The sequence below is a fragment of the Microseira sp. BLCC-F43 genome (genome assembly GCF_041929235.1).
Classification (GTDB): Bacteria; Cyanobacteriota; Cyanobacteriia; order Cyanobacteriales; family Aerosakkonemataceae; genus Microseira.
The window spans coordinates 1-115,343 of the sequence record NZ_JBHFNP010000235.1; the positions used below are offsets into that span (position 1 = coordinate 1).

Sequence of the window (115,343 nt, forward strand, 5' to 3'; positions counted from 1 at the left end):
TAATACAAAAGTGGAGTTAGCAAAGAAACCTTCAGCTATATCTCACACCGAGTATGGCAATACCTCTGGAAATGGGGTAGGCGTAGACACCCCAATAAAAGCAAAAAGTGGGTCAAAGAACGTTACTTCCACACCATTAAATGGCAAAGGGCTAAGTAGAAACCAAATAATCAATCTACTCCCACAACTCAAAAAAGAGTATGAGTGGTTGAAAGAACCACCTTCTCAGGTTTTACAGCAAGCCGCCTTAGACTTATAAGCGTGCTTTCTTGAACTTTTTTGAGAAATGACGCAGGTGTCTAATCGGGAGATTAGACAAATCGTTGTAGCTTACCCTGACCGACTGGTTCGATTTGGGTTTGACTTTGTGGAATGGTTTTGCGCCCTATTCGACTGTCAGATTGTGGTGCTGAAGAACCCACAACTTTCGGCTGCCTGAGAGGCGAGAGTTTATGAGTATTATGCACTGTTTCAGCGCCAAGCTGTACTTTTTGCGAAAATACGAAAAAAAATGCCTGAAGAACTGCAAGAAGAATAGCATTAATGATGTATATTAGAAAGATGCCTATATTTCAGACAAATGGCGCTCAACCGGAAAAAGGGCTTCTGGCTTGTATCTAAAACTCAAAAGTGTTCGGTGGAAACTAGAAAGCCTCAATCCCACGTCGCGACGAAGGAGTTATTTAATCAGGTTATACAATACCATAAATGGCTATTTATGGTGATAAGTTGAGTAAAGTTTGACAATACTGCTGGGGATACCGCTCACAGATGGGCTCCGTAAACAGGAAAGTCTGATTAACTCCGATTTTTTGCGTCACTAGGCCACCAAATGCTGCTTCGCAACCAACTGGGTAGAAAACGTCAACGACTACGTTGGATACATCTCGCTGGCTGGATAGTGTTGGCTTCCAGTGGAGAAGCTTTGTTTTTTAGTCGATTGAGTGCTGCCGCTGCTAGTTGGGAAAAGGATACCGCATTGCTGGCAGCTTCCGACAAAACGCCAGATCAAACGGTAATTTCCTCTGGGGTTCGTTTATCTGGGTCAGCGATCGCCTCGCTGTTTGCTAGCTTGGGGAATGCACAAAAGAAAACCCCACTGCTCGCTCAAAGGCAAGCAAGCGATACAAATCATTTGAACGGTGTCTTGCCAGATGCCGAACTCAATCCTAACGCGCTCACCGCTCAATCTATTACCCAGCAACAACCAACCCCTTTACAAAATCCTCAGGAAAGTGTCGAAGGGTATCCGTTGCCAACAGCGAATGATTTGGAGGGTTTTCCCCATAGAGGAGCCGCAGATTTGCTGCTCGACACTGGGGAGAATAGAGAAGGCGAGGATAGCGATAAGTTGCAAAGCAACACGCTGCGCGAACGCGCGCCACAAGCACAGCAACTAGAAGCTGAGTCCCAACCTAAACAGGCAGAAGCTGAGTCGGATACGCAACAGACAAATGGCGATCCGGATCTGGGGATTTTGCGCCTGCGACAACAAGAATTACCCCCACCCGTAACGCCACCCAAACCAGCGCCACCTGCACCACAACGTCAAAGCACTCCAATATTGCACCTGCTGCCTCGGATCAGCTATTTCCAAACAAGTAATGTATTGTCCAGCGACGATCCGGTGGGTGATAGTCTGATTTATCCGAGTTTGATGCTTTGGGCGGTTCCCCAAATCGGACGTAATACTTTTTTAACTCCCTCGATTGAAGGTAGTTTGATTCGTTACATTAAAGAACCGCAGTATGATTACAATCTGCTGAGATTTAGAACGGGTATCAGCCAACGCCTTAGCCGTGGGATGTTCGGTGAAATTGGTTGGACTAATCAACAGTTTTATCGAGCTGTGGTTGACGATCGCTTTTTGAACGAGCATATAGCTTACCTGTCCCTGTCGCGACAAGACCAGTTGACGCGACGGCTAAGGCTGAATTCCTACTACGATTTTCGCGTCAGTTTTGCCGATCCGGATAGCCGCAGTCGGATTATCAACTCTTTGTACCTATCTTTGAGTTATTCTTTCCAAACCAACCTGCAAGTTGCTATGGACTACCAGTTTGAGCGCTCCGACTTTACCGTGCGCGATCGCTATGACCAGTATCATCGCATTATGGGTCGCTTAACTTATGGCGTCTTGCGCGATAGTCAAATTAGCGTCTCAGGTGGGGTGACTGTAGGCGGTTCTTCCGAGTCGTCGATTGATTTTGATAGTTTATTCTTCAGCGTCACTTACAGTGTGGATGTTCCGATTTATTAATTAATTGCAGATTTAAGATTGTAGATTGCAGATTTAAAACAAAAATTCTGCTTTCAGATCAAATCCGGTTGCATCGGAATAATTAGCTTTCTTGCCAATCGCTAATTGCTAATTGCTAATTGCTAATTTTCCCTACAGGTCGTAATTCCGATGCAACGGTCAACGATATCAATCTGAAATCTGCAATCTAAAATCTACAATTGGTAAGAACACCAATCGCTCCAACTCCCTGCATAAAGCTTGCCGGTCTTAATTCCAGCGATTTCTAATGACAATAAATTGACGCAAGCTGTTACACCAGAACCGCAATAAACCATTATTTCTTTGGCATCTTTTAAGCTTTCCCAGCGTTGTTGTTGTTCTGGGAGGGGGCGCAGGCGTGCTTGAGAGTCGGTAACATCTTTCCAAGGATAGTTGACGGCAGAAGGAATGTGTCCGGCAATCGGGTCGATGGGTTCTCGTTCGCCGCGATAGCGTTCTGGTTCGCGCGAGTCTACTAAAATTACCTCTGGGAGGTCTTTTCTGGCTTTTACGGCGTCGATGTCTACTAGGAGGTGCGGACGCACGTTTGGTACAAATATCCCCGGTTGTAGGGGCGTAGGCACGGCATCTGTGACGGGATATCCCGCTGCTTGCCATCCGGCAAAACCACCATCGAGCAACGCTACTTTATCGTGTCCCATATAGCGTAGCAGCCACCACAAACGCGCGGCAAAGGCAAAGCGAGAATCATCGTAGGCGATAACTAAGGTTTCCTGGGAATTAACGCCAATCGAGGCTAATTTTTCGGCTAATTCTGTGATGTTGGGTAAAGGATGGCGTCCCCCGTGACGCCCAACTGGACTGGATAGATCGCGGTTGAGATGCAGATAATAAGCGCCAGGAATGTGACTTTGGAGATATTGCCTTTGTCCCAGTTCCGGATCGTCCAGGGAAAAGCGACAATCTACAACAACTATTTGCGGATCGTCGAGGTGTTGGGAAAGCCATTGGGGGGAAATGACAAAAGTGTTCTCAGACATTGGTTTTTCCTGACTAAAATATATCTTTGATGTAATTATCTACTCCTTGAGTACCGCTACCGTACTTTTTAATAAATTCATTTGCTATCCGATCGCAGCAAGCATCAATCTCTTCGGATATAGAGTGCTGATGTAATACTTTTGCCGCTGAAGTCCGTAGGATTTCTAACAATAGGGAACTGTAATCGGGATCGTCACTGACAAAATCCCAGAGTTCCCGCCCGATCAAAGTCCTCATTTCCCAATCGGGTAACAGTTGTTTCAGCAGTCCAATTGTTACAGTACTTTGAGTTCTTTTTCCATAGGTAATCCCCAGATAAGCTTTGTCTCCCTCATCAATTTTTTCCTGTATTTTCTTAGCCCAATAGACTATCTGATCTTTATCCATGCTGTTTGGGCCACTTTTGACCTGAATCCAGCTTCGCTCACCACTAAGATTAGTCTTCATCAAATCCCACCCGGAATTTTTAGGAGCATTTTCGATAGTTTCTGAACTAGCTAGGAGGATATTTTGGATAAAAAAGCCCATTGACGTGACGATCGATCTTGTTGTTGCCATATAAACGTTGAGGCGAACAACCTTTTCTGGGGTTTCCAGGTTAAGGGATCTAATTAAAAATGGGTTGGGATTAAGATTTTCCAGAGACAAGAGCGTGAGCATAGCTAACTGCCTTTTCGTGAAATCTCGACTGATACTGGCTAATAAATTCTCAGCTACTGTCAGTTGTGGAGATAGATTCCCTGATGATACAAAAGATAGGATACGCTTAATTTCATCAGCGGTTAGTTTGAGCATTTTTTTCCCAGATATACTTTTAATGTTGCTGAGAGCTTCCTCTGTTACATTGATAAATTCCTCTAAATCTGAAAATTGAGAAGCTCTCATATCGAGCTTTACTTGCAGTTACACCAATTTCATTTCGTAGGACAAAGGCTAACATTTCATGAAGTTTATCATCTGACACGCTGTAGTCTCCTAGTCTGGTTATTATGTAAAAAGAGGGAGTTGGTAAAACTCGACTCGTCCCTGAACATTTTCTCCCTGAAGCCGCTGGTGTAGGTATTCACCAATTGCTTTTGCTAGAAGTACTGGAACTGCATTGCCAATCTGGCGATATTTAGACGCAGTTGAACCATAGAATATCCAATCGTCTGGAAAAGTCTGAATCCGTGCAGACTCTCTCACACTCAGGGGGCGCAATTCTTCTGGGTGGCACATATCTGTAGCCTTCTGGTGCGGACTTGTTGTGACGGTAGGCGAGGGCTTATCCCAAGACAAACGCCGATAGAAACCAACTTTACCACCGCCTGATTTGTATGCACCTCCCATCGCTTCCTTTTTTAATTCATCAGGCAAATGTCTCCAGTTTTGTCCGGCTTTCAAAAGGCGCAGGTATTTAATACGACTTTGTGAGTAAGGAATGTATTCGGGTTGAGTGTCAACTAACTCCTCAAGCGCATGTTTGAGCGTAGGCCACTTTGGTAGCCCACGGATGGCTTTTTCACTATAAATAGGTAAAGGAAGAGTCACCGAATGACCATCTCTTGAGCCGATAAATATGACTCTTTCCCTAACTTGAGGAACACCGTAATCAGCTGCGTTTAAAAGACCATAGTTAACTTCATAACCAATCCGTTTCATCTCTGCTAATACTATTTGAAGGGCGCTTCCTGGCATTTCATCCGGTTCTAGAGGTGGAAAACCCAGTCCTCTTTGATGATGGGGGCGGTGACGAATGGGTGCAGAAAGTAGCCCTCTGACATTTTCCATGACAAAAAAGCGGGGCTGGACTTCTTCAACAATGCGAATAAAATCCATAAACAAGCTACCGCGAGGATCGCCTATAGAACCCCGTTTTCCTGCCGTGCTGTAAGGTTGGCAGGGTAGCCCACCAGTCACAATATCTACCTCACCAGCACGCAAAGATCTGCCAATTCCTAATACGCGCCCTGCTTGTTCCAAGAGAGTTTGGCTGCTGACTTGTTGAATGTCTCTTGGTACGGCACATTCAAACAGGTGTGGGCGGTTAAGCGCTATAGTCTTAACCGCATCAGGGTCTATTTCTACCACATTGACTGTATGAAAGCCTGCCTGTTCCATTCCCAGGTCTAGGCCAAAAGCTCCTGCAAACAAGCTGATGGATATCAGTTTATCGTTGAACACAGGGTAAGCTGCTTGTTTTAACTGCAAGGCATTGGTTTCAGACATAGGGAATTTTTAAGCGCTAGCAAACTCAGTATATTGCCTAAGTTGTGGCGGATGAAATGCTAGCACAATTTCTTCCCTGGTTATGCCTTCCCGCAGCAAGTCGGTTGCCACTCCATCTTCTGTCCAATCTTCCTCAATCCAAATTTTGCCATTATTTAACCGCACGTGAATCGTTACGCCTTTAATGCGCTCATCCTTGTTCCAACCCATTGTTAGTAGCAAATAACGATCGTTGGATTCATCAAACACCACAGCACTCTCAAGGGTGGAGCTTGGAGATTTTAGATTAAGATTGTGGTATTCAGTTATAATTTTTTTGATGATTTGGCGGTATTGTTCTATTCTATCCATTGTTCGATCGCCTCATTTTCTGGTTCGATAATGAGTAAATTTACTTGATTGCGTTTAAGGATGGTTTGAGCTAATTTTATTTGAAAGTTGTTTTTGTATACTGCCTTTGTAATTGCTAAATATAGCGTTTTGCAGGCGCATGAGGTACACCTTCGAATGCAATAGCGGCACCCTTAAGGGTGCCGCTATTGCATTCGAAGCCAAAAGGCTGTACCTCATGCACTTGCAATCTGCTGTAAATTTTAAAATCAGAATTAGTTTCCTCTAAAATATCGCGGTAAATTACATACTGACCAACCGCAACCTCCAAATCGTTGATAAACGATCGCCCCAAAAAGCTTTTAACTTCTACAATAATCCTGCGTCCTTGCTTTTGGGCTGCAATTGTTTGTTCGGCTGCGATATCTGCGTAAACTTTATCTTCGCCATACTGTAGTACGTAATCTTCTGCGAGAATCGTCCAGCCATCTTTGATCGGGGCAAACTTTACAGCCTGATGGTAGACATCTCTAGCAGGCATAGGAAATTGGCAAGATTTTACTCTTTTATTTTACAGGAATATGCTGGGAGATAAAAATGACTGGCATAGTTGCGATCGCGGAAGCTAACGCTTGCGGATGCGCCCAAGAGTGGCGTTAGCCGTATCGCATCCGACCAAGCAATCTTTAAACTAGAATCATGGAAAACACAGAGACTTTCACCCCCCAACTCACAGAGGATGGTTCGTTTACCTTTTTTTCAGCGCAGTTTGGCGAAATGTTTCACAGTCGCTATGGTGCAAAACAGGAAGCTGAATTGAAATTTGTCGAACCAACCGAACTCAGGCATAAGGCTTTAAAACCGAGTTTGAAATTGCTGGATGTTTGTTACGGTTTGGGGTATAATACCGCAGCGGCTTTAGAAACGATTTGGCAAGTTAATCCCGATTGCTGTGTGGAGTGGATCGGATTGGAATTAGATCCCAGCGTGCCTAATAGCGCGATCGCTCACCGCCTCCTCGATGCCTGGAATCGATCGATTAGGGAAATTCTCACCAATTTGGCGACTGCTTACCAAGTTAAAACGAACAGACTTCAAGCTAGATTGCTGATCGGCGACGCTAGGATAACCATCGGGCAAGTTTATCAATCGGGATTTCAAGCAGATGGGATTTTTCTCGATCCGTTTTCACCTCCTACTTGTCCCCAATTATGGACGGTGGAATTTTTGGGATTGGTCGCCAAATGCCTGAAGCAGGATGGTAAGCTAGCAACTTATTCCTGTTCGGCAGCGGTACGGACGGCATTGATGGCAGCTGGGTTGCAAATTGGCGCAACGCCACCAGTGGGGAGGCGAACTCCGGGTACAGTCGCCAGCTACACTAACGACTTAGCGCCACTTTCGCTACAAGAGCAAGAGCATTTGCACACCAAAGCTGCCATTCCGTACCGCGATCCGAGTTTGTGCGATGCATCAGAGGTGATTTTGCAACGGCGTCAAATCGAGCAAAAAACTTGCTCTCTGGAACCTACTTCGCAATGGAAACAGCGGTGGTCAATGACTCAAAGTTAGAATCAGAGCGGACGCAACAAGTAAAAAATGTGGCTCAATTTCAAAAAATTGTCAAAAAGTCTAATTAAAATCTTGCGGCGTGCAGTCATTTTCTAGTAAAAACAAAGTAGATATACTTGGTTTTTCTATGCGCGGATTTGAGATGAGAGGGAGTGCTATGACGATTTGGGTGAACGAACAGATCGATCCGATGGGTCTTGTTTACTCTTGCATCGCCTCCTGCAACGAGAATCAGGCGAAAGATTGCCACGAGTCTTTCAAGCAAAATTTGACTGAAGGACAAAAAGCAGCGGGTTGGGTGGCACGCTTGCGGACGGTTAATTCTTGGGATGAAGTTCCGGTGAATGCTTTAAAACTAGATTAATTTATGGTTATGGCTTATCCACAACCTGTAAGTGTCCGGCATGGACTTCCGATCCATTTAGTTGCCGACAATGGACAAGAAGTTCAAATTTCGGTTCATAGACCTAGTTTATTTATGGTTCAAAACTTAGAACGGGTGATTCCAGATTGGAACTTGCCGGTTTTGTGGGTGGCGATTGTCTTGCAGCAAGCAAGATACGAAATGACGGAAAGTACACCCCATGTGGAACGGGAAAAAGAGCGCTTGCGGGAAAAATTTATGCGATTTGGGTTTGATGTGGCGTTTAATCTGCGCGATCGCGGTTTTTTAAGCGACTTGATCGATCCTCGCACGGGATATCCCCTGCTTTCCCGTCCAGGAGAAATTCGCCACGACGATACGGCGGTAGTCAAAGCGCTGCTGGGATTTCCGGTAACGACGAATCAATGTTCGGTTTTAACCCATCCCTGTTGGGGTACTGCGGTTTATCCCAGCACGCTATTTGCTTCAGCTTCGCCCAGAATTATGAAGTCTGTGTTAAAAAATGTCGCGGTTCTGCATGGTTGGAAGCTTGCCAAACCCGCCGTGGAACTATCTATTGCGGCGCAGGGGAATCGCTGATGATTTCAGATTTAAGATTTAAGATTGCAGATTTGGCTAACGGGGAGTTTGACTTGCTTAGGACTGACGCAGGACGATCCTATCACCACAGTTTCTACGTAGATCTATTTTCAGAGAAACCCGGAATATGCGCGTAAGTACCGTTGCGGTAAAATCTGAAATCTGCAATCTACAATCTGCAATAATTTAGATGTGTTTAGGGCGACGCAGGGTTTTGGCATTGATGGGGCACAGAAGTTTGTTGATTTCGCGCAGTTGTTCGGCGGTTCCCATACACATGAGCAAATCTCTAGCCATAATAATAGTTTCGCCGGTAGGGCCGCCAATTAGACTGCCGTCGGCGCGGCGAATGGCTAAAACTAACGCACCAGAATGCGATCGCAATTTCGCCTCGCGCAATGTTTGACCGACAAAAGGACAAGTTTCTGGATCGATTAAAAATTCTTCCATATAAAAAGCGCGATCTGCACCTGTAAGAATTCCATCGACAAAGTCCATTACCTGGGGTCTGAGGGCGGCAGCTGCCATGCGCTTTCCCCCTGTAATATAAGGAGAAACGACTGCATCGGCACCGCCGCGCTGTAATTTTTGGATTGCTTCTTCGCTATTGGCGCGCGCGATCGCTCTAATATTAGGATTCAGTGTTTTTGCGGAAAGCACGATATAAAGATTTTCTGCATCCCTGGGAAGCGCCGCGACTAAACAAATTGCTCGTTCAACTCCCACCGCCAGCAACACCTCATCTAAAGTGGCGTCGCCTTGAACGGCAACATAACCGTGTGCTTGTGCTTCCTGTACTTGTTCTAACCCAGAGTCTATCGTCACAAATGGGATGCCTTCGGCGTCAAATTCCAAGGCGATTTGACGACCAGTGCGCCCAAATCCGCAAATAATGTAGTGTTGGTTGAGAGATTCGATCAAGCGTTTTAGTTGCCTCAGTCGTCTTCCTTCTTGAAAGTAACCTTGAATCAGGGCTTCTGTAAATCGGTTGACGATGTAACCGATGACGATAACGCCCATTAAAATTAAGACGATGGTAAAGATGCGTCCGCGATGACCGAGGGGTTGGGTTTCTCCGTATCCCACGGTAGCGAGGGTAATCACCGTCATGTAAATCGCGTCAGACCACCCCCAGCCTTCTACATACTTGTACCACAGCGTGCCTGTGAGGAAGACGCCAAACAGCGCGATTGCACCCGCAACTAGCTCTTGTTGGAGGCGAAGATATTTTTGTTCTAGCGTAGAATACACGAATATTGCTTGCCCATCTAAACAATCCACCAATAGGTAGAATAGCGGCTGCTAATGGCTAATTGCTAATGGCTAATTGCTAATGGCTAATTGCTTGACGCAAACACCAAAGTTTCTATACTCACATCTTGCACCAGGGCTAACACCAAAGTTTCTGGCAAATAGCTAAACTTGAAAGCCTAGATTTTTCATCAAGAAACAAGGGTTTCAAGGCAGGTTGAGAATGGTGCAAGATCTGAGTATAAAAAATCGTCGCTTTGTAACCAGAGAGCGCAGCAAGAAACTTTGGTGATAGGAACTGGCTAATTGCTAATGGCTAATTGGTAATTGCTAATGGCTAATTGCTGATTGGGATCGGAGCGTAGTATAGCATTTTTGCTGATTGAGCCATTAGCCATTAGCCATTAGCCAATTTTTTGATATAACTAGCAACTCTAGTTAGTTTAATCGGAAATTTTATTTTGACAGTGCATGAGATAGATTTGCGTTACCCGATCGCGCGGATTTTCTTGCAGACATTTTTCAAACAGTTGTTTCGCCTCGTTTAACCAACCTGAATTGTACAGTAATAATGCTTTTTCAAACAGGGGTTTAGTCGATAATTTCGCCTGTTTGATTTCGATTGTATCGGCATCGAAAACTTCAAATACGGCAACTTTTTGGGATTTTCCCTTGACTTGGACGCGATCGATCAAGCGCAGCGCAAAATTCATTGGTTCTTGCAGTTGCGACAGCGTGTAGTGAGAAATTAGCAAAGGAACACTATAAACTTTTGTCAACTGTTCAAGACGCGAGGAAAGATTTACAGCATCGCTGATCGCGGTGCTGTCCATGCGGAAATTTCCCCCCACTATTCCTAACATTAATTTGCCCGTGTTAATGCCAATGCCAATTTGAATCGGCGGACGTTCTGGACCCTGGCGCGTAGTATTATATTCTGCTAAAGCTTTGAGCATAGCAATTGCTGCTTTTATGGCATCGTCTGCACTTCCTGGGAACAGAGCCATAATCGCATCACCGATATATTTATCAATAAACCCGTGATTTTGGAGAATCGCGGGTTCCATGCGGGATAAATAGCCATTAATAAATTTAAAATTATCCTCTGGAGTCATTGTTTCCGAGAGTTTGGTAAAGTCGCGAATATCGGAAAAGAGAACAGTCATTTCTTTGGCGACCGAATCGCCTTGTTGAATATCAACAATGGTTTGTTTATCTAATAACTGGAGAAATTGACGGGGGACAAAGCGGGAAAAGGCTTCGTTGAGTTTAAATAGTTCTTGGGTAAATTTTTCCCTTTCGGCTTCAGACTTTTTGCGTTCGCTGATATCTTGGAAGGCAGCGATCGCATAGATAATTTTCCCGCTGTCATCTCTGATGGGTGTAGAAGTAACTTCCAAGGGAACAATCCGATCTTCTTGATGAATTTCCAGGTCGTCAGCACGAACAGTTTCCCCAGATAGAGAACGGACAATTGGCAATTCTTCTGTAGGATATAACTGGTCCGTTCCCCCTCGATAAACTTGATAAACATCCGCCAATCGCTTGGTTTTGGTATCCGGTATTTTTTGAATGCCGAGCAATTCTTTTGCCTTTTGATTGGCGTAAGTAATTTGTCCAGTTGTATCTTGGACAGATACGCCGACAGGCATGGCTTCCAAAAACTGCGCGAGGCGGCGTTCGCTCTCTCTGAGTTTGGCGTTTTGTTCGATAATCTTCTGCTCCAAAAAATAAACTTTTAGTCCTTCTTTGACAGTTATATTGAGTTCTTCAGCTTGCCAAGGTTTGGCGATGTAGCGATAGAGTTTGGCTGAGTTGATGGCATTGGTGACGCCTTCTATGGTGGCTTGACCCGTCAGCATGATTTTGATCGTTTTGGGCGATCGCTGGTGAATTTGTTTTAACACTTCATCTCCTTTGAGATCGGGCATGATATAATCAGCAATGACGATAGCAATATCGCAGCCCTCGTCGATTAAATCTTCGACTAACTCTAAAGCTTCAATCCCGCCAACTGCTGTTTCAATCTCAAAATGATCTTCCAGAGCTTCCGATAATTCTCTTCTCAAGCTATCGAGAACCGTAATCTCGTCATCAACACAGATAATGACGGGTTTTTTCATAATTTTTCCAACCCCGATCTAATCGCTCCAATTAAGTCTTTTTTGTCCCAAGGTTTAGCAATATAATTATGGAGATTGGCGTATTTATTGGCTCTTTCAATCGCGGCTTCATCAGCTTGACCAGTGAGTAAAATTTTGACAACTTTCGGAAACCTTTTATGAACTTCGATCAAAAATTCATCGCCCTTCATTCCTGGCATGAGCCAATCCGATACGATGACGATTGTCTTAATTCCTTCTTCTTCAAGTTCTGCCAAAACTTCTAGAGCTTCCTCAGCACTTTCAGCCGCTTCATAGGTGTACTTTTCCTCGAATTCGTCTTGAAGTTGGCGGATAACGCTGTTTAAAATTAGGGCTTCGTCATCAACGCACAGAATAGCAAATTTACTCATTATTCGTCTCAATTTTGAATGGGTGTATTTTGGATTTGTGGGTTGGGCATCTTGCCTGAAACAAATATTTTACCACATTTTTATTGATTCCCTTGATTCTTTCCCGTCTCAATAACCACCCCTACATAAATATCGCTCATTGACATTTGCACTCCCACCGAAGCAAAGGAAATTGTAGCAGATTCTCCCTCATATTCCTGAAACAACCATTGTCCTGATTCATTTTTCAGGTACTGCTCAACTAAAAACTCATATTGGTCTACTAAAATATACTCGCGAAACTCAGGAATCGAGCGATAGAAGCGAAATTTATTATTTTCTAGATCAAAATCTTCTGTAGAGTTAGAAAGCACTTCTACAATCAGGATGGGATTGAGTACCTCATCGTTGCGTTCTTGATTAAAGACAGGTTCCCCAGAAATTACCATAACATCAGGATAAGTTGCGCGCCGATATCGGGGAATCCACAACCGTAAATCGCTCATAAATGGTTCGGCATTCTTCCCGCGTAAAGCATATTTCAAGAAGGCATAGATACTGCCCGTTATCCGGTTATGATTAATCGTGCCACCTGTCATGGGTACAATTTCTCCATCGCGATATTCACTTCTGAATTCAGCAGTTTGTTCTAACTTTCGGTACTCATCTGGAGTGTAGGTGCGTTGTGGCGTTTGAGTTAGCATTTCTATCTCCTAGTTAGTTTATTTATAGTAACGCTCTTCTAAAAGCGAGGCTCTGCCTCGCCAATCTCGTTCCCAGGCTCAGCCTGGGAACGAGGTAGGTGGGCTGCTGCCTCCAGTCCTATAACATAGGTAGAGAAACGGTAAATGTAGTTTGACCGGGGACTGATGCAAAAGTAATAGTTCCCTGATGTTTGGCGACAATTTTTCGCACGATATCGAGTCCCAAACCGCTGCCCTCGCCTGCGGGTTTAGTGGTAAAGAAGGGTTGAAATATTTTATCTTTAATCTCATCAGAGATGCCTTTACCGCTGTCGGTAATACTGATTTTAATGTCACCTTCTTGTTGAATGGCTGCGATGGTGAGGGTTCCTTTATTATCCATCGCTTGCAGGGCGTTGTGGATTAAATTTGTCCATACTTGGTTGAGTTCATCGAAATAACACTCAATGGGTGGGAGTTCTTGGTAATGACGGATTAATTCGACCCCATGTTTGATTTGATTGTGATAGAGGGTTAAAACGGCTTCCAAACCATCGAGAATATTAGCTTGGACGGTTTCGCCAGTTTGGTCGTAACGGGCGTAGGTTTTGAGGGCAAACACAACTTTGGCAGCGCGATCGCTTGCTGTAGTAATATCTCTAGTACTCTCTTGTAAGCGCGCAAAGGAACGCACAATTTTGAGGAAACTATCGCTGTCAGGTTGTTGCAAGAGAGGGATGAGGGGTTCCAGGTTGTCGCGAATTCCTAAATCGAGGAGGAAGTTAGCCAAAGTGTCAGCATTGTTAATATTTTGCGCTTCCAGTTCGCTAGTGAGGGCTTTTCGCAATTGTCGTCGTTCGCGCCCGGATATGGTGGTAGTATTGGTGAGCGATCGCTCTAACAATGCCAAAAATTGCTCTTCTCGTTCTGGGGTAAGTTCGCGGAATAAAGAAGGAAACTTGCCCAAGTTTTCTTGCAGAAAGTCACTGATATAACCCACGGAAGAACGAATCGCACCCAAAGGCGTGTTAATTTCATGAGCAACTCCAGCTACCAGTTGACCCAAAGCTGCCATTTTTTCCGATTGAATTAGTTCTTCTTGGGTGGTTTGAAGTTGTTGCAGCGTGCTAGCTAACTCCTGATTTTTTTGTTTGATTGCTTCTTCAGCTTGTTTGCGCTCGGTAATGTCGTTCATAATTACAGTAAACAGCAATCCATCTCGCAATTGCAGTCGGGAAATTGAGGCTTCTGCGGGAAAGAGTTCGCCGTTTTTGCGCTGTCCTTGAATTTTACCTCGCTCAGTTTTACCCATGCTGCGGAAGGGAACTTCTTCACTACCAAATTGACCAATATGGTGTCGATGGCGATCGCGGACATTATTTGGCAGTAAAATATCCAGATGTTGACCGATAACTTCCTGTGCGGTGTAGCCAAACATCTGTTCGGCAGCTTGGTTAAACAGGCAAATCTGCTGGTTTTCATTCACTGAAATGATAGCATCGCCAGCAATCTGAAGAATTCCGGAGAATTTAACCTGACTTTCTTGAAGTTCTTGGGTACGTTGCTCTACTATCGTTTCTAAATTGGCGTATAGTTGGGCATTTTTAATCGAGATAGCTGCTTGTGAAGCTAACACTTTTAACACTTCTAAGCGGGCTGGAGTAAATGCACCCGCTATCAGATTATTTTCCAGATAAAGGAGAGCGATCGCCACTCCCTGATTTTGAATCGGCATACACAAAACCGACTTGGGTTGATGCCGAATAATATAGGAGTCACCAGCAAATGTATTCTCAGCCGTGGCATCATTAATTACCAAAGTTTTTTGAGTACGCCAGACATAGTTAATCAGAGTGATGGGGATTTGCTCGGAGTCAGCTACAGGAGTAGAATGCAAGTTACAGCCTTTACCGCTAACGGATTGGGCAGCGACGAAGAATGAATCTTTCTCTAGCAAAATTAGAGAGCTTTTCTCTGCTCCGGCATTCTCGATAATCACTTGCATTAAGGTGGAGAGCAACCGCTCGAGGTGAATTTCTCCTGACAGGGATTGAGATGCTTTAATTACCGTTGCTAAGTCCAAAATTTCTGAAACACCTGAACTGCTGGATGTTATAGTTCCAGTCATCATTTGGGCAATTGTCTCGCCTGTCTTTAAGGCTGTTTTCTGGTTTAAAATCGGGGCGAGCAATTGAGGATAGCGCTTTTCTAAATCCTCAACTTTAGCTTTAGCACCCCAGCGTGCGTATGCGTAGTAAGCATCAGTTAAATACACTTGGGCAATTTTTTCTTTTCCCCATTCAAGATAGAATTTTGCTGCCAGTTCGTTAGCCAGTGCTTCTTCGTTCGCGTACTCGTTTTCTTTGGCTCCTTTTATGGCGAGATCGTACATGGCGATCGCTTCTACTTTTTCTCCTAAAACTCGATGCCGTTCTGCTTCTACTAGATATAATTTATGTAGGTAATTCATCGGGGCACTCTCTCCCCAATTCTGCATTTTTTGCTGATTATTAGCTATATCTTCGAGAATTTTTTGTGGTTCGGAAATAGCTACATCAGCATATACCGCCAACTTAGATAGAGAATCGTAGGTATAAAAAATCGGCACTAATATAGAAGCAACTCCTGCATCTAAATACTGTTCTGCTCCCACCGAATGCTCAACCGCTTGTTTGTATTCGCCAAAAAGATAGCAAAGGATTAACTTATTTAAATAAAAATAATAGCAAGCTATTCTGTAATTATTGGCGATGTGAAGCGGTAACATTTTAGCTTCATCACAAGCTGAACCGATTAAACGGCAAGGATTCTCCGTCATTCCCAGCAAGTTTAATACAAGTTGATGATAAATTTGATGCAATTGAAGAATGCTATCCTGATTTATCTTGTTGATAGCATCCCTGTAGGTTTGCATCTCTAGTTCAACCCTTGATAGCTCGGTTGATCCACTAAAGTATAAATGGTAACAATACCTGTGAGCAGAATAGCCAGCGTGTTCTAAATCTCCTGTTTCTAAACCGCTAAAGTAAGAATCTAGAAAGGGTTTTAATGTTTCCTTGACGTGCTTTTTCCAATGTTTTATAAAGCAGGATTCTACAAACAGCGTCATAGCTTTGAAAGGCTTAGCATCGAGCTTTTCCAGCAGATTTAATGCCAGTTCTCCAAATTCAGCTCCCGATTCTAACTCGCCCATGACTCCGCATAGAATCAGTCCGTAATTTGCATAAGCATGAGTATGAGTCGATGCATTACCATATTCAAGCGCTAACTGAATCTGTTTAAAAGTAATCAGAGGTAACAGAACTGGAGTGACCATGTAGGCAGAAGGACAGAGTTTTAACAGTATTTGAGTCGCTGCCAGTTTTTGCGGGTCAGTCATATCAGGCAAGTCAATTAAATCCTGAATGCGTTTCCCCTGTAAAGCCAATTGCGTCTGTTCAAAAGTCAGGGGAATTTCTGTCGGTTCAGGATCTTTAGGTAGATCTATACCCAAGAGTGCGAGAATGTCTAAACCAAAATTTAAAGATTGTTTGAGTTGGTTTTGCGCTTTTAAAGCTTGAATTTTAACTTGATAAACTTTGATTTTATCTAAAAGCGCATTCGCATTTTGCAGAACAGTTTCTGCCAATTGCTCCATTTGCTCAAACTCACCGTTTAGATACATCGCCTCTGTGGCTTCTTCATAGAGTCCCAAAGTCAGGTTGTAATGGTTCTGCCAGCACTCAATATCTAGGAGTTCTAAACCTACAGTTAAATACTTTTTAGCAGCTCCGTAAGCCGTTGAAGATTTAGCTTTACGTCCAGCAATTAAGTTCAACTCAGCGAGTTCGTCCCGTTCTATTTGAGCGGTAATTAACTCTACTCCAATATTCAGTTGATTGACAATATCAAAAATTTTCTCTTCTCTTTCTGCTTCAAGAGTATTCCTCAACAGCAGTCGCCCTATTTCGAGATGGGTTGATTGTTTCTTGTTTTCGGGAATCAAAAAATATGCCGCTTGCTGCACTCGGTCATGTAAAAACTTGTATGGAACCGATAAATCAGACGTTTGTGCAATTTCCAGCGATTCCGATTCCTGAAAAAACTTGTAAACTTCGCTAATTGGAATAACTAACCCTTCTTGCAATGCTTTCCATAGGTCAGCCGCTGTTTCGCTTTGAGATTTTTCATGAACAATTGCCAGGGTTGCCAAGTCAAATTGGTTGCCGATGCAGGCTGCTAGTTTCAAAACTTCCTGAGTATTCACAGGTAATTTTTGCAACTGAACTGCCATAAACTCGACGACATCATCGGTCAATGCCAGCGCCTTCACTTGGGCAATGTCGCACTGCCAATAGCTGGCATTAAAATCAAACGCAATCAACCCATCTTCATAAAGAGATTTGAGGAATTGAGTCGCAAAAAAAGGATTGCCTTTGGTCTTAGCGAAAACCAGTTCTGTCAAAGGAATTGCCCTTTCTGCTGGACAACTTAGGGTATCGGCAATCAGGCGATTTAGAGAAGGTTGGTCTAGGGGTGCTAAAGTAATTTGATTGACTGTCGCCGATTCTTTGCGAATCTCATCCAAGGTCAGCATTAGTGGATGGGCGGGAAACACTTCGTTATCGCGATAAGCTCCCATTAACAATAGATAGCGCGTATTCGTCTCGCTCATCAACAATTGCATTAGCTTCAATGAAGCAGAGTCTGACCACTGTAAATCATCTAATAAAATGACTAAAGGATGCTCTTTTGTAGCGAATACTCGGATGAAATTTTGCCATAATAGATTGAAGCGATTTTGAGCGGCAATTCCCTCTATTTCTGGCACTTTTGGCTGCTTGCCAATCAGTTGTTCTAATTCTGGGATGACATCGATAATAACCTGACCATTTTCACCTAAAGCCTCTAGGATTTTAACTTTCCATTTTTGCAACTCGGTAGAATTTTCTGTGAGTAATTGCTGCATCAAGTTTTGGAATGCTTGCACCCACGCGGAAAAGGGAATATCGCGCTTGAATTGGTCAAATTTACCCTTGATGAAGTAACCCCTTTGGCGGACAATGGGTTTGTGAACTTCATTAACTACGGCGGTTTTGCCAATCCCAGAAAAGCCAGCAACTAGCATGATTTCTTTCCCCCCTTTAGTAAGGGGGGGCAGGGGGGGATTGCTGACGCGCTCAAATGCCTCTAATAAGGTTTTTACTTCAGCTTCTCTGCCGTAAAGTTTTTCAGGGATGACGAAGCGATCGCCTACATCCCTCTCCCCCAAACTAAACTCACTAATACTGCTTTTTTCTTGCCATTGCTGCCAACATTTTTCTAAGTCATATTGCAATCCAAATGCACTTTGATACCGCAACTCAGCCGGTTTCGCCATCAATTTAATCGCGATGTCTGAAACCGCTTGGGGAATCGTTGGGACAATTTCAATCGGCGGAGTTGGTCGGCGCGCAATGTGGCAGTGAATTAACTCCATTGGGTCAGTTGATTGAAATGGCAATCGACCTGTTAGTAGTTGGTAAAATGTCACCCCCAACGAGTAAAAGTCTGTCCGATAGTCGATGCCGCGATTCATCCTGCCAGTTTGTTCTGGGGAAATGTAAGCTAGGCTTCCTTCCAGGACGTTAGGGTTAGCAATCTCCTGATTTTCTCTCGGCAATAAAGAGGCGATGCTAAAGTCAATTAGTTTTACTTCTTTGGTTTCAGGATTAATAATAATATTCTGAGGCTTGATATCTTTATGAATCACTCGGTTGTGATAAAGTCCTGCTAAAATTTGGGCGATCGCAATCCCATAGGGCAAAAATTCATCGAGGCTCATTGACCTGTCGCCCAGGTATTCAGACAGGGATATTCCCCCCGTATCTTCCATGACTAAAGCAAAACTATTGCCATATTTTTCCAACACAATCGGTTTAACAATTCCTGCTAAATCGAGATTTTTGGTGATAGTATACTGATTGCGAAACTGCACCAATTCGCTGAAAGTAGGATACTCGCTTTTGAGCAGTTTTATCACAACGGATTTTTGCTCTGACTCCGAAATTCCCCGATAAACTATCGTTCTAGATCCATCGTATATTTGTTCGGTGATGCGATAGTTAGGAAAGACGGGGAAATTTCTGCTCATGGTTGGACTCGTATTTGGAATTGGTGTAACAATTATATGCGATACGGCAAGAGCCACACTTCGTGACCCCGCCCTTTAAACTCAGTATTGTGACTAATTTTTGCTCTGCGATCTTGCACTTGTGCTTCCACCCCGCCAGGGAATTTATTCCCTGGCTAATAGCGGAAGTCCACTTAAGTGGACTAAAAGCTTTTTTAGTCGGATTTATCCGACTTTTGCTATTAGACGGGGAATTTATTCCCCGGCGGGTTGTGACTGGTGCAATATCTGTGTGCAACATAAGCGATGGCAAAGCTTTTGCGTAGCAAGTATCGCGCCTTAGTAAATTCCCCTGACTAGAAGGGTTAGATGCACCAATCGTGTCAGTATACTCAACTACGCATAAACTCAAGGCAATGATTCCTAGTTAATTATATTCTCTCGATTTACATACTATCCTGAAAAAATGTTAATTTCCAGTAATTTCAGTAAAATCGCGTAAAAGCTAGATTCAGCATAAAAACGGATGAAGCGAGTAAATTAGAGCCTAAAAGTCTGAAAAGTGCCCGATACGGCGCGGTCTAGCATTGCGCCATAGGCGATCGCGGAATTACGTAAGTAATTAATGTACCGCAGTTAACCGTACTTTTACGCAGGCAATCGCTTTGGGTGATGCGTTCGCTTGTGGCAACTGGATGATTTCGTAACATTATTATCCCAGGACTTACCCACGACCTTGCCATCACCAAAGTTTCGACCTAGATCTCTAGTTTACAAATCAACGATTTTTCAGAGAAACCCGGTGTCTTTGCGTAAGTCCTGTATCGATAAAAATTCAATAATTACAGTAATATTACTGTGAGAAAATTAATAATTTGTGAAAAAGCAACGGAACTACGGGTCAATAAATAATACAATTAATAGATCTGCTCAATGGGAAAACAGCCGTCTTCGATCTAAACCCAGCTAAAGCCAGATGTTTGAGCAGTTGAATTAGACAATATTGCAGTTAGCGAATTCAAAGGAACAGGTAGTGAGCGTAGAAACTTTAGTTGAGAACCCCCAAATCCCGGCAGAATCAGCACCCGTGCTGTCGGAAGCGTTCGATTCAGCCAATTTTGACCAATCGGTGATGTCCACCTACGCGCGTTTTTCCCTGGCGTTGGAACGGGGGGAGGGTTGTCGCGTTTGGGACACTCAAGGACGGGAATATCTAGATTTTGTCGCCGGAATTGCCACTTGCACTTTAGGACACGCTCATCCAGCAATGGTTGAAACCGTAACCAAACAAATTCAAACCTTGCATCACGTTTCTAACTTGTATTACGTCCCCGTGCAAGGACAGTTGGCGAAGTGGTTAATCGACCATTCCTGTGCCGAGCGGGTGTTTTTCTGCAACTCCGGTGCCGAAGCGAACGAAGGGGCAATTAAATTGGCGCGGAAATACGCCCACACGGTTCTAGAAATCGAGTTTCCGGTAATTTTGACCGCCCACGCCAGTTTCCACGGGCGCACGCTAGCGACGATTACAGCCACGGGTCAGCCGAAGTATCAAAAGAATTTTGACCCCTTGATGCCGGGATTCCACTACGTGGAATATAACGATATTGAGGCGATTCGGAATGCGATCGCCGAAATCGATGAAGGCGATCGGCGCGTCTGTGCAATTATGCTAGAAGCGTTGCAAGGCGAAGGCGGCGTCCGTCCGGGAGAAAAAGAATACTTCCAAGCTGTACGTCAAATTTGCGACGAAACTGGGATTCTACTAATTCTCGACGAAGTGCAAGTCGGAATGGGACGCAGCGGCAAATATTGGGGATACGAAAATCTGGGAATTGAACCGGATATCTTCACCAGTGCCAAAGGATTGGGTGGCGGGATTCCCATCGGCGCCACATTGTGCAAAGCTAAGTGCGATGTTTTCCAACCCGGAGATCACGCCAGCACCTTTGGCGGCAACCCTTTTGCTTGTGCGGTGGCATTGACGGTGTGTCAAACTCTGGAAAAAGAGAACCTGCTGCAAAATGTGCAACAACGTGGCGAACAATTGCGGGAAGGATTGAGAGCGATCGCATCCAAATACCCGGATAAAATCGCTGAAGTACGCGGCTGGGGTTTAATTAACGGCATGGAATTAAAAGCCGATATTGCAATAACTTCAGCCGATATCGTCAAAGCAGCGATGGCTCAAGGCGTGTTATTAGTACCAGCAGGACCAAAAGTCGTCCGGTTTGTACCGCCTTTAATTGTCAGTGCCGAGGAAGTCGATCGGGCATTACAAGCGGTGGAAAAGGCAATGTTGTCTCTGACAGCGTAGATGTGTAGGGTGCGTTAACGCAGTGTAACGCACCATTCCTGCTCAATCGAATCTCATGACGGAACAGCAAGGATCAAAGCAAGAGTCGCCATTAAAGAAGCGCAGAGAGGAGTTATATCATGTCCTTAAGCATCGGTAGCGTCAGCAAAGGAAGGGTTTATTTATCTTTTGCGCTGCGTTTAAACATATCTCGTAAAACCCACACCGTAAGCATCAACAACTATACACTACCATTGCTAACGGACATGATATGAAAGCTTTGTGTAAGGTATTGAATTGGAATGTGGATGACCTACCTGATGATTTTAGAGCGCCTGAGTCTTAATCAGACAAGCTACGCCTCTGGGACTCAATATATCGTCAGGACTTACGCAAACACCAAAGTTTCTATGAAAAATGTTCGCCAAAGCAAACTAGATATCGCAGCAAGAAACCCGGTTTCGAGGATCGTCGTGGGTAAGTCCCGATCGTTTCACTGTTTCAGTACAAAAATTACCATTTTATATAAAAAATTATACCATTAGTCGTATTTTAATTAAGTATTTTTACTAGGTAAATTTGCTTCACAAAATAACCATCGTAAAAATACTGAATTATTAAAATTGTTGCCATTGATAAATCAATAAAATCATGGAGGCAATTCATATTGTATAAAACTATAATTGAATTAAATAGATTTTGAAGTAAACCTGTAGAAAAGTCAAAGAATATTACTATTTTGAAAAAAAAGTATATGATTAAGAACCAAAAACTTGCCGAAACCATGACTGACAATCCTGCTCAAATAATTATTAAAGATAGACGGGAATACAATAGCTGGGTGGCGAGTGAAACTCTAGAAGATTATGCCCTGCGCTATACGCCCAAATCTTTCCGCAAGTGGTCGGAGTTGCTGGTTGCCAATACAGCGATGGGAGGAATTTCTTTTTTAGCCTTAGAAGCGATTGGGGGATCAATAGCCATCAGCTATGGCTTTGCCAATTCCTTCTGGGCAATTGTTGTTGTGGGCGCGATTATTTTTCTGGCGGGTATCCCGATTTGTTACTACGCCTCGAAATATAACATCGATATGGATTTGCTAACGCGAGGCGCGGGATTCGGTTACATTGGCTCCACGATTACTTCGCTAATTTATGCTTCGTTTACGTTTATATTCTTCGCCCTAGAAGCCGCGATTATGTCCCAGGCGCTAGAGCTATATTTCCACCTGCCTTTGGCAATTGGTTATATCGTTTGTTCTTTAATTATTATTCCCTTGGTATTCTTTGGGGTGACTCTGATTAACCAGATCCAACTCTGGACGCAACCCCTGTGGTTAATTTTGATGATTGCCCCTTATATTTTTGTGCTATACAAAGAGCCAGCCGCACTCTCTAATTGGTTCAACTTTGCCGGTAAATCGACTAGCGGTGCTGGTTTCGATCCGCTGTTGTTTGGTTCGGCGGCTACCGTATCTTTTTCTTTAATTGCCCAACTGGGAGAGCAAGTAGACTATCTGCGTTTTCTACCCGATAAAACAGCAAAAAATCGCAATCGCTGGTGGCTGGCTGTGATTTTAGCAGGTCCTGGCTGGATTATTTTGGGGGGAGCCAAACAGTTAGGCGGCGCTTTTCTAGCCTCTTTAGCTGTAAGTCATGGGGTCAGTTTTACCAAAGCAGTCGAGCCAATTCAAATGTATCTAGCTGGGTTTGAAGCGATATTTTCAAATCCAGCAATAGTTTTAACTGTTGGCACGCTGTTTGTGATTATTTCTCAGATTAAAATTAACGTCACCAATGCTTATGCAGGTTCCTTAGCTTGGTCAAACTTCTTTTCCAGAGTGACGCACAGCCATCCGGGACGAGTGGTATGGCTGGTTTTTAACGTAGCGATCGCGCTGTTGATGATGGAACTCGGTGTCTTTGCTACCCTGGAGAAGGTTTTGGGACTGTACTCCAATGTAGCGATCGCTTGGATTGGAGCCTTGGTGGCTGACTTAGCAATCAATAAACCCCTGGGAATCAGTCCCTCGTATATCGAATTTAAACGCGCTTATCTCTACAACATCAATCCGGTGGGATTTGGCTCCATGCTTGTAGGTTCCCTAGTTGCGATCGCCGCCTTCGTTGGTGTATTTGGCCCTGTTGCTCAAGCCTACTCTCCTTTCATCGCCCTGGGTTTAGCCTTTATTTTAGCTCCAATTATCGCCATTTTGACTAAAGGCAAATACTACATCGCTAGAGAAAATCTTTTGCTCAAAAATACAATTGCTCATTCCCTAAAATGTTCAATTTGTGGAGCGGAATACGAACCACAAGATATGGCTGATTGTCCAGTATATGACGGTCACATTTGCTCTTTATGTTGCAGTTTAAACAGTCGATGCCACGATATTTGTAAACATTCAAAACTTACCAAAAACCGGCTAAGTAAAATCCAGATAAAAAATATTTTGCTCCAAAAAATATCTCCGCATATGGGATTAAGAATCTTAAAATTTATCGGAATTTTTTCGTTATTATCAGTCACAGTAGGAGCCTGTTTAGGAATAATTTATTATCAAGAAATTTGGCTCTCTCCAGAAATTGCATTCCTGGCGAATGCGCTTTTAGGAACATTCCTCAAATTATATGCTGCCTTGCTAGTTTTGATTGGGATTGGCACCTGGTGGTTAGTGCTGGCGCAGGAAAGCCGCGAGTTAGCAGAAGCAGAACTCGACAAGCAAAATCTCCAGATGCAACAAGAAATTATAGAAAGGAAGAAGACAGAAATTGCCTTGCGGAAGTCTGAATCAAAACTGATCAAGCAAGCCAAAATTCTCCAGGAAACCTTGCACAACTTGAACCAGACCCAAGCGCAACTGATTCAAACGGAAAAAATGTCCAGCCTCGGTCAATTAGTGGCGGGTGTTGCTCACGAAATTAATAACCCAGTCAACTTCATTTATGCCAATATCACTCATGTAAAAGAATACAGTAATAACCTGCTTGATTTAATTAAATTGTACCAAGAATACTATCCAAATAGAAATTTAAAAATTCAAGATTTACAGTCAGAAATAGATCTGGAATTTTTGCGGGAAGATTTACCGAAAATACTTGATTCTATGAAAGTAGGAGCCAACCGCATCCGCCAAATTGTCTTGACATTGCGAAACTTCTCGCGCTTAGATGAAGCCGAAATGAAGCCGGTGAATATCCATGAAGGCATTGATAGCACGCTGTTAATTTTGCAGCATCGTCTCAAAGCCAAACCCGAGCGAGGCGAAATTGAAATTATTAAAGCATACAGCGATTTACCTGCGGTCGAATGTTATGCGGGCAAGCTCAACCAGGTGTTTATGAATATCTTGAGCAATGCCATCGATGCTTTAGAAGAAAGGGAAAAGGAAGCGGCAAAGGAAAAGCAGTCTCTCGCTTCTCCCTGCGTGCGGATTACGACTGAAATTATTGACAAAGATTGGGTCAGAATTAGCATCAAAGATAATGGAATAGGAATTACCGAGATAGTGAAATCTCGACTGTTCGATCCCTTTTTTACCACCAAACAAGTCGGTCAAGGAACCGGATTGGGATTATCCATCAGTTATCAAATTATTGTCGAGCATCACCGCGGTAGGTTGCGGTGTCTATCCACACCAAAAAAAGGAACGGAGTTTCAGATTGAAATTCCGATTCGGCAAAGTTAAAGGCTCTCTCGTACTTAGGGTGATAAATTTATAGAGTAGTGCGCGGTTACCCTGCGTCTTTAGACGCAGGGTAACCGCGTAATATCTTGTCCGTTAGCATCGGACTTATACAGTTAATTGTGTTTACGGTGTGGGTTTTACCAATCAATCGGTGGCACATGATATACAGCGGATTGCTGTTTTATGAGGTACACCGAAGGACAGCAGTCTGCGGGCTGCCATTTTTGCGGCCGCTACACTTGCCTTGCGCCATAAGGCTTTCCCTGACTCACTTGCAATCGGCTGTATATGGACTCTGCGTCAGTCCTGGGAGATCGAGATCAACAGAATCGCCCAACTGGGTGTAGGCAAACAGCCAATCTCCATACAAGAATTAATATCAAGTAGGGGGAGTTTTACCAATAACTCCTCTCAGCAACAGATAAATCAACTAAACCCGCCTCTACCGACGCGATCGCGAGTGCTATGACTTGATATGAGCGGTAGCGCTGCGACATCAGTAGCTAAATTAGGAATATCTATATTATGTGGAAAACACTTAAACAATTCTACAAAGCCTTTCAAGCTTACAAAAAATCAGAGATGGGAGATTTTGCTTTGCTTAAATTCGATGCGATCGCTTCAATCTACCCTCCAGAAATTATCTCCGAATTGCAACCCTTGGCAGGATATCACCCCCGAATCGATCTGGAGGAATTAAGCCGATATCCTCAAGGCACTTTGGGGCGAGAATATGCCGAACATATGAAAGCGAATCATATCCAACCACTCAACATCAGTCCCGAACTAGAAGAAGTTGCCAGACGCAACGCCTTCGTCCTCCGCTATATTGTCACCCACGATATTTTTCACGTCTTGCTCGGATTTGATACCAGCTATGCTGGAGAAATGGGCGTCCTGGCTTTTAATGTGGCACAAAATTCTAGCCAATTGCTGAAAATAAGCTTTTGGCTTGCCAGATTTCTCTATCCTATCTTCGCTCCCTGGCAATTTAAAGCTATTTCCGCTAACCTTAAAAAAGGACAAGCAATGGGAAAAAAAGCTGATTTTCTGTTAAGTTACCGTTTTGAAGAACATTGGTCAGAACCGATTGATCAGGTCAGAAAGCGCTTGGGATTGCCCTCTCTCTCATCCCGAATTCTAGTTAATGTCTAAATCCGCAGTCTTAGAAATGTTGCAGTTCTACTACAATCCTTTGGTAAATCTCAAGGCGAGCAAAAGATGAATCAGAAAAACTCAGAAGAAAAGAGTATTGGCAAAGTCATTGGCATAACAACGCTTGCTGTTGGGGTATTGCTTGTCATCTACATGATGCGGTATTTCTGATGGCTATACTTAGGGTGTTTGACATTTATATACAGGACTGACACGCATATTCCGGATTTGTCTGAAAAATCGTCGCTTTAGAACTAGAGATATACGCTCCAAACCCGGTTTCTAAGAACGTCGTGCGTAAGTCCTGATATATTCACCCAAACCTACAGTTTTAACTCACAATCAAGGAGAAAAAATCATGGTTATTCTGAAAGAGAAAGAGCCAAATACACCAGTTAAGAAAATTCCAGAAACATCCGTTCCCAGGTGGCGGCAAACTATCAATGGAATTACCCGCCCCATGTATTATCTGGAAAAAACACGACAAGAATATGGGGACATTTATTTAGTTAAATTTGCCGGGTTTCCCAACCAATTAGTTATCAGCGATCCCCAAGCAATTCAGCAAATTTTTACAGCCGATCCCAAGCTGTTTGATTCGGGTTCTGGAAATCAGATTACTGAACCTTTAGTAGGGCCAAATTCATTGATATTGCTAGATGGCGATCGCCACATGCAACAGCGCAAGGTTTTAATGCCGCCTTTTCACGGCGAACGCATGAAAGCTTACGGTCAGGCGATCTGCGAGATTTCTCAACAAGTCACTAACGAGTGGAAAATTGGGGAAACTTTTGTTGCCCGTCCCGCGATGCAAGAGATTTCTTTGCAAGTGATTCTTCGCACCATTTTTGGATTAAAGGAAGGCGAGCGATATCAACAAATCAGAAATATTTTAACCGCGATGCTGGATTCTTTTAATCAGCCTTTAAGCGCAATCTTTCTCTTCTTTAAATCTCTGCAATTCGATTTAGGGCCTTGGAGTCCTTGGGGCAACTTTATCCGAAAAAGGGCATTGCTTGATGAACTATTGTACCAAGAAATTCGGGAACGTCGCGCTCAACCGGAATCTTGGGGTGAAGATATTCTGAGTTTATTACTATCTGCTCGCGATCAAGCAGGTCAACCAATGACCGATGTGGAATTGCGCGATGAATTGATGACTATGCTATTCGCAGGTCATGAAACAACAGCAACTGCTTTAGCTTGGGCTTTGTATTGGATTCATTACCTGCCAGAAGTGCGAGAAAAGCTGCTGCAAGAACTCAATTATATCGACATTGATAACGCAGAGCCGATGGAGATTGCTCGGTTGCCTTATTTGAATGCGGTCTGCTCAGAAACGCTGCGGATTTACCCAATTGTTTTCTTTGCTTTACCGCGAATTTTGCTAGATCCGATGCAGTTAATGGACTACAATTTACCAAAAGGAACGATGCTGTCTATCTGCATTTATTTGACTCACCATCGCCCGGATATTTATCCAGAACCGAATCAGTTTAAGCCAGAGCGATTTTTAGAACGGCAGTTTTCTCCCTATGAATATTTGCCGTTTGGCGGCAGCAATCGTCGCTGTCTGGGAGCGGCATTTGCCATGTTTGAAATGAAATTAGCACTGGCAAATATCTTATCTTGCTGTTCGCTGGAACTGGCAGAAAAAAGTCCTTTAATACCCGTCCGTCGCGGCATTACATTTGCACCCAAAGGCGGCGTGCATTTGACTTTGAAAGCGCGAAAGTAACTAATAACCAGAACCCCGACTTTTATAATAATTCGGGGTTATAGCTATGCTTAGATTTTGCACCAGTTCCTTAGCGAGGCAGAGCCTCGTTGATCTCGTTCCCAGGCTGGAGCCTGGGAACGAGTATAGCGGCACCCTTAAGGGTGCCGCTATACAAACTAAGCCCGTCTGCACGGGCTATTAATTTACAAAAAATCAATTGTATTCTATTAAGTCACAATCCGCTATAAATCAGAAGTCGGGGATTTTTCACTTGACAAGCGTCCATTCTAAGAGTTTAATGGGCGCTTGTTGAAGTGCTTCTGTTAGTTCTTGATTAGATTCAAATTTGACTTGATTGAGATAGCAAGCTTCGACGTTGACGGTGAATTGTTTGTCCTCAAAAGGCCAAGGAATAACCCTAATGCTGCCATCGCTTTCTTGCTTAATGTCGTAGCGATCGCCATCAGGTCCAGTGCCAATTTCTAAGGCACGTTCCCCTGCCGGAATCTCGCGCTTGCATAAGATTAAAGAGAGGCGATATGCCTCCGGCACGCTGCGCGAACGCACCACTGAAAAAATGCATAAGCTGCTTCAGCTTCCTGTTTTGTAATCCCCAATTCTTTACGCCATTTTTCTTGATTTTCTAGTTGCTCATCCAGAAAAATATCCAATTCCGGCGACTCTCCCCGCTTGCCTTCATTCAAAAAGCTCATGTGCATCGAAATTAGCATCGCCACCCACCTTCCCCGGTAGCGAGCATTATTAGTGAATTCTTTTAGGTTTTTGATGTCGCCGGTTTTAGTAGCGAGGGTAAAATCTAACGGCGCACCGGCGGGAGTGAGGTGATTACCTTCCCATTCTTTTTCTACATCGTCGTGGTGGGAAATCGCCGCCACGGTTTCAATGATGCGTTGGGGACGGTCTTTTTTATTCCAGTTACCCGCGATTTGTGCTGCTAGTAAAGCGTGGGCGCGGTGGTAAATAATTTCCCATCCGTTCTCGTGTTGATTAGCAATCACTAAAGAATCATCCTCCTTGCTTGAAATACCGAATTTGGTATGCCAATTGACACCTAAATATGAGGATAATCTTCGGTCAGATTTGGCAAAAGTAACTTAGGGCAGACATGCTTGCCTATCTTAAGAAAGATACTCTTAGCGTCTATGACAGTAAACTCAGATCTTCCATCAAGGGAGGTGGAACCTCCCTGAATTCGTTCCCAGGTTGAACCTGGGAACGAGAAAAACGAGAAAACACTCAGATCCCCGACTTCTCGAAGAAGTCGGGGATCTACCTTACTCAGGACTTACGCACGACGAGAAAAGAAACAAAGGTGAGACCTTGATCTCTGGTTGCCAAATCAACGATTTTTCGGAGAAACCGGGTTTCTTTACGTCAGTCCTATTACTGTTGAAAACAAGCCGTCAGTGCGATCGCCAGTGCATCCGCCGCATCATCTGGCTTGGGAATATAGTCTAAATTCAACTCGTGGGCGACGGCTTGTTGTACCTCTTGTTTATCTGCATTGCCCATTCCCGTTAGCGCCTGTTTCACCTGGGCGGGTGTATACTCGACAAACGGGACGCCGTGCTGAGCTAAAACTAGCATAATCACGCCCCGCGCTTGGGCGATCGCAATCGTGTTACCCATGCGATAAAAAAATAGTTTCTCAATCGCCACCAGATCGGGTTGCCATTCCTGCATCAGGGTGTGCAGATCGTCGTAGATCGTGCGGAGTCGTTCCCCCATTTCGGTATTGGCTTCGGTTTTAATCGCACCAAAATCTAGCGGTGTAGGGCTTTGTGGCATTTGGCAGCGAATCACCCCAAACCCTAACACAGCCAGCCCCGGATCTAATCCCAGAATTCGCTGCTCCATAAAAATTTCAGTGTACTACCTTGGCGTGAAATACTTTATCCCAAGTGGGTGGGTACAATAAGGTCGTTCAATCTGATCGGCAATCGTTGAAAAAAACCCACATATAGACTGTCAAGGGATGAAACTTGTTCTGTACTGGCTCAGGGTTGATAAATATGGCAAAACTTTGCTAACAAATACCTAATCAAACCGCGCTGAGAACAAAAATGCGACTCGCAGCTGGGTTCAAAAATATATATCATACATTGTTCTGGCGATCCTGGTGAAGTACCGGGCGCTGATGCTCCGCATACAGCACGGACTTCCGGTCTCCTCTGCCGTTGCCACGTTAGGGACATCCTACAGGATGTGAGGAACCCAATCCGATGATGGTCTTACACAGCATCTCTGGTGCTTGCGAACCTTTATCCAGTCATTGCCAGAACCCCGGCAGCAACTCGCCTGCCGCTGGTCGAAAGCTTTCTGTTTGTAAAACTTCTCTTGGTCTTATGCCATCGCCGCCAGCTGGAGAAATTCCTTCCCAGATCTACCGATTTTTCTGCGGCAAGAGTCGTCACTCTACTTCAGAATTAGCCTGTCTGTTCGATCCGGTCAGGCGGGCTCGAGACCATCTGTATTATAACTCGAACCCCTTGCAAATTGGCAGTTTCGGGGGCATTCACCCAGACTCAACAGCGTTGGGGGTCTGTGTATCCCGACGCTGACCGTTCTCTTGGCGGGACGAACATCGCCCCCAAACCCCCATTTAGTTAAATTCACCACCCCCGGATTGATCATGTCAATTGGTATATTCAAACAAGTTCTACTCCTCCTGTCTCAGGAGTCGCGCCTAGCCTGGGGTTTTAACCCCAGGACTCCCCGGCGATTTAACCGATGGTTTAAGTGGTTAGCGCCCGGTTTGTTAGTCAAACGCTGGTTGCTGATCAGTGCTAGCGGCGTGCTGCTGACAAGTCTGGGAGTGGCGATATGGGTGAAGCTAACGCCCACCTATCGCCTGATTCAGTTCACGATCGAAGTTGTAGAGAAAATTGCCGCGATCGTTCCCAACTATATCAGCGGGCCTATAGTGATACTCTGTGGCGTGCTGTTGATTTTATGGGGGCAAACCCGCAGCCTGGGTTCAATCACAGAAGTTCTCAAGCCAGGGGGAGATGACGAACTGATTGACATGCTGCTGGCGCATCGCCGGTTAAATCGGGGTCCGAAAATTGTAGCGATTGGCGGCGGTACGGGGCTTTCGACGCTGCTGCGGGGATTAAAGACTTACAGCGGCAATATAAGCGCCATTGTCACCGTAGCGGACGATGGCGGCTCCTCAGGACGCCTGCGGCGGGAAATTGGAGTTTTGCCGCCAGGGGATATTCGCAACTGTTTGGCAGCGTTGGCAGATGAGGAAAAGTTATTAACCGAATTGTTTCAATATCGGTTCAAGGCAGGGGATGGTTTAACGGGTCACAGTTTTGGTAACCTGTTCCTGACGGCGATGAGCGAAATTACCGGCGATTTAGACCGAGCGATCGTCGCTAGTTCCAAAGTTCTAGCCGTGCGGGGGCGAGTGTTACCGGCGACCCTCTCAGATGTGCGTTTGTGGGCAGAATTAGCCGACGGACGCCGCATTGAAGGCGAGTCGAATATTACAGAAGCCAAAGGCAGCATTGTGAAAATTGGTTGCACACCCGCCAATCCACCCGCGTTACCCAAAGCGCTCAAGGCGATTCGGGAAGCGGATTATATTATTATCGGGCCGGGAAGTCTTTATACCAGCGTGATTCCGAATTTGTTGGTGCCGGAAATTGCTAGTGCGATCGCCCAACGGCAAGTCCCCCGCATCTACGTCTGCAACGTCATGACGCAACCGGGAGAAACTCAAGGATACACCGTTGCCGACCACATCAAGGCCATCGATCAAGCCTGCGGACAGCGGTTATTTAACGCCGTCCTCGTGCAGCGGAAAGTCCCCTCTGCCAAAGCCCTGATCCGCTATGCTCAAGAAAATTCCTATCCCGTGCGCCTAGATCGAGAAGCAGTAGGACAATTGGGGCGTCGGATCGTTCTATCCAACGTCATGGATGAAGATGAAAACACAGGTCTAGTCCGTCACAATCCCCAAAAACTAGCTCGCGTTCTCCTGCGATGGTATGGTCGCGCTCAAACCGGCTAATTGCTAATGGCTAATAGCTCTTACAATTAGCCATTAGCTATGAGCCATTAGCCATGAAACTAGAGTCCAATACAATTGTTTTGCCTGATGCAGAAGCGACGCGCGAACTCGGTCGCAATTTAGCTCAATCCCTCCCACCGGGTAGTGTCATTTTATTAGAAGGAGACTTAGGTAGCGGTAAAACTACCCTAGTTCAAGGTCTTGGGGAGGGATTGGGCATAAAAGACCCCATCGTCAGTCCCACGTTTACCTTAATTAACGAATATCCAGAAGGACGCATCCCGCTTTATCACCTAGATTTATACCGCTTAGAACCCAAAGAAGTTGAAGCATTGAATCTAGAAGCTTATTGGGAAGGCATTGAATTTCCGCCAGGAATAGTTGCCATAGAATGGGCAGAAAGATTACCCGATAAACCTAATAATTATATCAAAATTTGTTTGACATATCAAACAGATGGCAGCCGTCTAGCTCACTTCACTACCATAGGATAATTTAAAATGGAAATTTATCAGCTACAACAGCGGAACTTTTCTGGAATCCCATCGGTCAATTCTGGGAGTTCAAATCAAAATTCTGAGGGTAAGTCTATGAAGAAGATGTTACTTAGTGCTGCCAGCTTGTTGGCTATTGTTCAGGTAACTGCGGCTTATGCCTGTAGTTGTCTCCCCAGGACTCCTCAACAATATTTTGAATCTGCTCAATCAGTGTTTGCAGGACGAGCAATCGATATTATTCAGCGAAATCCTGATTCAGAAGTTCGAGTTATATTTGAAGTGTCCAGGATTTGGAAAGGTCAAAAAAGACCGCAAATCGTTGTTATGACATCTAATTCCAGTGCTAGTTGTGGGTACTCTTTTCAAAAAACAGAACAGTACCTCGTTTATGCTTCTAGGCAGAAGTCTCAGTTAGAAACGGGGTTGTGTAGTGGAACCAAACCTCTTTCTATGGCTCAACAAGATTTAGCTGTTTTGGGTGAGGGAGAAACACCACGTCCTGGAAGATAGTTAAGCTAGTAGGGTGCGTTAACGCAGTGTAACGCACCATTGCCTTATACTTGGTGTCCCTGCATCAGTCCTATCAGATAAATAGACTAGGTGACACTTTAAAATAATCCCCAAGTGCTTTGGCTTGTGCCTTGCTAATCGAACGCTTGCCATTTACAACTTCGGAGACTACGCCGCTAGATCCGATAATACCTACTAAGTCAGCTTGGCGAGTTCCACTGGCTTCCATAATATGTTGCAGAATTTCATGAGGCGTCGATCGATCCATTGGATAATTCTGTGCCTCATAAGCTTCAATCAATATCACCAGCAACTTGAGTAAAGCACGCTCCTCTAAAGTACGATTTTTCTTAAAGGTTAGCTGCTCTGCCACTGCCAAAGCACGTTCGTACTCCGCTTCCGTCTCAATCGCTACGGGAACAACTTCAGCCAGTAGATTGCGATAAATAGTTTGGTCAAAAGTAAGGGTCATTTTTCCATTTACCTTTGTCGTATTCACCATGTGTTATAAAATATTTGTAGTAAACTACTTGCTCTTCATAGTCGATGCCAACAATCAGGCGATAGTCATTGCCTTTAATGTTGAAGACAGTAAAATTTCCCACCGCTTCAGCATCGCGGTAAATCTTACGAACGTCCTCCAAGTTCTGCCATTCCGCATTCTTGACGGTTGCGTACCAGTCATCAATTTGCTTTTTGACATCGGGGTACTGGGCAACATCAGTTCGGATGTGGCGAATTGAAATCAGATGCATTGTTTGTCGGTTTTCTTTTCATATGTTTTGACCAAAAAAATTGATTAACTCTCGCGTACTTAGAGTGTAATACCATTGCAGGTACGGGAGAGGCAATCAATTTATAGCGGATTGCAAATGATTGAGTTAGAGCCACTAGGCTTTGTTTGTCAAGCGCGCAGCATTAATGCTGCCGCTATGCAAACAGTCGCCGTAGCTCATATGGCTGCAAACCGCTATATCTCTTATTCTCTCAAAATGAGAGGCATTTGTCAAGCTGAAAGGTTGGACACCAAGATTTTGATTGGATATCAAGCATCAAACGTTAATGCTTGACCTCTTACTTCTGTATTCAATTTACCGCGTTCGTAAGCAACCTGACCGCCGACAATAGTATAAACGGGCCATCCGGTTAAATTCCAGCCTTCAAAGGGACTCCAGCCGCATTTTGTCTGTAATTCTGCGCGCAAAACCGGGTGGTAATTATTCAAGTCTACAAGAACTAAATCGGCATCGTAACCAACTGCGATCGCTCCCTTTTTCGGTATCCCATAACCCTTCGCCACAGCAGTAGACATCCAATTTGCCACCTGTGCCACCGTACATCTTCCCTGCATTGCCTGAGTTAGCATTAGCGGTAAAGATGTTTCCACTCCAGGCATCCCAGAAGGAGAATTGGGGTAAGGCTGGGCTTTTTCTTCTAAAGTATGGGGCGCGTGATCCGTGGCGATAAAATCAATTACACCATCGAGTAAAGCTTGCCAAAGGACTTCGTTATCGTGGTGCGATCGCAATGGCGGATTCATTTGCGCCAAAGTACCGATTTTCTCATAAGCATCGGTATTTAATAGCAAGTGTTGCGGCGTTACTTCACAAGTCACCCAAAGCGGTTTATCCCTACGCATTAACTCGGCTTCTTCCGCCGTGGACATGTGTAAAATATGCAGCCGTCGCTGATATTTTTTCGACAATTCCAGCGCTAATTTAGTCGCATTTAAAGCCGCTTGATTATCCTGAATTTGAGAATGAATCGCCGTCGCGGTAATGCTGGCAAATTCTTGCCGTCGCTGGTTAATTCTGGCTTGATCTTCCGCGTGAACGGCAATTAAACGCTTTCCGTTAGCAAAAATAGCTTCGAGGGCTGTTTCTCGATCTACTAATAACGCGCCGTGCATCGACCCCATAAAAATTTTAATGCCGCAGGTCGGGTTGGCTTCTACCAGATCGGGTAAATTTTCCGCCGTCGCCCCGATAAAAAAGCCATAATTAACCAAGCTCTTCTGGGATGCCCGTTGCAGCTTGTCATCTAACGCTGCTTGGGTGGTGGTTAAAGGGCGGGTATTGGGCATTTCTAGGAACGAGGTTACGCCGCCTTTGGCACAGGCGCAAGAAGCGGTAAACAAATCTTCCTTGTGTTCCAGTCCAGGTTCGCGAAAATGTACCTGCGGATCGATGACTCCTGGCAACAAAGTTAAACCTTTTGCATCTATTTCCCGATCTGCCGTTGCGCTTACTTCTGGGGCGACTTCGAGGATGATGCGATCGCGCACCAGCACATCTCCCAGCAGATACTCACCGTTGGGTAACAGAATTCGGGCGTGGCGGATTAATAGGGATTGATTATGGGGCATAGGAGCAATTTTTGTTTAACATGAGCGCGAGCTTGATTATCTCCTGTTATTCTAAAGACATGTTAGATTAGTTTGACACTGCCTAAACTTTTAGCTGTTAGCTCAAGCTGGCGGGCAAGCTTTGCGATCGCTCTCTAACTCACCTAATATTATTGTTTAGGAAAGCACCAATCCCCGCGTTGCTTTCCATTACGTTAAAATCTACATGAGGTAGCCAGCGGGATACTAAATGACTCGCGTGCAAAAACAAGTTCCAGATAAACCCAACGAAAACTCCGATAACGCCTGGTTAGAAGCTGTCAAGACGATCGGATTAAGTGCAGTATTGGCTTTTGGCATTCGCACCTTTGTGGCGGAAGCGCGTTACATCCCCTCCGGGTCGATGTTACCAACGCTACAGATTAACGACCGCTTAATCGTTGATAAGATCAGCTATCGGTTTAACGATCCTCAGCGGGGAGATATTGTGGTATTCATGCCACCCCAGAAGGCTGCTAGTTGCTTTAGTAACTTTTCCGACCCCAATCCAAATAATAATAATTGGGCTGACTCGTCCCCAGATCCGACCACCCAGAATAATCCCAAACTCAAGGATGCCTTCATCAAGCGTGTAGTTGGGCTACCCGGTGACAAGGTCGAGGTTAAAGGCGAACAGGTTTTTATTAACGGTCAAAAGTTGCCGGAAAAGTATATCGATGCCCCTCCCAGCTACCAGTTTGGCCCGGTTAACGTACCTCCGAAGTCTTACTTAGTCTTGGGTGATAATCGTAACAATAGCTGCGATAGTCATTTCTGGGGGCCGGTTCCCCGCGACAATATTATTGGTAAGGCAGTGGTTCGTTTCTGGCCTCTCAATCGCATGGGGGGACTGACTCCACAACCGTTGTATCCTGGTAAATAGTCAGTAGCCCAGAGTTAACTGCTAATGGCTAATGGCTAATGGCTAATTGTTAATTGCTAGCTTGGCGCCAGGTTTGCAGGACGCGACCTTTGAGTTGTTGACCCAGCCAAGGTGTATTGCTAGAAAGGGACTTCAAGGTTTGTTTCTCGACTGTCCAAGTTTGTTGGGGGGCAAATAAGGTAATTTCAGCGGGTTGATTGGGTGCGACGCTAGCGGGTATTTGCTTTAAACACTCGGCAGGTTGCGTACTCAAAGCCCGCCACAATTCTATTGCCGACCATTCGCCAGTTTCTACTAAATTTTCCCATAGCAAGGCCAAGGCTAATTCTAAACCGATTGCCCCTGGGGGAGCTTCCCCGAAGGCGACGGTTTTTTCTTCGTAGCTGTAGGGGGTATGGTCGATGGCGATCGCATCCAATATCCCCTCTTTCACCCCCCGCCGCAATGCCACCCGGTCGCAGCGATTGCCCAAAGGTGGTTCAACATTTAGGGATGTATTATAAGTTATAACTGCTTCTGTGTCAAGCAGTAAATGCATCCAAGTTGTACTGGCGGTGACGGGTAAACCGCGTTGTTTAGCTTGCTGAATTAACTCGACGCCGCGAGAGGTAGAAACGCGCATGATGTGGACGCTCGTGCCGATGGCTTCTACCATTTCTAGTAAAGCAGCGATCGCAGAAGTTTCGGAAATTACCGGATTACCAGGCAAACCATAGACAATGGAATGAGAGCCTTCGCGCATGACACCATTGCCTGTAAGCTGGCGATCGCAACACCATAAAGCCACTGGTTTTCCCCAGGGGTGCAAATATTCCAACAAGCGACGCACTAGCGCTAAATTGGATAGGGGTTGACCATCGGCAAAACCCACTACTCCAGCAGATGCCAATTCTGCCAATTCGGTCATTTCCTCTCCCTTTGCGCCCAAGGTTAAAGCGCCCCAGAAGTGGAGAATAGGGGCAGGGGAGAGGGGGGGATATAATTTCTGTAACCTTGATAGTGTTGCTGGATTGTCTATAGCTGGTGCAGTATCGGGTAAGATGGCAAGGCGGGTAAAACCTCCAGATGCGGCGGCTTGACTCAGAGAGATTAAGGTTTCCCTTTCTTCAAAACCAGGTTCTCCAGAATGACTGTAAAGATCTACCAATCCTGGCCCTAATATTAATCCCCAACAATCGCGTACCGATGTATCGTGAGGCCAGTGGTAAATTTTATCTTCAATCGCTTGAATTACACCGTCTGCAATTAGAACATCAGCAACTCGATCCGTTCCAGAGAGCGGATCTAATGCTCTTACTTGTTGAAGTAGTTCGTTCATTGCTGATTGCTGATTGCTAATTGCTGATTGCTGATTGTTTTAGCAGCTATTAGCGATTAGCCATTAGCCATTAGCTGCTTTTATTTGCCACTGCCAATTATATTACAATGCCCCGGCTGCGGTTTTATCTAGGATACTGCCGCTGAGGTGAATGGTAATATTCATTGCTTGTAGAACCGGGTATCCTGCCACACCTTTGGGATAATCGATAACGGTGACCGAGCCATTGCCTTGCTTAAAGTTCCAGAAATGTTCTGGTTCCAAGCCGAAAAGATGACAAAGAATCGCTTTGTTAATCGCGTCGTGAGCTACAACTATACCAGTTTTGGGTTGTTGGCTGAATTCGGTAACAATGGCATTCCAGGATGCGATCGCGCGCGACCAAACTTGTTGCAAATTTTCCCCTTCGGGCATTTGAACCGTTTCCGGTGCGACTTGCCAGTTTTTCAGCAAACCGGGATATTCTTGCTCAATTTCCGCTTCTAATTTTCCTTCCCAAAGCCCGTGACTAATTTCCTTTAATTCCGGCTGCAATTGCAATTCTACATCTGGGTGATATTGCAAAATAATTTCAGCGGTTTCTTTGGGACGTAACATCGGGCTAGTTCTAGCAAAATCAATCGGAATATCCTTGAGAAACTCAGCTGCCCGACTCGATTGTTCTCGCCCATTATCGTTTAAGGGTACATCAATTTGCCCCTGAAATTTCTTTTGACGGTTCCACTCAGTTTCCCCATGACGCACAAGCAACAAACGCGGCCCCTTGTGACCCGGTCGCGGCTTGGGTAGGATATCTCCTAAATGAGCCGTTTGATTCATCGACTCTAACTGTACGATATCCCCCAAACCACCGGCGAAATTTAAGACATTAATGCCGCAGTTGGATTGTTGGATCGAATGATAGCGTGCTGGAGGAATTCCAATTGCGGTACTGAGCAAAGCGCGATTAATCCCGTTATGGGCTACGACTAAAATAGTCTGTCCTGGATGGCGGGATAAAACATCAGTCCAGAATTGCTTTGCTTGCTCGAAAAGCGCTAAAACGGGAAAATGCGTTCTAGTTCCCTCTGGCGTTGAAACCTGCATTTGCAGTTCGTGGGGACGTTCTTGCCAACAGCGATACTCTTCGGGAAAATTGTCCTTAACTTCTTGCTTGTACAACCCCTCCCACAGCGGCAGATCGATTTCCATCAGATTATCTGCAACCTGTAGCGATGGCACATTTGATGATTCTAAACTCGATAGAATCGTCAGAGCCGTTTCTTTCGCCCGTTGCAGCGGACTGGAGTAAGCGGCATTAAAAGTTATACCGCTGAGTGCCTTCGCGACTAAAAGCGCGGTAGCGCGGCCTGCATCGGTTAAAATCGACGCATCGAGACGACCTTGGATGCGCTGCTGTTGGTTGTAACTGCTTTGCCCGTGACGGACAAGAATAACGCGGGTAGCCAGGGTAGTATCCTCCGCAAACAATAGGAGAGGGGTCTGGAAAGATTTTACCTTGTTTGGGCGACGCCACTGAATGGGAGACTTCCCATAGACCGATTAGGATAAAATTCCCTTGCAGCTACAACCCTTGATAATGGAAGCACAACCCAGGGATATTCAACGTTACGTGACACCAGATGGGAGAATTCCTTTCGATGAATGGTTTAATTCGCTTCGGGATACAAAGGCACAAGTTAAGATTGACACAAGGCTGAGGCGAGTCAGCAAAGGTAATGTGGGAGATTATCGTTCGGTTGGTGAAGGAGTTTGTGAATTAAGAATTAACTATGGCCCTGGCTATCGGGTTTATTTTGGACAAGTAGGAGCAACAATTGTGCTGCTCCTTTGTGGAGGAGATAAAAGTACTCAAGAGCAAGACATTCGCACCGCTCAGGAATATTGGGCAGATTATAGGAGTTAAGACAATGCCTAAAAGTGTAAGCTACCGAGAGTCCCTGATTGCACGTCTCAAAAACCCTGAATATGCTGCAGGCTACATCGAAGCTATTTTGGAAGAAGAAGATCCAGAACCAGATCTGCTCAAAGATGCCCTTCAAGATGTAGCCCTTGCACTTGGAGAAATCAATCTGCCAAAAGAGCAAGCTAAGCTTCATTTGGAAAAATTAGAGCGTATTCTTTCGGTGGAAGGAAGTGCTGAAATTTATAACTTGGCACTTTGGCTGGATCAACTGGGATTAAAGTTAACGGTTACAGTTAAATCAGATAATTCAGATAGTGGGCATAGAGAGCGCGAACAACTCCCAGAGATCGCAACCTAGCTGTCTTCCTCTCCATTTTCCAGATATAACCAAACGAATTCTTTAGCAGCATCCGGGTTCAGTACTTTCAATGCTTTCTTAATCGCAAATACCGCCTCAGCCGAAGGATCTCGTTCTTCACTCACCCAACGGCTAATGTTCGAGCGATCAATCTCCATTGTTGCCGCCAATTGATATTGACTGATGTCGTATGCCGCCAACACCTGTTTGAGGGCTTTACCTGCTCTTCCCATGCTCCCGATTGTGTCAGAGAGTCTTGCTCTCGTAAACGATGCTGATTGTCACCCAATGCAGTACACTGGAAATAGTTGCTAATCGTCAACTATTTCTACCAATCTGGTCAACCGCTATGATTAAAACCAGGCTTTTTACTGCCAAAGATGTCCAAGAGATTCCCCCATCGCCCGCCTTACAGCTAACTCCTGCGCCTACTGAACCAGACCGCGAACCTGTGCTGATCCTAGTCATTGGCTCAGCGAAGGGAATTGACAAAATTGTTCACGCGCTGTATAAATGTCGCTTTGCCGAAGTCAAAGAATGGTCGAAGCTGTTACCTGCCTTTACTCCCGGCAAGCTAATGCGAAGTTTGATCCGCCATGTTCTTGTGGATTAAACCCAGAATCAGCGCTTGCATCGCAACTACAAACTTTAAATTCAATGTGCCAGTTGCGTAAATCCTGTGTTTGTAGGGTGCGTTAAAGAAGTGTAACGCACCATTACCTCCACATTAGGAGAAGAGAAAATGCCCACCGATAATAGCTACCGCGAGTCCCTGATTGCACGTCTCAAAAACCCTGAATATGCTGCTGGCTACATCGAAGCTATTTTGGCATAAGATCCAGAACCAGAATGCTACAACCGCAAATATTGACGCAAAATCGCCTGCGCTTGAGTCATCAGTTCAGTTTCCAATTGACCCAATCGTTGTACTAATCTCGACTTATCAAATGTCATGGGGTCAACGCACACCAGTAAACTATCCACCGCTAAGCCATTTTCTACTGATGACGGCACAAATACCATAGCCAGAGAAATGCGAGGATCGTTGGGAAGAGCTGAAGTAAAAGGTAAAACGGTTACCTTGCTACGTTGGACATTGAAGGCAGAACCAGAAACCACCAAAGCGGGTCGAGTTTACGCATTTCCGTACCCACAGATGGCTCAAACCGCACTACCCAGATGCTTCCCAATCCGTAATCGCTAGAGTTTGCCATTCCTCATCCCAGCCTAAACCTAATTCATCAACCAACTTACAAGCTTGTGCCAAAGCTTCATCTTCCTGTTGCCGCCGCCATTGTTGCAAGAGAGATTCAATCAAAGTGCTGCGGTTCTCTACCTTTTGTTCGATGTAAGTTAGCAATTCATCTTATATTAAAATAGATATTTTAGCCATTTTATACTATCAATCATACTATTCGTAGTATAGCTCAAACATAACTGACAGTTATATTGGAATTGGGAGCGATCGCAGCTATCCAAAAAGCCAGCTTGTAGAGATGCGATCGCGCCGCTGAACAATCAAATAATCGTTGGGATGACGAAGTTTTCTATAAAATTCAGAGAGTTTTTATTAAATTCACCGTTGAGAACAGCCAGGTATTCACCATTTGCAATTAAAGCAGTTTTCTTCCCAAACCCCAATAAATTCCCACCAAATACTTCCAACTGAATTTGTTCTGCCCTCAAACCACCTGCTAACGCAATTCTATCAACACCACCTAGCCCAAAAACCAAACCCGTGCCAAAGTCCTCAATGATATCAGAAGCGTCTCTGCTAGAGGCTCCATCGCCTGGTGAAAAAACAAATGTATCGCTACCAAAGCCACCTGTTAGCGTGTCTTTACCTGTGCCTCCGATAAGTGTGTCATCATCATTACCACCTTCGAGCTTATCATCACCGGCTCCACCAGTGAGTGTGTCATTTCCAGATTCCCCTGTCAAGGTATCATTTTCCGAGCCACCATCAAGAATGTCAGCGCTATTATCACCACCACCCCATATCCTATCTGAACCTATTCCTCCTAAAAGGGTATCGCTACCATTGTTTCCTTCGAGAGTATCGTTACCATTGTGTCCATAAATTTTGTCTCTCCCTTTACCTCCGTAGATATAATCTTCGTTTTGACCTCCATAAATTAAGTCATCATCCTGTTCGCCATTGATGGTATCGTTGCCTTGATTTCCATAGATGGTATCGTTACCAGTTCCGCCAAATATTTTATCATTGCCAGCATCTCCGTAGAATGTATCATTACCAGAGCCATCGTACAGAAGACTGCCAGTTATAAGAGGAATTAGGTCTCCACCATCCAGCCCATTATCTTTATTAGTACCTCTGACTATATCGTCATTTTGAGTTTGCGTATCTTTGAAAACAAGGACTTTTGGTTGTATTTTTTCTTCTACCTCAAGGATTCCTTCGTGTGCAGGGACAGACGAAAAAGGGTTAATAGGGTTTGACAAATATGAATAAGCATTTTGTCTAGCCTTGCGATCCTTGTCAGTAAACTTGGTATCGTGGCTGCTGAAAATTCGCTCTTTGATAAGTTCTTGCTGGATTATTTGTAGCTGCCCATTTTCTGGTGTTTTAAGTAACTCTGTAAAAGTCTGAACAACCTGACCGTGTTCATCTACAGGATTACTCAACCCGCCGAAATCCATCTGAAATGATTCGCTGGCAGTTGCCGCTAGTTTTTGGTTCCCAGCGACACTTCTCGTGCCTACAAAAGCTAGGGAATAATTAGATACTTCATCAAAACCTTTAGGTGGATCGGGTTGATTATTGCGACCGTCTAAATCATAGCTTACACCTGCAAAATTCAATATATCAAGGTTACTTTGTGATGGTGGGTCAAGTGCGGTAATTGTGCTGACACCTATGTTATTACCTTTGACTTCTTTACCTGTTGCATCTGTGAACCCTTCTTTGTAAAGACGACCAATTTCACTACTGACTAACGATCCGAGGCTGTGACCAATTAAATTTAGGCTTTGGCTAGCTTGCGCCGCGTCAATCCCCAAATTTTTGACGACAAATTCAGCAACAGGTCTAATCCACTTAGCAGCAAAGTAGTTACCTACTCTCAGGGAAGAATCTATGTTGTTGGTATCATTTTTATCTATAAAACCGTTATTAGCAGCTTGCTGCCAATTGAGGAAAAACACTCGATCGTTCGGTCTAACTTTTGCTAAAGCTTCTGCTAGTTTAGGTAAATTGCCATTAGGATCGCTGCCATCATTCCAACCATGAATAACTACCCATATTTTTCCAGTTTCAGTTCCCAATTCAAAGGGAGATGTTTGTGTATTATTTTCTGAGTATGGGATATATTTAAGCTGAACAATACGCTGAGAAGGCTCGTCTATACGAAGCTTGATTTTTTTAGAGGTATCGTTTGGATCTTCTATCTCAAACTCGTCACGTCGCAACACTCCGTATGGAAAAGATGTTGAACCTTCGATCAGCTTCTGTGCAGCATAAGTTGCAGCTACCGCACCAATTCCGGCAAAAGGATTGGCAAGCGCAGCAAAGGCAATTGAACCTCCAATAAGCCCACCCGCAGTTGCAGACATATTATTTCTTAGAAACTCATCAGTTGGTGAAACTTGGAAATCTGCACTGATGGTATCTTGTACAATTTTGCTTACATTAATTACTGTCTCCCCAAAGCCAGGGACAGTCAAAGTAATAGCATCATTTTTGCTCCTACCCTGCAATGTGACATCGAAAGTATACACACCCCCAGGAACAACATTACTCACCCTGGATGGAGTGATACCTTTGACATAGCCAAAATCATCGCTGCTGACAGTGGGGACAATTTGACTCGAAATACCACCTAACCCTAAGTCAATTGCATCCACCAAATTGGAACTATCAGATTCTAATTCGACAACTTCACCAAAACCAAGTTGGCTAACTAATGCCTCATAATCGGGGATAACCTCCTCTGTAACTGCAAAAACTGGCACAATGTTTGCAGCTTGCAGCGCGTTACGAACTTGAGCAACGCTGGGATAATCTTCTCCCGTTCCTGGTGGATTACCATCGAGGACAGTATTGCCATTGTTAGGAATGGTAATCCCAGCTTCAGCACCATCACCTGCAACGTGATAAGGTGCGTCAGTTGCGACTACTACCACCCGGCGTGCGCCATCTCTGAAACCAATTTCTCTGGTACGAAGTGCTGTTTGCAGCAGTGCTTCTAGTTGTGCTTCCGCGCTATCCTCGCCGATGTTAAGTTTAGAGCTAGTACTGTAACTTCCTACCGTTCTTTGCAGTGCTGCTGTATCCGTAGTTAGCGTTAAATCGGGGCGAAATACATAATGTTGACGGTCATTTCTGCCAAAGGGCAATATTGGCTTATCGATAAATGAACTAATGCCAAATTGAGTGTTTGTGGTGATACTTTGTAATTCTCTAGTTAAATTTGGCACTAAGTTCCGCACAATTGGCAAATCTTCTTCAAACGATCCTGAAAGGTCTTGCAGCAGAAACACATCCAGCGGTAGAGGTCTGGTTGTTCTCGGTACTGCAACTCTGATTGGAATCGTCTGTGTTTGACCTGGTAGCAAGGTCACATTGAGTTCAGAGGGTGAAACTGGGGCGACGAATTCGGTGACTCTAGAACTGTCAGTGCTGAATGGCACTCCCACAAGGTTAGGCGCACCGGGTCGATTCTCATTTTGACCATACTCGACAAAGTGTTGGTAACCACTTCTGAATGGACCGTTGCTAACTGCTGCTGCTACATCCTGGTTTTGAGCGAGATACAAGTTGTTATCAAATTGGGCAATGGGAGTGCGTCCCTCAAATTGTCCAAACTTCCTGAAGTGTTTAAAAGCGCTTTCTTGTTCGCCGCTGGCAACTGCTGCGGCTACATCTGGGTTTTCCGCTAGATAATATGCTGTATCAAACAGTAGGCTGGGATCGCGCCCCTCGAATTGACCAAACCTTTCAAAGTGTCTAAAAGCACTTCTGATCTTGCCGCTGGCAAGCGCCTCTGCTACGTCTGGGTTAGCATTCAGATAAAACTCTTCATCGAACAAGTCTCTAGAACTAATTGCCATAGGTTTTTCCCCGCTAACGCAAAGCAGATGGGTTTTGCTAACGCTAACTTTACGTATTTGTTTTGACTTCAGAATTACAGTAATTTTATGTATTTTTTGGTACACGTAAATACTGAGTTACTTTTTTTAATAATTTCTCTTACCAGCGTCTGAAGATAGGTCAGTTCAACGGTTACACAAAAATCTATAGGTTGCGACAGACTGCGCTAAAGCTGGTTTTGTGGATCGGCTGTCGCGCGCCCTATAATTCTCAGGGATGTCTAAGCTCTAAACTGGTAGGGGTATCCTGGGGAGATATAGATGACACTAAAGCGGTTTATTTTAGGCGTACTGACGATTGCAATACTGTTTATCCTGAGCTTGTCTTTAATCGCTAGCTGGAATCAGCCTCAGATTCAAAGTCGCCTGGAACTGTACCAAACCAATTTGCTACTCCACGCTACCCAGTGGGAAGGTGAAACTGCCCAAGGTGTGGATTTCAAGTCAGCACGGGAAACCCTGATCGGGGTTGAACCGCTAAAAGCAGCTCAAAAGCAATACGAACAGGCACGCCAATCTGCCCAAACTACGCTGCAACAACTGCTACAGCAAGATACCAAGCTTTCACCCACCCCAGAGAAACCCCTCAAAGCCACTCGCGTTCAAACATCTATTTCTCCCAAGCAAGCACCGTTGCAGGCGTCGATTCAACAAACGCAACAATTGATTAACGAGTTAGACTTGCGGCTGGGAATTTTACAGGTTGAGCAAGGACAAACCGAGGCGGCGTTAAAGACTTGGACAGAGGTGAACGAGCGAGTTCAAACTCAAGCCAATGCAGAACCCGCCGCCAAAAACGCTACAGTTTTGATCGGTTTGTGGAGCAGTCCCCCCCGCTTGCTTCCAGATGCACAGCAGTCGATTAACAAGCAGTTAGATGGATGGTTCCGCTACCAGGCGTTAACCCGACTTTATCAGTTACAACAACGCGAGGATGCGCTCTCTAAGCTGATCGCCGCAGAACGGGAAATAGCCGAGCAAGCGGTTTTGAAATTAGCCGTTGTCAGTGCTATCCCAACTTTAGGGTTTTTAATTGGCGTCGGACTGCTAATTTTTCTAGTAGGTCAGCGACTGGTCAAGGGCAAAGATTCTCTGTTGGGGCAAAATGAGAATCTCCCCTGGTCAACTCCCTGGGACGCCGAGACGATTTGGCAAGTGTTCGTTGTCGGCTTTTTCTTGATGGGTCAAATCTTGGTTCCTTTAGCATTCTTTTTACTAAAAGTCAAGGCTTCTACCTTCGACGTGCGGGGGCAGTCTTTGTACGTGCTGGCGAGTTATGTTTTGGTGGCGCTGGGTGGGTTATTGGTGCTGTATTTCTCGCTCAAGGCTTTTTTACCGCTACCACAGCAAGAAAAGTGGTTTCAAATCGATTTGAGCGGCAATTGGTTTTGGTGGGGTTTGGCAGGTTATTTAACCGCACTGCCGCTGGTGATTTTAGTATCGTTGATTAACCAGCTTGTTTGGCGCGGACAGGGAGGGAGCAATCCGCTGTTGCCGTTGGTGCTAGAGAGTCAAGATGGGGTGGCTTTATTGATATTTTTCTTGACAGCAGCCGTTGCCGCGCCGCTGTTTGAAGAGTTTCTGTTCCGGGGATTTTTACTGCCATCTTTGACGCGCTACGTGCCAGTTTGGGGAGCAATTGTAGCGAGTAGCTTGCTGTTTGCAGTTGCTCACCTGAGTTTGTCCGAAGTACTGCCGCTGATGACGTTGGGAATCGTGCTGGGGGTGGTTTATACGCGCACGCGCAACTTACTAGCTCCCATGCTACTCCACAGTCTGTGGAATAGCGGAACTTTGTTGAGTCTATTTATCTTAGGTAGCGGCGCTAAATAAGGCAGGACTTACGCAAAGAAACCGGGTTTCTGTGAAAAATCGTTGAGCAAGGAAACTAGAGCGCCAGGTCGAAACAAAGGTGATGGCAAGGTCGTGCGTAAGTCTTGTAAGGTAGAAGCAGAAGCAATAAAACAGCTTTTTTCACTAAAAAAGTTAATATTTCTAGCTTTTGATAGATGCAACAAAGTATCCTTAGATACTGACTGCGGCTGGAATATTAACAGTTATAAACGATAGTTTAAAAAACTTAGCGAGATAGAGGCGATCTCGCGAGCCAAAGCCTACCTTTGAAGGAGAAACGAGAAACAGATTAGGTAAGCGAAGTGTTGCAATTAGTCCAGAAATCTTCTAATCCCGTATTGTCTCAGACGGCGAACGCTCACCCAACATTACCCACCGATACAACCACTCTGGATGTAGCAGGCATGAGGTGTGCTGGCTGCGTCAAGGTTGTGGAGCAACAGTTAAAATCAAATCCTGGAGTTATTTCAGCCTGCGTCAATTTGGTAACCGAGGTCGCAGTTGTTGAGTACGAAATTGGTAGGCTTGAACCCGCTACATTAGCTGAAAAACTTACATCTGCCGGGTTTCCCACTCAACCCCGTTATGGGAGTGCCAATCAAACAGATTACATCACCCCCGCAGAAAGTCACCGCCGAGAAATCAAAGCCACCATTTGGCGGCTGATCGTGGCTGGTGCTTTAATTGTTTTATCCGGACTGGGTCATCTGGGTCAACACTTTTCCTTCCTTACCCCGTTCTGGTTTCACTGGGGGTTAGCAACCGCAACCTTACTAGGTCCAGGTCGATCGATCATTGTAGATGGCTTTTGGGGCATCCGACGGCTAGCACCCAACATGAATACGCTTGTAGGATTGGGGGCTGTAACCGCTTATACCACTAGCGTCGTAGCTTTACTGTTTCCCCAATTGGGGTGGGAATGTTTCTTTGACGAACCCGTGATGTTGTTGGGCTTTATCCTCTTGGGTCGCACCTTGGAACAACAGGCGAGGGGACGAGCCGCATCAGCCTTTGAAGCGTTACTTTCGCTACAGCCCACAACCGCGCGCTTAGTCAAAACTACTAGCGAAAAGGTTGTAGATGAAACATCGATGCATCAGGCAATTGAAATTCCAGCCGACCAAGTGCGGATAGGAGAATGGTTGCAGGTTTTACCCGGAGAGAAAATCCCCACGGACGGCGAAGTCGTGGCAGGTAAAACAACGGTGGATGAGTCGATGCTGACTGGGGAACCGATGCCGGTATTAAAGCAACCAGGAGATTTAGTCGCTGCCGGAACGCTAAATCAGTCGGGCGTTATCGTCTTGCGGGCAACTCGCACGGGCAAAGATACAACCATTGCTCAGATTGTCGCACTCGTGGAAGCAGCGCAAACGCGCAAAGCCCCCGTACAGAAACTGGCGGATACGGTAGCCGGGTACTTTACCTACGGCGTAATGACAGCCGCAGCGTTAACGTTTGTCTTCTGGTATTTTATCGGGACGCACCTGTGGCCTGATGTCGTGCATGAGGCATGGGGAATGGGGCATGGAGGAATGGGAATGGAAATGACGCTGCATCCATCACCCCTGCTGTTGAGTTTAAAGCTAGCGATCGCAGTTTTAGTAGTTGCCTGCCCCTGCGCCTTGGGACTTGCCACACCGACGGCTATCTTAGTCGGTACTAGCATCGGCGCAGAACGAGGAATATTAATCAAAGGCGGCGATGTCTTAGAACGAGTACGGCAACTCGATACCATCGTATTTGACAAAACTGGCACACTGACTCTAGGTAAACCTACGGTTACAGATTGCATACCAGTTGAGGGCATCGGGCATGGGGAAGACGGGGAGACGCCCAGAGACGGAGACGCGGAGAGTCAAGGCGCAAAGAGTAAAGACAGGGAGACAGGGAGACAGGGAGACGCGGAGAGTAAAGGCGCAAAGAGTAAAGACAGGGAGACAGGGAGACAGGGAGACGCGGAGAGTCAAGATGTCACCGCGTCACCGTTCTCCCTTGTCACCGCGTCCTTATTACTTCAACTAGCGGCGGCGGCAGAAAGCGGCACTTGCCATCCCCTGGCAACGGCAATTGGGGAGGAAGCTAAAGCCAAGGGATTATCTATCCCAGCGGCACAAGACTTTTATACCGAAGCAGGGTTGGGGGTATCTGCTACGGTGGCAGGTCAGCAAGTGCTGGTGGGAGGTGAAGATTGGTTAATGCAGCAGGGTGTCTCGATGGTCGAAGCTGTAAAAGCGCAAGCGCAGGGGCTAGCTTTGGCTGGTAAAACAGTAGTATACGTGGCAGTAGAAGGCAGGCTAGCAGGGGTAATAGCGGTTACAGATGCTCTCAGACCAGATGCTAAAACAACAGTCGATAGCCTGCGGCAGATGGGATTAAGGGTGATGATTTTAACAGGAGATCGGTACGAAGCAGCAGTGGCGATCGCCCAAACTTTAGGACTTGATGCCAAAGACGTTAAAGCCGGCGTCCGTCCAGATGGCAAAGTAGCGGCGATCCAACAGATGCAAACCGGGGGTCACCGAGTCGCTATGATTGGTGATGGGATTAACGATGCACCGGCATTGGCACAAGCGGATGCGGGGATTGCTCTGCAAGCGGGAACCGACGTGGCTATTGAAAGCGCTCAGATTATCCTGATGCGATCGCGCCTCAGCGACATTGTCGAATCGATTCGGCTCTCCCGTGCGACTGTCAACAAAATCCGCCAGAATTTATTTTGGGCATTGGCCTACAACACCCTGGGAATTCCCATAGCCGCCGGTATTTTAGCTCCGGTTTGGGGCATCGTTCTCGGTCCAGCAGGTGCGGGTGCAATGATGGCCTTTAGTTCGGTCAGCGTTGTCACTAACTCTCTGCTGCTGCGCCGCACCAATCCCTTGTGTACCCCTGTCTTTGGCGGCGAAGGTCAGTCTTCACGGGAGTTGACGCCCTAACTGCCATCGCCAAATTGTCGGTAAGTTAACAGGCATTGTCAATCGGATTCGCTTTGATTGTGCCTGTTATGATTCAAACAAAAACACGCTGATTCCGCCTCGCATTACAGATGCTTCGATGACTGCACCAAACTATCAAAAACATCTATTGATCGTTGAGGACGATAAGGGACAAAGGGAGTTTATTCTAGAGGCTCCTGCTTATTCCCTGGGGCGGAGTAAGAGGTGCGATATCCGCGTGGAGTCCTTGTTTGTCTCCAATCGCCATGCGACTTTGATCCGCTTACCAAATCAAGATGGCAGCTACTCCTACCAAATTATTGATGGTGATGGAAAAGGCAAGTATAGTACTAACGGGTTGTCAATTAACGGTGAAAAAATCCGCGCTCGTATCCTGAAACATAACGACAAAATTGTTTTCGGGTCTAACGTGCAGGTTACCTATCTGTACATGCAGCGCCAAGACACCTCGTCAGCACCGCTGCCAGAGCCATCATTAGATGAGACGCTGATCGATCCCGCTATGGTAGAAAAAACTGTAGAAGAACAATCTCCAGCGAAGAGTCAGCCAACTCCCGGTCAGATATAACTCAATAACGTTAAGAGCAACTGCTACATTCAACATTGAGTTAACCGCTGTTTTTAAACTTGTTCCAAGAGAGATTCTTCAATGCCTGTACCACAAGAACACAATCATCTGTTGATTGTTGAAGACGATAAAGGACGCAAGGAAGTAGTACTAAAAGCCCCGGTCTATTCGATTGGTCGGGATCCACAGTGCGATATTCGCCTCGTCTCCCATTTTGTCTCGCGCCGACATGCCACGTTGGTACGCTTACCCAGGCAAGATGGCACTCACTATTACCGAATTGTTGATGGCGATGCCAAAGGCAAAGGCAGTTCCAACGGTCTGTTAATTAACGGTCGGCGAATGGCCGCTCACGACCTGGAAAACGAAGACGAGATTGTCTTCGGTCCCCAAGTGCGAGCAAAATATTACCAACTCAGACGCGATACCCAGCCGTCGGGACCGCTCGATCCCTTTGATATCACCTTGATTAACCCGAGTATGTTAGATGACGATTCGGAAGAGTAGATAATTTTGCGTAACCCAACTTAATCGAAGTCTGCCTTGACTAAATAGTTGGCAACTCTCCTGCTACAGTTTCAACCAATTGCCATTGGCGATTTTCGATAATTGCCTGATTCATCAGATCAAACATCTGGTGGCAATGGTTGTCAACCTGTAGGGGTAATTCTTCGTTTTTCATCACCAAACTCATGCGAGTCTCTTTTTCTGTAGCCGTTGTGCGATCTAGCAAAACTTCTACCGTCACCAGCTTGGCATAGGAAACCTTACCGGGAATCTCCCGCGCCATCAAATAATCACCCGTCTCATAGATGATATCTACAGGACAGGTCTTTAAAACATCTATCAGGGACTGCCGAAGACGATCTAAGGGAAGGGCAATTGTATAGGAACAAGTATAGCGAGCCATGGAACACCTCGGGCTTGCAACTCCAAGACCCTCTTATAATACCCAACCTCTGCCTAGAGGTTTGATACGATTTGCAAGCGATCGCCATAACCAGTCCTTTACCTCTATCCAGAGATATACGCACTTTTTACCAAATTTGTGGTATGTAATGCTGACTACCAGATGCCATTATGTTGCCAGAAAATTCGGCTGAATTAGCATCAACCCGCTTAAAAGAGAATGTGGCTTGTACTGAAAAAATTAAGCCTACTTCAGCCCAAAAGGGCAAATTAATCACCTTCGAGGGGGTAGAAGGCTGCGGTAAAACAACTCAACTGCGGCGACTGGGGCAATGGTTGCAAGATAGCGGCTGGCTGTTACGCTTAAAACCAGCGGGTATTGCCCAAGAGGTAGTGGTGACGCGGGAACCTGGGGGAACCGAATTAGGGTTAGGACTGCGACGCCTGCTGTTAGAGGTTCGCCCTCACCTATCGATTCACGAACAGGCAGAGTTATTCTTATACGCAGCAGATCGAGCGCAGCATGTGGAGGAAGTGCTTTTGCCCCAGTTAGCTAGAGGAGCGATTGTGTTGTGCGATCGCTACACCGACTCTACCATCGCTTACCAAGGCTACGGACGAGGTTTAAGCCTCTCGCTCATCGAACAACTCAACCAAATTGCTACCGGCGGTTTACAAAGCGATTTAACCTTATGGCTAGATCTCGACCCCGCTGTTGGTTTGGCGAGGAAGCAGCAACAAAAAGAAATTACCCGTATGGAACAAGCCGATTTAACATTCCACCAGCGGGTGCAAGAAGGCTTTACAGCCCTAGCCAAAGCGCACCCAACCCGGATCGCGCGGATAGATGCGAGTCTTAGCCAGGAGTCGGTACAAGAGCAAATACGGATGATTGTCGAGAAGCGGTTGTCAGAATGGTATCCGAATTGGTAATGGGTAATGGGTAATGGGTAATGGGTAATGGGTAATGGGTAATGGGTAATTGTTGGATGGGGCTTCGATGAATGCTTTTAGAGAAATAATAGGGCAAGATCGGGCGGTGCAGTTGCTCTTGCAGGCGATTGAAGTTGACCGTATAGCACCAGCATATCTGTTTGCTGGGCCGGATGGAGTGGGACGGAGTTTGGCGGCACGGTGTTTTATCGAACAGTTATTTTGTGCGAAAGTGCCAGCCAATTGGGAACGGGAGAAAAAACGCATTTCTGCGGGTAACCATCCGGATTTGTTGTGGGTAGAACCAACCTATTTGCACAACGGAGAAAGACTATCGGCGGCGGAAGCAGCACAAAAAGGGTTAAAACGCAAGGCTCCGCCCTCGATTCGTTTAGAACAAGTGCGAGAAATCACCCAATTTCTCAGTCGTCCGCCCTTGGTTGCACCGCGATCGCTCGTAGTATTAGAACAAGCCGAAACTATGGCAGAAGCGGCGGCAAATGCGTTGCTGAAAACCTTAGAAGAACCCGGACGAGCGACGATAATATTAATTGCACCCAGCGTTGAATCATTATTACCCACACTGGTATCGCGGTGTCAGAGGATACCATTTTATCGGTTAACCACAGAGGCGATGACGCAGGTGCTGAGGGATAAGGGTCATGGGGAGATTTTAGAGCATAGGGAGATAGTAGCGATCGCGCAGGGGAGTCCGGGGGAAGCGATCGCATCAATGGAACAATTGCAAGCAATTCCTGCTGAATTAATCCAACAATTAAAACATCCACCCAAAAAACTGCGCGATGCTTTAGAATTAGCGCGTCAAATTGATAAAAACTTGGACACCGAAGCGCAATTGTGGTTAATAGATTACTTGCAGCATTGTTATTGGCAGCAATTTTTAGCTAATAAAATTCGCGAATCACCCCTAGAAAAATTGGAAAAAGCGCGGAAATGTTTGCAAAAATTTGCTCAGCCGCGCTTAGTTTGGGAAGTGACATTGATGGAGATGAGTCAGGTATAGACGCCCGCAGGCTAAAGCCTGGGGCTATACAAACCAAGCCTGCCTACGCAGGCTTTTGAGTTGGGGGTTAATATGATGTCCGTTGAATTTGCCCATAATAAAAAAACATCACTCTGTCGTTGCGTAGGGACACGGCATCATAGATATCTCGGACAAACAATGGACGTTAATCGTGCCGTGTCCCGGCGTCTTTTTATGGGTAATCGACCGGACATCATATAATATCGTGTCCGGTTGCATCGGTTGCGTTTGGGGAGCTGGGGGAGCTGGGGGAGCTGGGGAGCTGGGGGAGAAAAAACGCTTTTTCGCACAATCAACTATATACAACTGATGCTAGCGGACATCATATAATACCGTTTTCCCATCAATGTGCCACACAAGGCGTAGGGCGGGTTTATTTGAATGGTTTGTTTTTGTCACAGGTTATTGGTAAAACCCGCCCCTACAATACTTTGATCTGTAGCATTATCAAGGGAAATTGGTATAAATCCAGGAAAATACGGATGCGATATCAGTAACACGTATAATTATATGTACTTAGAAAAGCTAGCTAACTCATCCAACTCCATAGGAACTACGTAATGCTACTGATGAATTGGAACGATATTTTAGACAACATTCTGCCAGATGAGCCTGTACAACAAGTCATTTGCGATCAATTTGCGAAGCCTCTTCTTGAGGAACTCGGATTTTCAGATCAAGAACGCCGTCCAAATTTTAACACAGGGCCAGGAGCTAATAAAGTTGACTTTGCAGCTCGTCACAATACAAACACTAATGATATTTTCTTTAATTCTCAAATTAATCCTTATTTACTTGTTGAAGTCAAAGCACGCTCAACGGGAGGAGCAAAGATCGACTTATCAGAAGGCACTCCTCACTACTTAAAAACTAGGAAACAGCTTGAAAAGTATCTGCTTTCCCCTAAGTGTCACACTGCTCAATGGGGCATTATTACAAATTCAGTTCACATACAGCTATTCCGGCGACATGGAAAGGTTGTATTTCCAGCAACTCGCTGCGAGTTAATTAAGAAAGACAATATTGCTGATATTGTTGCCAATATCAAGCATTTGATTAACAAGCCACCAACAGCGTTAACTGTCTGTGTTTACAACAATAAAGGAGGAGTAGGAAAAACTACAACAGTCATCAATTTAGCGGCTATTTTGAAGAAACAGCATAAAAAAGTTCTTTTAGTTGATTTTGATTTACAAAGAGATTTAACTACATCTCTTAAACTCGAAGTTGGGAATACCAGTTTATTAGATTGTCTTGCCGATACAAAACTTGATGTACGCAATACAGTTGTGCCTTTTAGTCCAGCAGATAAACAAGGGAATCGCTTGCATATGTTTGATGTTATTCCATCAGATCGGAGAATGCAAGAATGGACAGATAACAACATGGATGCCCAAATCCAAAAAGGAGTAAGAAGATTGCGAGATTTACTTAAGGCTTTTGTTTATGATTACGATTACATATTAATTGATTGCCCAACACAATGGCTGTTTTTTAGTCAGAGTGGTGTTGCCGCTTCCGATGTAGTACTCATTCCCACAAAGCATAATGGAGCGACATCGTTACACAATGCGGCAAGGGTGATTACAAAGTTTATACCAGACATTCAGAAAGAAAGAAAAGATGGAGGGCCAATTGCGTTACCTATCTTTTTTAATGGAGAAAAGATGACAGAAGCTCAACATAAAATTACCAACACTGAAATTAAACAAATTATTACCAAAGCACAACAAGCACAACCCGCTTTTAATCTGTTACCATACTACTGGCCTAAAGCCACACAAGGGAATATTGATCAAACTATTTTCAGTATTCCCAATCATGCAACTGTTGCCAATGCTGCGTTCTCGCATGTTCCCGCAGTTTTTTTAAACAAGACTGTAGCAGAAAACTATCTTGGTTTAGCTAAGGAGTATTTTTTACATGGGTAAATTTGATGATGTAGGTAAGCTGATGCACTTGCCATTAGAAAGTATTAACTCTGAATATCAATCTAATGAATCAGAATTTATCATCAAAGCAGCAGCAGAGGCTGTATTGCAAACGGATGGGCGTAATTGGGTTCCTGTAATTGTCAAAGAAAATGGGGACTATCAGTATCAAGTTGTTAGCAATCACTTTGTTTATGCAGTTGCACAACAAGCTGAATTAGAAAGAGTCTGGTGTATTGTAATTGAACCAGACAACAAAAACATTGATCAGGCAAAAATCATGGCGCGGGAAGCGATTCCCAAGGTCAATCTTACTACAGCATCAAGAGATACTATTCTAGCTGCACTGAGATACTTAATTGCCGAACCGGGTAGTGCATTAAAGGGAGTCGATGCAGTTGTAGCTGCTAATCGAATTGCAGAAGCTAACAGGGAAAATTGGTCAAACTTTAACCCTATTACTAACTTAAAATGCGGAATTACAAAGGGCAAAAAGTTAGATGCCCTTTCCAAAGTCTTCTTCCTCTCACCGCCAAAACCATCTGCACCGCCTCCCCCAGCGCCGGAAGCTGTCAGTATTAAACGCGCATCCAGAGATGATATTTTGAGCCGGATAAGCTATTTATCCACCAGTAAAATAGGCGGGTTTGAAACAGTTGAACCAGAAAAAGCAGCAGACATTATCTTTACAGCGAGTAAAGGCAAGTGGAAAAGTTTGAACCCTATCGCCAAACTTGAATGTGGGATAGATACGGCAAAAATCAAGACTCTAAAAAAAGTGTTTACTCTTTAACAGAAATTGCCCAAATAAATCGAGTTTCTGGCCTCGTCGTGCTTAAGTTTTGTTTAAGAAAGAGTAAAATGTCACAGTTGATGCGATATGGCTGCGGTACGGCGCCCAAGCGCCTACTACGAACGGATGGTGCGATCGCATCCCCCACCCTACAATTCTCCTTGTCGCTGCTGACGGTATTTTTCCAGCAATTCCGGAAAATTTTTCAAATCGTCAATTGACTTAGGTGCTGGAAAAAGTGGACTTTTATTTGGGTTTTGCTTTAACCTGTCCATGTAAGCATAAAAAGCTTCATCATCATCTGGATATTTAAGAATATAAGCTCGCAACTCCTTGCGACTCATTGCTGCAAAATCCGGTTTCATGTCTCAAACCTCCATTCACCATTAAGATAGATCGATATCTCAGTTTCTTCACCATCGAATAAAAACACATCTCCAGTCCGTTCATCAGAGGAATTATAAAAATAGGCAAATACATTTTTGTTGCCCAATAGCTGAGAATAAAACAACTCAACATCTGTTCTGGGGTAGGAATATTCTCAATGTCATGGTGCGTTAGCGATAGCGTAACGCACCCTACACACAGAAACTTTGCGTAAGTCCTGGTTATCTAGATATTCTAAACAACGATCGCCTCTCCCTACCCTCTTCCTCTGCGTCCTCTGCGCCTCTGTGGTTCAATTCTCTTTTCCAATTGCCTCAGAAATACTCGACAATCCCCTTTCCTCTAATTTCCTCACCAACCCCTCTAAAACACGCCGTACCATCAACGGCCCCTGATAAACCAAACCCGTATAAACTTGAATCAAACTTGCCCCAGCAGTAATCTTTTCCCAAGCATCTTCAGCATTAAAAATACCTCCCACCCCAATAATCGGTAACTGCCCTTTTGTTTCGCGCCAAATAAACCTAATTACCTCCGTCGATCGCTGACGTAAAGGCGCACCGCTAATCCCACCTGCTTCCTCTTTAACCGAATTCCCCGTTGAAACAAACTCAGTTTTCAACCCCTCGCGACTAATCGTAGTATTAGTCGCGATAATCCCAGCTAGGTGATGGGTTTGCGCCACCTGGAGGACATCAGCGATCGCATCCCACTCCAAATCCGGTGCAATCTTGACTAAAATTGGCTTAGCACCTTGGTTTTCCTGTTGTAGGGCGTCCAAAATCCCACTCAACTGAGGCGCATCTTGCAGACTCCGCAACCCAGGCGTATTGGGAGAAGATACATTAACGACAAAATAATCCCCCAATTCTTTCAGCAACCGAAAACTTGCTAAATAATCACTGGGAGCCTCTGGCAAGGGTGTTACCTTAGATTTACCGAGATTAATCCCAATCGGTATACTTCGTGGACGATACTGCCAAGTTTCACAAAGCTGGCTCGCCATCGCCGCTGCTCCGCTATTATTAAATCCCATACGGTTTAAAACAGCCCGATCCAAGGGCAAGCGGAATAAGCGGGGACGGGGGTTACCCTGTTGGGGATGGAAGGTTACAGTACCTAACTCGGCAAAGCCAAAACCAAGCGCTTCCCAACTTCCTGAAGCAGTACCGTTTTTATCAAACCCGGCGGCTAACCCCATTGGGTTTGGGAAATTTAGTCCCCAAAGCGTTTGTTTGAGGCGTGCATCGCCAAAGCAGCAAGATTGCTGCAATTGCGATCGCAGCCAAAACGCGGGGTTTCGCTCCCCTTCTCGAGCCAGCCAGCTTAAAATTCCTATGGTCTGTTGATGCAAAAATTCTGGATCTAGCTTTAATCCAAACAAAATAGGTCGTAAACCGGCTTTATAAATATCCAAGGTGCAATTTATACGTCTAAGTGTTCCACGACGATTTTAAATTCTCCCATCCCTTATTTTCATACTTTCTCATATAAGTATTCATACAACGCTTTCATTTCCCCGATTTAACGGGAGTTGTAGCAAATGGGTGAGCAGCCAATACCTAATGAAGATAAACAGATTGTTACCTTGGGGCGCGTTCTCCAAACCCTCCGAGAAGAGGATAATGTAGATGTTCTAATTGAAACTACCGTCAGTTATCTCCAAACAGAATTAAATTACAGCTTAATTTGGATTGGTTTCTACGATCGCTTGGATCACCGGATCTTGGGTAAAGGAGGCATTACCCCCACCGGCGGGAGCGGGTTTTTAAACCAGCGATTTTTCCTCAATCCCGGCGATCTGCTGGAACAGGTGGTGATTCAGCAAAGACCCATCGGCGTACCGGACTTGCAAGAAGAAACCCGTGCGGGGGAATGGCGCAAGGCGGCGCAAACGTTTAACATTCGGGGAACGCTGATTTACCCCATCCGCTACCGCGATCGCTGCTTCGGCTTGGCGCTGCTGGGACAAGAGGGCTGGGGCATTTCCCCCCGCGCTGACGAAAAAGCAAGGCTGTCAATCCTGTTGGGGGGACTGGCGGCGGCTTTGAATCAAATCGAAACTGATTGGCAGCACCAGCAAGCCAAGCGTCCCGACGAGCCTTTGTTGGCTCTGCTCAACGAACTGCGGACTTTGCCCACCATGTGGCAGCGTTTAGAGGTTGTTGTATCACAAACTCATGCATTTGTCAAGCCAACGCGCACGAATATTTACTGGTTTGAACCGGAAAAACGCTACTTCTGGCGTCGAGTGGGGAACCGGACGACGAGCAGCATTGGAGGCAAAGACAGCGCGGCGGGGATTACCGTCCAGGAGGCGGGTGGTTTCTATAAGGCGATGGTACGCGATCAAGTTGTCTCGATTGGGGAGGCGCACAGTTCTCTGAAGGCGGATTTGACGAGTCGGTTATTGCAGCGGTTAGGGGTGCGGAGTTTGCTGGCAGCGCCCATTTTGTTGCAAGACGAATTGCTGGGCTTTTTGGCGGTAGAAGGCAACGATCCGCGCATTTGGCAGGAACAAGAAAAAAGCTTCGTGCGCGGTGCGGCGCAGTTAGTGGCGTTGATCGCCCCGATCGAACGGATGGAAGCTACCATCGAACAAACTAAACAAGACCAAATTCTGACGGCGGAGTTAGCGCGGGCGATCGCTAGCGAACAAGACTGGCAGGCGACGCTTAAAACATGTGCCGACAACCTGTCCCACCGCTTACAGCAAGCGCGTTTTCTCGTGCTGCTGTTTGACTCAGAATCTGGCAAGTTTGAAATTTGTTACCAAAACCATCCAGCAAACCGACAACCCCTAGGGGCTTCCCTGCGTCATGGTAAAGAAAGTCATTCCTCACCACTGAAGGAGGACTCATCAGGGATCGCCCACTACTTACCTGCCCTCAACGAAGTGGATTGGCAATTTGTCAGCAGCACCGAATCGGTGGAAATAGAAGATTTGACCGCAGATCTAAAGCTGACGAGTTGGCGCGAGGGATTGCTAGAAGCGGGAGTGCGATCGCTGCTGATTTCCCGCACCAGTTCGGAAGGACACCTGGAAGGGCTGCTGGCATTCGGTTACGAAACTCCCCGCACTTGGACTCATGCCGAGCGAGAACTAATCCGTGTCGTGGCTCAACAGATTGGCTTGATTGTCCACCAATGGCAGCTGCAAAGACAAGTCTTATCCCAGCAAAAAATCTTCCAGTCCTTGCAATGGGGACTCTCAACCCTTGCCTCTGCTCAACCTTTGTTGCCTACTCAGGTAACACCAGACACCAACTTGGAGATTCGCACTTACGAAGGGACAGTTCTGCAACCCATCGCCCAAATGCTCGCGTGTCCCTTAGTTGCTTTGGTGGCTTGGTCGCCGGGAGAGCAGGTGGGGCGGATAGTAGCGGGTGTTATTGCGAACCAGCAGTTTGCCGTCAATTTAAATGCTGTCGTCCCCATCGATACGGATAAGCTGATTCAAGCCGCACTGGTGGAGGACAGCCTTGTAATCAAGCGGGTGGATCAGTTATCACCGGACACCAGACAGTGGCTAATAGGCTCCGGCATTGGCGAGATTTTAGTGATGGCGTTGCGGACTGCTCCCGAATACGAACCCACCGGCGTGGTGGTGGTGGCAGACAAGCCAGGTCGTCGCTGGTCGGAAATGGCGCTGCCAGCTTTCGGCCTTTTGGTGACGCAGTTAGCTTGGTTTCGCCGCTACTTGATGCTGGCGCACCACCTGCAATCCCAGCGGCAAGAATTGGAACGCTTAAACTGGTACAAGCATAGATCCATGGAAGACTTCCACCGCTGCCTAGAGGCTGGGGTAAAAGTGCTGTCCCAGTTAGACTCAAAAGAACCCGAGATCCTGCAAACCAGGGTGCGGCAGATCTGCCAGCAACTCAGCAACTCGCTGTTGGCGATGGGGCACCTGCTTTCTACCGAGGAGTGGAAAATGCGCTCGATTAAGGACTTGGGGGAACTTAGCAAAGAAACGATTTCCCTCACCACTTTGCTGAAGCGCGCCCTCGAACGCATTGACCCCCTGCTCAAAGAACGCCGACTCTGGTCCCAACTCCACGAAATCAGGAGCGAACATAACCAAAAGATCCCCATTAGCTTTAGCGGGGAATTATTCAAAATCGAATTAATACTATACGAAGTCTTGAGCGCTGCTGGCGATCGCGCACCCCAAGGCGGAAAGATCGACATTTGGTATCGCATCGTGGGCAAGGGAAAATCGGGCAACATGGCGATTGGGGACTTATCCGAACCGATGCTCAATCCCCTTTTAGAGCTATCCATTACCGACAACGGCGTCATCGACCCCCAACTGATTGCCGAATTCCGACAACGCCCCTGGGACGAACTCGCTCCTTCTAGCTTGAACCAACCTCCCGGACTGCAACTAAGGATTTGCCAATCCCTGGTGCAGCAAATTGGAGGCAAACTCAAGCTTTACCAGGTTGAAGACGGTCGCATTTTAACTCGGTTGTTGTTGCCTTTGATCGTAGCTAATGGCTAATTGCTAATGGCTAATTGCCGAGGGAAAAATTTTAGCAATCTAAGCAAAATTACAGTTTGTAACTAATAACTTGGGTTAATAGCTAATTGCCGATTGCGATTGCTTTAACCATTAGCCATTAACCATTAGCCATTAGCCATTAGCCATTAGCCAACTTCCGACGTTGCTTGCACGGGTGCTTGAATCTGAGGTTGGAACTGGAACAGCGAATAGACGACGTTGCGACGAATCGCGGTCATCATTTCTAGGAACATTTCGTATCCTTCGCTCTTGTACTCGATCAGCGGGTCTTGTTGACCGTAACCGCGCAGTCCCACCGACTCCCGCAGGGCATCCATTGCTTGCAAGTGTTCCCGCCACAAGGTATCGATTTGTTGCAAGATAAAGAAACGTTCGGCTTGACGCATCAATCCGGTGCTAACTTGCTCGATTTGCGCTTCTTTAATGTCGTAAGCAATTCGGACTTGTTCTTGCAAGAACATTTTAATTTCGTTCATCGACAAGTCTTCGAGTTGTTCTGGTTCTAGGTCGCTAAGTAGATAGACAAATTCTTTCACTTTAGCGACCATTTCGGGTAACTTCCATTCTTCCGAAGGTAGTTCGGGGTTAATATATGCTTCCACGATGTCATCCATCGTTTTTTCGGCATACTTAATCACCTGTTCTTTCAAGTCTTGACCTTCCAACACCCGGCGACGTTCGGCGTAGATCGCCCGACGTTGATTGTTCATCACTTCGTCGTATTCAAACACCTGTTTGCGGATGTCGTAGTAGTAGGTTTCGACCTTTTTCTGCGCGCCTTCTAAGGAACGGGTGAGCATTCCCGACTCGATCGGCATGTCTTCTTCGACGCGGAAAGCATCCATCATATTTTTGACGCGATCGCCCCCAAAGATCCGCAATAAGTTATCTTCCAAACTGAGGAAAAACTTAGTCGATCCGGGGTCGCCTTGCCGTCCCGCACGTCCGCGCAATTGATTATCGATGCGGCGCGATTCGTGGCGTTCTGTGCCAATTACGTGCAATCCGCCTAATTTTACGACTTCATTATGTTCCGCTTTCGTGAAGACTTCGTATTCCTCGCGGATGCGGTTATAAACGTTCCGCAGCTTTTGAATTACCGGGTCTTCCGTGGGGGCTTTTTCCGATGCGATCGCCACCTTATCTTCCGCTTCCAGTTCGGGCATACTGCGTTCCCCATACTCCCGCACGGCAAATTCTACCGCTTCTTTGAGCGCTGCCTCGGTGGCCTTGCTTAATTGAGTCGGATAAATTTGGGGAGAAGCTTTCCAAGTCTTGACTTTCTTGCCGGGAACGAACCCTTGACCGCCACTGCGATCGCGTTCTGCCCCTGGCACCCGCGTCACCGCAAAGCTATCTTCTTCTTGCTGGACGATGCGGGGTAGCAAGTATTCCCGCAACTTTAACCGCGCCATATATTCGGCGTTACCGCCTAAGATAATGTCGGTTCCCCGTCCCGCCATATTCGTAGCGATCGTCACTGCTCCCTTGCGTCCCGCTTGTGCTATAATCTCAGATTCCCGTTCCACGTTTTCTGGTTTAGCGTTAAGCAAGTTGTGGGTAATATCGCGCTCGCGCAATAATCTGGAAAGCAATTCAGATTTTTCCACGCTGGTAGTTCCCACGAGTATCGGGCGACCAATTTCGTGCAATTCGGCGCACTCTTCGGCGACAGCTTTCCACTTTGCCATTTCGGTTTTATAAACCACATCCGATACATCCCGACGTCCGGTAGGACGGTTGGTGGGAATAATCGTTACTTCCAGCTTGTAAATCTTTTCAAATTCGGCTTCTTCGGTTTTGGCAGTCCCCGTCATCCCGCCGAGCTTAGGATACAACAAGAACAAATTTTGATAAGTAATCGTCGCCAAAGTTTGAGTTTCTGGTTGAATTTCCACTCGTTCTTTAGCTTCAATTGCTTGGTGCAAACCATCGCTCCAACGCCGTCCTTGCAGCACCCGTCCGGTAAATTCATCGACGATAGTAACTTCGCCGTTACGGACGATGTAATTTACGTCTTTGATGAACAGTTCTTTAGCTTTAATCGCGTTGAAAATGTAGTGCGCCCAGGGGTCATTCGGGTCGAATAAATCGTTCACTTCCAGTAGCTTTTCAGCTTGGGCAAACCCTTCATCTGACAAAATTACGTTGCGAGCTTTTTCATCTACCTCGTAATGCTCTTCACTATTCAGTCCCAGCGCGACTTGTGACGCCCGGATGTATTTTTCGCTGGGGCGTTCGACTTGACCAGAAATAATCAGCGGCGTGCGAGCTTCATCAATTAAAATCGAGTCAACTTCATCAATTACGCAGTAGTTAAACGGGCGCTGCACCACCTCTTCCATAGAGGTTGCCATATTGTCCCGCAAATAATCAAAGCCGATCTCGCTATTAGTTGCATACGTGATATCGCATGCGTAATTTTTTTGCCGCTCTCTGGGTTCCATTCCACTTTGTATTAGTCCGACACTCAGTCCCAAAAAGCGATGGACTTGTCCCATCCATTCCGCGTCCCGACGTGCCAAATAATCGTTGACGGTGATGATATGCACCCCTTTACCTGAGAGGGCATTTAGATAAGCGGGGAGAGTAGCAACCAAGGTTTTACCTTCACCCGTTTTCATTTCAGCAATTTGACCGGAATGCAATACCATACCGCCCAAAAGTTGCACATCAAAGTGTCTCAATCCCAAGACGCGGCGACCAGCTTCCCGCACGGTAGCAAAAGCTTCTGGCAGCAATTCATCTAGAGTTTCTCCCTTTGCCAATCGCTCTTTGTACTCGGCTGTTTTCCCGGTTAGTTCCCGATCGGAAAGTTGCTGTAATTCGTCTTCTAGGAGATTAATTTCAGTCACTAATGGCTGGTATTTTTTGAGTTTACGAGCATTCGGATCGCCCAGCAAAGTTTTTAACATTGTAGTCGCTCAAACTTGTTAGTTGTTAGTTGAAACAAAGTGAAAATTGTTGGTTCGTAGTATGCGATGGCAGCGCCTACTACAAGCCTGCTTTTTTATTGCGATCGCCAATAGCTTTTGTTACAGGAATGTCTTTGACTTTCCATTATCAGCCATTAACGTTGTTGACGTTAACAATGGCAGGAGATAACAATATCTTCATGGTATCATTTTGAACCCAATGAAGCGATAAAGCTATTGGCTGGCAATAGGAGCAATTGCCGAACCAAAAAGTAGTAATTTTGCCGTTCTGGTAGCTTTTTGCTGGCTTTACGGAGCGTTTTGCCACTCGGAACTGAGGGTGCGAAAATCGTATTCTCCCGTACCGGGGTGACAGCTGATACAACTAGCCATCGTCACCGACTGGGGCAGTTTAACTTGAGGATGAAGTGCTTTAAAATATCTAGATTGGGCAACTCGATAGGGAGTTTGTTCTTGTTCTGTAATGGGGCGGGAGAAGGTTCGTAGGTAGTCCCACACGAGTAGGCGCTCTGGATCTACCAGAGGTTTTAGCTGCCTGCCATAGTGTTCCGAGTCTTCCAGCAAGTCTCGCCAAGTTTGCGTTGGCAGAACTGCTGGGGGTAACCCGATATGGCAGGTGGCGCAGTTTTCCAGATAAAGTTGTTGCCCTAGTTGGTAGCGTCTGGGAATTACGTCAACAGTGCCGATGGAATTTTGAGTTGAACCGCTGACTATTCCTTCAGCATTGGGTACGGGCGGGTTGGCTGAATCTAACTGAGAGTAATAAGTAATACCAGTAATATCGGCACTGACGGACTTAAAATTTTTTGAGGCGGGTTCGGTTTGAGCGGGAAGAGCTGTTATCAGGGTTAAACTCCAGCCAATGACAACACTCCACAGAACCAGTAGCATGAATAAAACGACTGGCGATCGCTTGTGTAACTCTTGTTGAATTTTTGACCGTACCAGTTGTCCCATTACTAACTCTCGTCGCCCAGCACCGCTTTCTTTGGTTATAACAATTTTCCTTTATTTTTTGGCGATCGCATCCATTCTCTGGCTATCAATTGTCAATGGTTTGCCATCGTCTCCATATCCTTCTACCTGGCTAAAACCAGCTTGCAAACACCAGTCCCGAATTTCAGTATAAGTAAAATAGCGAACGAAGTACTCCATCCGCCGAATCTTTCCATCTTTAATGATAATTTTTTCGCTGTAGGAACGACCCGTCAAGATATCATATCGGTGACGGTCAATGGCGTAGTTTCCATCGCGTTCGGTCACCATTTCAGGCCGAAACTGCTTGAGCATTAAATCGCGGTTAAATGAGTCCAAGATTAGCTTACCACCGGCTTTCAAGGCGCGGTTAGCTTCAGTTAATACCCGACGGTTATCCTCGTCCTCAAAGTAGCCGAAAGCAGTTAACCAGATGATGATGCAGTCGAAATGTTCTGTCCAAGGCAGAGAGCGCATATCCCCCTGAATATATTCTACTTCGACGCCCCACTCTGCGGCCTCGCGACGCGCTATATCGAGAAAAAAGGCGGAAGCATCCAACCCTGTTACGTGACAACCGCGTTTTGCCAGTCTGTTAGCAATCCGCCCATGTCCGCAGGCGAGATCCAAAACTGTCATTCCCGGTTCCAAACCAAGCAGACGCCCGATTAAGTCTACATCGCGATCGCGACACCTCTAATTGCCGATACACTGGACAAAAGCGGACAACGAATACATATAGCCATCATTACGGTGTATTGCCCTACAATATTTGTGACGCACAGGACTAACTTTTCCTGTTTCACAAATCATCTCAAAAACTCCACTTGCTCGTACAATTAGTCTGCCAACATGAGTCCCAGCAAATTTGCCTCTCTTGAGGGTTGCTTGTACCATGTCGCCAGTTTCAAAGCCAAAAAATTCCTTACATCGTGTCTTGTGTTTAATTGGAAAGCCATATTTATTAGTCTGACACATCTGACGGCTGCCCCATCCTTTGGCTGAGATTGACAAAGGCTGTGAAGTCAAGATTTTTAGGTGTCCCACTACTCCCACGCAAGCTGCATCTAACCAATGAGTTTTCGGCAGCCCCAATCGAGTACGATTGTATTTGGTTCGACCGCCTGTTGAGGTTTCTACTGGTAATGATGTTTCTTTTAATCTGTTGCAGAGTTGCCAGCGGATACTATTTACTGCTGCTGCATCTTTCAATGGTTGTTTGACTCCTGTTAAGAGCCGATTTAATAAGTCGGGTTTTTCTGCTAAGAAATCTTTAACGTCTAGATTTCCTTTGGCTGCGTTGCAAGCTCTACAAGCAATTGTTAAATTAGATACTCGGGAACTGCCTCCCTTTGATTTGGGGTGGATGTGTTCAATTTCTAAGGGGACATTTTCTGTGTTGCAATAAGCACATTTTCTGCCCCATTTTTCTAATAAATATTCTCGAATCTCGTAACCTGCGAGCTGCCCTTGTTGGTATTCAATGCCTGATATTTCGGGGTTTTCCATTGCCTGGGTATCAAATTTCACCAACTCCTGAGATATCCCTGCAATCGGCACGTATCGGCGGATGCGGTTGACCCAAGTCAGAATGTTTTCGATTCTCGATTCGATGCTAGGTGGCAACCATCCTGCTTTGCGAGTGCGATTTAAAAACCTTGGTTTGCGATACCTGGTTTTTCGGTTTCTGCGGTGACGGCGAATTGCACGACGGGATTCTAAGTTGTTGTTAATTTGCTGTCCCCTATGGGTTAATTCGGCACCCCAGATTACTTTGTCATTTCGGACAATTGCTAGTCCACTAACTTTGGAACCCGGATCGATTTTTAATTGATGGGGCTGTAATTTGGGTTGAGATACTGGGTATTTGAGTACAATTGTCAATGGGTAACGCCGATAAATAGCGGCTTTTCGGAGTTTTAACAATCGCCTCGCTTGTCCTGGGTGTACTGGGTTAAGTTGTTGTCCGTTGGTATCGATAACAAATACAAAGTTAGACATGAATGTCCTCCCTTTCGGGGTAATGTTTTCCTCGCCAATGTTTTGAGGGCTTGTGAGGTCAATCGCACTTCCTTAACCAAATAGGGATGTTTAACTATTGACGACAGGGCTACAAGCTGGAAAGTACCTGTAGGTGTCATGACCCTCAAAACGTAGTTTTGTAACTGAGGCTGGCTATCTCTTCAGCGTTTGCAGCGGTTGTCCACTTTTGTCCGCTGTTTGGTGGATAGCTTCGTTCTGCTGTTATCAGCGGCGCGTAAAAGTATAGATAATCTGCGTCAAATAAAGCTTCAAAATCAAACTGCGGCGTATTCATACTAGGGAATCGGCACCGATCGCATCAGCCGTTCTACAATTGTTTTTGCCCGCCGTCCCCCCGTTGGGATCAGGCGATGGGACAATACGTGGGTTGTCAAAAATTTAACATCATCGGGAATAGCATAATCCCGTCCTTCCAAAAATGCTAGCGCCTGAGTTGCCCGCTGCAAGGCAACTGCACCGCGAGGACTGACGCCCAACGTAATTTCTTCATCTTCCCGCGTTGCCCTTACCAGATTCAAAATATACTGTTGTAAAGGTGTTTCTACCTTTACTTGCTGACATAAATGCTGTAACTGTTGCACTTCCTCTAGAGAAATGCAAGGTTTCAATTCATCAACGGTGACGCGCTCTTGCAACCGTTGCAACATTTGCAGTTCTTCCGCTTCTGTGGGATAGCCTAAACTCAAAGAAAGCGTAAACCGATCCATTTGCGCTTCTGGCAGAGGAAACGTGCCTTGATATTCAACCGGGTTTTGAGTAGCAATGACAAAAAACGGACTCTCGACTTGGCGCGAAATCCCATCTACAGTTACCTGCCGTTCTTCCATCACTTCCAGCAAAGCCGATTGAGTGCGGGGTGTAGCGCGGTTAATTTCGTCTGCTAGCAATATGTTAGTAAAAACAGGGCCGGGGAGAAACACAAACTCACCCGTGCGTTGATTCCAAATATTCGTGCCGGTAATATCTGTAGGTAATAAATCGGGGGTGCATTGCAGCCGTTGAAATTTGCCATCAATTGAGCGTGCCAGAGATTTTGCCAACAAGGTTTTGCCGACGCCGGGGACATCTTCTAGCAAGGCGTGTCCCCCAGAAAGCAACGCCACCAACACCAAGCGAATGGCATCGGCTTTGCCAACAATTGTACGACCCAGGTTTTGAGTTAGCTGCTCGATCCGATCTTTCATGATTGGGTAATGGGTAATTGGTAATAGGTAATGGGTAATTTACGATTGAGATTATTTTTCCCGATTTGCTAGTTTAAATTTCCCATTACTTTAATACGGATCTGGCCTTGTCGCAGTCGGCTTGTATTTGCGCCTTGAGTTCATCTAGGGAAGCAAATTTTTGTTCGGGTCGCAGGAATTGTTCTAGGCTTACCGTTAAGGTTTGTCCGTACAAATCTCCTGTCCAGTCTATCAGGTAAACTTCCACGGTGGGAGTTGTACCCTTAACTGTAGGACGGCAACCGATGTTCATCACCCCTGGAATCGGGCATGGCATAATGTTTCCGGGTTCGCTGCTGCGTTCGCGGAGAGTGGCTTTAGCCGTATCGCCGTTCTCGATCTTGACTTGCACTGCGTAGACGCCTTTGCGGGGCAAAAACTTTTCGGGGGGCAGGTGCAGATTGGCGGTAGGAAATCCTATAGTTCTGCCTAACTGCTGACCTTGTACGACAGTTCCCGTCAGGGTATAGGAGCGACCCAGCAGCTGGTTTGCCCTGGATATGTCTCCTTCTGTCAGTGCAGTGCGGATGAAGGAACTGCTAATCCTTTCGCCAGAACAGATTTGCAGACCAACAATTGTTGTTTCTATCCCATAGGTGGCGGCGATCGCTTGCAAGTCGGTTGCAGTACCTGTACGCTTGCACCCGAAGCGAAAATCCTGTCCGACACTGATGCGCTGGCTTTTGAGTCGCCGCACTAAAATTTCTTCTACAAACTGCTGGGGCGTTAAATCGGCTAATTCTCGATCGAAGGGCAGCAATACTAGCTGTTCTACTCCCAGATTTCCCAGTGCCATTGCTTTTTCTTTTGGTGGTGTTAATAAGGCACGGGGTTGGCCTGTAAAAAATTCCTGCGGATGCGGATAAAAGCTGACAACCGTCGGATAAGGACGCGCGGTTGTTTCTGCTTGGGATGGTATTTGATTGCCTTCTGTGGCGTTGTCGGTCAAAATTTCCCGCTGTCCCCCTTGTAAGGAGGCGCGTTGCCCGGTTTGGATGGCAGCGCTTTGCAATACGGGTCTGACAACCTGCTGATGCCCTCGGTGGACGCCGTCAAAATTTCCCAGGGCAACTGCGGTTGGAGTTAGAACTGTTGTTAGCGATGAGGTAAGCCACACGCTTTACATTTTTACATAAATCGAGTTAAAAATACGGGAATTTTTGGATTGGGGCGATCGCGTTTGGCAAGCAGGCGCAAAGCGCCCGTGGGTCTGGTGAAAGATATAACAAAGGATCCCAAGCGGGGGTATTGCTGTTGGCGCGATCGCCAATCGATCCACGTCGGTTTTTCCTTTGCCCTTTGTGGCGATCCACTAGGGCGAACGATTAACAACGAAACCCCCCAGCGTTAACAAAACCTGCGGAATTCCCCATCCGCCTGTGCGGTGGGGATGGATAGCAAGGGAAAAGTCAGGGGTACCGCTTCGCACCAGCAAGCTACGATACCCCTGACTTTTCCCATCTCCCGCCCGATTGATTTTGACAAATATTTCGGGACAACCTTTAATGATAAACCCAGAATGTAGTAAGATAAGCTTGCCAAGGGGGTAATATTGAGTGCTGCACAAAGCCGTACAAATCCGTTTATACCCATCTCAGCAACAAGAGATACTTTTGTCTCAAACATTTGGGGTAGCTCGCTGGTGGTGGAATTAGGCGCTAAACAAATCAATTGAAACGGATAAAACCACTGGCAAGGGACTTGGACAGGTAGCACACAATGCACTGTTGCCAAAACTCAAGAAGCAAGAGGAAAAGCTGTGGCTAGCTGATTGTTACAGCCAAGTTTTACAGGCCACAACGCTAAACTTAACAACAGCGTACAAAAACTTTTTTGAGAAACGTGCAAGTTTCCATAGTTCAAGTCCAAGCACGGTAAGCAGTCAATCCAGTATCCTCAAAACGTCAAGATTGTGGATGGCAATGTCAAGCTGACTGGCAATATCGGGATAGTCAAGGCCAAAATCCATAGACCTATTGAGGGGAAGATAAAGACCGTTACCGTTAGCAAGACTCCATCAGGCAAGTATTTTGCGTCTATTTTGACCGAAGTAGCCTGCAAAAAACCCTCTACATCGGAAGGTAAGATTTATGGTATTGACTTAGGCTTGAAGTATTTTGCCGTTGTCACTGACGGCGAAAAAGTATCAAAGTACGACAATCCCAAGCATCTTGCCAAGCATGAGAAAAATCTCTTGCGTAAGCAGAAAAAGCTAGCGCGTAAACAAAAAGGAAGTAGGTCAAGAAACAAATACAGAAAAGTTGTTGCCAAGGTGTACGAACTCGTTAGCAACTCGCGGCAATATTTTCTCTATAAACTTAGTTATAAGTTGGTCAGCTAAGCCATTGCTGTCATAATAGAAAATCTTCATGGTCATTGCCCATGGTATGCGCGAAGCGCCAGCTGAGCGAACGTAACCACAATTTGGCAAAGGCAATAGCTGATGCTGGATGGGGAACATTTACCAACTTTTTAGCCTATAAGCTAGAGCGCTTTGGCGCTGGCGTTGGTTGAGATTGATAGATGGTTCCCCAGTTCCAAACTCTGCTGTAGTTGTTACTGTCAGGTCAATGAAATGCCGTTAGAAATGAGCGAGTGGACTTGCCCTGATTGAGGTACCGATCGTGACCGCGATGGGAACGCAGCGATAAATATTAGAGCAGAGGGTATCAGAATGCTCCCATGGGGATGGTTCAGCCGTCTTTTGCTGTAGTCGGGGAGATCAGACCAAAGATGGGGCGAAAGTCTCATCTAGTGTACTCCCCGGTGAGTACAGAAGCCCCGTCCGCCTATGGGTTGGGGTAGTTCACGTTTTCCACCAGCCCCCTTTTTTCACCTGATTGCATTTGGCGCAGGAGTTTGTCACGTCAAAGTAACGGACAATCCCTTTACCTCCTCCGGCGCCGCTTTAGACTCCCCCAGGTTTTCCATTTCCAATGTCAGCGACATTCCTTCCCTTGCCATCACCGCGTTGGGGAACTTTTGTTGCACCTGCTCTCCAACGCTGTCTAAGAAATCGTCGTCGTGTAGCGGGTCGTGGTGGAATATTACCAGTTTCTTGACGTTGGCTGCAATAGCTACCTTGACTGCTTCCTGCCAAGTGGAATGTCCCCACCCCACTTTGCTGGACTTGGGCGAGTGGTATTCTTCATCGGTGTAGGTGGCATCGTAGATGATGACGTCTGCATTACGAGCCAGCCACAAAACTTCTTCATCCAAGCGGTCGGGTAGATGTTCTGTGTCGGTGATATAAGCAGCTGCTTTACCGTGCCAGTTGACGCGGTAACCCACTGCTTGTCCCGGATGGTTGAGCGAGGCTATTTCTATGGTTATATCGTCCAATGGAACTGGTTTTCCCACCTCGATATCGTAAAATTCCAGCTCTGCTCCCATAATTTGTAGCGGCACGGGAAAATTTGGATGGAGCATTTGGTCGTGCATACGCTGCTTGATTGTGGAACCGTTGGGCGCTATAGCTCCGTATATATGGAAGTGATTTCCCTTAATGAAGGCTGGTGTAAAGAAGGGAAATCCTTGTATGTGATCCCAATGGGAGTGGGTGAAGAACATGTGGGCTTCTACCGGCATCTGAGATAGCAGGCTTTGCCCCAAAACCCGCAGGCCGGTGCCACCGTCAAAAATCAGGCGCTTACCACCCACGCGCATTTCCACACAAGGTGTATTGCCGCCGTAGCGCACTGTGTGGGTTCCCGGACAGGGGATGCTTCCTCTAACTCCCCAAAAGTGTATTGTGAACTGGTTTTGCATACTAGACATGGGTGTTGCTTGCTTTTTTTCCTCTGCCAATTTCTGGATGGGGTTGATACTTTTGCGACCGCCTGTACTATCTAATCCCAAGCCTTTTGCCTAGACGTTTTGCACGACTGCTTTAGCTTCACTCTACGCCTGGGAATGACCCGGTAACCTTGCCACGGCAATCTCACTGTGTGGGCTGACCAACATAGGGCAGGCGACCCCAGTCTGACATGGCGAGGCTTGCCTTTCAACGGTTCCATTTCCTGCGCCCCTTGGGGTTGCAGAAAAGGGAAAAGCTGCTGCATGAAAGTCCCCCATGCCATAGACTCCAATAAACGCTCATCATAATCTTTAAACTGGGACTGAAGCCACTGTTTTTTCACCATTTTTTACTAAGTTTAAACAGCGATTGGCAGCCTGGGGTTCAAACCGTCCACGAGTTGTGCAACCACAACAACCGTGCCAATGGCTGTGCCAGAGCTGGCGCGGATTTTACTTTCGTGCCGCGCTGGGAACCACCTTAAACCCTTGTGGGGGTCTATCGCCAGTGGTAGCGAGGGTTGGTCTGGGGGAGATGCAGGTGTTGCCCTGATTAAGCGAGCCTACTTTTTGAGGTAATCTAGGCGCGGAAGATGCTTGGGGTATTGGTTTCTCATACTATCAGCCTACTCGAACCTCTGACGGTGATCTCGGACACTGGAGTCTAGTTATTTGCCACAAGGACTTGATATCTCCCCCTTTCAGAAACAGGGGAAACTGGATCGGATGTTGCTACGGCGGCTGCAAGCCTCTCTAAGCAACGCTTACGGATTTATTTACTTCGGCGCCCAAATCAATCAATCCGTTGCCTTTGTCTCAAGGCTCCCTTCCCCGCCTCGACTATGTTTAAACCTAGCTGTACAGCTACTTTTCTCAGGATATTGGCAACGCTGTTGCCCTCGGCGTTAATTAACCATCCTTGAGCAATTTTATACAAACCCCGTTTTACCGTAATGTGCTTATCACTTGAATCAGTTCGTTGGGATGGTGGATGAGAAAATCTGGGTTGTGTTCGGCTAACACGGTTTTTGAATTAAACCCCCAACTCACTGCAATCATTTTTATCTGACTTCTTTTTGCCGCTTCTATATCTCGGGTTTCGTCTCCCACATAAATAACCTCTTCTGGAGTTAAGTTAGCTTGCTTTAAAAAACGATTAATCACCCGACTTTTCCCAAAAATATTTGCTCCTGAATAAATAAAATCAAACAATTCTTGTAATTTATTCTTTTCCATAAACAACATGACATTTTCTCTGTCGTTAGACGTTATAATCCCCAATCTATACCCTTGCATTTTCAGTTCTGATAACGCTTCGTCAATCCCTGGTAATGGATTTAATCTAGAAATTTCATTGTTTAATTCATTCTTTAATCTTCTCAAAATAAAAGGTAATTTAAAAATTGAAACGCCCGATTGTCTAATAATTTCCCTGGAGCTTAAATTTCTAATTTGTTCTATTTCCTCTGGGGCAGCTTGCTTATAGCCAAATTCTAAAGCTAACCGATTAGAAATAGCCACGATGGTATCGAATGTATCGGCAACTGTGCCATCAAAATCAAAAATGATTGCTTTGAGCATTTTTAAATTGGTAATTGGTAATTGGTAATTGGTAATTGCTGATTGCTAATTGCTAATTGGTGAATATTTTTTTCTATTAGCCATTACCCATCACCCATTAACCTTTGGTTTGCCTCAAGGTTAGCACGGGCATTCCGCCGCAGCATCTGGGGTTTAATTCTTCGCAGTGCGGATGCCCGAAATCGCGTATCCCACTCTTGAGGGGCGATTTCAGCTAATTCTGTCAGCTTGGGGTCTATATTGCCAGGATATGGCTGAAATTCCCCGACATCCGTGGGTTTGGCAAAGCGGTGATTCCAAGGGCAAACGTCTTGACAAATATCGCAACCAGCAACCCAGCCTTGCATTTGGGATGCGATCGCATCTGGCAATTTTTCTGCCCGATTTTCAATTGTATGGTAAGCGATGCAGCGATTGGCATCTACTATAAAAGGTTGGGCGATCGCTCCTGTCGGACATGCCTCGATACAACGAGTACAACTACCGCAGTGTTGGGTATGGGGTCGATCGGTTATCAAGTCAAAATTGGTGATAATTTCCCCCAAAAATACCCAAGAACCATACTCCCGCGTTATTACATTACCATTTTTGGCAATCCAACCAATTCCAGCTTGCTGCGCCCATACTTTATCTTGCACTGGTCCAGTATCGGCATAGTAACGAGCAACAATACCTTCCCCTTGCGCTTCTAACCATAAAGCTAGTGCCTTGAGCTTTTTATGCATGACTTTGTGGTAATCCCGTCCCCAAGCGTAACGGGAGATTTTGGCGTATTCCTGCCCTTCAGGACGCTGGTGTCCGGTGTAGTAGTTGAGGGCGACGCAAACAACACTTCGCACTTCTGGCATCACCAAGCGGATGTCCTGTCGCTTGGGATTCGCCATCCATTCCATGTCGGCATGATACCCCAGTGCGAGCCATGCCTGCCATCGCTGCACATCTTGCGCGTCTACTTGATTGACGGCTGCAATCCCAACCTTGTGGAATCCCAACTCCAAGGCTTTTTGCTTCACGTCAATTTGTGGCGACGGATTATAACTCACGCAGTCGAACTGGTCACGCGATCCAGATCGCATTTTAGCCAAATTTGCAATTATAATTTTGCAACTGTAGGATTGGTAAAAATTATTTACAATTCTTAAATAAAAGTATCATACTGTAAATCAAGGAGCAGAGATTCACGAACTCCATTGTTTGGATCAGTAGTTATCAAGAATCTCTTTTAAAGATATGACCTTCACGGCAGACTTTGCTTCAACCCGGTTTTCTAACCCCTTTGCTGCTAACAACCAGTTGGCTGATGCGGTTCCCGCTACCACTGCTTTATTCAAGCGTCTGAGCGTCGATGACCAGCTGGCAGCACTTTGGTATATCTACACGGAAATGGGTCGTTCGATTACCCCTGCCGCACCTGGGGGTAAAAACAGTTTGAAAAAATCTACCTATTTCTGCCTAAATCTCCCTAAACACTGAGGATAATGTGAAGTTTTGCTGATATTTGACCAGCAGAAACCAAGATAAAATTAAGATCGCACTCACAACAGGTAGTAAACAGCCACCCAACCGTGCTACTAGGATTTAAAACTCAAATCCAACTGAAAAACACTCAATCTCAACTACTTGCCAAACACGCAGGAGTAGCACGTCATGCTTGGAACTGGGGATTAGGATTAACCCTAGCCATCCTCGACCACAATCAGAACCACCCAGAGGATAAAATCAAATTTCCTAGTGCCATAGATTTACATAAATGGCTAGTGGCATTAGTCAATTCGAAACATCCTTGGTACTATGAAGTCTCAAAAACAGCCCCCCAATATGCATTAATGCATTTAAGAGAAGCTTGGAAAAAATGCTTCCAAAAAAAAGCTGGAACGCCAAAATTTAAGAAAAAAGGACGCCACGATTCATTTACGCTGGAAGGGAAAATCAAAATTATTAGTGCAAATAAAATTAAAATCCCTGTCATCGGCGTGTTAAAAACCTACGAACTTTTGCCTTGTGGCATCACGCCCAAAACATTGACGATTAGCCGCAAGGCCGATCAATGGTTCATTTCGTTTAAACTGGAGGTGGAACCCAAATATACCCCAAAAGCGATTGATGTGGTTGGGGTAGACTTAGGCATATTAAATTTAGCCACACTCTCAACTAAAGAAGTTTTTCCTGGTGCCAAAAAAACTCGCCAACTTCTGAAAAAGCTAGCTCACTTACAATGGAGTCATCGGCAAAAACAACCTCTCTCGCAAAATTGGCGATCTTCTAGAATTAAAATAGCGCGGCTACATCACAAAATTGCTAACATTCGCTGTGACTACTTGCACAAGTTAACCACCTACTTAGCCAAGAACCACGGCGTAATAGTAATTGAGGACTTAAACGTCAGTGGCAGTGCGATTCGTTCAGTCGAAACCCTTTTGGGGGGGATGGCTGGCTTCAGTAGAGTAACCAACAAGGTAGAGTTCGCACTTTAATCCTCTACTGATGACAACTTGATACTCATACAAGTGCGTGGAAGTATCCTAGAAACCACAAGTCCTGTCATCCTAGTGCGGGATTGAAAACACACAAACTACCAGGCAACTGGTAGCCCCTACATCTATGACTGACCATCAGGCGATGTAAAGCGGGGGTGAAAGCAGGAATAGGCGGTAATAGCTGAAAGCGCCTACTGCGAGTAAGAGTCCCACGGGTAGAAAAAACGAAGTGTCGATGAGCCATCGTGAGACGTTGCCAGGGGATATAAGCTGATAGACCTCGGTCTAGCTCCTGGGCTTGAAATAGCAAGCAAGGGTAAGGTCTAGCAAGTTCTGCCGACTGAACTAGCGCACAACCTAGACCCCCGGTGGAAAGGCACACCCTAACGGCTCAAACCAATGAGTATAAGGAACGAAGTAACAACGTCTAAATGGTTCCTATGATGGTCGATGAATAGGTAAGCGGTCAGGCTATACACCTTTGACTGGAGGGATGGTTCAAAAAGCAAATGCCCAGACCGAACAAACGGTCAATGCTGGAAAAGAGATGGCGTAATTGCCGGGATAAGCAGACGTGAACCGCAATGTGTAAAAGTTAGAGGAGTAAGTAGTAATGAATAAGCCTAATTCAGGTTCACTAAAGAACACTGAGGGATGGAGAAGTATCAATTGGAAAAAAACCGAAAGATACGTCTTTAAGTTACAAAAACGCATCTACGCTGCTTCACGTAACGGTAATGTCAAGCGAGTCCGAAAACTCCAGAAGACATTAATGAGGTCTTGGTCTAATCGGGTACTAGCGGTACGACAGGTAACAGTGGAAAACCAAGGTAAAAAGACCGCAGGAGTGGATGGGGTCAAATCCTTATCCCCAAAAGCGCGTCTAGACGTTGCAGAGCGTTTAAAACTAACTGGGAAATCCATGCCTACACGACGAGTATGGATACCAAAACCAGGAAAAGAAGAAAAACGCCCACTCTCAATCCCGACTATGTTCGACCGTGCGCTACAAGCCGTAGTCAAAGCAGCTCTAGAACCCGAATGGGAGGCAAACTTTGAAGAATCCAGCTATGGCTTTAGACCAGGAAGGTCAGCCCACGACGCAATCACGCATATTAAGCTAGCTATTAAAAGCAAAGCAAAATATGTACTAGATGCGGATATAAGCCGCTGTTTTGATTGTATTAACCATTCAGCGTTACTCCAAAAGTTGAATATAAAAGGCAAAGTTAGGCAACAAATAAAAGCTTGGCTAAAGTCTGGAGTAGTAGATAAAGGAGTATATAGCGCGACATCAGAGGGTACGCCTCAAGGCGGGACAATTAGCCCGCTCTTAGCAAATATTGCCCGGCACGGATTAGAGAATAGAATCAAAGAGTTTGCCGAAACTCTGAGCATGATAAATCCCTGAATCGGGAGAAAAATGTGCAAAAGAGATCAAAGAAAATCTCTAAGTTTTATCAGGTATGCCGATGATTTTGTTCTCCTACATCAAGATAAATCTGTGGTGATTAAATGTCGAGAAATAATCTCGGAATGGTTAGATGGCGTCGGGTTAGAATTGAAACCTGGAAAAACCAGATTAACTCACACACTCAAACCAGAAGAAAGTGAGGATGGGATTGCTGGATTCGACTTTTTAGGTCATCATATCCAACAATACCCAGCGGGTAAATATAGGAGCGTCAGAGATACACGTAAAGACGAACCACTAGGTTTCATAACCCTCATTACCCCAACTTTGAAAGCTTGTAAAGAACATCAGTTGTCAATCAAAAAGCTCATCCTGAAACATCGGCATTCGCCGCAAGCTGCATTAATCGCAGACTTAAACCCTGTGATTAGGGGATGGGCAAATTATTACCAAAATTCGGATGCTAGTACAGCCGGAACTTTGGGAAATCAAGACCACCTCATGTACCTAAAGCTACGAAGATGGGAAAAGTACAATCGTAAGACTGTAAACCGCAAGGGGAGCAAATATTGGACATCTGTAAAAGATAGAAATTGGGTATTTGCGACACAAGGTGCAAATCCACTTCAACTCATAACACATGTTGAAATCGGCAGTAGTAGCCGCTCATATGTAAAAGTTAAAGGGGATAAAAGTCCTTACGATGGAGACCTAATTTACTGGAGTTCAAGGCTAGGTGACCACCCAGAAATGCCTAAACGCTCATGCTATTTACTTAAAAAACAAAAAGGTAAATGTGCCTGGGGCGGATGGCATTTTAAAGATGGAGATTTATTGGAGATAGACGATATAACACCAACTACTTTAGGAGGCAAAGATGAATTTACAAATCTCCAGTTACTCCATAGACATTGCCATGACGAAAAGACTGCTATTGATGGTAGTTTGAAGTCCCGTAATCACAAAAGGGAAACACATTGAGTAGCCGTGTGCGGTCAAAGTCGCAAGCACGGTTTCGGATGGGAGGGAGAAGTTAGTAATGACTTCTCTCGACCCTACCTGTTAGCTAATCGGAAGTTAGCTCTAGCTATTGCAGATGGGAGTTTTTATGAATTTTTTCGACAGTTAGAGTACAAGTGCCAACTGTACGGGTCAAAGCTTTTGATCGTTTCCCGGTGGTTTCCTAGTTCAAAAACTTGCCATTGTTGTGGTGAAGTGAAACAGTCTTTACCTCTATCAGAGCGGATTTTTCACTGTGAAAAATGTGGTTGGAAGGGAGATAGAGACTTGAATGCAGCGCTCAATGCGAGAGCGAGTAGGGAGAGCTGCTCCCGAAGTTACGCCTCTTGACTGTTTTCGCCGACTCCCTTGGTGGAAGCAGGAAGTCAAGCCGACACAAGTCTCATAGATAGATTTGAGTAAGTTTGACAGAGCGGCAGCACGTCTACAACTCGCTGAAGGGTTGCTCAATCAAATCAAGCAGATGTCACACACTGAGCAGCTGCAAGCGATGCGCGACTTAGCTTCCAACAAAAATACCCAGATTAGTCGCTCCTATGGCATTTTGAGCGCTAACACCAAGCTGGCTTTCTGGTATCAATTGGCGCAATGGATGACTCAAGGCTTTGTAGTGCCGATGCCAGTAGGTTACCAACTTTCTAGCGCTGGCGCGCAGGTGATCCAACCCACATTCCGCAGATGTGGCTCGGAATTTTTTATCAGTTGTGAAAACTGGGATCCCAAAAATTTTTCTGCTTAACTTATGCGGCTTTAGTGTCACGGGAACATATCAAATTTACCTAAATTAAGTAAATTAAAATAATTGACTTTTTCTAATAGATTTATGGCGCTATTTTATTGATATAACTCATCTTTTTAGCCAAGGCAACTGCGGTCAAGCTCAAATTATCTTGACTAATAAATTAGGATTATTCACAAATATCTACACCTTGATAAGCTGCTACGCAGCTTAATTTTATAATATAATGTTAACTATTGAAAGTAAAGTAGAGATAAATGCCAGCTAAAAATCATCTGTCTCAAGAGCAAAAAGAAAGGCTACTCAAAGCAATGAGAGAAAATGAAAATCCTCAAATCAGAGAGATATTTTTAATCTTATTGCTAATGAATGAGGGAAAAATTATCAAGAAATAGCTAAATTATTAGGGATTTCATATCCAACAGTAGCATACTGGGGAGTTCATGGCGATCCAGATAAGATGGAAAGCTTTGCAGACGGAAGAAGTCAAGGAAATTTTCGTAAAGTCACCCCTAAATATGAGGAAGTATTACTAGAGGTGGTGGAAAAAGAACCATTAGAATATGGATATGAATTTGGTAGATGGACAGCAAATAGATTGGCAACTTATCTAGAAGAAGTAACAGGAATTAAGTTAAGTGGCTCTCAAGTAAGGAGAATATTAGAGAAAAAAAAGTACGTCTACCTTTGGGCAAAGTATAGCCTAAAAGACAAACAAAATCCAGGTCAGAGGAAAGCGTTTAAAGAGAAATTAGCGGAGTATTTGAAAATATCCCAAGAAACTCCAGAACGTCTACAGGTATGGTTTTGGGACGAGAGCGGATTTAGTTTAAGGGTGATTAGGAGAAAAACATGGGGGAAAAAAGGTAGCCGCAAGAAAGTAACAGGTCAAAGGAGAAGGGGAAGAGTAAATATTATGGGAGGCTTAAGATATAATGATAAAAAAAGAATAAATTTTGTGATAAAAAAAGGAGATGCAGATACATTTTATCAACAAATTAGATCTTTGCATACTTGTCTAAAGCAAGAATGGGTAGAGACAGGGAAATTAGCCGAAAATTTTCAATAGTTAGGGCCGAAAATTCTGATTGTCTTAGACAATGCTAGCTTTCATAAAAGAAAAGATATATTAGCTCAAATAGAAGCAGAAATGCCGAATATTAGGCTAGAGTTTTTACCTCCTTACAGCCCAGATTTTAATTTGATTGAACTTGTTTGGCACTCAGCCAAAGAATATATTGCCCATCGACTATTTGAATCTGTAGAACAGTTAGAAGACTTGCTAAATAAATTGTTAAATGAAGGTCAGCTGATCATTAATTGGTGTCGCAAAATTAAAAACAAGGGAACTGCTATTTATTAAATTTAGCTGCGGAGCAGCTTATCAATCATCATCCACCGGTAAATATTAAATAGTACTGACAGCAATACTGTCCTAAATGCCGCAATACATCTTGACGGTATTGGGTTAAATTGCTGACTTGCTTCTCTCCATTTATCGTCACTAAATGCAGCGCCTGAAACATCTGAAATATCCAGCGCATTGTCGGCTTATTGGTCAATTTATTTACCTGATTTTTCACCCCCTGATTGGTAGCTTCTAATTGTTGTCTCAATTTCCTTTGCGCCTGGTTATACACTAACAAGCACAGTCCCATTATCATGCCAATTGCTGAGACTCGCTCCGGATTTTTCACAAATACGGTTGAGGTGAAAAATAACGGAGCTTTGATAAATCTAAATCCTCTCTCGTTACTTTGCTGCGCTTTGTATTCCGATAATACGTAACTGCTCACCGCAACTGCGTTGCGGTATCGCAAATGGTGGCATTTGATCTTGCCAGAGAGCAGGTGTGGTAAGGGTTTGAGTCAAAGCGGTGATGCATAGAGTATAGTAGCTCACATGCCTCAAACAGCCGCACCGCTCAACCAACCACTGGAGATAGACATTGCAGTAGAAAACATGGCACAGACAGTGTTGTTGATTGGAGAATGGCTACTCAAACAACAGCAGCAGCTCAAACAGCAACAACAAAAACTCGAAGAAAAGCAAAGCCTGATCGAAGAACAGCAACAGGAGATTGAACAGTTAAAAGAAGCTTTAGACAAGCTAAAAAACCGCTCCTCATCCAACAGTTCCATTCCCCCATCAGCTGACCTGCTGAAAAAGCCCAGCGACAAAAGTAAGCCCAAAAAAGGGAAAAAACGCGGCCCCAAATACGACCATCCAGGCAAAACGCGCAACGGATTTGGTCAACCTGACAAAGTTTTAGAGTTAGAAGTGGATACTTGTCCAGTGTGTCAGGCAGCAGTGGAGTCAGTCACAGCAGCACCAAAGAAAGTGCAACAAGTAGCCGAGGCGCGTAGAGCAACCTGTAGAAATTAGGGAATACCATCGCCCCTTATGCCAATGTCCCGATTGCGGCTGGTCAGGTTACAGTCAATTACCACCGGGAATCTTAGAAGGGTTTAGCTATGGTGGTAGATTGTGTAGCGTAGTCGGTTGGCTGGGATATGGCGGTAACTTACAAGGCGCGAAAACAAGAATATTTCGTGGAACAGGTTTTACGAGTACCCATCTCTCAAGGTTCTCTAGCTAAAATGCAGTGCTATTTTCAAGAAAGCTGGCAGCCAATTTATCAGCAATGGCTGACCTACGTACAACAACCAGGTGTGCGCTGCGTTGATGAAACCACTTATTGTATTGATGGCATCAAGTATTGGTTGTGGGTGGCAACCAGTGACCAAGTTTGTGTACTCTTGTTAGCTCCCACCCGTAGTAGTGCTGAACTCAAGCAGTTGTTGGGAGAAGATTTTTCTGGCATTCTTAGCAGTGATTGTTTTAGTGCTTACAATCCCCAATCGGCGGCGGCGAAACAGAAATGTTTAACGCATCTCGAACGTGACTTGGAAGCACTCAAGACCAGTCGTTTTGAGGGGAATCGTCTCTTCGCTCAAGCTGTGGGTGAGATTTTAGCCACAGCTAGAACTTGGTATCGGGACTATCATGCTGGGAAATTGACCCGCTTTCAAATCGCTGGTCAGCGTCCGGTGCTTGAGGCCCAATTACAAGCAGTTTTGCACAATCCGCCTGCTCAAAGATGGCCTGCGGATGCCCAACGATTAGCCAACCGAATTCAACGTCATTGGATAGAATGGTTCACTTTTTTAGACTATCCAGAAGTTAAACCTGACAACAATGATGCCCAAAGAGCTTTACGCCCGGTTGTCGTGCATCGAAAAGTAACTGGAGGAGCGCGAAGTGATTGGGGCGCGAGGGTTCGTAGCTCAGATGCGCGAGCTTTTTAGAAACCGTCCGCTTACAAGGTGGGGAAGCGATCGCTCAACTTTATCAGTTGCTCTGTAAGGCTTGTCGCAGTCCTTCCGGTTTACAATTCAACTAAAGTTAACAGTAGGCTACTGACTGACTTGCTGCTATGCAACACCTTTGCTTCTATCTTGCGTGTGGGAAATTTATTATTCTTACTTTTACGAGTAAGTGTTCCCATCACCATTAGTGGCATCAAAAGCGATACCGCAACGCAGTTGCGGTGAGCAGTTACGATAATACCTGTTCATTACTCACTACTTTAGTATCCAAGATGTTCGTGGCTAAGATAAATCTCCCAGCTTTAATTTTTTCCGCTTCTATCACTGAGAGTCGGGTTTCTATTTCACCTGTCACTTGATAAACTGTTGTCTTTGTCTGGTTCTCTATTTTCGACTTGCTTGTCGGTTTTTTGGCTGGTTTTTCTCGGTATTCAATTTCTGTGATTTGGTGATATTTCCAAGAATCTGACAACCTTTTTATCGCGATTTCTGCATCGACAACACAAGCAAACTCTTGACTGGACAGTTTACGCAGTGCGGCTTTAGCTGATTCTAACTGTTTCTCTACTTGCTCGGATATTTTTTTAATTGCTGCTTGCTTTCTGATTTCACTTTCTATGACCAGCCATCTTTGCTTGATGTTGGCGTACTCACTTGCTATGGCTGCTATTTTATAGCCTTTTATTTGATTGTCCTCCCAGGCGTTATCTTCTATGTCCCAGATTTTATTTTGGGCTTCTCTTATGCTTAATGGCACTCTGGTTATCCATTTCATTCCTGCCATTGCTGACAAGTTTTCTGCTGTGTATAAGGCACTGTCTGCTACACATATTCCGTCAAATGTCCACTGGTTTTTAAATTCTTTCAGTCTTTCTACAAAGACACTTTTATCATCGGCGTTTCCGTCATCTATTTTTAGATACAATGGTACGTCTCCATCCCCGGTTACGATCGTGTCTATGATAAATTGCTTCAGGTCTGGTCTTCTATCTCTTGAGTAGCCGTGGACGATTTTTATGGGTTTCATTTCTGATTCTGTATCTGAGGGTTCTGCTTCAATTCCTTGGCTCTTTTCTTGACGGCTTTTGTATTCTCCTTCTACTGATATTGAACTGCAGCTCTTGTGAACGCTATTCATTTCTACTTTAAATTTTATCGCTGCTTTCAAGGCTATTGCTGTGAATAATTCTGTGATACCAACTTTATGGTATTTGTCTAATTCTCTCCCTATTCTGTCATCATTTAGTTGTTCAGGGGTCACTCCTTCTCCGATTAGATGTTCTGTTGCTTTTCCCACGAAAAACGTATCGAATAGGTATATTGGGGCACTCAAAAACCCCAATCCATTCAAAATCATCGCTTTCATTACTTGTCCTGGGCTGACGGTTTCTTTAGTTTTTAATCCCACTTTTTTGTTGACTTCTTCTACCAATTCCATCTCGTCTATTATTCCTGCTACTATTCCCAAATGGTCTAAATTTACGATATTTATCGCTTCAGGAGGGGTTTTCATGGTTTTTCGAGTTGCTCTACTGGAGGAGATTATTATACCCTAAAAAAGCCTCAAATGATTGCTTTGCAATCATTTGAGGCTTTAGCGATTCTGAATCCATCTGAAATTAAATCTGCTTAAATATCTGCGGAATGTAGGATCCAAGCAATCACCCAGCTTGACTTTGGTCAGCAAATCACCGTCCTGCGGAATGCCGTCGTCGATATGGGCGTCGATCCGTTGGCTGACTAAAACTTTGATTCTGTAACGAAGATTTGCCTTTTGTAGGGGCACGGCCTTATCATTCTTTGCGAGAGCCAAGATAATTCAACTGCCGTGCCCCTACTATATCGATTTAAATCAAACTAGAAAACAAATAACATGGAAGATTTTTCTATGTTTGAGGACTTACGGACGAGGAACCTATCACCTTTCATAGAAACCCGGAATATGCGCGTAAGTCCTGTTTGAGGACTTACGGACGAGGAACTTAGAAACCGGGTTTCTTGCTGCGAACGCGAGTGCGTGCCGCAGGCATATCTTTAGTTTTAAAGCGACGATTTTTCAGAGAAACAAAGGTGATTTGCCTAATTCCTCTGTTTTTTGCCACGATTGAACGGGATTCTCCTCAAAATTCCCATAGAATCCGTCTTAAGGGGCAGGTTTTGACCTGCTTTTTTATTTAATGTAGTCGTTAGTTACTGCCACAGGTTAAGGGCTAATAACTAATAAATTTAGGGAAAAATTGTTATGCAAACTGCTGATTCGATATCGTTAACAAATGAGGCCGTTGCTGTTAATAATATTTCGATTGAGGGGATTGAAGAGCCAACGATCCTGCTTTATTTTGCAACGTTGAATGCAGGGAAATTTGAGCAGACGGCGGCCTTGTTTGCCGCTACGGGCGCGATGCATCCTCCATTTGAAGCGGCAGTGATAGGGCAGGATGCGATCGCTGCCTACCTGCAAGCGGAAGCGCAAGGAATGCAACTTTTTCCCCGCGAAGGCATCGCCGAACTGCTCGATGATGGACAGCTAATGGTTCAAGTGAGCGGCAAAGTACAGACGCCTTGGTTTAGCGTCAATGTTGCTTGGCTGTTTTTACTGAATTGGGAGCGGGAAATCGCTTCAGCTACGATTAAACTGCTGGCTTCTCCCCAAGAGTTATTAAATCTGCGCCGCTAGCAGCCGTTACCGAAAGCCTTCGCTGCAAAGCCCCTGGCTTTAGACATGGGGATGTAGCTTGCCGTGGGAATTTATTCCCCGTCTTGTTAAGTTTCATCTTGGCGCTAGGTAAGAAAGAACTTTGCCAGCGTACTCATGCTTGTTCAAATTGCGGCTATACAACCGATAGAGATGTTGCAGCCGCTCAAGTAGTTCTGATTCGAGGGCTTGCAGCCGTAGGGCATACGGTCAAGATGCTTGCCGAGGGTAAATTCATCGGAATCCCTTTGAAGCAAGAATCCCCTTGGCTTTAGGCATGGGGAGTGTCAAAATTTTGATGTCGCTGCCGCTTGCTGCAACGAACGCATCAACAGCTTGCGGCCTAAATCGATGTCGTTGGCGTTACATTGCCAGTCTGGGTGAGCGGTTCTCAACAGACTTTCTAAGGTTTCTTGATCGAATAGGTGCCAGACGGGAGCTTGGTTGATTTGTTGTGCGATCGCGTAACAGTTTTGGCTAATGCAGTGGATCGTGCAAACATTGGCGACTCGAACCAATTCCATCCGATCCCCCGGCTTTAGCCCCCGAAACTGCTTGATCGCTTGCTTCCACTCGCTTAAAGATGAAACCATCAATCCAGGTATCGGCACTGTGTTATATGCATCGCCGTTGACTGCTATCCAGTAATTACGGGTTGGATCGATGCCTTCTAACCAGGGAGACTCGTCATCCAAACGGTAGCGGGGAGAGAGGGAAAACCGCTGGGTCATGGTCGTTCGCTCCGGTCTATGGGTTTTTTGTCAATAGTCAAGCCGCGCATCTTTACTTTCTACAAGTTTAAGGGCTGGTTAATTTGCTTAACTTTTTTCAAATATATTTTAGGTTAATATTTGAATTGGGTCGCCTTAGCCATCAATCTTTACAAAACTTTTAATTTCGATTAATTAATCTGTTTTTATCTTAATTTTTGTAACAAATACTTAATCGCCGAGTTGATCGGATGCAGGAATCAGGTAGTAGTAAGCGATTCGGCTTCAAAAACCCAATCGTGTACGCGTAACGGGTTAATCCTGGCAGTTTGAGGATGTATTATTTTTTACCATAATTCCCTAGCAGGAGACAGAAGCGAGGATTATAGAAGTTTTGCTTAGCAATTCATTAGCCTCACTCCCGCACTTTCCCTGCTTTCAGTCGAGGACTGCTAGAGGTAATAATTTTTTCCTAAGATTACTTAGTTTTTGCCCGTTCGTATCCCTGTGGGGCAACCCAATGCACCCAAACTCTTTGATAGGGATTAAGCCAATCAAAGCAAGGCTTGCGAGCAGGGAAACGCGAGCATGGGCGAGCCAAATTGAACAAATAGCCCGCTAGTTACTAACTTTAGCTGAAAACAGCGGCGGTGGGTCTTATGCTTCAGCCCAAGGGCTGCTGTTGAGGAACCAAGGTAGATTTGCTGTTGTTGTCCGGAACCGCCTTAGTGAACTTTGGCAAACTCGCTTCTAGCTTGAGACAGTTGCGACCATTCACCTGTAAGCGGTATTCTACCCGATCCATCAGCCGATGCATGATCAGCCAGCCATAGCCGTTTTCCTGTTTATCTTCTGGATTGGGTGGCAGATAGGTGGATAAGTCGTACCCGGTGCCGTGGTCCCAAATTTCCAAAGCCAGATCTCGCTCTTTGAGTTCTAAGCGAATCAGGACTGGTAGATTGGGTTGATCTCTGTGAGCGTGACGCACCACGTTCGAGTATGCTTCTACCAAAGCCAAGCGCAGGCGACTTGACTGCCGAGGCCAATCGACAGTTTCTTGTAGTTCTGCTTCCAAAAAGCCCAACAGCCAGTTTTCAACCACTGTTAAAAACTTTAGGTCGCTGGGGATATGCAGCTCCGTTCGCATTGATTAAAGAACCTCCAACGAGAGTATAGTTTGGTCGTCTTCCTGTACTTGGTTGTTTCCCCGAATGCGGGCTAAGAGTCGGGTCAAGTCAAGCGGGCTATTTTCCTGCTTGAGGAGCGCCCACAGCCCCTCTTGTTTGAGCATCAAATTGGCACTAGACTGGCTATCGCCAATACCTACTGATGTTGCCATTTCATTGCTAATAGTTGCCTCCGTAATTCCATCACTTGCTAATAAAAGTGCTTCACCGGGTTTTAAATCTAAACTGCCCGCTGCGCCTTTCCAGTTTGGCAAAATGCCCAAGGGGACGCCTCGAGCCTTAAGGAAATTGGGTTCAACATCCCCAGTATGGCTTGCCTTAGTTTGGTAAGACCAGACGAGGGGATAGATGTGACCAGCATTGGCATAGACCAATTGCCCCGTTGCGGGGGTGTAACGTGCCAGAACCATTGTAATAAAGCAGTTGTTGCTTATCAGGTCTTCTGAGAGGCCGCTGTTGAGGCTCTGCATGACGACGTTCGGTTCTGGCGGGTTTTCTTGCGACAGTTCTCGCCGCATCACCGATATGGCACTTGCCATAAATAACGCTGCTGGGACGCCTTTACCGGAAACATCTCCCACTGCTAGCCAAATATCTCCTTTGGGATGGGCGTAGACTTCAAAAAAATCGCCGCCGACTTCCCGTGCGGGAAAGCAACAAGCTTGGATTCTTACACCTTCTACTTCTGGTAGTTCCTGGCGTAGCAAGTTGTGTTGAATTTGACGCGCTACCTCTAACTCGGCACGCATTTGTTCGGCTTGCACTTGCGTGCGCTGGTAGAGTTTGGCTTGGGAAACGGCGAGGGCGGCTTGTTCGGCGACGCCTTCAATCAGGGTAATGTCTTCGGGTGACCAAGTGGCTTTTGTGCTTTCTTGGTATAGGCAGAGAACCGCTAGTAGTTCCTGCTTGCAGATCAGGGGTACTATCAGTTCGACCGAATAGCTGCCGTTATCGCTGCTAGTTTTAATTTGTGTCTGGCGGCTCTTGAGAGCGGCTTGCAACAGGGAGTCGCTATTTTCACCATTGCCGTTGGGTTTGCCATCGTCTACTTGGTAGGAAAATGCTTCTTCCAGCAAGCGATCGCCTTCTACGGGGCGCAGGCGACACTCTGTAGCTTTAAAGGTTTGACCGATTGTTTCTACAATTCTTTGTAACATGCTGCGATAATCCAGGGATTCCCGAATGGCGCTGGTTACCGCATTAAACAAAGTTTCGCGCTGCAAGGCGCGGTGCAGTTCATCTGTTCGCCGCTTTAGGACTTTGTATGTTTCTGCGGCTTGTTGAACGACTGCTTTGAGTTCAGCCGGATTCCACGGCTTGGTAATGTATTTGAATACCTGACCTGAGTTAATTGCGTCTACTAGATCTTCAACATCCGTATAGCCTGTCAGCAGAATGCGAATTGTGTCTGGGAACCGATCCACAGTCCGACCTAAAAATTCTGTCCCGTTCATTTGGGGCATCCGCTGGTCGGAAATCACGATCGCCATCTCGCCTTCTCTATCCAGCAGTTCTAGGGCGCTAGGTCCGCTTTCGGCTTTATAGACTTGAAAATCGCGCCGAAATGTGCGATACAGCAAATCTAGGTTATCAGGCTCATCATCCACTACCATTAATTTCAGTTTGCTGCCTTCTCCCCCAGTCATAATTAGAAACACTCGCTGAACGATCCATCCTACTTTAAAGGATTGCCAGGAAAGCGCGGGTCGAGTTTGTCGCTTCCCTGTATACAAAATTACACTAAATAGCCCATTCTCGGAAAGTCTGCTGCGGTTGAGCGATGGTTTGACAGCAACAAGGTCGGTGACCTCAACTTCCTTTTGGACCTCCGAATAAATTTGCCGCTTGCCTGAGGTTGAGTGGGTTGAACCTGCTGAGTATAGGGTTGCAGGTTTTTTGTTTGGGCATAAGTAGGTTGAATATGAATTTTATCCCCTTTTTTTCTGGGCATTTCGACTTTTGAGTGTTGGTTATTTAGTCGCTACTATAGCCTAACTTGATTTGCCAAACAAAAGGGAGAGGGTCTTTCCCCTTGCCAGAAGTAGGAGCGATGCCCTCGCGAGCGCACTAGGTGCATGTGTCACCCACAGACTATCGATGATAAAACACCAGCCCGCTTTGGCGTTACCCCTGTTCTGGGACGCCAGCGCGCCGGCTGGAGCTGCTATTATCCTTGTATTAAAAACTACCGCTTTCAAACATCTACTTAGCCAACCAAACCTGAGCGCAGGGCGCGGACGGCGGCTTGGGTGCGGTCATCGGCACATAGTTTGTTTAAAATGTTACGAACGTGCGTTTTGACGGTTCCGACGGTGATGTAAAGCTTGTCTGCGATCGCGGCGTTGCTGTAGCCTTCCACAATCAGTTGCAAGACTTCTAACTCCCGTTCGGTTAGGGGGTATGCTTCCAGCATCTGGGTGTATTCTGGTTCCGTCGCCTCGATGGTGACTTTTTTGGCGGTGGCGACGGGTTCGGGTATTGCCGCGACGGGTGTGGGGGCAGTTCTTGTTTGTTTGAGGACGATGCGCGCGATCGCCGGATCGATCCAGGCGTTGCCTTCTGTGGTGACGCGCAGCGCTTCTAACAAGCGATCGAAGCTGATATCCTTCATGCAGTAAGAGTCTGCCCCAGCGGCAAACGCTGCCATGACTGATTCTTCATTGTCCTGTAATGTTAATATCAACACTTTTGGTGCGGGTTCTTCTTCCGTCACCGATGCCTTCAGGCGTCGAGTTAATTCGATGCCGTCCATGTCTGGCAGTCCAATATCGACGATGGCAATATCTGGTTTCGAGTCTTGTAACAGCTTCAGTCCCTCTGAACCGTTTGCTGCTTCCCCCACGACGCGAATTTCTTCTCGCTGTTGCAGCGCCGTCCGGATCCCCACCCGCGTGAGGTCGTGATCTTCAATTAGGGCTACGCGAATTTCTTTCATGGTCTTTTTTTCTATTTCGTTATTCAAGTTTAAGCAACTTACCAATTATCCAGAACGAGTACACCTATCGCTAGAAGGAGGGAGTTCATAGGCATTGGATATATTTTAGACACTAAAAACGATGTTGCATTCCCTCTGTTGACATATTTCCTATGGCAATCGGCTTGCTCCTGAGCCAACTGGGAAGGGAAGATGGGGAGAACCTCTATCTCGCTTGTCTCCCACCAGCGATGTAAGGCAAACACCGTCACAGGTTAGAGGAAAATGTGTCATTTTCCGTTCACAATTAAGGAAAAATAAACGCTTGCTCTTACCTGCCATAGGCCGAGCAACTGGTCGCGCTTCAACCCTTAGCCGAGCCAGCAAGGGATTCAACCTGTTCCAGGTAATATTGTGACCAACTCTTCTTTTACGATCAAAACATAGCATTTTAAGCAGTTGGTTAACAACTGTTACCCTGGAAATTAAACCCCTCAAAGGTAAAAAATTCATGTTTGCTGTTTTAGGTTTAGCTTTTTGGGTAAAAATAAGCAAATGATATTAGAGAAAATCATAAATCTTTTTAAGAACTATGGAAGAGAAGCTAAAAATATTGGTGGTGGATGCGGGAGCGGTTTGCTGCGGTCTAATGGCTGCTGGCGCGCGGGTGGAAGTGTCAGAAACCGCCGATAGCAAGAAGGCGATCGCGGTCTTGCAGCAGCAACCCTTTGACTGCGTTTTCCTCAATTATCGCTTATCTGATGGGGATGGTTTGACCTTAGTGCGGCAAGTGCGAAGTCTTGGGTTAAAAGTGCCTTTGATTGTGCTGACCCATGAGGAAGACGAGGAAATTGCCATGGAACTGATGAAAGCTGGAGCATCCGATTATATTGATTTTGAGCAAGTTTCCGCCCAGACGCTGGTTCGCATTATGAATAATGCGATTCGTATCTACCGCGCGGAAACTCTGGCGGCGATCGCTTTCAACCAGATCCAAGAAAGCGAGGAACGCTATCGCTTGGTTTTAGAAGGATCAAACGATGGGATTTGGGATTGGGATATTACCAAAAACCAAGTTTACTGCAATCACCGGATTGAAGAAATTATTGGACAGTCTGTGACTGAATTGGGCAAGTCTGCCAATGATTTTAACACGATCGTAAAAAAATTTTTCGACCTGCTGCATCCGGAAGACCGAAAAAAACTCAAGGATGCGGTTAGGGCTCATCTTTGTCACAACGCTGAATTTAATTTAGAATTGCGGCTGCGCCATAGTTCTGGGGAATATCGCTACTGCATGATGCGGGGAAAAGCACAAAGGGACGCTTTTGGCAAGCCAGTGCGGATGGCAGGTGCGCTCGGGGATATTACAGCCGCCAAACAGGTGGAAGAAGAGCTACGCAGCAGACTGGAACAACTGGAAAAGATACACCAAATCAATGCCAGACTTTACCTAGATTCCCAGGAAGCGAGCAATAATCTTCGCAGAGCGGTTTTGATTTTGGGCGAACAACAGCAACAGTTGCGGACGCTACAACGGCTTTCCAATTTGATCAACCAGCATTTGGCTAATTTACCAGAACTGCTGCAAGTGATGGCGCAGTCGGTTTGCGATGCGATTGCAGCGGCGCAGTTTTGTTTTATCGTGCTAAATAACCAGACTTGCGTTGGCGAAGCGGCGACGCAGGAGAATTGCATGGTGTTAACCGTCACCGCTGGAATTGGTACGGAAAGATTGCGATTAGACGAGGATGGATGGCTAAAGCAAGTGGTTTCGACGGTAGGAGACTTTAAAAGCGCTCGTAAAGAGATGCTCAATACTCAATGTCCCATGCTGCGTGCCTATTTACCCGCTTCTGTTTGTACGGTGGCGATTAATTCGCCCCAGGGTGGGTGTTTGGGGGTGCTGGGGATCGGTAATTGGGAAGATGGGGAGGCGTTTGACGAAGAAGATCGACACCTGCTGGTGGCGGTGGGAGAACAAGCTGCGATCGCAATTAACAACGCTCGATTGATTAAAACTTTAGAAGAACGGGAAGAAAGACTCGCCAATCAAAACGAAGTTTTAGCCAATCAAAACCGAGAACTGGAAAATCAACGCCAGCAAATTCAGATGCAAAATTTACAGCTAATGGAAGCGGCGCGATTAAAATCGCAGTTTTTGGCGACGATGTCTCACGAATTGCGTACCCCGATGAATGCGGTGATTGGATTTTCTCAATTGCTGCTGCATTCGTCGTCGCGTTCGCGCACCCAGTCTAAAGGACAACCCCTGACGCTGGAGCAAGAAAATATGGTGCAGCGCATCCTCGACAATGGCAAACATTTGTTATCGCTAATTGACGATATTTTAGATTTATCTAAAATCGAATCTGGTCGGTTGGAACTCCTACCGGAACCTGTCAACTTGGAGGTTCTTTTAACCAACGCGGTCGAAGAATTTCGTTCCCCCGCCCAAGAAAAGCATTTAGACTTAAACTTGGACATCGGTTTGAATAACCCAATCGCAATCAACGACAGCATTCGCCTGCGCCAGATTATAGTGAACCTGCTTTCTAATGCGGTTAAATTTACGCCTTCTGGTTTTGTCCGCGTTGAGGTGTCGGAACCTTCCCCGGATAAAATCGCTATTGTGGTTCAAGATAGCGGTATTGGTATTGCTCAAGAAAATTTAGACCGCATTTTTGAAACTTTTCGACAAGTCGATCAAAGTCTTTCAAAAAAATATTACGGTACTGGTTTGGGACTAGCGATTATTAAGTCACTGGTACAGATGATGAATGGAAAAATTACGGTTCAAAGTGTTTTGGGAGAAGGTTCCACTTTCACAATAGAAATTCCCCGCGAGGTTCCTCTATCTGCTGGACGCAAGACAAAAACAACGAAAAGAATAATTAGATAATGGCTAATTGCTAATTGCTCATTGCTAATTGCTAATGGGTAATTGGTGATTGGTAGGACTAGGGGTGTAAGAAAATAAATTTCATATTGTAGGGACACGGCATTATACAATCTTTGGGTATTTATCTACGCCTTGTCATTACAAAACTTAAGCAAAGAAACCGGGTTTCTTGATTTAGGAAGCGACCTGCGTAAGTTTTGTGTGAATATTAACGCAAGTTGCTAGTTATAAACAAGCGCGTTGCTAATGGCTAATTGCTAATTGCTAATCTTGGATTTTTACCAATCGCTCCATTAGCCTCGTTCCCACGGATCTGCCTGGGAACGCCATTAGCCGCTCACCAGAGAGATAACTAGCAACTTGAGTTATTATAGTCAGTTTTAAGTCATTTTAGCTTTAAAGTTGAAGTTTATTTCTGAGCCTGGTCGCTAACTCTTTCGGCTATTCTTAATTTGGCAGAACGAGAGCGCGGATTGTTTGCGAGTTCGTCATCTTGGGGTGTAATTGGCTTTTTGGTTAGTACTCGCAGTATGTCTGAATTTCTCAAGGTGTGTTTGACGATTCTGTCTTCTAAACTATGAAAGCTGATAATGCCAATTTTGCCACCAAGTTTTAGCCAGTTAGGTGCTAGTTCTAAGAATGTTTCTAAGGATACGAGTTCTTGATTAACTACGATTCGCAATGCTTGAAATACGCGGGTGGCTGGGTGTATTCTACCGTAGCGGTATTGGCGGGGGACGTTTTGTGCGATCGCTTCCGCTAATTGGGTCGTAGTCTGAAATGGACGCCGTTCTACAATCGCTTTGGCAATTCGCCTCGATAGCCGTTCTTCTCCGTATTTATAGAATATATCTGCTAACTCTTTTTCTTCCCAATGGTTAATTATTTCACCCGCTGTGAGGGATTGTCGCCGATCCATCCGCATGTCTAAAGCTGCTTCTTGTCTAAAGCTAAAACCTCTTTCGCCGGTATCGAATTGGAACGAACTGACGCCAAGGTCGGCTATTATACCATCAAATTGAAGATTGTTTGGTTTATGATCGCAAAAATTAACGCGACAGAATTGGATGCGATCGCCAAACTCGGATAAATTTGTCTTGGCGGCGGCTAGAGCATCTTCATCGCGGTCAATTGCCGTTACTCTAGTATCCGGTGCGGCTTCTAGAATTAAGCGACTGTGTCCGCCACCGCCGACGGTAGCATCGAGATAGTGTCCGCCTGGACGAATTTCCAATCCGGCAATTAACTCCCGACTCAGTACGGAAACGTGTACAAATGTGGGTTCTTCTGTCTCAATTGAGGTTTGGGAGTTAGTTTTCATGGTTTACCCTGGATAAATAGCCGATTGCTCGACTTTACGCAATTTTTTGGCGATATTATTCCTATTGTTGTTCAATATTATGATATAGGCATTGCCGGGGAATTGTACTTCGTTAGCCAAGCGATCGATGAGTGAGTTGTCGTGGCGAGCGCTATCTAATTCAAACCAGCCCCGATGCCGCTCTACTCCCATGACGTAGAAAGGTTTTTCTGGGAAATATTTTACCACCTTTTGCACCAAATAAGCTTGTTTCAAGTTCTGATAATTATAAAGTTGCTGGTACAGTTTTTTGACCTCTGAACCCGCTAGTTTGTGGGGTTTAAATTCATCGCTTGCACTTACAAAAGAGCGATCTTTTCTGGCAAACAATACCTTTTCGTAGTATTCTTATGCCCGGTTATGATATGCCTTTGCTTCTTTTTTTTTTCATTTTTATTCAAAAAATAAGATACTAATTGGCAGCCATCTATTACATAATCAGATTCTTTTTCCATTGCTTTTTCGACGTAATCGATGCCTGTAGAGTCATCTTTTTGTAGCAATATTTGCCCAATTGTGTAGTTAGCTGCTGCGTGAGAAGGTTGAGTTGCGAGTATTTCTTTAAACAGCAAGATAGCGACTTCCTGGCCTTTAAATTCTAACGTCCAACAAGCGCGGTTCCAGGATTCTTCATCTGATAGGGTTTGTTTTTGGGCTTTTTGTTCTAGGGATTGAAGTTTCTGGAGCGATTCTTGAACGTAAGCATATCGCTGCCGCCAAGGAGTGTCATTAGCTTGTTTCCAGTTATTGTTAAATTCCGCTGTCAACTCGTTTAAAACATCCCCTAATAATTGCTGCGCCGCGCTTGTTTTAACCGGCGGAGGTAGGGTAATTTTCTGCTGGTTAGCTTGAGAATATCCTAATGCTGTCAGCCGCTCGGATAAACAGGGATGGGTGTCGGCGTTATTGGTTTTTTCTGCTAGGGATTGTTGTAACCATTTCGTAGCAAATTCAGAATTACCAGCCGTCTGCAAGGCAGTAAACATGCGGGTGTAAGTTGTGGCTGGAGGAGCGATTTGATGTTGGACTTGTTTGAAAACATCGGGCCAAAAAGAAGATTCTAAAAATCTGGCTTTTACTTCTACATTAATCAGCGCTTCGGCGGCATTTTTGACCCCGGCTAATTCGGCGGCACAGCGATCTGCTTCGTATTCGTCCATGGGCGCCAAAACAAACGAATATGCATTAAAAAATGGCGCGTACCAGTTAAAAAACCCATCAAAAATAAACGAAGATCCCCCCTGTTCGCGTTGTAGCCTTTCTAATATCTGATACCATGTAATTCCCAGGCGATAAATCCAGCCAGCAAAGCGACTGTGGTTTCCAGAAAGGTGTCCCAATTCGTGGGCGAGAACGGCGCGAAATTGACTTTGAGAAAGCGCTTGCATTAAAGGTAGCCCGATTAAGAGATAATTTTGTTGCCATCCAAAGATACCTAAACGAGGTCTTTGGACAACTGCGGCATTGAATTCATCGAGAATTGACATACTCCCCGGCCGTACCGTGGGATTCTAAGCTCAAACAGCAATTGCAGGCACCGCCTGTCTAACATTGCCTAACTTAACGGTTGATGCCCCAACCGCACAAATATTCTTAGCCGCGTTTTCATCCCGTCCGTTCACACAATGGCAGCAGGGACAACGCCACTCTCTCACCGACAAATCCAGTGTTTCTAAGACATACCCACAATGCGAACAAGTCTTGATCGAAGGATACCACCGATCGATAAAGACTACTTGCTTGCCTTTCTTCTTAGCAACCCACTGGAGGATTTGCAGAAACTCTCCCAATGCCAAATCGGAAATTTTCCGTCCCCATAATCGTTGCATTCCCTTGAGAGAAAGCGTTTCAAAACACAGCACATCAAATCGATTTGTTAGGTCATGAGCTAATTTCCAAAACCAATCGTAGCGGCGAAAAGAAACATCTTCATAAGAGCGAACGAGATGTTTTCTCGCCCGTTCCCTGTGGGCTGAAGCTTTTTGTTTCTTGGAATGCTGACGACTTGCTTTCTTAATATCTTTAAGCGACTGTTTCAGGAATTGAGGTGATTCAATCAGTTCACCATCCGAGCAGGTGAGGAATGTCTTTAAGCCAAAATCAAATCCAGCAATTTTACCTGTCTCAAACTTGATTTCTGGTAGAGCAACACTGTCAACAACCACCACCATAAATAACTCTCCGAGTGGAGTTCGTTTAATCGTCAGTGTTTTGACCTTCCCCTCAATTTCTCTAGATTTCCAATACTGGTAGACTCGCTCTCCTATCCTAATGCGGTTGCCGCCCAAGAATTTATAGCCAGCTTGCTTCAACGTCAATGACTTATATTTTTTAATCTTCTTAAATCCGGGTGGTTTAACTTTTTTGGTGTGATGTTTTAAAAATAGTTGGTATGCCTTCTCAATGCGTTGACAGATATCCTGTACGGCTTGAGAACCGACCAATTGCCAATATGGGTTGCGTTTCCGTAACTTGGCAATATGAGACTGAAGTTTGTGGCAATTCAAGTGATGACCCCACATACGATAGTACCTTTTGTGGAGGGCGATGCAATGGTTGTAGATCGCTCCAGCTGCGTTGATTGACCGCTTGAGGTATCTGTTTCGCTTGTGTTGATAGAAGCTCAAACTTCAGAGTTTTCATGATATTCAAAAACATCAAGAAATGATTAGTTTCTTCCCTTGCATTGTGCGGAAAAAAAGCCGTCCTATAAGGACGGGGCTTTAAACCCAGGTTTTTGGTAAAATATGGTGAAATCGGGGAGCTTGCAGTTTAGCGGTGAGTTCGTCTACTAGGGCGAATAGACGGGGTGCTTGTTGGCGGGAGAGGGGTAAACCTGCGGGTGGGGGGAAAGATACCCAGAGCGATCGCACAACAATCAGCGCCGTCACCAGTGCCACAACGCCGAACTGGATAATCGCACTATTAATCCTACCAAAACAGTATGGAAGCTGAGAGCCACCGTCATTCATGCGGTGGGTGAAAGCGACATAAGGGCTTTAGCCCGATGTGTCCCATTCCTATGAAGTGCAGTATAATTTCATAGGAGGAGGTAGAACAAGTGTTAAATCTGACATTCGAGTACAAAGCTAATCCAACGAGTGAGCAGGTTCAGATAATTGAGCATACTTTAACGGTATGCCGCAAGGTCTGGAACTTTGCCCTGCGTGAGCGCAAGGATTGGATTAATTCCCGGAAATGCCAGATTAACGCTTGCTCAATCTCCGCAGAATACATCATTCCGACTGATGCTCCCTATCCCAACTATGCCCAACAATGTAAATCGTTGACAAAAGCAAAGACCGAATTCCCAGAACTCGCAACCGTCAATGCACAGGCATTGCAACAGGTTTTAAAGAGACTGGAGGCGGCTTTTGTAGACATGAAGCGCAAGGGTATGGGATTCCCTCGGTTTAAGAACCGATACCGAATGCGTTCGTTCGTGTATCCGCAATTGGGGAGAGGACAGCTCTTAAAAGGCAATCAGATTAAGTTGCCTCAGTTGGGGTGGCTAGAGTACGTCAAGTCACGAGAGATTCCAGACGGATTTGTCGTTAAGCAAGCGAGGATTGTCCGCAAAGCATCTGGATATTTTGTGCAGTTGTCCCTGGAATGTGATGTATCTGTACCAGATGTCATGCCACACGGTCATCCAGTTGGGATTGACCTGGGATTAGACAAGTTTGTCGCAACATCTGAAGGACTTGTGGTTGATAGACCCAGATTCTTAAGCTCACTGCACCGGAAGCTGAAATTGCTCCAACGCAGATTGAAGCACAAGCAAAAAGGTTCCAGCAATCGCCACAAGCTAAATCGGAAAATTGCACGGTTGCATCAACGCATCAGCGATACTCGCTCATACTGGCACTTCAAGCTGGCTCACAAATTGTGTGATAGTGCTGGGATGATATTCGTTGAGGATATCGACTTCCGGGTATGGGCAAAGGGTCTGTTTGGTAAACACACCCTAGATGCTGGGTTTGGGCAATTCATCAGTATTCTGCAATGGGTGTGTTGGAAGCGAGGGGTGTATTTTGCCAAGGTAGATAAGGATTACACATCCCAAGTCTGTCCTCAATGTGATGCTCATACAGGCAAGAAGGAACTCAGCGTCAGGATTCATAAATGCCCTGAGTGCGGATACACCGTCCATCGGGATGTAGCTGCGGCTCAAATTGTCCGCAATCGCGGAATATCTGGGGTGGGACGCATCCTAGATACAAAAGAAAATGCTTGTGGAGATGATCTAACGGGGACGGGCAACCGTCTAGTCAAGAATCTGAGAAGCAAGAAGAAAGGTTACGAGGCGCGTCTTAAGACCGCCTCGTAACATCCTTTTAAGAATCCCTCTGATTAAATCAGAGGGAGTACGTCAAGACTGTATATCACAATCAGCACAACTAAGGCAACAACCGCTAACAAAACTGCCAAAACTAAGAAAATATAAGCGTAGCCAAGCACAGCCAAAAGACCAACGCGCAGTTTATAAATCCCAGGTTGCTGACGGGCAAAATTCTCTAAACGCTGAACTAATCCATCAAACTGTTCTTGCCGCATTGCCATTGTTCTGCACCACTATGAATAATTGCTCAAGACTAGCCAATCTTTAGCCAAAGATTTTGCTATGCCTATAACCGTCTGTTTTAACCTAACTGCTCACCCATAAGCCAATATAATTAAGCGAACGAAACAAAAATTAAAATTGCTGTTCTATGGCAAGAATTGAAAAACCCATGATACTCAACATGGGGCTGCAAGTAGTTACAAATACCCTCTAAATGGTGATTGATTGTCTGAACAAATTTGCCGTACAAAACTTCAGCCTTGGAATTTATTCCCTGGCAGGTTAGATACTTTTGCCAGCGGTCTATTGGTGAAGGGGGTCACAGCAGTGCGCCTCTAGCCGCTGTTGTATTAAACCGCTATAACGATTGAAGCTGCACTAGAGCTTGATGGGCGAGTAGAAGTATTGCAATCTTTGCCAGTAAAAAGTAGCGATAGTTTGCCACTAAATTTGGTCAATTATGTTGCCATAAATAAGGAAAATACGGATGGAATTACGGAAGCCCCAGATATTAATAAACGGCAATACGGATGAGAGCGACTGTGGGAAGTGGCGCCACAAAACCGTCACCAATCAGCCGCACAAATTCGGCAAGCAGCGATTGACGACCTAGGGCGACATATCGGCAAGCAGAAAGTTTTTGACGATATTACTTTGGTGGTACTTAAGCAAAAATAGATAGAACGCTCAAGACCAGCCAATCTTTAGCCAAAGAATTTGCTATGGCTACTCTCGCCAGCGATAACTCAGCTGTGCAAGCATAAGCCAATATAATCTAAAGAGCGAAACAAAAATTAAAATTGCGCTTCTATGGCAAGAATTGAAACGAAAACGGAACCCATGATACTCAACATGGGGCCGCACCATCCCTCGATGCACGGGGTGTTGCGGTTAATCGTCACCCTGGATGGGGAAGATGTGATCGATTGCGAACCGGTGATTGGCTACCTGCATCGCGGCATGGAAAAAATTGCCGAGAACCGCACCAATATTATGTACGTCCCCTACGTCAGCCGCTGGGACTACGCGGCGGGGATGTTTAACGAAGCTGTCACTGTCAACGCGCCGGAAAAACTAGCAGATATTCCCGTCCCCAAACGCGCCAGCTATATCCGCGTCATCATGCTGGAATTAAACCGCATCGCGAATCACTTGCTGTGGTTGGGGCCATTTTTGGCGGACGTTGGCGCTCAAACTCCATTTTTCTATATCTTCCGCGAACGGGAACTGATTTACGACCTGTGGGAAGCTGCCACAGGTTATCGCCTCGTTAACAACAACTATTTCCGCATCGGCGGCGTTGCGGCTGATTTGCCTTATGGTTGGGTAGATAAGTGCGAAGACTTCTGCGACTACTTCGATCCCAAAGTAGACGAATACGAGCGCTTGATTACCGATAACCCGATCTTCCGCCGTCGGGTGGAAGGTATCGGCACTATTACCCGCGAAGAAGCCATCAACTGGGCGCTTTCCGGTCCGATGCTGCGCGCGTCTGGCGTCAAGTGGGACTTGCGGAAAGTTGATCGCTACGAATGCTACGACGATTTTGATTGGGAAGTACAGTGGGAAACAGCGGGAGATTGTTTCGCTCGTTACTTAGTACGGATTCGCGAAATGCGCGAGTCGGTTAAAATTCTCCGCCAAGCCTTGAAAGGACTTCCCGGTGGCGCTTATGAGAACCTGGAAGCTAAGCGGATGCAAGAAGGGCCAAAATCTGAATGGAACGGTTTTGATTACCAATTCATCAGTAAGAAAATTGCCCCAACTTTTAAGATTCCTAAAGGCGAACACTATGTCCGCATTGAAAGCGGCAAAGGCGAGCTGGGAATTTACATTATTGGGGATGATAATGTTTTCCCTTGGCGCTGGAAAATTCGTGCAGCAGATTTCAACAACCTGCAAATCTTCCCTCACCTGCTCAAGGGGGTAAAAGTTGCCGATATTGTGGCAATTTTGGGCAGTATTGACATCATCATGGGTTCGGTAGATCGTTAGGAAATATCGCTGCGAGTTTAAATAAGAGCAGTTGCATCAAGGTGCGGCTGCTCTATTTTTTTATGTGGTTTGTAGTAGGGGCGGGTTTAACCAACCTGTCGGCGGAACCAGGAAATATTTCGATAAACCCGCCCCTAATAAGAACGTGCGGAAAAACGACACCGCAGCGAATTAAACAGGTAAAATATTGAATAAACCAGACAATTCGCCGAGCCGAATTGGTTTAAAGAAAATATTTTATGGTAGTCCAACAATCCGATCTTAACGACAACAATCAAGCTTTGTGCGATGCGATCGCGCTCTCGATTGCCGAAAATCCCCAGCAACAAATTACTTTTGCTGAATACATGGATTTGGTATTATACCACCCACAGCAAGGGTATTATGCCACCAACGCCGCCCACATCGGGCCGCAAGGTGACTTTTTCACCTCTCCTCACCTTGGTTCTGACTTTGGCGAGTTGCTAGCAGAGCAATTTGTCAATATGTGGGAAATTCTGGGAAAACCATCGCCTTTTACCCTCGGAGAAATGGGGGCGGGTCAGGGAATTTTAGCGGCAGATATTCTGAAATATTTACAACTGCAATACCCTGATTTTTTCAATGTTTTGGAATATATCATTGTTGAAAAATCGATTGGTATCAAACGAGAACAGCAGCAGCGTTTACAAGGATTGCCTTTAAAGTGGTGCGCTTTAGAAGAAATACCAAATGACTCAATTATCGGGGTGGTTTTTTCTAATGAATTAGTCGATGCTTTTCCCGTCCATCTGTTTGTAATTGAACAAGGTCAACTGCGAGAAATATATGTTTCTCAGTCGTTGATAGGAATCGATCCCATAGTTATACCGCCACCCTCTTACGCTTTGGACATGGTAGCACCAGATCGATCGATTCCTTTAAATTTAACTCAATCTTCTGAGAAAAAAGGGTTTGTAGAGGTGACGGGCGAACCTTCAACCCCCAAACTTGCCGAGTATTTCCAATTGGTTGGAATTCAATTACCATCGAGTGCTTATCCGGATGGATATCGCAGCGAGGTAAATCTGGCAGCATTGGACTGGGTGAGTATGGTATCAAATAAACTCAAGCAGGGATATTTGCTCACTATTGATTATGGCTACTCTGCTGACCGTTATTACACTCCGGCGCGGCAACAAGGGACATTGCAGTGTTACTATCGACACCGACATCACGATAATCCCTACGTGAATATTGGCAGGCAAGATATTACCGCTCATGTCGATTTTACCGCGTTGGAACGGTGGGGTGAATTGTGCGGGTTGCAGAAGGTTGGTTTTGTGAAGCAGGAATTTTTTTTGATGGCGTTGGGATTGGGTTCGCGCATGGCTTCCCTGTCTTCGATTGATGCTACAAATCCTCAAGCAATCCATCAAGTTTTGCAACGTCGCGAGGCGTTACATCAGTTAATTAACCCGATGGGATTGGGCGGTTTTGGGGTATTGGTTCAAAGTAAGGGTTTGACCGCAGATCAGAAGGCGCGTCGTTTGAAAGGTTTGAGTATGCCAATATAGTAGACCTCTTGTAAAATTCCTTTTGAGACGATTTGAAGGGCGGGCACCGACGCCCACCCCACAAGAATTTTTCTGGTTTTGTGGGGTGGGCATTCTGCCCGCCTCAAAGATTTTTGCCAGAGGTCTAGTCAACCTAGCGATCGCATCACCCTTTTAGATCTCTACTAAATCTTCTAGCGTGAAATTCAGCAAGTCACACAATGCTTTCATCTGCGCTGGGTATAGTTTGGGTACGTGTCTATCTGTTTCCCAGTTGATCGCGGTTGATTGGACAACATTACACGCTTCCGCCACTTGTATGCGCGTTAAACCAAGACTTTCCCGTCTTTCTCTTAGCTTTTTCCCTAATGACATTTGATGTTATATTTTGGGTTTTAAATTTTAGATTACTCTATTTCAGAACTAACTATGTAGCTGTCAAGCGCCTTTCAGTTAACTATATATATTCAGTTGATTATATGTAGTTAATTATGTAAAAAAATATTGATTTCATAGAAAGACTTAAAAAGCGTGTTATCTTTTTGAGCGAAACAGCTTTTAGGAGATTTACCAAGGAGTTAGAGATCGTTGAAGTTTGCCAGTTGAAGATAATATTTCCAAAGCCAAACCCTAATTTCTGGAGTTTTCTATGGCATTGGGAAACGTACAGGTAAAGTCCAATAAAAGTCAGAAGCCAGTCTTTGCCCTGGAAAAGCACTTTGACTGGCTCTGGCTCCAACACTAATGGAGATGAATTCAATTATGCCTTACAAAGACCGCCTCAACAAGTGGTTGATTGTTCGTTTGCTTCCGAATATGCAGCGAATCACTGTAGCCCAATTCTACAATCGCTCTGATGCAGAGGGTTATATGCAGATAATTCGACAGTTAATCCCCAATGCTAAATTTGCGATTGTGTTTAACGCAGATGCGGTGCTGGGGTGTTCGACTACTCACAGCGTGAAGTCCAAGATCTAGTGTAACAAGTTGGGGTTTAGCGATATGCACACCCGACGCACTCGCGTTCGCATCGCAGGGGGAAATGGATGCGATCGCATATTCCCTCATATCATGTCCGTTGAATTGCCCATAATAAAAAAACCTCACTGCGTCGTTGCGTAGGGAACATAATAGATATCTCGGACAAACAGATAACGTTAATAATGTTCCCTACTCCTAATTATTGGTAATCGACCGGACATGATATCAATCCTCAAATTCCACCAAAGTTAGTACATACTCGCTTTGGTTAACTCCGTGATTAGTTGCTACATCAAAAACCAATCCTGCTTTTTCCGCCTGAACATCAATCAAAGTCGGTAACTTCTCTTCTTTATTAAAGCTGAGAATTTGATAAATCCGCTCTCCCGCGTTAACTTTTTTCCCCAATTCAACTCTAGATTGAACCATCCCCCCTGCCGGAGCATAGTATTTTTTTATCTGAGTTTTGAGGATAAAATTGATTTGATGCGATGCGGTTTCTGGCAGGGGAAACCCAGAAATGGATAATATGCCTTTTTGTGCCAAATAATTTTTAATTCCCAGCACGCCTTTTTTCACCGATTCGGGATTCATTTCCATACCCGAACCGAGTTCAAATGTCCAGGATTCTATATCAAACTTAATCGATTTTCCCAAGTCTGCCAAACTATCCTCTAATGCTAACCAAGGTTTCAAGAACGCTTCGTCAAAAGCATTGCCATCGTATTCGTTGAGTAAAATTTCATAATCGAGCAAGAAAGCTTTTGCGCTTTCTTCTCTTCCCGGAAACCCATAAATGTAATCTATTGATTGATTGCTAGAACTGTGGATGTCAATTACATAATCTGCATCTAAACACAAAGATTGCAGGTGATATCGATAATACTTGATCAAAGATACTCCCTGGGGAGATTTGATTTTTTCCCCTTGCTTTTCCCAGCCATATCTAATTTTTTCCAAATAGTTTTTTCTCATCGTTTCGGCATCCAAATCTATCTGATATTTAGCGAATTCTTCTAAATCTTCGCAGTCTTTTTCATAATCCCAAAAAATGCGGTTCCAGTCTTTACCATCGTAAATGTTAAATCTTCCTGTAGAAAAGTTATGAGTGCGCTGGTTGGTGCTAAAAGGATTACAAACGGGAACTAGCCAAATTTCACCGGCAATATCAGTTTCGTTGGCATTTGTCAAGAATTCGATTAACTGGTGAATGACGGCATTGCCGACGATTTCTGCACCATGTAAGTTAGCTTGTAAATAAGCTTTTTTACCTGGTTTAGCACCGATGAATTTATAGACTTGGAGCGAGAGGCGATCGCCCGATGCAAGTTGGATCAGTGGAATAGTAGAAATACTCGGAAGCATAAATAGACCCATAGCTGTTACTGCAAGAGATAGATTACCTCAATAGGCCACCTATATGCCAATAAAATTATTAAAATTCTGGTTTTTGTAGCATTTGATGCTTGACTGATGGATGGCGCAGTTCACGCAATTGACATAAAAGAATATGGGAGAACATAAACGCATTGGCATTTTAACCAGCGGCGGCGACTGTGCTGGCTTAAATGCTGCCATTCGGGCGGTGGTACACCGCGCTGTGGGAAGCTATGGTTGGGAAGTGTTGGGAATTCGTCAAGCTACCCAAGGATTGATGCACCATCCGCCGAAAGTGATGCCGCTTGGTATCGATAAAGTGGATTCGTTGCTAACCGCAGGCGGGACGGTGTTGGGAACAACCAATGAAGGCAACCCTTTTGCCTTCCCGATGCCGGATGGAACCATTTCCGATCGCTCGTCTGAAATTATCGCAGGCTACCACGAACTCGGTTTAGACGCCATCATCGGCATTGGCGGGGATGGAAGTCTGGCAATTTTGCGAAAAATTGCCCAACAAGGCAATCTCAATCTGGTAGGAATTCCCAAAACGATTGATAATGACGTGGGAGTTACCGAGCATTCTATCGGATGCGATACTGCGGTTAACATTGCCACAGAAGCAATCGACCGATTGCATTTTACCGCTGCCAGTCACAGTCGGGTGATGATTTTAGAAGTGATGGGGCGGGATGCGGGACACATCGCCATCAGTGCCGGAATTTCCGGGGGTGCGGATGTAATTCTGATTCCGGAAATTCCTTATAGTCTGGACAATCTTTGTCAGAAACTCTTTGAACGTCAAGATCGGGGAAAAAACTATTCTTTAATAGTTGTATCCGAGGCAGTGCGTACAGATACGGGTGAGACAGTTACCCGCACCAATCGTTTGGGACAATGTCGATTAGGTGGCATTGGGGATTATTTGGCAGATCGAATTTCTGCTTGTACGGGTGCGGAAACGCGGGTGATTGTTTTGGGACACATTCAACGGGGGGGGACTCCTTCTCCATTAGATCGATTAATTGCTTCTGCTTTTGGAGTAGCGGCAGTTGATTTAATTGCCGAAGGTAAATACGACCATATGGTGGGTTGGCAAAATCGCCAAGTAGTCAGCGTGCCAATTGGGGAAGCAATAGCGCAATACAGAGCAGTAGATCCCAATGGGACTCTGGTTAAAACTGCCAAAGGATTGGGGATTTATTTGGGAGACTAGAGGAATTTTAGATTTGAGATGGCAGATTTTAGATTTTACAGGACTGCCGCACGAAGAGCGTAGAAACCGGGTAACTTGGCAGCGATCTCTCGTTTTCAAACCGATGATTTTTCAGAGAAACTTTGGTGTTTGCGTAAGTCCTGATTTAAAAGAACATCTGCAATCTCAAATCTGCCATCTGTAATTTTAAAGTTTTCCCATCTGACTGCTGTTTACAACTTGCTCAACCGTTATCTCTAATTCTGGGAAAGTGAGAGAGATAATTTTATCATCGCCTCTAAATGATGTGACTTGGTATTGACCTTCAATTAAGTGATAAACAAATACTGTAGGAACTTTGGGATTTCCCAGATAATTTCTAGAAGCAATAGCTAAATAATCAACAATCCAATATTCAGCTATACCCAGTCGTTGATACTCATCTAATTTATCAACGTAATCATCATCCCAGTTCGTTGAGGTGACTTCTACAGCTAACTGAATTGGTTCGATCAGCGCACCATAAGCTGTTACGTTCGAGTTCCACAAAGATGCCTTAACTACACTCACATCGGGGTTTCTACCTTGTTCTTGTCCATTGGCGGTGACAGTTCTGATGAGTACAGTCTGATCGGCAATATAGTCAAGGTTCAATCGCCTAATTTCATCATTGAATGATAGCATTATAAATCTGGCTACATTCTTATGCGATCTAGTTGGTTCTACTCTCACAATTTCTCCATTTACGAGTTCAAAAATCCCATAACCGTCTGGATACTGTTCGAGGAATTCTGCAAAAGTTAGTTTTTTTACTGGAGTTGTAACCATAGGGATCGCTCTACTCTTTCTCTAATTCAGGCTTTTTAGTAAGTTTTTCCTAGCTTAATTTCACTTAACTGTAGTGATAAATTTTCTACTTAGTTGCGAGCGCATTTAAACTTATCAACGTATCTAATATTCGATAACTGCTATTATCGTCAAATATCCCAAATTCTTCTACTTGAGTACATTCCTGAAAACCTGCTTTCTCTAAATAAAAGGTCAAAATATCAAAATCAAAACCAGCTTTATGAACATCATGCTCGTCATTTTGGCCTCCAAACATCACTGCCATCAAGTAGTGTCTTTCAATCAGAGACAGGTTAGGATTTAAATATAACCAACATAGAACTCGTAAATCTGGCACGCTAATAAAAAGCTTTCCTCCTGGTTGAAGAACCCGATACCACTCCCTTAGAGTTTTGCTGAGTTCGTCATTGAGTGAGTAGTGGAAATGTTCCAGTACGTGGCTAGCATAAATGGCTTCGATAGAATTATCCTCAAACTGCTGGAGGCAGTTAGCATTACACACAAAGTTAACTTCTGGACGTTCTTGAATATCTAAGATTTTCCAATCTGGGTGTGGCTGTTTGCCGCCTATGTGAAGCTTTATGGGGTTCATGTTAACGGTCGATTGAATTTTGTAACTTATTCAAAATAATGCTTCTAGATTGTTGGTACTCTTGAGGGTAAGCAAGGTTTACCACTTCAAAAATGCCGCTTCGGTTCCTTGTTCGCGGCGAATTTTCCCATCTTTTTCAAACCAGGCAATAATTTGATCCGTAGTCAAATCTTCAATTTTAACGCCGTATTCTCCAGCAATATGCTTTAATAACTTTTGGGATGAAATTGTGATTCTGGTTAAAAACTTTTCATGGGAAGCTAACAACGCAGCATCCACTTTATAAGCTTCTTCCAAAGATAAAAACTGCGTTCCTGGTTGTTGTGGTGCGTTCATGTTAATTGCAGATTGCAGATTTTAGATTTTAGATTTATTTTGTTTCTTCCCTAGCCCCTAGTCCCTAATTTGGTAATTAAATAACCGCAGCGATGTTCGCCGTTAATTAACCAGTGGGTGCGTTCTACGGTACAATCGGGCAACACTAGAGAAAACATTTCTAATTCGTGACCGCAGACGCTGGGGAAAGTTTCGGCAACGTCGGCAATGGCACAATTATGCTCGGTGAACATGAAGCGGGGAGCCGCATCCTGGGAATTATTTGATTCTACCGGATAGTATTCTGCCATGTAGCCTTCGGCTTTGCGAAGTTCGACCAATCTGGCGACGCGATCGCTTAACGATCCGCTACCGACGCGTACGCGATAATCCATCCCTTTGCGTTCCCACTGTTTGCGGAGAATGGTATTCACCTGGTCATAGCCCATAGTTTCTGCGAGGGTATCCAGGAGGGAGACGGCAAATTTACCGTGACTGTCGGGGAAGCGATCTCGCCCCTTGCGACTAAGCTTGTATACATGCTGCGGACGCCCCATCCCCACTTGCAGCGTTTGGTACTCGATTAAATCTTCCGCATCTAAGTCCTTTAAATGACGCCGCACCGCTTGCGGGCTAATATCGAGAGCATCTGCCAACTCCTGCGCTGTCGCTTGACCCCGCTCCAGTAAGTGTTGCAGGATGTCCTGTTTGGTGGAAGGTTGCTGAGTAGTCGCCATCATCGCCCCTAAAGTCCTACACCGAGAGCCAAAACGAAAAAAAATTCTATTTGACTTTGACAACATGATTGTTGCTAATGTAGCTTAAAATAGAGTTAAGCAACAAAAATGTTGTTTTACTCTATTGTAATGTCTCTTTAGTAAGGGTTGGCATCCATCCGCTCAGCTCGCGATAGATGCTCCCAGCCTGACTGCCATCCTTAAGAGAATCGTCTAGAACACGAGAGAACACACGAGAATGAGTCCTACGGTTCAAACATTAGTCAATCAGCCCTATAAGTACGGTTTCGTCACCAATATCGAAACAGATACGATTCCCAAGGGCTTAAACGAGGATGTCGTGCGCCTGATCTCCGCCAAAAAGAACGAACCGGAGTTCATGCTGGAGTTTCGCCTGCGAGCCTATCGCCAGTGGCTGAAGATGACCGAGCCAACCTGGCCCCACGTCACCTATCCTCCGATTAACTATCAAGATATTATCTACTACTCTGCTCCCAAGCAAAAGAAAAAGCTCAACAGCATCGAGGAAGTAGATCCCACCCTGCTGGAAACCTTCGAGAAGCTGGGTATTCCCCTATCCGAACAAAAGCGCCTCTCCAACGTAGCGGTGGATGCGATCTTCGATAGCGTCTCCGTCGCGACAACCTTTAAGGAAAAGCTGGCGAAGGAAGGCGTCATCTTCTGTTCCATCTCCGAAGCGTTGCAGGAACATCCCGAATTAATCCAGAAATATTTGGGTAGCGTCGTCCCCATCGCGGATAATTATTTCGCCGCGCTCAACTCGGCGGTATTTAGCGATGGTTCGTTTGTTTATATTCCCAAAGGCGTTCGTTGTCCGATGGAATTGTCCACCTACTTCCGCATCAATACCGGAGAGTCGGGACAATTTGAACGCACCTTAATCGTCGCCGAAGATGACAGCTACGTGTCTTACTTGGAAGGTTGTACCGCCCCCATGTTCGACACCAATCAATTGCACGCCGCCGTGGTGGAATTAGTTGCCTTAAATAACGCCGAAATTAAGTATTCGACCGTGCAAAACTGGTACGCGGGCGACGAAAACGGCAAAGGCGGAATCTACAACTTCGTCACCAAGCGGGGATTGTGCCAAGGCGTCAATTCCAAAATTTCTTGGACGCAGGTGGAAACGGGTTCTGCGATTACCTGGAAATATCCCAGTTGCGTGTTAGTGGGCGATAATTCCGTAGGTGAATTTTACTCGGTTGCGCTAACCAATAACAAGCAACAAGCCGACACCGGGACGAAGATGGTACACATCGGCAAAAATACCCGCAGCACGATTATTTCTAAGGGTATTTCTGCTGGTAATTCGCAAAATAGCTATCGCGGTTTGGTGAAATTTGGCCCCAATGCTAAAGGCGCGCGTAACTATTCCCAATGCGACTCGATGTTGATTGGGGATAACGCCCAAGCGAATACTTTTCCCTATATCCAAGTGCAAAACAACACGGGTAAAGTAGAGCATGAAGCTTCTACTTCTAAGATTGGGGAAGAGCAGCTATTCTATTTTGCTCAACGGGGCATTTCTGCGGAAGATGCTGTTTCGATGATGATTAGCGGATTCTGTAAAGATGTGTTTAATCAATTGCCGATGGAATTTGCCGTGGAAGCTGACAAGTTGTTGAGCTTGAAGTTAGAAGGCAGCGTTGGTTAATTGTACTGCCACTCTCTCGTTCCCAGGCTCTTGTCTGGGAACGCTTTCAAGAGGGATTGTCTCGGTTTAATTGAACCGCAGAGACGCAGAGAACGCAGAGAAGAGAGTAGAAAGAGATTTTGGGTGGGTATCATCCACCTTGATTAATGAACCACGAAGGCGCGAAGGACGCGAAGGAAGAAGGGAAGGAAGATGATTAGAGAGAATAGTGAGGTTATCCTATCGGTGAGGGATCTCACTGCGGATGTAGATGGGAATCAGATTCTTAAGGGTTTGAATCTGGAAGTAAAGGCGGGAGAAATCCACGCGATTATGGGGTTGAATGGTTCTGGAAAGAGTACTTTGTCTAAGGTTTTGGCGGGGCATCCTGCTTACGAGGTGACTGGTGGCGAGGTGATTTTCCAAGGGCAAAATCTGTTTGAATTGGAACCGGAAGAAAGGTCGAGGGCGGGAATATTTTTGGCGTTCCAATATCCTTTGGAAATTCCGGGTGTGAGTAATTTGGATTTCTTGCGGGTGGCTTATAATTCCCATCGCAAGAGTAAGGGTTTGGAAGAGTTGGATGCGTTTGATTTTCAAGATTTGGTTGAGCAAAAGCTGGAATTGGTGAAGATGAATTCCAGTTTTTTGGGGCGGAGTGTAAATGAAGGTTTTTCGGGTGGTGAAAAGAAGCGGAATGAAATTCTGCAAATGGCTTTATTAGAACCGAAGTTAGCCATCTTGGATGAAACTGATTCGGGGTTGGATATCGATGCGCTAAAAATCGTTGCCAATGGGGTAAATGAATTGGCAAATGCTGAGAATGCGATGTTGGTTATTACCCACTATCAGCGGTTGTTGAATTATATAGTTCCCGATTACGTTCACGTAATGGCGGATGGGCGAATTATTCGCACGGGAACGAAGGAATTAGCGTTGGAATTGGAAGAGCGGGGTTACGATTGGGTAATGCAAGAAAGTGCGGCTGAGGTGACGGTGTAATGAATACTAAAGTTGCCTCTCGCGATGCTTATTTGCCAGAGTTAGTTAATCAGTGTCGCAAGCTGGGAAAGGCGAAGCGGGAAGCTTGCGCCCACGGTTTAAAAGATGTGCGCGATGCTGCTGTTGAATATGTCCTTGGCAGTAAGTTTCCTACTACTAAAGATGAGGAATGGCGGTTTACGGATATATCCGAAATTTTGGATATTCCTTTCCAAGTTCCCGATGTGAATCGCGAATCTTCCCTGAAATTATCCGATTTGACTTTACCAGTTAGGGATAAGAATGCGCTGCCGTTGCGAATTGTTTTCGTGAATGGTTATTATGTACCTTCTCTATCATCGATAGATGCGTCGCTGCTACCAACGTTGGGGATGGAATTTTTTGCTGGGAACTTAACCCAAGCACCGGGAAATTATAGCGATCGCATCCAACAATACCTCTCCCAATCCCAAGAATACCACGATGTATTCGCGGGGTTAAATATGGCGGGGTTAGTCGATGCGGCGGTTATATACGTACCCAAAAATCAGGCAATTGAAACGCCTATCCACATCCTCTATATAGCGACGCCTGGAGAAACACCAACTCTATCTTTACCACACTGTTTAGTAATTGCCGAACCGGGTAGCAGCATTACCTTTGTGGAAGATTATACGGCGATCGGTAAAGGCTCGACTTTTACCAACGCAGTGACGCAAGTTTGGGTGGGGGAAAATGCGACGGTTAACCACACTCGCCTGCAACGAGAAAGTGGGGAAGCTTATCATGTGGGACTGAGTGCGATCGCCCAAGCCCGCGACAGTCGCTATACTTGTAATGCGATTAGTTTAGGCGCCAAAATATCGCGCCACAACCTAGAAGTTTTGCAGACGGGCGAACAAACAGAAACCAATCTCAACGGTTTGACCATGATTGCTAACGAACAGTTAGCAGATACCCACAGCGCGATTAAACTTACCAAACCTCACGGCACTACTAACCAAATTCATAAATGCATTGTCGCCGATAAAGCCCACGGCGTATTTAACGGGAAAATCTTCGTTCCCAAACCGGCACAACTCACCAACGCCGCGCAATTAAGTCGGAATTTGTTACTCTCCCCCAAAGCGAGAGTCGATACCAAACCCCAGCTAGAAATTACCGCCGATAACGTCAAATGTTCCCACGGCGCAACGGTGAGTCAATTAGAAGATGATGAAGTCTTTTACCTGCAAAGTCGGGGATTAAATCAAGAAGACTCCCGCAACCTGTTGATTAACGCCTTCGCCGCCGAAATCTTAAATCGACTCCCCATAGCTTCTTTACGGGAAACCCTGTATTCTGCCGTCAATTTGATGAAACGGTAATCGCTAATGGCTAATGGCTAATGGCTAATAAAAAAATATTAACTTATTAGCAATTAGCAATTAGCAATTAGCAATTAGCAATTAACAATTAGCAACCACCCAACCATGACTGTTACCAAAGAAAAAACCTTAGCTGAAAAAGTTCGCGCTGACTTCCCCATTTTGCACCAAGAAGTCAACGGCAAACCATTAGTTTACCTCGATAACGCCGCCACCTCTCAAAAACCATTGGCGGTGCTAAATGCGATTAGAGACTATTACGAACAATATAATTCCAACGTCCACCGCGGCGTCCACACCCTCAGCGCCAAAGCGACAGACGCTTATGAAGCTGCGCGGGTAAAAGTAGCTAAATTTGTTAACTCTGCTTTAACAGAAGAAATTATATATACCCGTAACGCTTCCGAAGCAATTAACTTAGTTGCTTATGCTTGGGGAATGACAAACCTCCAAAGGGGAGATGAAATCATCCTCACCGTAATGGAACATCACAGCAACTTAGTTCCCTGGCAATTTGTCGCCCAAAAAACCGGCGCGGTGTTGAAATTTGTCGAACTGAATCAAAACGAAGAATTCGATTTAGAACAGTTCAAAAAACTCGTATCCGATAAGACTAAATTAGTCTCCACCGTGTATGTTTCCAACACCCTGGGATGCATAAATCCGGTGAAAGAGATTTGCGCGATCGCTCACCATTACGGAGCCAAGGTATTAATTGATGCCTGCCAAGCTGCCCCCCACATCCCGCTCAACGTGCAGGATATCGACTGCGATTGGCTCGTAGCATCGGGTCACAAGATGTGCGGCCCCACCGGGATCGGCTTCTTATACGGAAAACAAAATATACTGCGGGCGATGCCGCCGTTTTTAGGTGGCGGGGAAATGATTGCGGATGTGTTTTTAGAGAGATCTACCTATGCCGATATTCCGCACAAATTTGAAGCGGGGACACCTGCTATAGCGGAAGCGATCGCGCTCGGTGCAGCAGTAGATTATCTTACTAACATCGGCATGGACAAAATCCACGCCTACGAAGCCGAATTGACCGCATATTTATGCGAGAAATTGCAGCAAATTCCCGACATCCGAATTTACGGGCCAAAACCAGATCAAAATGGAGAAGGTAGAGCTGCACTCGCTGCATTTACTGCGGGAGAAGTTCATCCCCACGACTTATCTACAATGTTAGATCAGTCTGGGATTGCCATTCGTTCTGGGCATCATTGTACGCAACCTTTACACCGTTATTTGAACGTTGCATCTACTGCGAGAGCGAGTTTGTATTTCTACAACACGCGGGAAGAAATTGATGCGTTTATCGCGGCGTTGAAGGAAACAATCGACTTTTTTGGCGGGATGTTTGGTTGATATAGAGTTTGAAATGATACCAAATCCGATCCCCCCTAACCCCCCCTTATTATTCTTATAGACCGCGCAGGCGGTCTTTGTTTGTGTAGCCGCGACTTTAGTCGTTCGGCATAAAATTTCAGAAGTTGGATTTCGCAGAAGTTACCAGACTTCTTTGCGTTTTAGAATAGGAAAAGGGCGATCGCATTGTGATACGAAATTTGCTTCCAATACTCCCTACCCTTAAGGGTAGGGCTACACAAACAAAGCCCGCCTGCGCGGGCTATAAAATCAGGGGGGCGTATTCTCTAAGAAGTCGGGTATCTGGTTATACAAACGTAAAATCTACCCTTCCTGGTCTTGCAGTTAGACTCATGTCTGTTACTCCCTTCACAATACCAATCAGATCGTTGCTATTGTTGAGGTAAATTAACGTGTCTGAACCACTAACAGCCAACCTGTAGCCGCTGGCGCTTCCTCGAAGTTGGATATAGTCATCTCGAAATGAGTAATCCGTAATGACTGCGTGACCTTCGCCTTGGTAGAATGCTCCCTGCCTTGTATTACCAAGAGCAAAAGTATCTACGCCAGAACCACCCGTTAAAGTGTCAAATTCAGTATTGCGATAACTGGCATAACCATCAAGGTAATCATTTCCAGCGCCACCCAATACGACATCGTTACCAGCTTCACCATACAGGGTGTCATTTCCTCCCAAACCTTCTAAAGTGTTGTTACCGGAATTCCCATCAATGCGATCGTTGCCTTCAGTTCCTCTGAAAGGATTTGTAGGAGGAGGAGGAGTACTACCGCCTGACAGATAAATAAATTTAGCTGTGTTAAACGCATTGCTGCCGCGAGTAATAGTGCGCGAGTTAAACGTTCCTCTGGCACTACCCCAATTCGCTTCTGAGATGGTAAATGAACCATCTGAATTGACTCGCTCAACAAATCCCACATGACCTACATTACCAGCTCCACCTTGATTCGGGTCCCAGACAACAATACTATTGGCGCGAACCTGACGCCCCCAATTGTTTGAGCCTACATTATCATCCCAGAAACCCGCATTACCCCGAATTGGCGCTCCGATTCCTTGGTTGTTCCCAAACAATCCCTTTTCCATCGCTCGACCATAAGCGAATTCAGTACACCACAAATAATTAGGATCGTTGTTGGCTGCGACAAACTTGTTACCTTGCGCTTGATAATGTCTGGAATTGAGATTAATTCCGAAAACAGATGGACTTGTCATGGACTTTCCTTTTAACCGATTTGGTCTGTATTTTTATTGGGAATGCGAAGACAAAGTTATGCACTTTGCACGCGCTGTATTGCACCATTTGATGACTACTTCATGAGTTAACTCAACCCATGTATTTAGTCCTCAATAACCTGTTTCAATTAAATCTAAATTAATTAATAAAAAAAAAATATCAATCGCGATTTCACTGAATTTTTATTCAAAAAAACTTTTTATAATCTTGATTGAAAGGGGCTGCTTTTTTAAGTTATTGTAAAGTTATCAACTTAATAGGACAAAAGAGTGGGCTTTTACCCTCGCCGCTGTACTTAGGTACACTGTAACCGTAAAAACACTCACTGCTATCCGTCTTTGGGGAAACATACGGATAGTTCAGACAGCGGCAAGCAACTGTTAATTCACAATGGGAAGTGCGTTTATCTGCCTGCATCTGCGGTGTAAATTAGAAAGCGCGACTCCCTTGTTCTTCCTCTGCGTCCTCTGCGTCTCTGCGGTTTAAATTAAAAAAGCGATCGCCTTACCCAAGAGCAATGAAGTGCGATAATTAAGCAAAATAGGGAAAAAAAGCCCAAAGAGAGGAGAATACGAACGGTGTCTTTGACGATCTAGCTGAATATAGACAGCGCCTCGGTTTACCTCCTGCTGGTAGCGAAACCGACAACTCAACGATA

General features: G+C 45.3%; 104 protein-coding genes and 6 pseudogenes (1 of these 110 running past the window's edge). 51 read left to right on the forward strand and 59 right to left on the reverse strand.

What is annotated here, in order from left to right; genetic code table 11:
• Nucleotides 1–39 precede the first annotated feature (39 nt).
• Nucleotides 40–159 carry a group II intron maturase-specific domain-containing protein gene (locus ACE1CM_RS31770; RefSeq protein ID WP_374882964.1) on the forward strand — a complete coding sequence of 40 codons (120 nt, stop codon included), beginning with the start codon at nt 40–42 and terminating at the stop codon, nt 157–159.
• 673 nt (nt 160–832) lie between these two features.
• Entirely contained in the window at nt 833–2,260 is a 1,428-nt protein-coding gene (locus ACE1CM_RS31775) for a hypothetical protein (protein ID WP_374882867.1), read from the forward strand.
• Between the two features lie 194 nt (nt 2,261–2,454).
• Here ACE1CM_RS31775 and ACE1CM_RS31780 read toward each other — a convergent pair whose 3' ends face one another.
• The 6 genes from ACE1CM_RS31780 to ACE1CM_RS31805 form a co-directional block, all read right to left on the reverse strand.
• Complete coding sequence (locus ACE1CM_RS31780) at nt 2,455–3,282, reverse strand: sulfurtransferase (RefSeq protein ID WP_374882868.1); 828 nt, start codon at nt 3,280–3,282, stop codon at nt 2,455–2,457.
• Nucleotides 3,283–3,295: 13 nt separating this feature from the next.
• Nucleotides 3,296–4,168, reverse strand: coding sequence for a PmeII family type II restriction endonuclease (locus tag ACE1CM_RS31785; protein ID WP_374882869.1), 873 nt, complete (start codon nt 4,166–4,168; stop codon nt 3,296–3,298).
• Between the two features lie 102 nt (nt 4,169–4,270).
• Nucleotides 4,271–5,491, reverse strand: a complete 1,221-nt coding sequence (locus ACE1CM_RS31790; protein WP_374882870.1) for a DNA cytosine methyltransferase — start codon at nt 5,489–5,491, stop codon at nt 4,271–4,273.
• 9 nt (nt 5,492–5,500) lie between these two features.
• Entirely contained in the window at nt 5,501–5,842 is a 342-nt protein-coding gene (locus ACE1CM_RS31795) for a XisI protein (RefSeq protein ID WP_374882871.1), read from the reverse strand.
• A complete protein-coding gene (locus ACE1CM_RS31800; RefSeq protein WP_374882965.1) occupies nt 5,830–6,000 on the reverse strand; it encodes an element excision factor XisH family protein in 171 nt (56 codons plus the stop codon). Before ACE1CM_RS31800 ends, ACE1CM_RS31795 begins: the two co-directional genes overlap by 13 nt.
• Nucleotides 5,958–6,362 carry an element excision factor XisH family protein gene (locus ACE1CM_RS31805; RefSeq protein WP_374882872.1) on the reverse strand — a complete coding sequence of 135 codons (405 nt, stop codon included), beginning with the start codon at nt 6,360–6,362 and terminating at the stop codon, nt 5,958–5,960. Before ACE1CM_RS31805 ends, ACE1CM_RS31800 begins: the two co-directional genes overlap by 43 nt.
• Before the next feature lie 158 nt (nt 6,363–6,520).
• Here ACE1CM_RS31805 and ACE1CM_RS31810 point away from each other — a divergent pair, with 158 nt between their 5' ends.
• The 3 genes from ACE1CM_RS31810 to ACE1CM_RS31820 all read left to right on the forward strand — a co-directional run bounded on the left by ACE1CM_RS31810 (nt 6,521) and on the right by ACE1CM_RS31820 (nt 8,357).
• Complete coding sequence (locus ACE1CM_RS31810; protein ID WP_374882874.1) at nt 6,521–7,393, forward strand: tRNA (5-methylaminomethyl-2-thiouridine)(34)-methyltransferase MnmD; 873 nt, start codon at nt 6,521–6,523, stop codon at nt 7,391–7,393.
• A gap of 157 nt (nt 7,394–7,550) precedes the next feature.
• Nucleotides 7,551–7,757, forward strand: a complete 207-nt coding sequence (locus tag ACE1CM_RS31815) for a glycogen debranching protein (RefSeq protein WP_374882875.1) — start codon at nt 7,551–7,553, stop codon at nt 7,755–7,757.
• 9 nt (nt 7,758–7,766) lie between these two features.
• Nucleotides 7,767–8,357 carry a methylmalonic aciduria and homocystinuria type D protein gene (locus ACE1CM_RS31820; protein ID WP_374882876.1) on the forward strand — a complete coding sequence of 197 codons (591 nt, stop codon included), beginning with the start codon at nt 7,767–7,769 and terminating at the stop codon, nt 8,355–8,357.
• Between the two features lie 186 nt (nt 8,358–8,543).
• Here ACE1CM_RS31820 and ACE1CM_RS31825 read toward each other — a convergent pair whose 3' ends face one another.
• The 5 genes from ACE1CM_RS31825 to ACE1CM_RS31845 all read right to left on the reverse strand — a co-directional run bounded on the left by ACE1CM_RS31825 (nt 8,544) and on the right by ACE1CM_RS31845 (nt 18,897).
• A complete protein-coding gene (locus tag ACE1CM_RS31825; RefSeq protein ID WP_374882877.1) occupies nt 8,544–9,608 on the reverse strand; it encodes a potassium channel family protein in 1,065 nt (354 codons plus the stop codon).
• Between the two features lie 443 nt (nt 9,609–10,051).
• Nucleotides 10,052–11,731 carry an adenylate/guanylate cyclase domain-containing protein gene (locus ACE1CM_RS31830; protein ID WP_374882878.1) on the reverse strand — a complete coding sequence of 560 codons (1,680 nt, stop codon included), beginning with the start codon at nt 11,729–11,731 and terminating at the stop codon, nt 10,052–10,054.
• Complete coding sequence (locus ACE1CM_RS31835) at nt 11,728–12,123, reverse strand: response regulator (protein WP_374882879.1); 396 nt, start codon at nt 12,121–12,123, stop codon at nt 11,728–11,730. Before ACE1CM_RS31835 ends, ACE1CM_RS31830 begins: the two co-directional genes overlap by 4 nt.
• An 80-nt stretch (nt 12,124–12,203) precedes the next feature.
• Nucleotides 12,204–12,806, reverse strand: a complete 603-nt coding sequence (locus ACE1CM_RS31840) for a Uma2 family endonuclease (protein WP_374882880.1) — start codon at nt 12,804–12,806, stop codon at nt 12,204–12,206.
• A 118-nt stretch (nt 12,807–12,924) separates the two neighbouring features.
• Nucleotides 12,925–18,897 carry an AAA family ATPase gene (locus ACE1CM_RS31845; protein ID WP_374882882.1) on the reverse strand — a complete coding sequence of 1,991 codons (5,973 nt, stop codon included), beginning with the start codon at nt 18,895–18,897 and terminating at the stop codon, nt 12,925–12,927.
• Between the two features lie 89 nt (nt 18,898–18,986).
• On the opposite strand from ACE1CM_RS31845, the gene ACE1CM_RS31850 reads away from it, so the two are divergent.
• Nucleotides 18,987–19,202: a hypothetical protein gene (locus ACE1CM_RS31850; protein WP_374882883.1), complete on the forward strand. Its 216-nt coding sequence runs from the start codon at nt 18,987–18,989 to the stop codon at nt 19,200–19,202.
• A gap of 255 nt (nt 19,203–19,457) precedes the next feature.
• Here the strand turns inward: ACE1CM_RS31850 and ACE1CM_RS31855 are convergent, their stop codons facing one another.
• The gene (locus ACE1CM_RS31855) at nt 19,458–19,586 is read right to left on the reverse strand and encodes a hypothetical protein (protein ID WP_374882884.1); all 129 of its coding nucleotides are present in this window, start codon (nt 19,584–19,586) and stop codon (nt 19,458–19,460) included.
• Between the two features lie 323 nt (nt 19,587–19,909).
• On the opposite strand from ACE1CM_RS31855, the gene ACE1CM_RS31860 reads away from it, so the two are divergent.
• The 4 genes from ACE1CM_RS31860 (at nt 19,910) to ACE1CM_RS31875 (ending at nt 27,753) form a co-directional block, all read left to right on the forward strand.
• The gene (locus tag ACE1CM_RS31860; protein WP_374882885.1) at nt 19,910–21,193 is read left to right on the forward strand and encodes an aspartate aminotransferase family protein; all 1,284 of its coding nucleotides are present in this window, start codon (nt 19,910–19,912) and stop codon (nt 21,191–21,193) included.
• Between the two features lie 733 nt (nt 21,194–21,926).
• Entirely contained in the window at nt 21,927–24,860 is a 2,934-nt protein-coding gene (locus ACE1CM_RS31865) for an ATP-binding protein (RefSeq protein WP_374882886.1), read from the forward strand.
• A gap of 525 nt (nt 24,861–25,385) precedes the next feature.
• Entirely contained in the window at nt 25,386–26,015 is a 630-nt protein-coding gene (locus ACE1CM_RS31870) for a Coq4 family protein (RefSeq protein ID WP_374882887.1), read from the forward strand.
• 358 nt (nt 26,016–26,373) lie between these two features.
• Entirely contained in the window at nt 26,374–27,753 is a 1,380-nt protein-coding gene (locus ACE1CM_RS31875) for a cytochrome P450 (protein WP_374882888.1), read from the forward strand.
• A 249-nt stretch (nt 27,754–28,002) separates the two neighbouring features.
• Here the strand turns inward: ACE1CM_RS31875 and ACE1CM_RS31880 are convergent, their stop codons facing one another.
• From ACE1CM_RS31880 to ruvC, 3 genes are all read right to left on the reverse strand, one after another.
• Entirely contained in the window at nt 28,003–28,302 is a 300-nt protein-coding gene (locus ACE1CM_RS31880; protein WP_374882889.1) for a DUF3891 family protein, read from the reverse strand.
• Nucleotides 28,260–28,754, reverse strand: coding sequence for a DUF3891 family protein (locus ACE1CM_RS31885; protein ID WP_374882890.1), 495 nt, complete (start codon nt 28,752–28,754; stop codon nt 28,260–28,262). Before ACE1CM_RS31885 ends, ACE1CM_RS31880 begins: the two co-directional genes overlap by 43 nt.
• Nucleotides 28,755–29,139: 385 nt before the next feature.
• Nucleotides 29,140–29,613 carry a crossover junction endodeoxyribonuclease RuvC gene (gene ruvC, locus ACE1CM_RS31890; protein WP_226581398.1) on the reverse strand — a complete coding sequence of 158 codons (474 nt, stop codon included), beginning with the start codon at nt 29,611–29,613 and terminating at the stop codon, nt 29,140–29,142.
• A gap of 775 nt (nt 29,614–30,388) precedes the next feature.
• Here ruvC and yvcK point away from each other — a divergent pair.
• The 3 genes from yvcK to ACE1CM_RS31905 are packed head-to-tail and all read left to right on the forward strand — an operon-like array spanning nt 30,389 to nt 32,781.
• On the forward strand, nt 30,389–31,774 hold the full coding sequence (gene yvcK / locus ACE1CM_RS31895; RefSeq protein ID WP_374882891.1) for a uridine diphosphate-N-acetylglucosamine-binding protein YvcK: 1,386 nt from the start codon (nt 30,389–30,391) through the stop codon (nt 31,772–31,774).
• Nucleotides 31,775–31,827: 53 nt separating this feature from the next.
• Nucleotides 31,828–32,268 (forward strand): tRNA (adenosine(37)-N6)-threonylcarbamoyltransferase complex ATPase subunit type 1 TsaE, encoded by a 441-nt coding sequence (gene tsaE / locus ACE1CM_RS31900; RefSeq protein WP_374882892.1) that lies wholly within the window; start codon nt 31,828–31,830, stop codon nt 32,266–32,268.
• A 6-nt stretch (nt 32,269–32,274) separates the two neighbouring features.
• Nucleotides 32,275–32,781 carry a hypothetical protein gene (locus ACE1CM_RS31905; protein ID WP_374882893.1) on the forward strand — a complete coding sequence of 169 codons (507 nt, stop codon included), beginning with the start codon at nt 32,275–32,277 and terminating at the stop codon, nt 32,779–32,781.
• Between the two features lie 73 nt (nt 32,782–32,854).
• Here the strand turns inward: ACE1CM_RS31905 and ACE1CM_RS31910 are convergent, their stop codons facing one another.
• From ACE1CM_RS31910 to ACE1CM_RS31920, 3 genes are all read right to left on the reverse strand, one after another.
• On the reverse strand, nt 32,855–33,253 hold the full coding sequence (locus ACE1CM_RS31910) for a type II toxin-antitoxin system HigA family antitoxin (RefSeq protein WP_374882894.1): 399 nt from the start codon (nt 33,251–33,253) through the stop codon (nt 32,855–32,857).
• Nucleotides 33,237–33,536, reverse strand: a complete 300-nt coding sequence (locus ACE1CM_RS31915) for a type II toxin-antitoxin system HigB family toxin (protein ID WP_374882895.1) — start codon at nt 33,534–33,536, stop codon at nt 33,237–33,239. The genes ACE1CM_RS31910 and ACE1CM_RS31915 overlap by 17 nt, the downstream gene beginning before the upstream one ends.
• 290 nt (nt 33,537–33,826) lie before the next feature.
• On the reverse strand, nt 33,827–35,146 hold the full coding sequence (locus ACE1CM_RS31920) for a dihydroorotase (RefSeq protein WP_374882896.1): 1,320 nt from the start codon (nt 35,144–35,146) through the stop codon (nt 33,827–33,829).
• 229 nt (nt 35,147–35,375) lie between these two features.
• Between ACE1CM_RS31920 and lepB the strand changes: the two genes are divergently transcribed.
• Nucleotides 35,376–36,047 carry a signal peptidase I gene (gene lepB, locus ACE1CM_RS31925; protein ID WP_374882897.1) on the forward strand — a complete coding sequence of 224 codons (672 nt, stop codon included), beginning with the start codon at nt 35,376–35,378 and terminating at the stop codon, nt 36,045–36,047.
• A 49-nt stretch (nt 36,048–36,096) separates the two neighbouring features.
• On the opposite strand, the gene ACE1CM_RS31930 is transcribed toward lepB, so the two are convergent.
• Together ACE1CM_RS31930 and ACE1CM_RS31935 are read right to left on the reverse strand one after the other, a co-directional pair.
• Nucleotides 36,097–37,365, reverse strand: a complete 1,269-nt coding sequence (locus ACE1CM_RS31930; protein WP_374882899.1) for a dihydroorotase — start codon at nt 37,363–37,365, stop codon at nt 36,097–36,099.
• 102 nt (nt 37,366–37,467) lie between these two features.
• Nucleotides 37,468–38,814, reverse strand: a complete 1,347-nt coding sequence (locus ACE1CM_RS31935; protein WP_374882966.1) for a histidine phosphatase family protein — start codon at nt 38,812–38,814, stop codon at nt 37,468–37,470.
• Nucleotides 38,815–38,944: 130 nt separating this feature from the next.
• On the opposite strand from ACE1CM_RS31935, the gene ACE1CM_RS31940 reads away from it, so the two are divergent.
• A complete protein-coding gene (locus tag ACE1CM_RS31940) occupies nt 38,945–39,271 on the forward strand; it encodes a type II toxin-antitoxin system RelE/ParE family toxin (RefSeq protein ID WP_374882967.1) in 327 nt (108 codons plus the stop codon).
• 4 nt (nt 39,272–39,275) lie between these two features.
• On the forward strand, nt 39,276–39,629 hold the full coding sequence (locus ACE1CM_RS31945) for a DNA-binding protein (protein WP_374882901.1): 354 nt from the start codon (nt 39,276–39,278) through the stop codon (nt 39,627–39,629).
• Here ACE1CM_RS31945 and ACE1CM_RS31950 read toward each other — a convergent pair.
• The gene (locus tag ACE1CM_RS31950) at nt 39,626–39,862 is read right to left on the reverse strand and encodes a helix-turn-helix domain-containing protein (protein WP_374882902.1); all 237 of its coding nucleotides are present in this window, start codon (nt 39,860–39,862) and stop codon (nt 39,626–39,628) included. The two genes, ACE1CM_RS31945 and ACE1CM_RS31950, sit on opposite strands and share 4 nt — an antisense overlap.
• A 116-nt stretch (nt 39,863–39,978) precedes the next feature.
• Here ACE1CM_RS31950 and ACE1CM_RS31955 point away from each other — a divergent pair, with 116 nt between their 5' ends.
• Nucleotides 39,979–40,242, forward strand: coding sequence for a peptide ABC transporter substrate-binding protein (locus ACE1CM_RS31955; protein WP_374882903.1), 264 nt, complete (start codon nt 39,979–39,981; stop codon nt 40,240–40,242).
• 239 nt (nt 40,243–40,481) lie between these two features.
• On the opposite strand, the gene ACE1CM_RS31960 is transcribed toward ACE1CM_RS31955, so the two are convergent.
• From ACE1CM_RS31960 to ACE1CM_RS31970, 3 genes are all read right to left on the reverse strand, one after another.
• A complete protein-coding gene (locus ACE1CM_RS31960) occupies nt 40,482–40,748 on the reverse strand; it encodes a type II toxin-antitoxin system PemK/MazF family toxin (protein WP_374882968.1) in 267 nt (88 codons plus the stop codon).
• 52 nt (nt 40,749–40,800) lie between these two features.
• Complete coding sequence (locus tag ACE1CM_RS31965) at nt 40,801–40,989, reverse strand: hypothetical protein (RefSeq protein ID WP_374882904.1); 189 nt, start codon at nt 40,987–40,989, stop codon at nt 40,801–40,803.
• A gap of 158 nt (nt 40,990–41,147) precedes the next feature.
• Nucleotides 41,148–44,699: a hypothetical protein gene (locus ACE1CM_RS31970; protein ID WP_374882905.1), complete on the reverse strand. Its 3,552-nt coding sequence runs from the start codon at nt 44,697–44,699 to the stop codon at nt 41,148–41,150.
• 300 nt (nt 44,700–44,999) lie between these two features.
• Here ACE1CM_RS31970 and ACE1CM_RS31975 point away from each other — a divergent pair, with 300 nt between their 5' ends.
• The 4 genes from ACE1CM_RS31975 (at nt 45,000) to ACE1CM_RS31990 (ending at nt 50,624) form a co-directional block, all read left to right on the forward strand.
• On the forward strand, nt 45,000–46,571 hold the full coding sequence (locus tag ACE1CM_RS31975) for a lysostaphin resistance A-like protein (RefSeq protein WP_374882906.1): 1,572 nt from the start codon (nt 45,000–45,002) through the stop codon (nt 46,569–46,571).
• A gap of 425 nt (nt 46,572–46,996) precedes the next feature.
• Complete coding sequence (locus ACE1CM_RS31980) at nt 46,997–49,528, forward strand: heavy metal translocating P-type ATPase (protein WP_374882969.1); 2,532 nt, start codon at nt 46,997–46,999, stop codon at nt 49,526–49,528.
• A gap of 118 nt (nt 49,529–49,646) precedes the next feature.
• Nucleotides 49,647–50,117 carry an FHA domain-containing protein gene (locus ACE1CM_RS31985; RefSeq protein WP_374882907.1) on the forward strand — a complete coding sequence of 157 codons (471 nt, stop codon included), beginning with the start codon at nt 49,647–49,649 and terminating at the stop codon, nt 50,115–50,117.
• A gap of 81 nt (nt 50,118–50,198) precedes the next feature.
• Nucleotides 50,199–50,624: an FHA domain-containing protein gene (locus ACE1CM_RS31990; RefSeq protein ID WP_226581530.1), complete on the forward strand. Its 426-nt coding sequence runs from the start codon at nt 50,199–50,201 to the stop codon at nt 50,622–50,624.
• 40 nt (nt 50,625–50,664) lie between these two features.
• On the opposite strand, the gene ACE1CM_RS31995 is transcribed toward ACE1CM_RS31990, so the two are convergent.
• Nucleotides 50,665–51,027: a hypothetical protein gene (locus ACE1CM_RS31995; RefSeq protein ID WP_374882908.1), complete on the reverse strand. Its 363-nt coding sequence runs from the start codon at nt 51,025–51,027 to the stop codon at nt 50,665–50,667.
• Nucleotides 51,028–51,197: 170 nt separating this feature from the next.
• On the opposite strand from ACE1CM_RS31995, the gene tmk reads away from it, so the two are divergent.
• The 4 genes from tmk to ACE1CM_RS32015 all read left to right on the forward strand — a co-directional run bounded on the left by tmk (nt 51,198) and on the right by ACE1CM_RS32015 (nt 55,728).
• A complete protein-coding gene (tmk, locus tag ACE1CM_RS32000) occupies nt 51,198–51,959 on the forward strand; it encodes a dTMP kinase (RefSeq protein ID WP_374882910.1) in 762 nt (253 codons plus the stop codon).
• A 67-nt stretch (nt 51,960–52,026) separates the two neighbouring features.
• Complete coding sequence (holB, locus tag ACE1CM_RS32005) at nt 52,027–52,983, forward strand: DNA polymerase III subunit delta' (RefSeq protein ID WP_374882911.1); 957 nt, start codon at nt 52,027–52,029, stop codon at nt 52,981–52,983.
• A gap of 590 nt (nt 52,984–53,573) precedes the next feature.
• A complete protein-coding gene (locus tag ACE1CM_RS32010; protein ID WP_374882912.1) occupies nt 53,574–54,935 on the forward strand; it encodes an AAA family ATPase in 1,362 nt (453 codons plus the stop codon).
• Nucleotides 54,928–55,728, forward strand: a complete 801-nt coding sequence (locus ACE1CM_RS32015; RefSeq protein WP_374882913.1) for a Rho termination factor — start codon at nt 54,928–54,930, stop codon at nt 55,726–55,728. The genes ACE1CM_RS32010 and ACE1CM_RS32015 overlap by 8 nt, the downstream gene beginning before the upstream one ends.
• Nucleotides 55,729–55,877: 149 nt before the next feature.
• Here the strand turns inward: ACE1CM_RS32015 and ACE1CM_RS32020 are convergent, their stop codons facing one another.
• From ACE1CM_RS32020 to ACE1CM_RS32035, 4 genes and pseudogenes are all read right to left on the reverse strand, one after another.
• Entirely contained in the window at nt 55,878–56,093 is a 216-nt protein-coding gene (locus tag ACE1CM_RS32020) for a hypothetical protein (RefSeq protein WP_374882914.1), read from the reverse strand.
• Complete coding sequence (locus ACE1CM_RS32025) at nt 56,090–56,239, reverse strand: hypothetical protein (RefSeq protein ID WP_374882915.1); 150 nt, start codon at nt 56,237–56,239, stop codon at nt 56,090–56,092. Before ACE1CM_RS32025 ends, ACE1CM_RS32020 begins: the two co-directional genes overlap by 4 nt.
• Nucleotides 56,197–56,340, reverse strand: a pseudogene (locus tag ACE1CM_RS32030) (hypothetical protein); the annotation flags it as partial. The gene ACE1CM_RS32025 and the pseudogene ACE1CM_RS32030, both read right to left, overlap by 43 nt.
• A 67-nt stretch (nt 56,341–56,407) precedes the next feature.
• Nucleotides 56,408–57,532: a quinone-dependent dihydroorotate dehydrogenase gene (locus ACE1CM_RS32035; RefSeq protein WP_374882916.1), complete on the reverse strand. Its 1,125-nt coding sequence runs from the start codon at nt 57,530–57,532 to the stop codon at nt 56,408–56,410.
• 126 nt (nt 57,533–57,658) lie between these two features.
• Here ACE1CM_RS32035 and ACE1CM_RS32040 point away from each other — a divergent pair, with 126 nt between their 5' ends.
• The gene (locus tag ACE1CM_RS32040; protein ID WP_374882917.1) at nt 57,659–60,619 is read left to right on the forward strand and encodes a GAF domain-containing protein; all 2,961 of its coding nucleotides are present in this window, start codon (nt 57,659–57,661) and stop codon (nt 60,617–60,619) included.
• A gap of 146 nt (nt 60,620–60,765) precedes the next feature.
• Here the strand turns inward: ACE1CM_RS32040 and secA are convergent, their stop codons facing one another.
• The 8 genes from secA to ACE1CM_RS32080 form a co-directional block, all read right to left on the reverse strand.
• Complete coding sequence (gene secA, locus ACE1CM_RS32045) at nt 60,766–63,555, reverse strand: preprotein translocase subunit SecA (RefSeq protein ID WP_374882918.1); 2,790 nt, start codon at nt 63,553–63,555, stop codon at nt 60,766–60,768.
• Between the two features lie 309 nt (nt 63,556–63,864).
• Entirely contained in the window at nt 63,865–64,533 is a 669-nt protein-coding gene (locus ACE1CM_RS32050; protein WP_374882919.1) for a diheme cytochrome C, read from the reverse strand.
• Nucleotides 64,534–64,584: 51 nt separating this feature from the next.
• On the reverse strand, nt 64,585–65,220 hold the full coding sequence (locus tag ACE1CM_RS32055; RefSeq protein ID WP_374882970.1) for a class I SAM-dependent methyltransferase: 636 nt from the start codon (nt 65,218–65,220) through the stop codon (nt 64,585–64,587).
• 27 nt (nt 65,221–65,247) lie between these two features.
• On the reverse strand, nt 65,248–66,552 hold the full coding sequence (iscB, locus tag ACE1CM_RS32060; protein ID WP_374882920.1) for an RNA-guided endonuclease IscB: 1,305 nt from the start codon (nt 66,550–66,552) through the stop codon (nt 65,248–65,250).
• Nucleotides 66,553–66,697: 145 nt separating this feature from the next.
• Nucleotides 66,698–66,868: a hypothetical protein gene (locus ACE1CM_RS32065; RefSeq protein WP_374882921.1), complete on the reverse strand. Its 171-nt coding sequence runs from the start codon at nt 66,866–66,868 to the stop codon at nt 66,698–66,700.
• A gap of 1 nt (nt 66,869) precedes the next feature.
• Nucleotides 66,870–67,778: an AAA family ATPase gene (locus ACE1CM_RS32070; protein ID WP_374882922.1), complete on the reverse strand. Its 909-nt coding sequence runs from the start codon at nt 67,776–67,778 to the stop codon at nt 66,870–66,872.
• Between the two features lie 85 nt (nt 67,779–67,863).
• A complete protein-coding gene (locus ACE1CM_RS32075; protein WP_374882923.1) occupies nt 67,864–68,934 on the reverse strand; it encodes a bifunctional riboflavin kinase/FAD synthetase in 1,071 nt (356 codons plus the stop codon).
• Between the two features lie 11 nt (nt 68,935–68,945).
• Entirely contained in the window at nt 68,946–69,149 is a 204-nt protein-coding gene (locus tag ACE1CM_RS32080; protein ID WP_374882924.1) for a hypothetical protein, read from the reverse strand.
• Nucleotides 69,150–69,373: 224 nt separating this feature from the next.
• On the opposite strand from ACE1CM_RS32080, the gene ACE1CM_RS32085 reads away from it, so the two are divergent.
• Nucleotides 69,374–69,472: a helix-turn-helix domain-containing protein gene (locus tag ACE1CM_RS32085; protein WP_374882925.1), complete on the forward strand. Its 99-nt coding sequence runs from the start codon at nt 69,374–69,376 to the stop codon at nt 69,470–69,472.
• A gap of 257 nt (nt 69,473–69,729) precedes the next feature.
• Nucleotides 69,730–70,158: an RNA-guided endonuclease InsQ/TnpB family protein gene (locus ACE1CM_RS32090; RefSeq protein ID WP_374882926.1), complete on the forward strand. Its 429-nt coding sequence runs from the start codon at nt 69,730–69,732 to the stop codon at nt 70,156–70,158.
• Between the two features lie 521 nt (nt 70,159–70,679).
• Here ACE1CM_RS32090 and ACE1CM_RS32095 read toward each other — a convergent pair.
• The 3 genes from ACE1CM_RS32095 to queG all read right to left on the reverse strand — a co-directional run bounded on the left by ACE1CM_RS32095 (nt 70,680) and on the right by queG (nt 74,236).
• Nucleotides 70,680–71,594 carry an MBL fold metallo-hydrolase gene (locus tag ACE1CM_RS32095; RefSeq protein WP_374882971.1) on the reverse strand — a complete coding sequence of 305 codons (915 nt, stop codon included), beginning with the start codon at nt 71,592–71,594 and terminating at the stop codon, nt 70,680–70,682.
• A gap of 963 nt (nt 71,595–72,557) precedes the next feature.
• Entirely contained in the window at nt 72,558–73,193 is a 636-nt protein-coding gene (locus ACE1CM_RS32100) for an HAD-IA family hydrolase (protein WP_374882927.1), read from the reverse strand.
• Nucleotides 73,194–73,276: 83 nt separating this feature from the next.
• Nucleotides 73,277–74,236 (reverse strand): tRNA epoxyqueuosine(34) reductase QueG, encoded by a 960-nt coding sequence (gene queG, locus ACE1CM_RS32105; protein WP_374882928.1) that lies wholly within the window; start codon nt 74,234–74,236, stop codon nt 73,277–73,279.
• 187 nt (nt 74,237–74,423) lie between these two features.
• On the opposite strand from queG, the gene ACE1CM_RS32110 reads away from it, so the two are divergent.
• The 7 genes and pseudogenes from ACE1CM_RS32110 (at nt 74,424) to ACE1CM_RS32140 (ending at nt 80,206) form a co-directional block, all read left to right on the forward strand.
• A complete protein-coding gene (locus ACE1CM_RS32110) occupies nt 74,424–74,666 on the forward strand; it encodes an orange carotenoid protein N-terminal domain-containing protein (RefSeq protein ID WP_374882929.1) in 243 nt (80 codons plus the stop codon).
• A gap of 92 nt (nt 74,667–74,758) precedes the next feature.
• Complete coding sequence (locus ACE1CM_RS32115; protein ID WP_374882930.1) at nt 74,759–75,667, forward strand: RNA-guided endonuclease InsQ/TnpB family protein; 909 nt, start codon at nt 74,759–74,761, stop codon at nt 75,665–75,667.
• A 616-nt stretch (nt 75,668–76,283) separates the two neighbouring features.
• A pseudogene (locus ACE1CM_RS32120) lies at nt 76,284–77,645 on the forward strand (reverse transcriptase domain-containing protein); the annotation flags it as partial.
• A 189-nt stretch (nt 77,646–77,834) separates the two neighbouring features.
• Nucleotides 77,835–78,065 carry an HNH endonuclease gene (locus tag ACE1CM_RS32125; RefSeq protein ID WP_374882972.1) on the forward strand — a complete coding sequence of 77 codons (231 nt, stop codon included), beginning with the start codon at nt 77,835–77,837 and terminating at the stop codon, nt 78,063–78,065.
• Nucleotides 78,066–78,071: 6 nt separating this feature from the next.
• Nucleotides 78,072–78,434, forward strand: a complete 363-nt coding sequence (locus ACE1CM_RS32130) for an RNA-guided endonuclease InsQ/TnpB family protein (RefSeq protein ID WP_374882931.1) — start codon at nt 78,072–78,074, stop codon at nt 78,432–78,434.
• A 64-nt stretch (nt 78,435–78,498) separates the two neighbouring features.
• A complete protein-coding gene (locus ACE1CM_RS32135) occupies nt 78,499–78,843 on the forward strand; it encodes an orange carotenoid protein N-terminal domain-containing protein (RefSeq protein ID WP_374882932.1) in 345 nt (114 codons plus the stop codon).
• Nucleotides 78,844–79,100: 257 nt separating this feature from the next.
• Nucleotides 79,101–80,206, forward strand: a pseudogene (locus ACE1CM_RS32140) (IS630 family transposase).
• Nucleotides 80,207–80,234: 28 nt separating this feature from the next.
• Here the strand turns inward: ACE1CM_RS32140 and ACE1CM_RS32145 are convergent.
• Entirely contained in the window at nt 80,235–80,639 is a 405-nt protein-coding gene (locus ACE1CM_RS32145; RefSeq protein WP_374882933.1) for an IS1634 family transposase, read from the reverse strand.
• A 106-nt stretch (nt 80,640–80,745) separates the two neighbouring features.
• Here ACE1CM_RS32145 and ACE1CM_RS32150 point away from each other — a divergent pair.
• Nucleotides 80,746–82,246, forward strand: a pseudogene (locus ACE1CM_RS32150) (IS66 family transposase).
• Nucleotides 82,247–82,401: 155 nt separating this feature from the next.
• On the opposite strand, the gene ACE1CM_RS32155 reads toward ACE1CM_RS32150, so the two are convergent.
• Entirely contained in the window at nt 82,402–83,685 is a 1,284-nt protein-coding gene (locus ACE1CM_RS32155) for an IS1634 family transposase (RefSeq protein WP_374882934.1), read from the reverse strand.
• A 147-nt stretch (nt 83,686–83,832) separates the two neighbouring features.
• Here ACE1CM_RS32155 and ACE1CM_RS32160 point away from each other — a divergent pair, with 147 nt between their 5' ends.
• From ACE1CM_RS32160 to ACE1CM_RS32170, 3 genes and pseudogenes are all read left to right on the forward strand, one after another.
• Nucleotides 83,833–83,916: an orange carotenoid protein N-terminal domain-containing protein gene (locus ACE1CM_RS32160; protein WP_374882974.1), complete on the forward strand. Its 84-nt coding sequence runs from the start codon at nt 83,833–83,835 to the stop codon at nt 83,914–83,916.
• A gap of 498 nt (nt 83,917–84,414) precedes the next feature.
• Nucleotides 84,415–84,849, forward strand: coding sequence for a nuclear transport factor 2 family protein (locus tag ACE1CM_RS32165; RefSeq protein WP_374882935.1), 435 nt, complete (start codon nt 84,415–84,417; stop codon nt 84,847–84,849).
• 107 nt (nt 84,850–84,956) lie between these two features.
• Nucleotides 84,957–85,142 (forward strand): annotated as a pseudogene (locus ACE1CM_RS32170) (RNA-guided endonuclease TnpB family protein); the annotation flags it as partial.
• 12 nt (nt 85,143–85,154) lie between these two features.
• Here ACE1CM_RS32170 and ACE1CM_RS32175 read toward each other — a convergent pair.
• From ACE1CM_RS32175 to ACE1CM_RS32190, 4 genes are all read right to left on the reverse strand, one after another.
• A complete protein-coding gene (locus tag ACE1CM_RS32175) occupies nt 85,155–85,598 on the reverse strand; it encodes a hypothetical protein (protein WP_374882936.1) in 444 nt (147 codons plus the stop codon).
• 643 nt (nt 85,599–86,241) lie between these two features.
• Nucleotides 86,242–86,724, reverse strand: a complete 483-nt coding sequence (locus ACE1CM_RS32180) for an anti-sigma regulatory factor (RefSeq protein ID WP_226587085.1) — start codon at nt 86,722–86,724, stop codon at nt 86,242–86,244.
• Nucleotides 86,725–86,727: 3 nt separating this feature from the next.
• Nucleotides 86,728–88,410 carry a SpoIIE family protein phosphatase gene (locus ACE1CM_RS32185; protein WP_374882937.1) on the reverse strand — a complete coding sequence of 561 codons (1,683 nt, stop codon included), beginning with the start codon at nt 88,408–88,410 and terminating at the stop codon, nt 86,728–86,730.
• Nucleotides 88,411–88,970: 560 nt separating this feature from the next.
• A complete protein-coding gene (locus tag ACE1CM_RS32190) occupies nt 88,971–89,699 on the reverse strand; it encodes a response regulator (RefSeq protein WP_374882938.1) in 729 nt (242 codons plus the stop codon).
• 571 nt (nt 89,700–90,270) lie between these two features.
• On the opposite strand from ACE1CM_RS32190, the gene ACE1CM_RS32195 reads away from it, so the two are divergent.
• A complete protein-coding gene (locus ACE1CM_RS32195; RefSeq protein ID WP_374882939.1) occupies nt 90,271–92,580 on the forward strand; it encodes an ATP-binding protein in 2,310 nt (769 codons plus the stop codon).
• A 409-nt stretch (nt 92,581–92,989) separates the two neighbouring features.
• On the opposite strand, the gene rsmH is transcribed toward ACE1CM_RS32195, so the two are convergent.
• The 5 genes from rsmH to ACE1CM_RS32220 form a co-directional block, all read right to left on the reverse strand.
• Complete coding sequence (rsmH, locus tag ACE1CM_RS32200) at nt 92,990–93,901, reverse strand: 16S rRNA (cytosine(1402)-N(4))-methyltransferase RsmH (RefSeq protein WP_374882940.1); 912 nt, start codon at nt 93,899–93,901, stop codon at nt 92,990–92,992.
• A gap of 3 nt (nt 93,902–93,904) precedes the next feature.
• Nucleotides 93,905–94,270 carry a hypothetical protein gene (locus ACE1CM_RS32205; RefSeq protein ID WP_374882941.1) on the reverse strand — a complete coding sequence of 122 codons (366 nt, stop codon included), beginning with the start codon at nt 94,268–94,270 and terminating at the stop codon, nt 93,905–93,907.
• Nucleotides 94,240–95,427: a M48 family metallopeptidase gene (locus tag ACE1CM_RS32210; protein ID WP_374882942.1), complete on the reverse strand. Its 1,188-nt coding sequence runs from the start codon at nt 95,425–95,427 to the stop codon at nt 94,240–94,242. The genes ACE1CM_RS32205 and ACE1CM_RS32210 overlap by 31 nt, the downstream gene beginning before the upstream one ends.
• A gap of 30 nt (nt 95,428–95,457) precedes the next feature.
• Nucleotides 95,458–96,567, reverse strand: coding sequence for an RNA-guided endonuclease InsQ/TnpB family protein (locus ACE1CM_RS32215; protein WP_374882943.1), 1,110 nt, complete (start codon nt 96,565–96,567; stop codon nt 95,458–95,460).
• A gap of 96 nt (nt 96,568–96,663) precedes the next feature.
• Nucleotides 96,664–96,912 carry a hypothetical protein gene (locus tag ACE1CM_RS32220; RefSeq protein ID WP_374882944.1) on the reverse strand — a complete coding sequence of 83 codons (249 nt, stop codon included), beginning with the start codon at nt 96,910–96,912 and terminating at the stop codon, nt 96,664–96,666.
• Nucleotides 96,913–97,001: 89 nt separating this feature from the next.
• Between ACE1CM_RS32220 and ACE1CM_RS32225 the strand changes: the two genes are divergently transcribed.
• Complete coding sequence (locus ACE1CM_RS32225; protein WP_374882945.1) at nt 97,002–98,270, forward strand: RNA-guided endonuclease InsQ/TnpB family protein; 1,269 nt, start codon at nt 97,002–97,004, stop codon at nt 98,268–98,270.
• A 23-nt stretch (nt 98,271–98,293) separates the two neighbouring features.
• Here ACE1CM_RS32225 and ACE1CM_RS32230 read toward each other — a convergent pair whose 3' ends face one another.
• Nucleotides 98,294–98,503: a hypothetical protein gene (locus tag ACE1CM_RS32230; protein ID WP_374882946.1), complete on the reverse strand. Its 210-nt coding sequence runs from the start codon at nt 98,501–98,503 to the stop codon at nt 98,294–98,296.
• Between the two features lie 550 nt (nt 98,504–99,053).
• On the opposite strand from ACE1CM_RS32230, the gene ACE1CM_RS32235 reads away from it, so the two are divergent.
• From ACE1CM_RS32235 to ACE1CM_RS32245, 3 genes are all read left to right on the forward strand, one after another.
• Nucleotides 99,054–99,182 carry a hypothetical protein gene (locus tag ACE1CM_RS32235; RefSeq protein ID WP_374882947.1) on the forward strand — a complete coding sequence of 43 codons (129 nt, stop codon included), beginning with the start codon at nt 99,054–99,056 and terminating at the stop codon, nt 99,180–99,182.
• A 132-nt stretch (nt 99,183–99,314) separates the two neighbouring features.
• Nucleotides 99,315–100,499: an NAD(P)H-quinone oxidoreductase subunit H gene (locus ACE1CM_RS32240; protein WP_374882948.1), complete on the forward strand. Its 1,185-nt coding sequence runs from the start codon at nt 99,315–99,317 to the stop codon at nt 100,497–100,499.
• A gap of 239 nt (nt 100,500–100,738) precedes the next feature.
• A complete protein-coding gene (locus ACE1CM_RS32245) occupies nt 100,739–102,034 on the forward strand; it encodes a class I SAM-dependent methyltransferase (RefSeq protein WP_374882949.1) in 1,296 nt (431 codons plus the stop codon).
• Nucleotides 102,035–102,187: 153 nt separating this feature from the next.
• Here ACE1CM_RS32245 and ACE1CM_RS32250 read toward each other — a convergent pair whose 3' ends face one another.
• A complete protein-coding gene (locus tag ACE1CM_RS32250; RefSeq protein WP_374882950.1) occupies nt 102,188–102,388 on the reverse strand; it encodes a helix-turn-helix transcriptional regulator in 201 nt (66 codons plus the stop codon).
• Between the two features lie 387 nt (nt 102,389–102,775).
• On the opposite strand from ACE1CM_RS32250, the gene ACE1CM_RS32255 reads away from it, so the two are divergent.
• Nucleotides 102,776–102,991, forward strand: a complete 216-nt coding sequence (locus ACE1CM_RS32255; protein WP_374882952.1) for a hypothetical protein — start codon at nt 102,776–102,778, stop codon at nt 102,989–102,991.
• Nucleotides 102,992–103,219: 228 nt separating this feature from the next.
• Here the strand turns inward: ACE1CM_RS32255 and ACE1CM_RS32260 are convergent, their stop codons facing one another.
• Nucleotides 103,220–104,359 carry a succinylglutamate desuccinylase/aspartoacylase family protein gene (locus ACE1CM_RS32260; protein WP_374882975.1) on the reverse strand — a complete coding sequence of 380 codons (1,140 nt, stop codon included), beginning with the start codon at nt 104,357–104,359 and terminating at the stop codon, nt 103,220–103,222.
• Nucleotides 104,360–104,504: 145 nt separating this feature from the next.
• On the opposite strand from ACE1CM_RS32260, the gene ACE1CM_RS32265 reads away from it, so the two are divergent.
• Nucleotides 104,505–105,587, forward strand: a complete 1,083-nt coding sequence (locus ACE1CM_RS32265; protein ID WP_374882953.1) for an ATP-dependent 6-phosphofructokinase — start codon at nt 104,505–104,507, stop codon at nt 105,585–105,587.
• A 186-nt stretch (nt 105,588–105,773) separates the two neighbouring features.
• Here ACE1CM_RS32265 and ACE1CM_RS32270 read toward each other — a convergent pair whose 3' ends face one another.
• From ACE1CM_RS32270 to sufR, 4 genes are all read right to left on the reverse strand, one after another.
• A complete protein-coding gene (locus ACE1CM_RS32270; RefSeq protein ID WP_374882954.1) occupies nt 105,774–106,394 on the reverse strand; it encodes a Uma2 family endonuclease in 621 nt (206 codons plus the stop codon).
• Between the two features lie 85 nt (nt 106,395–106,479).
• Entirely contained in the window at nt 106,480–107,007 is a 528-nt protein-coding gene (locus ACE1CM_RS32275) for a methyltransferase domain-containing protein (protein WP_374882955.1), read from the reverse strand.
• Nucleotides 107,008–107,085: 78 nt separating this feature from the next.
• Nucleotides 107,086–107,343 (reverse strand): hypothetical protein, encoded by a 258-nt coding sequence (locus ACE1CM_RS32280; RefSeq protein ID WP_374882956.1) that lies wholly within the window; start codon nt 107,341–107,343, stop codon nt 107,086–107,088.
• Between the two features lie 50 nt (nt 107,344–107,393).
• Entirely contained in the window at nt 107,394–108,062 is a 669-nt protein-coding gene (gene sufR, locus ACE1CM_RS32285; RefSeq protein ID WP_374882957.1) for an iron-sulfur cluster biosynthesis transcriptional regulator SufR, read from the reverse strand.
• Nucleotides 108,063–108,297: 235 nt separating this feature from the next.
• Here sufR and sufB point away from each other — a divergent pair, with 235 nt between their 5' ends.
• From sufB to ACE1CM_RS32305, 4 genes are all read left to right on the forward strand, one after another.
• Nucleotides 108,298–109,734 (forward strand): Fe-S cluster assembly protein SufB, encoded by a 1,437-nt coding sequence (gene sufB / locus ACE1CM_RS32290; RefSeq protein WP_374882958.1) that lies wholly within the window; start codon nt 108,298–108,300, stop codon nt 109,732–109,734.
• 192 nt (nt 109,735–109,926) lie between these two features.
• Nucleotides 109,927–110,715, forward strand: coding sequence for a Fe-S cluster assembly ATPase SufC (gene sufC, locus ACE1CM_RS32295; protein WP_374882959.1), 789 nt, complete (start codon nt 109,927–109,929; stop codon nt 110,713–110,715).
• A complete protein-coding gene (gene sufD / locus ACE1CM_RS32300; RefSeq protein ID WP_374882960.1) occupies nt 110,715–112,061 on the forward strand; it encodes a Fe-S cluster assembly protein SufD in 1,347 nt (448 codons plus the stop codon). Before sufC ends, sufD begins: the two co-directional genes overlap by 1 nt.
• Nucleotides 112,062–112,166: 105 nt before the next feature.
• Nucleotides 112,167–113,429, forward strand: coding sequence for a SufS family cysteine desulfurase (locus ACE1CM_RS32305; protein WP_374882961.1), 1,263 nt, complete (start codon nt 112,167–112,169; stop codon nt 113,427–113,429).
• 307 nt (nt 113,430–113,736) lie between these two features.
• On the opposite strand, the gene ACE1CM_RS32310 is transcribed toward ACE1CM_RS32305, so the two are convergent.
• Nucleotides 113,737–114,663: a CHAP domain-containing protein gene (locus tag ACE1CM_RS32310; RefSeq protein WP_374882962.1), complete on the reverse strand. Its 927-nt coding sequence runs from the start codon at nt 114,661–114,663 to the stop codon at nt 113,737–113,739.
• 620 nt (nt 114,664–115,283) lie between these two features.
• Here ACE1CM_RS32310 and ACE1CM_RS32315 point away from each other — a divergent pair.
• Nucleotides 115,284–115,343: pseudogene (locus ACE1CM_RS32315) on the forward strand (deaminase) (its annotated part continues 318 nt past the right edge of the window); the annotation flags it as partial.

Excerpts from the sequence above, each read along its gene's own strand:
- ACE1CM_RS31865 (WP_374882886.1), top strand. The coding sequence starts at position 21,927 with ATGATTAAGAACCAAAAACTTGCCGAAACCATGACTGACAATCCTGCT.
- tmk (WP_374882910.1), top strand. The coding sequence starts at position 51,198 with ATGTTGCCAGAAAATTCGGCTGAATTAGCATCAACCCGCTTAAAAGAG.
- sufR (WP_374882957.1), bottom strand. The coding sequence starts at position 108,062 with ATGATGGCGACTACTCAGCAACCTTCCACCAAACAGGACATCCTGCAA.
- ACE1CM_RS31970 (WP_374882905.1), bottom strand. The coding sequence starts at position 44,699 with ATGGCAATTAGTTCTAGAGACTTGTTCGATGAAGAGTTTTATCTGAAT.
- ACE1CM_RS32255 (WP_374882952.1), top strand. The coding sequence starts at position 102,776 with ATGCCTTACAAAGACCGCCTCAACAAGTGGTTGATTGTTCGTTTGCTT.
- ACE1CM_RS31875 (WP_374882888.1), top strand. The coding sequence starts at position 26,374 with ATGGTTATTCTGAAAGAGAAAGAGCCAAATACACCAGTTAAGAAAATT.
- ACE1CM_RS32245 (WP_374882949.1), top strand. The coding sequence starts at position 100,739 with ATGGTAGTCCAACAATCCGATCTTAACGACAACAATCAAGCTTTGTGC.
- ACE1CM_RS31855 (WP_374882884.1), bottom strand. The coding sequence starts at position 19,586 with ATGTTACGAAATCATCCAGTTGCCACAAGCGAACGCATCACCCAAAGC.
- ACE1CM_RS32100 (WP_374882927.1), bottom strand. The coding sequence starts at position 73,193 with ATGCTCAAAGCAATCATTTTTGATTTTGATGGCACAGTTGCCGATACA.
- ACE1CM_RS32175 (WP_374882936.1), bottom strand. The coding sequence starts at position 85,598 with ATGACCCAGCGGTTTTCCCTCTCTCCCCGCTACCGTTTGGATGACGAG.
- ACE1CM_RS31990 (WP_226581530.1), top strand. The coding sequence starts at position 50,199 with ATGCCTGTACCACAAGAACACAATCATCTGTTGATTGTTGAAGACGAT.
- lepB (WP_374882897.1), top strand. The coding sequence starts at position 35,376 with ATGACTCGCGTGCAAAAACAAGTTCCAGATAAACCCAACGAAAACTCC.
- sufD (WP_374882960.1), top strand. The coding sequence starts at position 110,715 with ATGAATACTAAAGTTGCCTCTCGCGATGCTTATTTGCCAGAGTTAGTT.
- ACE1CM_RS32310 (WP_374882962.1), bottom strand. The coding sequence starts at position 114,663 with ATGACAAGTCCATCTGTTTTCGGAATTAATCTCAATTCCAGACATTAT.
- holB (WP_374882911.1), top strand. The coding sequence starts at position 52,027 with ATGAATGCTTTTAGAGAAATAATAGGGCAAGATCGGGCGGTGCAGTTG.
- ACE1CM_RS32220 (WP_374882944.1), bottom strand. The coding sequence starts at position 96,912 with ATGAATGACGGTGGCTCTCAGCTTCCATACTGTTTTGGTAGGATTAAT.
- ACE1CM_RS32230 (WP_374882946.1), bottom strand. The coding sequence starts at position 98,503 with ATGGCAATGCGGCAAGAACAGTTTGATGGATTAGTTCAGCGTTTAGAG.
- iscB (WP_374882920.1), bottom strand. The coding sequence starts at position 66,552 with ATGTCTAACTTTGTATTTGTTATCGATACCAACGGACAACAACTTAAC.
- ACE1CM_RS31955 (WP_374882903.1), top strand. The coding sequence starts at position 39,979 with ATGATTAAAACCAGGCTTTTTACTGCCAAAGATGTCCAAGAGATTCCC.
- ACE1CM_RS31910 (WP_374882894.1), bottom strand. The coding sequence starts at position 33,253 with ATGACCCTTACTTTTGACCAAACTATTTATCGCAATCTACTGGCTGAA.
- ACE1CM_RS32110 (WP_374882929.1), top strand. The coding sequence starts at position 74,424 with ATGACCTTCACGGCAGACTTTGCTTCAACCCGGTTTTCTAACCCCTTT.
- ACE1CM_RS32155 (WP_374882934.1), bottom strand. The coding sequence starts at position 83,685 with ATGAAAACCCCTCCTGAAGCGATAAATATCGTAAATTTAGACCATTTG.
- ACE1CM_RS32040 (WP_374882917.1), top strand. The coding sequence starts at position 57,659 with ATGGGTGAGCAGCCAATACCTAATGAAGATAAACAGATTGTTACCTTG.
- ACE1CM_RS32250 (WP_374882950.1), bottom strand. The coding sequence starts at position 102,388 with ATGTCATTAGGGAAAAAGCTAAGAGAAAGACGGGAAAGTCTTGGTTTA.
- ACE1CM_RS32195 (WP_374882939.1), top strand. The coding sequence starts at position 90,271 with ATGGAAGAGAAGCTAAAAATATTGGTGGTGGATGCGGGAGCGGTTTGC.
- ACE1CM_RS31930 (WP_374882899.1), bottom strand. The coding sequence starts at position 37,365 with ATGAACGAACTACTTCAACAAGTAAGAGCATTAGATCCGCTCTCTGGA.
- ACE1CM_RS31820 (WP_374882876.1), top strand. The coding sequence starts at position 7,767 with ATGGCTTATCCACAACCTGTAAGTGTCCGGCATGGACTTCCGATCCAT.
- ACE1CM_RS32065 (WP_374882921.1), bottom strand. The coding sequence starts at position 66,868 with ATGAATACGCCGCAGTTTGATTTTGAAGCTTTATTTGACGCAGATTAT.
- ACE1CM_RS31845 (WP_374882882.1), bottom strand. The coding sequence starts at position 18,897 with ATGAGCAGAAATTTCCCCGTCTTTCCTAACTATCGCATCACCGAACAA.
- secA (WP_374882918.1), bottom strand. The coding sequence starts at position 63,555 with ATGTTAAAAACTTTGCTGGGCGATCCGAATGCTCGTAAACTCAAAAAA.
- ACE1CM_RS31950 (WP_374882902.1), bottom strand. The coding sequence starts at position 39,862 with ATGGGAAGAGCAGGTAAAGCCCTCAAACAGGTGTTGGCGGCATACGAC.
- ACE1CM_RS31985 (WP_374882907.1), top strand. The coding sequence starts at position 49,647 with ATGACTGCACCAAACTATCAAAAACATCTATTGATCGTTGAGGACGAT.
- rsmH (WP_374882940.1), bottom strand. The coding sequence starts at position 93,901 with ATGAAAACTAACTCCCAAACCTCAATTGAGACAGAAGAACCCACATTT.
- ACE1CM_RS31975 (WP_374882906.1), top strand. The coding sequence starts at position 45,000 with ATGACACTAAAGCGGTTTATTTTAGGCGTACTGACGATTGCAATACTG.
- ACE1CM_RS31810 (WP_374882874.1), top strand. The coding sequence starts at position 6,521 with ATGGAAAACACAGAGACTTTCACCCCCCAACTCACAGAGGATGGTTCG.
- ruvC (WP_226581398.1), bottom strand. The coding sequence starts at position 29,613 with ATGGAGCAGCGAATTCTGGGATTAGATCCGGGGCTGGCTGTGTTAGGG.
- ACE1CM_RS32050 (WP_374882919.1), bottom strand. The coding sequence starts at position 64,533 with ATGGGACAACTGGTACGGTCAAAAATTCAACAAGAGTTACACAAGCGA.
- ACE1CM_RS31920 (WP_374882896.1), bottom strand. The coding sequence starts at position 35,146 with ATGCCCCATAATCAATCCCTATTAATCCGCCACGCCCGAATTCTGTTA.
- ACE1CM_RS32270 (WP_374882954.1), bottom strand. The coding sequence starts at position 106,394 with ATGGTTACAACTCCAGTAAAAAAACTAACTTTTGCAGAATTCCTCGAA.
- ACE1CM_RS31840 (WP_374882880.1), bottom strand. The coding sequence starts at position 12,806 with ATGCTAACTCAAACGCCACAACGCACCTACACTCCAGATGAGTACCGA.
- ACE1CM_RS32020 (WP_374882914.1), bottom strand. The coding sequence starts at position 56,093 with ATGAAACCGGATTTTGCAGCAATGAGTCGCAAGGAGTTGCGAGCTTAT.
- ACE1CM_RS32280 (WP_374882956.1), bottom strand. The coding sequence starts at position 107,343 with ATGAACGCACCACAACAACCAGGAACGCAGTTTTTATCTTTGGAAGAA.
- ACE1CM_RS31905 (WP_374882893.1), top strand. The coding sequence starts at position 32,275 with ATGGAAATTTATCAGCTACAACAGCGGAACTTTTCTGGAATCCCATCG.
- ACE1CM_RS31775 (WP_374882867.1), top strand. The coding sequence starts at position 833 with ATGCTGCTTCGCAACCAACTGGGTAGAAAACGTCAACGACTACGTTGG.
- ACE1CM_RS32125 (WP_374882972.1), top strand. The coding sequence starts at position 77,835 with ATGCCTAAACGCTCATGCTATTTACTTAAAAAACAAAAAGGTAAATGT.
- ACE1CM_RS32240 (WP_374882948.1), top strand. The coding sequence starts at position 99,315 with ATGGCAAGAATTGAAACGAAAACGGAACCCATGATACTCAACATGGGG.
- ACE1CM_RS31870 (WP_374882887.1), top strand. The coding sequence starts at position 25,386 with ATGTGGAAAACACTTAAACAATTCTACAAAGCCTTTCAAGCTTACAAA.
- ACE1CM_RS32275 (WP_374882955.1), bottom strand. The coding sequence starts at position 107,007 with ATGAACCCCATAAAGCTTCACATAGGCGGCAAACAGCCACACCCAGAT.
- ACE1CM_RS32010 (WP_374882912.1), top strand. The coding sequence starts at position 53,574 with ATGAATTGGAACGATATTTTAGACAACATTCTGCCAGATGAGCCTGTA.
- yvcK (WP_374882891.1), top strand. The coding sequence starts at position 30,389 with ATGTCAATTGGTATATTCAAACAAGTTCTACTCCTCCTGTCTCAGGAG.
- ACE1CM_RS32190 (WP_374882938.1), bottom strand. The coding sequence starts at position 89,699 with ATGAAAGAAATTCGCGTAGCCCTAATTGAAGATCACGACCTCACGCGG.
- ACE1CM_RS32015 (WP_374882913.1), top strand. The coding sequence starts at position 54,928 with ATGGGTAAATTTGATGATGTAGGTAAGCTGATGCACTTGCCATTAGAA.
- ACE1CM_RS31785 (WP_374882869.1), bottom strand. The coding sequence starts at position 4,168 with ATGAGAGCTTCTCAATTTTCAGATTTAGAGGAATTTATCAATGTAACA.
- ACE1CM_RS32260 (WP_374882975.1), bottom strand. The coding sequence starts at position 104,359 with ATGCTTCCGAGTATTTCTACTATTCCACTGATCCAACTTGCATCGGGC.
- ACE1CM_RS32070 (WP_374882922.1), bottom strand. The coding sequence starts at position 67,778 with ATGAAAGATCGGATCGAGCAGCTAACTCAAAACCTGGGTCGTACAATT.
- ACE1CM_RS31835 (WP_374882879.1), bottom strand. The coding sequence starts at position 12,123 with ATGAGTAAATTTGCTATTCTGTGCGTTGATGACGAAGCCCTAATTTTA.
- tsaE (WP_374882892.1), top strand. The coding sequence starts at position 31,828 with ATGAAACTAGAGTCCAATACAATTGTTTTGCCTGATGCAGAAGCGACG.
- ACE1CM_RS31815 (WP_374882875.1), top strand. The coding sequence starts at position 7,551 with ATGACGATTTGGGTGAACGAACAGATCGATCCGATGGGTCTTGTTTAC.
- ACE1CM_RS32095 (WP_374882971.1), bottom strand. The coding sequence starts at position 71,594 with ATGTCTAGTATGCAAAACCAGTTCACAATACACTTTTGGGGAGTTAGA.
- ACE1CM_RS32210 (WP_374882942.1), bottom strand. The coding sequence starts at position 95,427 with ATGTCAATTCTCGATGAATTCAATGCCGCAGTTGTCCAAAGACCTCGT.
- ACE1CM_RS31915 (WP_374882895.1), bottom strand. The coding sequence starts at position 33,536 with ATGCATCTGATTTCAATTCGCCACATCCGAACTGATGTTGCCCAGTAC.
- sufB (WP_374882958.1), top strand. The coding sequence starts at position 108,298 with ATGAGTCCTACGGTTCAAACATTAGTCAATCAGCCCTATAAGTACGGT.
- ACE1CM_RS32185 (WP_374882937.1), bottom strand. The coding sequence starts at position 88,410 with ATGACTGGGGGAGAAGGCAGCAAACTGAAATTAATGGTAGTGGATGAT.
- ACE1CM_RS31795 (WP_374882871.1), bottom strand. The coding sequence starts at position 5,842 with ATGGATAGAATAGAACAATACCGCCAAATCATCAAAAAAATTATAACT.
- ACE1CM_RS32165 (WP_374882935.1), top strand. The coding sequence starts at position 84,415 with ATGCAAACTGCTGATTCGATATCGTTAACAAATGAGGCCGTTGCTGTT.
- ACE1CM_RS31980 (WP_374882969.1), top strand. The coding sequence starts at position 46,997 with ATGAGGTGTGCTGGCTGCGTCAAGGTTGTGGAGCAACAGTTAAAATCA.
- ACE1CM_RS31790 (WP_374882870.1), bottom strand. The coding sequence starts at position 5,491 with ATGTCTGAAACCAATGCCTTGCAGTTAAAACAAGCAGCTTACCCTGTG.
- ACE1CM_RS32265 (WP_374882953.1), top strand. The coding sequence starts at position 104,505 with ATGGGAGAACATAAACGCATTGGCATTTTAACCAGCGGCGGCGACTGT.
- ACE1CM_RS31945 (WP_374882901.1), top strand. The coding sequence starts at position 39,276 with ATGCCTAAAAGTGTAAGCTACCGAGAGTCCCTGATTGCACGTCTCAAA.
- ACE1CM_RS32180 (WP_226587085.1), bottom strand. The coding sequence starts at position 86,724 with ATGCGAACGGAGCTGCATATCCCCAGCGACCTAAAGTTTTTAACAGTG.
- ACE1CM_RS31805 (WP_374882872.1), bottom strand. The coding sequence starts at position 6,362 with ATGCCTGCTAGAGATGTCTACCATCAGGCTGTAAAGTTTGCCCCGATC.
- ACE1CM_RS32305 (WP_374882961.1), top strand. The coding sequence starts at position 112,167 with ATGACTGTTACCAAAGAAAAAACCTTAGCTGAAAAAGTTCGCGCTGAC.
- ACE1CM_RS31995 (WP_374882908.1), bottom strand. The coding sequence starts at position 51,027 with ATGGCTCGCTATACTTGTTCCTATACAATTGCCCTTCCCTTAGATCGT.
- ACE1CM_RS31830 (WP_374882878.1), bottom strand. The coding sequence starts at position 11,731 with ATGAAAAAACCCGTCATTATCTGTGTTGATGACGAGATTACGGTTCTC.
- ACE1CM_RS31940 (WP_374882967.1), top strand. The coding sequence starts at position 38,945 with ATGGAAGCACAACCCAGGGATATTCAACGTTACGTGACACCAGATGGG.
- sufC (WP_374882959.1), top strand. The coding sequence starts at position 109,927 with ATGATTAGAGAGAATAGTGAGGTTATCCTATCGGTGAGGGATCTCACT.
- ACE1CM_RS31780 (WP_374882868.1), bottom strand. The coding sequence starts at position 3,282 with ATGTCTGAGAACACTTTTGTCATTTCCCCCCAATGGCTTTCCCAACAC.